The following is a 110,761-nucleotide window of genomic DNA, read 5'->3' on the forward strand; positions in this document are numbered from 1 at the left end:
CGTGGGCTCGGAGATGTGTATAAGAGACAGTTACTATGCAGCGGCACTTTCTTTGTACAAGTATCAATCATTGATTAACGGCAAGAGAATTGGGGTACCGAATTATACAAAGCTAAGGTGGCACATTATTCAAATCTTCAAATGGCTGTGCCACGGAAAAATTGAAGTCCCACAGCCCAATTCAAAAAAGGCTGAAGCATATGCCGCAAAAATAATTGGCATACTAAACTCGGATAGGAAGACTTATATACCACTGTTTGAGCAGTGCCAGGCAATAATTGATCAGGTAGGAATACCCACGGACGACGCGCTTAAGCGGGAAAAATTCACTGTTGACATTATGAATGCCACTATGGCCACACTACCAAAGTGACAATGCAGAAAATCCTGTTTGATTTTTCCCTGAAAAATACCACTCAGCGAAGATGAATCGCCGAAAACACTTATCTATGACTTGAAGTTGGAGCTTTTTCAACAAAGGCTTTTCCCGCGACATAGGCCTGCTCGCAGGTTCTGTCGCGACTCAGGCATTGTCAGCAATAGGCACCAATTGCTCTTCCGCTCGCTCGTAAGCGCGACTCTGCAGTTTGTTGCCACAGTCACACGGCCCGGCCGGCATGGCGTGCTCGTCGCGCACGGCGCAGTCACAGGTATGGCCGCAGCATTGCTGTCGTATGTGTTTTGTGTCATGGGTGGCTATCTGTGATAGCGCCGGAGGCTGGCAGGCCCGGGATAGCGGGCCAGGCGGCGCCGAGGGTTTGGACATCAGCTGCGTGCCCTGCAGCCTTTGCTGCCATTTCCCCATACGCTGCGCGGCAGTCGTCGTATACGGCACTGAGGGCAGTGGCGTACTCAAGGACGGCTGCGGGGGGAGCGCTGGCAAGTCGGCGGGCGGCTTCTGCGGATTGCTCGCGCAGGCCGTCAGAGACAGCGAGTAGATGGTCACGATCACGGCGCAGCAGCGCCTCGCGGGTTCGGGCAGCATTCAGCGCCTCCTGGTAGTTGGTGTTTATGGCCTGCTCGGCCTGGCGCACGCGGGCGTCGGCCGCGCGCTGCGCCGTGCTGACGGACAGACGCTCCGTGGTGATTTCCAGCTTGGCCTCGGCCAGGTCGGCGCCCAGGCGAGCGCCCTGGTAGCTCCAGGCCAGGAACGCGGCCAGTCCTACGGCGGCCAGATGGGTGATGGCGCGCACGCTCATTGCTGCACGTCCATGCATGCGGCGTGCCGCGCCTGTTGGCGAGTCCAGACGCCGCGGCAAACCTTGTTGCCGGGCGTGCTGCAGTCGTAGCGCCACCGCGTCGGCCGGCCGCCCGCGCTCCACTGGTATGCGCTGTAGCCCTGCAGCGGCTGCGCACTGGTCAAGTAGCGATAGGCCAGGTAGGCTTGGCAGGCGCCGGCATAGTCGCCGGCCCGCGTGCGAGACAGCATCGAGGAGCCGCGCCAGGCCCCGCACCCATACTGGCCGGCGAAGTCCACGGCCTGGGCGAACTCGACAGGATGCACCAGCGTGTCGCCCAGGGAATCGCGCACGCAGGCGCCGTACTGCTGCTCCAGCAGGTTCACGGCCAGGTCGCGGGCGCGCTCCCTGGTGATGGGAGGATCTGCCATGGTCACGCGCGTGCCGTCCTCGTAGCGCGTGGCGCCGTGGCCAATGGTGGGCACGTCGCCGCGCACCGGGATGATGGGCGCGGCGCTGAATCCTTCGGCCGCGATCCAGGACGCCAGGATGGCGGCGCCAATGCCCAGGCCTGCGGCAGGCACTCGGCTCCCGCTCATGGCCGCGCCTCGCATGCTGCGGCCAGCTCCTGCGCCTGCCGCGCGCGGCGGTCCTCGCGCTCATTGCTCCAGCGCCACAGCAGGTAGATGACCTGCAGCACCACGTAGAGGATGGTCAGGGCCGTGGCCGTGTGGGTCATGGTCCAGCCATTGGCCACATTGGTGGCCACGACCGTGACCGGCGGCGCGGCCTTGGCGCCCTCCACGGCCGCCGTGCGCACGATGGTTTCTCGATCCATATCAGTCCTTGTTGTCGAATTGGTTCAGCCGGCCCGACATGGCGTCGAGCGTTTGGCGGCTCTGGGCTTGGATCTGGGCCACGCGCTCGCGCGAGTCGGCCTCGATGTGCGCCACCTGCAGACGCACGTCCTGGTCGCCCTTGATCTGCAGCGTTTTGTTGGCCAGGTCGGCCTGGGTCTTGGCCAGCTTGCGGCGCAGCTCATCCAGCTCCATGTCGGCGTCGCGGCGCACGGTGGCGGCCACGCCTTCCATCTGCTGGGCCAGCGCCGGGTTGCCGCCGGCCGCGCGCAGCTGCTCGGCCTCGGCTTCCAGCTTCTCGGCGCGAGCGTTGATCTCCCGGACCTTGGCCTGCTGCTCGGCCAGCGCCTGGCGCGCGCTCTCCTGCTGCATCTGCAGGGCCTCGGCCTGGGCCTGCATCTGCTGCTGGACCTGCTGCTGCTCTTCGGGCGTGAGGGGCTTGTTGGGGTCGCGCTCGCCCGTGAGCTTGCGCAGCTCGTCGGCCACCAGGTCGTTGTTCGGCAGGTCCGAGTACTCCATGGCCAACGTCATGATGCGGATGGCCACTTCGGGCGGCAGCCGGCCCGCCAGCTGGTTCAGGCTTTCGAACATGACCTGGCGCAGCGTGCCCGAATAGTCCTGCTCGGCCACCACGAAGTCGGCCATGCTGGCCGTGATGTCATTCAGGTAGCGGACGCTGCCGTCCGGCTGGACCTCGGGCTGGTTGACCTTCACCCAGTCCAGCCGGCCCTTGTGGCCGGACAGGCGGATCACCTTCTCCTCCGTGTACCACTGCTCCACCAGGCTCAGCAGCTTCTCGCCCTGGATCTGCACAGCGAAGCGCAGGTTGTCGAAGGGCTGCGTGGTCACGACCGAGCCCTGCAGCTGGCGGGCCTCGATCGCGCGGCCGCTGACGGCATTGGTGCGCCGGCCCAGGTTCTCGTCGCTGATGCCTGCGGACTTCTGGATGGCCTGGCCGTCCAGCGTCATCATCTGCACTTGGCCAGCGGCCATCTCGCTGTCGCGGTGGACCTCGAACTTCTTGCCGGCCTTGTAGATCACCACGCCGTCCGGCTGGTTGACCTCCTCGCGCGCCTCGTTTATGTCATCGAAGGCGCCCTTCTCCGCAAAAATCTGGTTCGTGGACAGCAGGAACAGCGCCTTGCTAGCCCGTTTGTTCAGGTCCATCTGCAGATCGCGCACGCGGCGCACCACCCCATAGGGCATGCGGTCGCGGCCGCGCCGGTAGCACCAGATGGGCGTCAGGCTGAAACTGTTGTGGTGCATGGGCGTTGGGCCCAGTGCCAGCAGATGGCCCTCGGTGAAGACCGCGACGTGCATGCGCATGGCGACACGCTCCACGATGGAACCGCCGTGCGCACCCACCACGGCGCGCAGCGCATGGTCCCAGGGCTCCACGAACGAGCCTTTGAAGGGGCCGCTGGTCACCACCTGGACAGACGCCGGCATGCGGAACTGGCACTCGATCAGGCGCACGCGGCGCCGCGCCTCGCTGTCGATGTTGCCGCGCCCGCCGGCCAGGTAGCTGCCGCTGGTGCCGCTGACGTGGCGCTCGCTGGTGTGGCCCTGGAAGAAGAATTCATCCTCGGCCCACTGCTGGGCGCTGAACTCCTCCTCGCGCAGCACGGCCCGCTCCACCACGTCGCGGCGCTGCGGGTACATGGTGATGGCCACGTCTTCATCCACCCAGCGCGTGCGGAACAGGTAGCGCGCATCGCTCAGGTCCGGCTCCATGGCCATCGAGTCCCAGAGCACATTGCGCCAGTCCTCGTACTTGTCGTAGAGGATGTCCTTGGTGGGGTCGTTGCGCACGCCGGAGTCCACCCAGCCCACGCCCACCTTCACGGTGTCCTCGAAGGCACGCGAGCGGTTGAAGTTGGTGCGGTTTACGTCGCTGACGTACTTGAGCACCTTGGTCTTCACATCGGCCAGTTGCACGTCGTCCTCGGCGCGCGGCAGCACGCTCCAGTCCACGCGCGCGCGGCGCTCCGTGCCAATGAGCCAGTCGCACATCACGGCCACCTCGTTGAACACCAGGGGCACCTGGCCGCGCTCCTCCAGCACGGCCGCATCGGCCGGGTCCCACTGGTCGCCGTCGTAGTAGTCGGCGTCGATGGACATCTGCAGGCGGTTCTCGGCCTGGATCTCGCGCTCACGGTAGTACCAGCTCAGGAGCTTGCGCAGGGTCTTGCGGGCCTCGGGCTGGTCCAGAGGGTGCGGCGGCGCCTCCTCGTCGGCGTCGAACTCCAGCGGCACATCGTTCAGGATGCGCTCGCCCACGCCCGCGCGGCGGTTGAAGCGGGCCTCAAGCTGGGACATATTCGGCCCCCAGGTCCGGGATGGTCAGGGCCTCGGCCGCGATTTCCTTGCCATCGGACTTGACCACCAGGGTGCCGAACTCCTGGCCTGGGCGCTGCCATGTGGGCTCGCTGGGCATGCTCACCAAGTCGGGCAGGCCCTCGTTGACGATGGTGGCCACGCGCACCCAGTTCGGCCGGTTGGGGTCAATGCCCAGCACCTCGCAGGCTTTGGCCAGGTAGGCGGGGTCATCGTAGAGATAGGCTGCGCTCTCCATCACCACGTACCACGGGGCTTTGGGGCGATAGGCAGGAATCAGGACCAGCGCGCGCTCGGCGTTGATCCAGGTGTAGACGGCCAGCAAGTCCCCATGCTGGCGGTGAAGGTGCGCTTTGCGCAGGTCGATACATGCAGGCATGCCCGCGAAAGTGGCAGGCTTGGTACGGGATCAGCGTGCCATGCCGCCCGCGCGTCGCCTGAGAGGCACAGCGCCCGCAGTGTCGTTGTCCATCAGCGGCAGGGCCATGTTGATGTAGCGCCACACGTCTGCGCCGTGGCTGGCGTCATCGTGCAGCGGCGGCCCCGGCTCGCCCGTGCGCGGGTCGATCTGGCGCTTGTACCGGCTCAGGCAGTCCAGCAGCTTGGCACAGCGCTGGGCATCGATGTAGGCCGAGGAGAAGATGCCGCGCGCCAGGCGGATGCCCGACTCCAGGCCCGCGCGCTCCAGCACCTCGACCTCGCGGCCCATGTCCTCCAGGATCTGCTGGGCCGTCTGCCCGGTCTTGAAGTCGCCGTGGGCGCCGTCGTGCGGCAGGAAGTCCGTGCCCCAGCGGTACGGCAGCTTCTCCATCTGCTCCACATACCATTCCAGCGTCTTCTGGTTGTCCTGCATGAAGTTGATGACGCGGAAATCCATGGCCGTGCGCTGCACGAACGCGATGGCCATGTTGTCGGCCCAGCCCAAGTCCCAGACCGTGTGCACGGGCAGCTTGGGGTTGTAGGGCACCAGGCACACGCGGTCGTCGTTGTACAGGCGCTCCACCTCCTTCGCATAGATCGCGCCGGCAAGCGTGCGCTTCGGACGGCCCTCCCAGACGTTCCAGTAGGTGTCCGGGTCGCGCTTGAAGTGCCGGCGGCGCTCCTTCTCCAGCACCTCCGGAAACCAGGGGTTGTCCCGCCAGTTGATTTCGCACAGCCAGGTGTCGCTGTCGGCGGCCTCGATAAACCTCGCATAGGTGGCGTCCGTGGCCAAGTCCGGGTTCAGCGTGAGCCAGATTTCCGAGCCGGGCCGGCGGATGGTCGGCACCAGGACCTCCCAGCTGCGCGCGCTGACGCTCTGGGCCTCTTCCACCCACACGATGTCGATGGCTTCATAGGACTTGATCGAGTCCACCGTGTGGCTCTGCAGGCCCGCGAACAGGATCAGCGTGCCATTGGCGCCGCGGATCTCCGTGTCCAGCACCTCGTAGAAGCCGCCCAGGCCCAGCGCCGCGATCTGGTCGGACAGCAGGCGGTGTACCGAGTCCCGCATGGACTTCTGGATCTCGCGCGCGCACAGGATGCGCAGCGGCCGGTTGCTGCCCATCACCAGCAGGGCCATGGCCACAGACCAGGACTTGGCGCCGCCGCGCCCGCCGTACATGACCTTGAAGCGCTTGGGCTGCCACAGGCCGCGCAGCTTGGCGGGGAACTCGACCCGAACGCGCGATCGGTCAACCTCGTAGTCCTGGGCGAAGTCCGGCTCCAGGTCCTCGCCGGCCAGCGCAGCATCCAGGGAAAGCGCGAGGATGGACGGGCGGGTGTTTGGCGGTGGCAGCTTCATGCGGCCTCCCCATCGCGTGGGTCGTGCTCCCGCGCTGGGGCCTCCACGAAATGCACCTCGAAGTGGCCCACGCCGTTCCCGCCGCCCTGCTGCTCGTTGTCGCGCTTGTAGAGGCCGTGGTAGCGCATCAGCTTCTCTGCCACATCCAGCTGGCTGTGCACGTTGATCTCCAGCCCGTATTTGCCCTCCTTGGCGCCCGCGAACAGTGCAAGGGCGCCGCGTGGCATGGTGCGCGTGTCCTTGAGGATTGCGCGCGGTCGGCCAGCACCGAAGCACTCCGGGCACTCCGGCACTGGCGGCTTGTTCGCGTCGTAGCCCACACCGCCCAGCTCGGGGAAGTCCTGGGGCGCCTTGCCGGCGTCCAGCCACTTCTCGCGCTTTGCGTTGTATTCCGCCAGCGTGTACTGGTACTCATGAGCCACACCGTGGCAGTGCCTGCAGGCGGAGACGTAGACCTCAACCAGGTCGCGGGGGTCGGCCATCAGCATGTCGTTCAGCCGGCGCACCACGTCCTCGGCCTGCACCTCGGCCCGAGCGACCGCCGCCTGGCTGAACTCCTTCACATACGCCTGTACCTTGACATCTCTCAACAGGCGCGCACCCTGCGAAGCCGCCGTAGCAGCGCTGTAGCCTGCCGCGATGGCCGCCTGCGTTGCGTTGAAGGCCAGGGCCACATACTCCCGTGCAAAGGCCTTGTGCCGGTCCTCCGTGGTGATGTGCTGTTTCTTCGGTGCCGCGCCATCCTTGGCCTTGGTGGTCTTCGCGGTCTTGCGGGCAGGTTGCTTCTTCATCCTGCTGAACGTGTCAGGCTTGGCACGCTGAAAGTGGGACAGGCAAAGAAAAGCCCCGGCCGTGAGGCTCGGGGCAGTGTCCCTGGGGTATCTGGGCCCTACTAGTCGGACAGCATTGCCGGCGAGAAGTCAGGCCCGTGCGCGTAGGGGTTGGCGCCTTTGTACCAGCCTAAACCCCTTTCAGTGAGGCCGTTGCAGCGCTTCACGGCGCCACAGTCGAGCAGCACGAGGGCATGCGTTCCCCACCTATCGGTCACATGGCATAGCGTTGTGCCATTGAAGTAGTGCATGCCTTGCTGCACGATGTGCACACGCGCCCCCGGTGCTGGCAGTGTGTTAGCGGTCATACGAGGCCTTTCTCGAATGCTTCGACCTCGCAGGGCTGGAACCGCTGCACCAGTTCCCGTCGCTTGAGAGCAGCCACCTCAATTGCGGCCGACTCTTCCCAAGCTGACGTGTCACACACGGCGGGGTCCTCGATGCCCTCCCCCTCCTGAAACAGGCACAGTTCCCCATCAAGCAGCAGCACCACACCCTCTTGGTGCCGGTAGCCTGTGCCCTTTGGCTGCGCGGCCAAGAGTGCATGCGCGGCGGCCAGAAAGCCTGGCAAGGTAAAGATGGGGTTCGGGGTGGGTGTCATGGGAGCCTTTCATTGCGATTCGTTATTTTGTGCGCATTAAATAAAAAAGCGCAAGAATTCCCCAGCAAACATGCAGGTTAATTTGTGCGCATGAAATAGAATGAATCCATGACCAATCCGAGCCCTCCCCGTACTCGCGCCCCTGGTGGTGGGCGCAAAGCCCTCTATGACACGCCCATGAAGGCCGTCAACATCCCCGTCACAGAGCAGCAGCGCGAAAAGCTGCGGAGGCTGGGAGGCGCCGCCTGGATACGCCAGCAGATCGACGCCGCACCGGAGCCAGAACACACCACTCAAATCGGCCCATCGGCATAGCAGCAGGGCACCCCACCAACCAGAACGGTGAACGTGTCCCAGCCGTTGCGCTGGTCGTAGCCCGCTCGTTCTGCTGTCACCTCTCCCGAGATCCGCGCTCCCTCCAGCAGTTCACAGAAGTGCGCCAGGATCGCGGCGGGCGTGGCCTCAATGCGCGCCACCTGGGCCATGGCACGGCGGTAGCTCCCTCCAACGGGCCGCACCTGGATCATCCTCATTGCCACAGCGTCAGGCCCAGCACGAGGGCCACGACCAGTACGGCGCAGCCTATGGCCATGCGCCGCAGGTTGCCACCGCGCCAGGTCGTCAGCTGGCGTGTGGGCGGAATGAACAGCACAGCGCCGTCCTCCCGGTATGCGTAGATGTCGCCCGCCTGCGGCTGGCGTTCCGTGGTCATGGTCATGTTGTCGATCCCTCTCTCAGTCTGTAGCGATGCACTGGCTTGCGCGCCGGCAGCTCCGTGAGCCGGCTTTCCACCTGGCACTCGCGCACCAGGTACTGCAGCGCCCAATCGATCTCCCCCTTGCTGCGGCCCAGGGCCAGGACCAGCTCGGCATGGAAAAACCAGCGCCCGGGGGCCTGGCGTAGAAACCGCAGCAGCACGTCGGTGCCACTGCCCGGGCGGATGACGCCCGCAGGGCGCGGGTTGTTGTGCCGCGCCCCCTCCTCGTGCCAGCCCTCCAGCTGGCCAGCCATCCAGTCCATGCAGCTCAAGAAGTCACACCTTCGCGCTGTAGGCCTGGGCCATTCCCTGATCGCGTAGCCATTCCGATGCTTCGGCGCTCGCGGCGCGCACCAGGTCATGGCGCCCCTGCTCCTCGCACCTCGCTATCAGGGCCAGCAGGAACTGGTGCTTCTTCGCCTTGAACGCGGCCTCTCGCAGCTCCTCCACCACCTCGCGCAGGTCGTGAATCTCCAAACGCAACGCGGCGCGGCGTTCCTCCAGCACGGCCCGGGCGCCACGCGGCCCGTAGATGCCGTCCGACAGGTAGGCGCGCTTGGACGCGGCCAGATCGAGTTCAACCTGCAGCAGCTCGCGGCGCAGGGCGTTGTATCGGGCAATCGTGGTCATGTTCTCCCCCGTATCAGAAAAAAATCGGTGTTGCATTCAGCAGGCCCAGCGCCCACAGCACAGCGGCGCGGTCGCGGGCATCGGTGTTGGGAGCACCGGCCAGCGCACGCCATGCCAAGACCTGGCGCAGGTGCGCGGCCATGAAGGCGGCTTCCTTGCGCGCGGCAGGCGCAGGCCCCTGGTCAAGCCAGGAATGGCACGCGGCACAGCCCCAGGCGCTGTAGTGGTCGTCAGCCTTTCTGCGCTCCCCCTTCCCGTGGATGGACAGATTGCTGTGGCAGCAGACGACCGTGGTGGTGTCGTTCGTGCAGATCCCCGGTATCAGCAGCAGGCACTGCTGGCCCTTGGCCAAGGCACGCAGGCGCGGGTTGCGCTGGGCCACGGTCTTCGGCGCGGGCACGACCTGGTGCTGGTCGATGAGCGTCATAGTGGCAGCGCGCGGCCGGGCCTCGGCCATGGCGCGGGCAGCGCGGGCCTCCAGGCGCTGCTCGCGCGCCAGCTCGTGGGCGACACGGGACGCAGGAGCGGCCCGCCGGCGGAACCCTGCCCCGCCGGACTTGAAGGCAGTGCGGCGCATCAGGACTGCTGCTCCATGAACAGGCCCAGCTGCTGGCCGCCCTGTTCCACAAGCCCACGGCGAGCCAGCGCACCGGCACGCCAGCGGGCGCGCATGGCCTCGGCCTGCAGCCCGGTGATTTCGGTCCTGCGGTCGCCGCTGTCGTGGCCTGGGCAGTAGTCGATGCTCTCTGCCCAGGCGCCATAGCCACGCATTCGGATGAACATCGCTCCAGCACTGTGGACGCAGGCCCGGCACAGCGGCGCATCGCAGGTATGGACTGCCCGGTACCGGATGGGGATCGCGTGCGGCGGCGCCGCCAAAAGGTGCGGCGCCTTCTTCTCCAGCTCGCCGCGCTTGCGCTCCCAGCCCAGCCACGTATCGCACAGCAGCTGGGCCTTACCGCCACAGAACAGGCATTTGCGCGCGGTCATGGGCACACCCCGCCAATCACCTCGCCCGTGTCCGGGTGGGTCTGCTCGCGCTCCCACTCCTCAAAGGTCGCCGGGAACTCCACGTTCAGCTCGTTGATGGCGTGGGCCATCACGCGGTCGATCAGGTCGCCGTACTCGCGCACGCCCAGGCTCTCCGTGCTGATGCGCTCCTGCGTGGTGGTCGTGGCGCCACTGATCGGGTCATGGTGCGTCACCGCGCGGCTGCCCAGGTACTCGGCGCGGAAGTGCTCCTTCCAGGTGGCTTTCGAGTGCCGGCGGCCGTCGATGACCACCTGGCGCGAGATCTCGGCCAGCACGAAGTCGTGATAGAAGGTCCGCTGCCTGTCGGTCTTGGCGTCCTCGTGGAGACGCACGAACACCTCCAGCCGGCGGCCAGCCTCCCACTGCTGCATGCACCAGGGCGCCACGCGCTGCAGGAAGTTGGCCCGGGCCTGCTCGGGGCCGTCCCAATGGGCGTGAAGGGCAATCTCAGCCACGGCCACCTCCCCGCAGATCAGCCGCGCGGCGATAGGGCCAGGCCACCATGGCCGCGTCGCGGCTGTGCTCGTTGCTCGGGCCCGTCCAGCCCGTTACGGCCGCGAAGCGCCGCGCATCCAGCTTGCCACCCTTCCCTGCCGGGCTGATGCCGTGGGCAGGGATGCCCAGATCTGCGCAGTGCGCCGTGATGTCGGCGCAGCGCGCATCCACCTGCCCCACGTTGCGCGCCATCTTGGCGCTGGCGGCGCCGGTCTTGCCGCGCGTCCAGGTGTGCGACTGCAGCCGGCTGTCCTCGAAGACCACGCGCGACGGCATGCGTGCGGCCAGCGTGCGCTCGATGTGGTGCGGCGGTATCGTCAGAAGCTCCACCAGCTGGCCGTCCACGAACACGGCCACGCCCGTATTGGCTCCAGGGTCCATTCCAAGGATCACGCTCATGCCCGTGCCCTCCCTGGGATCAGCGCGGTGAACATGCCGCCCTCTTCCCGCCACGTCTCGTTCCTGCGGATCTGGCCAATGGTGGGCTTGGAGACGCCGTAGCGCTCCGCCAGCACAGTCTCCGATTCAGCACTCGCGCGGATGGCCCTCACCTTCTCAAGGTCCAGCTTGCCGCGCGCTGCCTGTTGTGCGCGGGCTATGCGCAGCCTGGTCAACGGCGTGAGGCTGCGGCCGCGCGCTTTGTCGGCGCGGGTGCCGAGCTTCATGTGCTCATAGGCCACGCATGCTGGGTCATCGCAGCCCGCACGGACTGTCTGCTGCAGGCCCAGCGGACCCCGCTTGATCGTCCAGACCACGCGGCGGGCCGCCGTGGGAGGGCCGTCCGGCCCAAACCGCACCATGGGGCCGCGGCGCGGGTCGATATAGCCAGTCCAGACCAGGCACCCGTCCACGGTGCGCTTGCACTTGCCCTCGATCAGCTGCAGGCGCAGCTCGTCGGGCATCACCCAATCGGTGACCACGTAGTGCGGGAAGCGGTCCAGCTGGATCAGCCGTATGAGGCCCTGGCCCATCAGCTCATCGATGATGGCGCGCAGCTGGGCGCGGGCCGGATCGGACATGGTGCCGGCCAGGGCGGCGTACTGCACCGGGCCGGCCTCAATAGTGGCCAGCACCTGGTCGCGGTCGAATTCAAACCTGCGGATCATTGGGTGTTCCTGAGAGCGAAGTGGTAGACGCCGAACCCATCAGGGCCGGTGCTTTCGGGGCGGACGCGGCCGGCGCGCACGGCTGCCTCGGCCTCCACCTGGTTGACGGGGATCTCACGGCCGCGCTGGACCGCGTAGAAGCGGAACCCGGGCCGGTAGCGCAGCACGGCGCCGGTCTTGAGCAGCTGCAGGAGCGTCATCGCGGCCAGCCCTCCATGCCCAGGGCCTGCATCGCGGCGCGGATGGCCGTGCGTGTCAGCGTCTGGTCGCCGGCCTGCACGCGCGCCACGATGCGGCGGGCCCAGTCCTTGCCATCGCCCTGCGGCTCGATCTGGACATGCACAGGCGCTGCGTTGGGTGCAGGCAGGGCCAGCCAACCATGCTCCTCGGCGTGCGTCTTGCGGGGCGTGGCGGCCCTGCACATGGCCTCGAACTGCGGCAGATGTGGCGGGTAGTCCGGGTGCTCTGCCGTGAGGCGCGCCACAGCGGACTCGATCACGTCGGGCGTGTACTTGGCCAGCGTCGTGCGCCAGACGCGCATCGCAGCGCGCACGCCCAGGTCGCGGCCTTGGTCGTCCAACACGCCCGTGGCGAACTTGCTCAGGAACAACGACCCGTAGCAGCCCTGCATCACGAGGAACAGGTTCTTCACGGCCGGGTTCGCGGCAGCCTGGTCCGCCGGCTCTCGCGCACCATCGCGCAGCGCTGCCGGTGCCAGCGCAGAAATTTTTTGCATTGCTCAGTCCCCCACGATGGCCGCATAGGCGGCGCTGTGCTTGTTGCTGCCCCGGGTGGCGCGCTCGCCCTTCTCCCGCATGCAAGTCGCCTTCAGGTACTCCACGGGGTCCGCCGGCCGCGCCACGACCGCAGCACGCACGGCATCGACCACGATCTGGTCGCCGTAGTCCTTGACCAGCTTTCCCACGAACGAGCCGCACTGAGCCGGCGGCAGGCCTGCCTGGGCCAGCAGCGACTTGCCCGCGCGCCACAGCTCGTCCTTCGTCATCTCGCCTGGCGGCTTGGCGGCGCCGCCGCCCGTAGCGTTAGCTACGGAATAAAGAGTTCCCTCTCCCTCTCCCTCTCTGTTCCCTCTAAGAGCGTTTTCCGCTGGAACTTGGCCGGAAGTCGCACCGTTTTCCGGGCGATTTCCGGCGGAAATCGCTTGGGGCTCCGGTGGAATTCCGTGGGGGTAGGCGCCGGAATTCCACTGCTCCGGCGTTGGAATTCCGAACAGGGGCTTGCCGGATTTCTCCCGCGCCTTGTTCTCTTTCCGCAGGCGGTCCAGGAACTTTCCGTAGGCGTGCCGCCGCTTCGCCGCACCCGCAGCCACGGCCTTCTCAGCGATCACGGGGTGGTACAGACGACCATCGCTACACTTCACGAAGCCAGACAGGGCCTCGGCCCGCACCTTCTTCCATTCGCGCACGCTGATAGGCATGCGGCCGTAGCCGGCCAGGTTGGCCAGCTCTACGTCGTCATCGGGCAGCGAGGCAGCGGGAATCTGGTGCCAGGCCGCGCACCACAGCAGCACGCCAGCGCGGAACGCATCACCGTTGGGCGTCGATGCAAAACGCGAGTCGCGCAGGCGCCGAACATCCAGCTCCATGTACGGGAAGTCGCTCAAGTCGCAGTCAGCGGGTACGAGGGGTTCAGGAAGCTGTTGCTCGGGCATTCCCCACCTCTTCCTCGGCCGCAGTCAGACCAAAGGTCTCCGGCGGGGCTCCAAGCGCTTCCACCAGCAGCGGATTGCCTCGCAACTGGCGCAGGATCAGACTGGCCTCATGCAACGCTTCTTTCGCATGCTCTTCCAGCAGCGCCTCGATGTAGACCGGGCGCTCCATGCCCTTGGCCCTGGCCAGCGCGTCGAGCACGCGCAGTGTGTTGGCGTCGCACTGTTGGCGAAGCTCCATGGTGTCCGAGCAGCTGGTGCGGCCGCTGGCTCGTGCGAAGGCAACAAGCCGCAGAGCAGCGCGCCGCATAGGACCTGCGGGGTGCCCTTGCTTAACCATGCGGCACTCCCTTCGGCTCGTACTCCGGCCAAATTTCCTGCCAGTCATCCGGATACCAGACATGGCGCGGCACCTTCCCCGCTGTCACCCGTTCAATGCGAACGACCGTCTTGGGTTTGGGCCGCCGCACACCGTCGCGCCAATGTCGAACTTGAGCATCTTGTTTGGCCCCAGCCAGCTCTCGAAATTCGGCGATGGAAGGTGCACCTGGTGCTTCGAGGAACTGCCGTAGTTCCTCACAAGGTTTGCATGGCTTTGGTGTAGTCATGCTCGAATTCTATATCTTTTGATACTTCTTTGGATATCTTTTGATAGTCACCAGAAACAGTATCGTTAGATACGCACGCTCTAAGCTGTCCTGCATGGACAACGATGAACAGAGCAACTTCCGCCGCGAGAGGCTCGAGGCCCTCGCCGTACACATGGGGGGACGTGCAGCCCTAGGTCGAGCCATCGGCTACAAGGACGGCGCATACATCAATCACATGGTCAACGGCTTGCGACCGATCACAGAGAAGACCATCGCGCAATGCGAGCAGTTGCCAGGGGCCGCTGGATGGTTCAGCGATGCACGCTTCCAAGAACTAGCCTTGTCTCGCGAGGTCGTCGCCGCGATTTCAAAACTCGACCCCACAGAGGTCCGCAGGATCGAAAACCTACTTCGTGGGATGCTAGACCTACCACAACTGCGTGGCCAGCAATAGAAGCCTGCTATCAAGTTTCAATTTGACAAACTTCTCTCGCCCGGGAATACTGTACGTATTCACAGTATTCAGAGGCAAGAGTGAGCACAGGCGAAGATTCCAGTCCGACGCGGTCGGCCAGATCCATACATCACTACGGCGGCGGTCTACTCTGCCTTGGCACTGTGCAGGAGCAAGAAGCTTTCGCGCGAGGGCGTATTGAAAGTGCCGCCGACTTGGTGGAACTGTGTGCTTCATCTCTGAGGCATGAACATGCTTCCGTGCATAGCGTGCTGATGCAGGCCTACAGCATGCTGCACGAAGCAACGGAAGCGCTGCCACATCACACCCCTTCATGAACCTAGGTCAGCACGCATCAGTTGACGCCGACGCTGACCTTTTTTTTTGCCGAAGAAAGTATCTTTTGATATTGCATAAATCAGTATCTTTTGATAAAGTCCAAACCGTCAGCAGCAATCTCGCCGTTGACGGGCGCCACCAACATGCCGCCCACGTTCATGCAGCCGCACGGCTGGGTAAACACAGGCACCGCGGGCGGCAGCGGGATACAAAAGGTCGTCGGCGCACTGCCTCACTGAACCAGCCTCTGCTTACGCAGGTAAGAGCTGCCGGGAGACTGGGACAGGCCCCGCAGAACCCTGAGCTGGGGGGATTGGAGAAATACGGCTTGAGGCATGCACTGGGATGCCAAGAAAAGAAAAGCCCAGAACAACACGCCCACCGGAGCGCATCCGGAATGCCCTCGCAAGAGGGCCATCACGCTGGCGCCCTTTCAGAGGACGCCGCCGCGATGGAGCCGGAGCCATCCGGCAATCTCAACCTTTGGAGTGGGTTCTGACCCGGCTCCATCGACCCACCCACAAGGGCCTGCACACGCAGGCCCTTTTTCATTTCCGGAGGCCCACATGAATGCACGACTCCCCTCTATCTGCTGGGCCTCGGTGGCCGCTGCGGAGAACGCGGCGCGCTACGACCGCGCCGAGGCAGAAGACGCCGAACTGGACACCTACGTCCGCGAGTACTACGGCCCGCCCTTCACTGCCGAGTTTGTGCAGGAGGCCCTGAAGGCCGCGCAGTACGAGCTGGCCAAGCAAATCGCCGCCGCCAGCGAGCGCATGGGCCAGAGCCTGAACCCCGAACACCCGCAGCTGGCAGTCATGGGCAACTCCATGGACGAGTGGCTGCGTGCCTATGCCCGCCAACGTGCCCGCGAAGACATCGCGGACCTTCAACGAAACCGCCACTGATCGAGGAGCCACCATGCACAAACATGACGAAATCCCGGACCCGCCGCCGCTCGCATGGCTGATTGCCATGCTGCTGGGCATCAGCCTGCTGTGCCTGCAGGCTACGCTGGACGATGAGCCCGGCAAGGCCCCGCCCGCCACTGTAAGCGCGCTGGCGTGCCCCGGCATGCACGCGGAATGGGTGAGCGAGAGCGTCGTGGAATGCCACCGCGAAAAGCCATGAAGCTCTCCGAACTCACCGACGCCGAGAAGGTGCCGCTACTGATGGAGTGGCTTGAGGAAACCGCACAGAAGCTGGACAGGGCGTGGCCCGCTGGCGGCGCCCGCTACCTGGCATTCGTCAGGGAAATGCGCGGCGATCCGGAAGACCCGGAATGACCGTCCCATTCACCAAGCGCCGCGCCGGCGCCGACCATCGCCCGCGGCTGCGGGCGTTTCTTTTTACACAACTCGCGAGGATCCTATGAACGCTGTTTCCAAAACCGAAGCGGCAGCCATTGAACTGATGCCGCCGGCAAACGTCGCGTCCGCTGCCCTGATCATGTCCCCTGCTGCGCACTTCCTGCTGACGCTCCAAGAGCGCGGCGTGCCGCCCGAGCAGATCGAAAAGCTGATGGATCTGTGGGAGCGTGGCGAGCGCCGAGAGGCCGAGAAGGCCTACAACGAAGCCTTGGCCGCTTTCCAGGCCAAGGGCATCAGGATCATGAAGCGCAAGGCCGTGGACTTCCCCACAGCCAAGGGCAGGACCAGCTACATGCACGCCGAACTGGACGACGTGGTGCAAGCCGTGGGCCCGGAGCTGTCCGCCCATGGCTTCTCGCGATCCTGGGAGACCAGCCAGGCGGGCCGCGACATCACCGTGACCTGCTGGCTGCGGCATCGCCTGGGCCACAGCGAGAAGATCTCGATCACGGCCCAACCCGACGAGACAGGCGGCAAGAACGCCATCCAGGCCATCATTTCCACCACGACCTACCTACAGCGCCACACGCTAAAGCAGATCACGGGCGTGGCCGAAGCCGGCGAGGACGACGACGGCCAGGGCGGCGCGACCGCACCACTCTCCACACTGGCTCAGGGCTGGGTGGACTACATCATCAGCGTGCGCGGTACCGACAAGTTCGCCGAGGCCTGCCGCGAAGGCCGTGCTGCCCTCACCGAAGACCGCGCCGGCCTCATCGCCTTCAACGCTGCCGCCACAAGAGGCGCGCCATGAGGGCCATCCTGTTTCGCTGCTCGAGCATCGGCAGGTTGATGACCGCGCCCGCGAGCATCGACCCCGCGCTGATCACGCCCGAGGTCGAGGCCATCCAGGCCAAGAAGGAGCGCACAGACCAGGAAAAGGCCCTGCTCGATGACCTCAAGCTGCGCACGCTCAGCGAAGGCGCCAAGACCTATATCCGCGAGCTGGTGCGGCAGGAAATATGGGGCGTGGACTTCAACTTTTCGAGCAAGTACACCGAGAAGGGCAAGGCTGTGGAAGCGGAAGGCCTGGCCCTGCTGAACCGCGTGCGCGGACTGGCCCTGGTCAAGAACACCGAACGGCGCAGCGACGGCCAGATCACGGGAGAAGCCGACACCGTGGACTTGGGGCCGCGCCGCTGCGGCCACGACCTGAAATGCTCGTGGAGCCTGCAGACCTTCCCCGCATTCGTGCGTGACTGCCAAGACTCGCTCTACGAGTGGCAGATGCGCGGCTACATGCGGTTGTGGGACATGGACCGCTGGGAGGTCAACTACGCCATGGTCAACACGCCCGAGGAACTGCTGGGCCAGTACGAGCCGCAGCAGCTTCACTTGGTCGAGCACATCCCCGAGCACATGCGCCTGACCACATGGGCCATCGAGCGCGACCGCGCGCTGGAGGCTCAGATGGACGTGAAGCTGAAACTGGCCCGGGCCTACTACGCGCAGTGCATCGCGGAATTCGCGGCCACGCATCCGGAACCAGCGCCTGCCGCCCGCGTCGAGGCACCGCCGCAACCTGAGCTGATCGGCTTCGACCTGGCCACGCAGCCTGATCTGCATGTCGAGGTGGAGATGGCGCCCATCCCTGCGCTGCAGCCTGCAGCGCTGGACCAGCTGCAGTTGCAGGAACTGGTGGCCAGCGGCCAGACGTTGAAGCTGGGCCAGATCAACGCGCGCCTGGGCATTTTCGAGATCAGCGCCACGACCGCCAACGCGGTGGGCGTTCAGACCGTCAAGGACCGGGGCGCCGTGCACATGCCTGCCACCAGCTTCGCGGCGTTCTGCGATGGCCTGATCGCCCATATCGCCGACGTGCGCGATAGCTTCCAAGCTCAGCCATGAGCATTCGCAGCGTTTTCCTTGGCCTCGCGGGCATGAGCCTGCTGGCCGGCAGCACTGGCTTTGCCGGTGCATTCCTCCTGGCGGCCGCAATTGCGGCATGACCAGAACTTTTAATCCATGGCCCTACCAAAAGAAGGGCCCCACTTATCGAAACCCTACTGGAGAAAAAACAATGAGCGAATACAAGACCCTGCTGCAGCAAAAGGCCGAGCTGGATGCACGCATCGCTGAAGCGATGAAGACGGAGAAGGCAGGCGCGGTGGCAGAGGTGCGCGCCCTGATTCAGCAATACGAGTTGTCCGAGCAGGACGTGTTCCCTGCCAGCCGCAGTAAGACGAAGGGCTCGGTGGGCGAGCCCAAGTTCCGTGACCCTGAGACCGGCGCGACCTGGACGGGCCGGGGCAAGCCGCCGAACTGGATTGTGGACAAGGACAGGGAGCAGTTCCTGATCGCGCCCGCCGCCTGACCCCCGAGGCATGAGCGCAGCGCGTGCAGCACGCTGTCCTGGTACCTTCTCGCGCAGCCAAGCCAGCCTGCGGCCTGGAGATACCGCAAGGTCCGGAAGCAGCGTCTTATAAGAACGGCCAACAGTTAAGCAACGACCGGCCCATACACCACGCAAGGGGGTGCGCGCCAAGCCTAGGCGGCTCCCCAAGCCCCTGGATGCGAGACTGCCAGGGGTCTTTTTTCTTCATAACCTCCCCCGAGATGGATCGTTTGCAAAGACCGCGAGCAGTTCCTGACATTTCCTGAGGGCATGGATGCAGGGCGCGAGACGCGCCCTCTCGCGACGGGCTTCACTGCCCTGATCCGCTTCTACATATAGGTAATTGTTGTTACCCAAACGGTTTTCCGCTGGAAATCAGAGTAGTGTGAAAAAAGTTGGTCGTTTTCGGTCAACACACAGGACCGGAGGTCCACATGAAAGTCAAAGACACAAAAGGCTCATTTAGCCGCCAAAATAAAAATTCTCTTCCAGATGTTGATAGTCATGCTGTATCTAACGATGACTATTTCCGCACACCTGACCCACCACGCAAGAAAAAAATCAGCGATTGGGACACAGAATTTACTATAAATGTGGATTCTGCTGAACTGCGGGACACACCTCCTCCCTACCTCAACGGAAGATAATTGGAGTTTAATATGCTTTCACAACCTCGCACCCCATGGGAAGTCTTTTGGGATTCCGTCAAGAGCATCTTTTCTCCAGGAGTTCAGATAGAAGCACTTGATAGCAAAAGAAAGAACGACCCTTTATCCAGAGAGGAACGAAGGATTTATGAAGAAGAAAAGCAAATAAATCGAGATGCTTAGCTAGGCTAACCTTCGTCAACCAAATTAAAGCCACTCAACAGTGGCTTTTTTTCCGTGGGTGAGCACAGCGCGTCAAGTGCGCTGTCCTGATCTCTCCTTCTTCAAAAAGCCAGCCAAAGAGCTGGCTTTCTGTGTTCTGGACCAGCATGAGCCAAGTCACTCCCCCCGCATTGCGCCCTCAGGCAAGTTGGACTGCGCAGCAGATTGCCCAGCTGCGCGCCCTCTACCCCGACACGCCCACAGATCAGGTGGCACAGACCCTCGGCAGCAGCAAGGCAACGATCTACCGCCAAGCCGCAGCCCTGGGGATCAAAAAATCCCAGGCCTTCAACGTCAGCCAGCACAGCGGCCGAATCCAACGCGGCAGGGATGACCCCCACATGGTGGCCACGCAATTCCAGCCAGGCGCGGCCCCGTGGAACAAAGGCGTGCCAGGATCAACTGGGCACCATGAAAACACCCGGGCAACGCAGTTCAAGGCGCGCCGGCCCGAACAGTCCCGGAACTACTTGCCCATTGGCAGCCTTCGCGTCACGCGCGACGGGCTTCTGGAACGCAAGATGACCGATGACCGGAACATCGTCCCCGCCAGACGCTGGACAGCTGTGCATCGGCTCGTCTGGGAAGCCGCGAACGGACCTGTGCCAGAGGGTCACATCATCGTGTTCCGGCCTGGCCAGCGGACCACCCAGGAGGCCGAAATCACAGCTGATCGCCTCGAATGCATCAGCCGCGCCGAGAACGCGCGCCGCAACCATCCCGCCCGCAAGTCTCCGGAGTTGGCCAAGCTGGTCCAGCTCAAGGGTGCCATCACCCGCCAGGTCAACCGCATTGCAAAAGAGAGCCAACCAAAATGAGCACCCCGCACATCACCCTCGTTCGCCAGCAGTTGCTGGACACGCTGGCAGATCTTCGCAACCGCGAGCAGCCCATGGACGTAGACCGCGCTCGAGCAGTGGCTCAGGTGGCCTCTGTTCTCGTTGACACGGCCAAGGTCGAAGTGGAGTACTTGAAGGTCACGCACTCGGACCGGAGCGACTTCCTCGAAGCCCCGCCCACGGCCCCACAGTTGCCGGCCCCCAGCAGCACGCCAACGGCACACAACCCCTTCCCTACGTCGGCCCGCCACACCCTCGCCGGCTAATCGACCACCTCCACCATGCTCCGGCCCGCCTTGCGCGGGCCGCTTCGTTTCTGCATCCACATGTCCAAGACCACACCCCAGAAGCCCTACACCCCTCCCAGCAACTGCTACCAGGGCACGGAGCTGAAACCGCATCCAGGCCTGCCGGCCTCGCGCTTCTATGCATTCACGCTGCCCAGCCGCGTAGGTGGGCATCTGTACTACCCCGCACCCGCGCGCCGCATCGAGCCTTTCCCAGCCTGACCAGGAGCCACACCATGACGATGATCAACACCCCCCTGGTGCTGCTGGCACAGCAGTGCGGCGCCACCTTCCACACGCCTGGCCCGATGCGCGCGATTCGCGGCATGGCCTTCACATTCGAACAGCTGGATGCGCTGGCCGAGCGCCTGCGCGCCGAGCCCAGCCAGCACGCCGCAGCACCTGGTGCTGCTGCGAGCGCTTTCCGGGAATACCTGGCCGTGCATCCCGAGCTGCAGCTGGGCGGCCAGGCCAGGGACGAGATGGCCCTGGAACTGACCAAGGTCGCCCTGAGCCTCACTGCCACCGAAAATGTGAAGGAGCAAGCCACATGCGCATGATGTGCCCCCACTGCGAACAGCTGGCCTACACCCGCACCAGCATGCAGCTCACCAACACCAGCCGCGAAACAATCTTCGTGTGCAAAAACTTCTATTGCGGCCACGTCTTCTCGGCGGTCACAGAGATCAACCGCACGATCAGCCCCAGCGCAATCCCCAATCCCATGGTCATTCTGGCGATCAGCGACCACCTCAACAGGAAGTTGCTGCAGACGCAGCTCGAAACCATGCCCTCGTCCCATTTCGACGGCCGCCGACACGAGGCAGCCGCGACATGAGCAGGTCGAACGTCGAGGAAGCGTTCCACCTGGCCGGAACTATCTACGCCGCCGGCTTGCTCTCCCGCGCCATGGTTGCAATCCAGGGCGTGAAAGACGCCGCCAGTCTGCCGGAGCATGAGGGCCAGGAGATCACCATCCCTGCGGCAGCTTGGCAGGCCTTTGCGGACGAACACACCAGCGTGCTGCAGGAGATCCAGCTGCAGGGACTCCAGGCCCCGGACCTGCCCCACTGAGCCACCATCCCATCAACCACGCCCCGCCATCGAGCGGGGCGTTTGCATTGCCAAACCGCAGCACGCCCCATGAGTGAAACCGCGCTCACCCTCAAACAGGCCGCCGAGCGGCTGCAGGTTTCATACGGAACCGTTTTCGAAAGGCGGCACGAGATCGCCTTTCGCCTACCCGGATCGCGCATATGGCGCATCTGGCCATCTGCCCTTGCCGCCCTCAACAAACCTCGCAACAATGTCACCCGGCTATCGTTGCGGAACCAGGATAGTGAATGCCCATCCGCAAAGATCAAACTTCCGGAATCTGGTGGATCGATCTACGCACGCCAAGCGGCGAAAGAGTTAGACGATCTTCTAAAACGACCGAGCGCAAGGCAGCTCAGGAATACCACGACCGCCTGAAGGCGGAGATGTGGCGGCAGGACAAGCTGGGAGAGCAGCCGCAGCGGCTTTTCGAGGAAGCTGCCGTTCAATTCCTCCGCGCCTCTGCTGGACAGAGCGACTACGACACCAAGGTTCGGCACGTCGCATATTGGCGCACCGTCTTCGGCGGCAAGCCCATCAGCTCTTTAACAAGCGACGTGATCCTTGACAACCTGCCCACGCACTTCGTGCGCCACGGCTCCACGATGCAGCGGCCCACATCGCAGAGCACAAAGAATCGGTACATCGCCACACTGCGGACGCTGCTCAACATGTGCGAGAAGATGCAGTGGCTGGCGCGCGCGCCCATTCTCAGTAACTACCGGGAGCCTGCGGTTCGTATTCGGTTCCTGACCCGCCAGCAGGCCCGTGCCTTCATCACGGCCTTGTCTCAGGACTGGATGCGAGACATCTGCCGCTTCGCACTTGCCACGGGCATGCGAAGCGCAGAAATCCTCACCCTGACCTGGGACAAGGTGGACCTCAAGCGCTCGACGGCGTGGGTCAGCGCCGATGCTTCCAAATCGGGTTCCGCGCGAGTGGTTCCGCTCAACAGCGAAGCGCTCGACGTGCTGAACGCGCGCCCCAAAGGCGTCAATGTCTTCACGCGGCCTACCGGGGCACCTGTGAAGCAGGTCGATGCGCGAATTCTTGCCCGAGCCTTCGCCGCTGCCGGTGTCGAAAATTTCCGCTTCCATGACTTGCGGCACACCTGGGCGAGCTGGCATGTCCAATCCGGCACGCCCCTGTTCGTGCTGAAGGAGCTGGGAGGCTGGAAGACGCTGGAGATGGTGAAGAAATATGCCCATTTGGCGCCGGAGCATCTGGCCCAGTACGCAAACGCGGTCATGTTTTGGTCAGAGCAGACCCCCGACGACAAGAAAAAAGCCCCTACGCTTGTGGCGTAAGGGCTTGATTTCATTGGTATTTAGTTGGTGGGTCCTGCGAGATTCGAACTCGCGACCAACGGATTAAAAGTCCGCTGCTCTACCGACTGAGCTAAAGACCCGAACCACGCTTTGCATGCATCAGATGCTGCTTAGCGAAGACATAGATTCTAGCACCAAAATTTACGCTTCAATTCTTGATGCGGCTCAGTTGATCGATGACCCAGCCTGCGGCGCACTGGCCGAAGGTGGCGGTGACGGTCACTACCGAGCCGTAGCCGTGGCAGTTGAGCGTGCCGTCGCCTTCGATGGCGCAAGAGGCATCGGGCGGGGCGACGGCCTCGCGGCTGAAGACGCAGGCGATGCCGATGCGCTTGCCTTCCTTGGGTGCGCCGTGTTCGCGGCGCAGGCGGTAGCGCAGTTGGGCCAGCAACGGGTCGTGCGTGGTGGCGCTGAGGTCGTCGATATCGACCTTGTGAGCCAGGCGCTTGCCGCCCGCTGCACCCACGGAGATGAAGCATTGCCGCGTGGCACGCGCATGGGCTGCCATGGCGGTCTTGGCCTTGACCTGGTCGCAGGCGTCGATGACGGCGTCGGCGTCCTGGGGCAGCAGGCGCAGCCAGTTGTCCGGGTCAACGAAGTCGTCGATGCAGTGCACGCGGCAGGCGGGGTTGATCTGGGCGATGCGCTCGCGCATGGCTTCGATCTTGGCCTGGCCCACGGTGGTGGAGAGCGCGTGGATCTGGCGGTTGATGTTGGACTCGGCGACATGGTCCATGTCGATGAGCGTGAGCTCGCCCACACCGCTGCGCGCCAGCGCCTCGGCGGTCCAGGAGCCCACGCCGCCGATGCCCACCACGACGACGTGCGCGGCGCGGATGCGCGCGGCGCCCGGCACGCCATACAGGCGCTCCAGGCCGCCGAAGCGGCGCTGCAGGTCGGCATCAGAAAAAACAGCGCCTGCTTCAGGCGCTGTCTTGTCTTCTTCCGGGAGGGATGAAGAGACCGTGTCGTTCATCACTTGAGGCTGGCGAGACGGTTCTTGGCCGCAGCCGTGGCTTCGGCGTTGGGATAGGCCTTGATCAGGTCTTCCAGCGTCTTGCGCGCGCCCTTGGTGTCCTTCATCTCGATCTGGCAGTTGGCGATGGACAGTGCCGCCTCCGGCGCCCGGCCGTGCATGGGGGCTGCTGCCAGCAGCGCGCGGAAGTTGGTGATCGCGTCCTTGTAGTTGCGATTGGCGTACTGCGCGTTGCCCAGCCAAAAGCGTGCCGAGGGCACATAGCCGCTCTTGGGCCACTGGTTCAGGAAGGACGAGAACGCCGTGCCGGCTTCGGCAAAGTTGCCTGCGCGGAACTGCGCCAGCGCGGCTTCGAAGTCGCGCTTCTCTGCCGGGTCGGCTGCGAATTCCTGGCCGTCCACCGTCACCGTGACGGGCTCGAACTGGCGCAGGCGCTCGTCCACGCCCTTGGCAATGTCGCGCTGGCCGCGCTGCAGCTCGGCCACATCGCGCAGCAGCTGCTCGTTCTGGCCGCGCAGCTTGGCTTGCTCGGACTTGAGCTGCTCGATCTGCGACTGCAGTTCGAGCAGGCCACGGCGCGTTTGCGAGCTTTCCTCGGTCATGCGCTGCTGCGACTGCTGCATGCTGTCGACGCGCTGGCGCATTTCCAGGATGGCGCGGCGCGCCTCGTCATCGCCGAACAGCGCGGCATGGCCGCTGGCGGCGTAGCCGGCCATCAGGCCGGCCGCCAGCAGCGTGCGCAGCGCGGTGCGATGCAGGATCGGGTAGCGCTGCATGTTCATCAACGGTAGGACAGTTCAGCGCGGCGGTTTTGCGCGTAGGCGTCTTCGGAATGGCCTTCGGCGGCAGGCTTTTCCTTGCCGTAGCTCACGGCTTCCATTTGCGCATCGCTGACGCCCAGCAGGCCCAGCGAGCGGCGCACGGCTTCGGCGCGCTTTTGGCCCAGGGCCAGGTTGTATTCGCGGCCGCCGCGCTCGTCGGTGTGGCCTTCGATCTGGACCTTGCGTGCAGAAGACGCCTTCAGGAAGCGTGCATGGGCTTCGATCTGGGGCTGGGCGTCGGCCTTAACGACGTAGCTGTCGAAGTCGAAGTAGACGACGCGGCTGACGCCCTGGGGACCTGCCTTGTCGGCAGCCGAGCCGGTCAGGTCCACGCCCGAGATGCCGCTTTGCGAGGTGCTGCCCGTGCCGGCGCCGCTGCCCTGGCCCGTGCTGGTGGCGCCCGCGTCGGTAACCGGGGTTTCGTCAAGCTTGACGCCCGAGCTGCAACCTGCCATGAGTGCGGTGACTGCAAGTGCCAGGGAAAGTCGTTTGATGGTGATCATGAAAAATCTCCGTATGTCCGGGTGGACTTCGTGCTGAGTTGACTGGTTGACTGAAAAGAAATCGGGGAAGCCGGATATCACTGGCGCTGGAACGGACCCCAGTCGGGTTCGCGGATGTCGCCGCCCTGCCCTGCCAGCCGTGCCTTGATCTTGCCGTCGAGCGTGGTGGTCATCAGGGATTCGCGGCCCTGCTGCAGGGTGGCGTAGACGATCAGGCGGCTGTTGGGGGCGAAGCTGGGGCTTTCGTCGGCCGTGGTGTCGGTGATGGCATTCACTGTGCCGGTGCTCAGGTCCATGACGTGGAGCTTGAAGCCGCCGCCCACGCGCGAGACGTAGGCAAGCCACTTTCCATCGGGGCTGACGCTGGGCGAGATGTTGTAGTTGCCGGTGAAGGTGACGCGTTCCGCACTGCCGCCCGAGGCCGGCACCTTGTAGATCTGCGGAGCACCGCCACGATCGCTGACGAAGTAGATGGAGCGGCCATCGCTGGAGAAGTTCGGCTCGGTGTCGATGCCGCTGCTTTGCATCAGTCGGCGCGGCTCGCCGCCCTGGGCGCTGATCAGGTACAGCTGCGAGCCGCCATCGCGGCTGAGCGTGACGGCCAGGGAGTTGCCGTCAGGCGACCAGGCCGGTGCGCTGTTGGAGCCCCGGAAGTTGGCAACCAGGCGGCGGCGGCCACTGGCCACATCGTGCACATAGACCACGGGCTTGCGCGATTCGAAGGACACGTAGGCCAGCTGGGTGCCGGTGGGCGACCAGGCGGGCGAGATGATGGGTTCCGGGCTCGATAGGGCCGACTGGGCGTTCTCGCCATCAGCATCGGCCACCCACAGGCGGTAGTTGCTGCCCGCCTTGGTCACATAGGCGATGCGTGTGGAGAACACGCCCTTCTCGCCCGTGAGTTTTTCGTAGATGTAGTCGGAGATGCGGTGGGCCACCAGGCGCAAGTCGCCGGTGGTGACGGCAAAGCCCTGGCCGCCCAGGTCCTGGCCCTTGACCACGTCCCAGAGGCGAAAGCGCACGTCGTAGCGGCCATCGGCCAGGCGCGTGATGCTGCCCACGGCCAGCGAGTCAGCGCTCTTTTGGCGCCACATGGCAACGTCGGGGCGCGAGGTTTCGTCCAGTTGCACGCCGGCCGTGTCCACGGCGCGGAATTGACCGCTGCGCTCCAGGTCAGCCTGGATGATGGCCGAGATCTTCTGGGGCGCCTGCCCTTCTCCCTTGAATGCTGCAATGGCGATGGGCAACTGGGTCAGGCCCACGCCCGTCACTTCGACGCGGAACTGGGCCAGCGCGGGAATTGCGGGGGTTGAGGCGAGAGCGGCCAGCAGGGTTCGGCGCGAAGTGCGCGGCACGGCCGCCAGGGAGGAGGGAGAAAGGAGTCGATCAATAGTCATTGGCATTCATCAATATCTACGGGAAGACCCCGGTACTTGCACAGGTGCGAATGTTACACACACTGGATGCGTCTCGATGTAAGAACGTGCACTGTAGGGTCTGTCGGCCCAGGCTTTCTCGATCCCCGCCAGCCGCATCAGTTCTCCATGAGGCAGCCCCAGGCAAGCCCGCCGTAAAATCCGCGCTTCATGCAAGCACCATCCTCACCGCCGCCGGCCCCTGCGCCGTCCGCCGCACCGGCGGCCCTTGATCTCGCCAGCACCCTGACCCTGTCGCAGCGCCTCAAGCGCCTGTCACCCTACTTTGGTGGCCAGCGCCTGGCCTGGACGCTGGCGGTGGCCGCCACGCTGGTGGGCGCGGTCACCGAGCCATTGATCCCTGCCCTGCTGCAGCCGCTGCTGGACAGCGGCTTCACCGACGGCACGCTGCCACTGTGGTCGGTGCCGCTGGCCATCATCGGCGTGTTCCTGGTGCGGGGCCTGTCGCAGTTCGTGGGCCAGTACGCGCTGGCGCGCATTGCCAACGAGGGCATGCTGGCGCTGCGCAAGCGCCTGTTCGAGCGGCTGCTGGCGGCCGATATGGCGCTGTTCTCGCGCCAGTCGGCCTCATCGCTGTCCAATACCGTGGTCTATGAGGTGCAGACCGGCTCCACGCTGCTGGTGCAGGCCATGCTGGGCATCTCGCGCGACGGTTTCACGCTGGTGGCGCTGCTGGGCTACCTGCTGTATCTGAACTGGCAGCTGACGCTGGTGGTGGCGGCCGTGGTGCCGGGCGTGGCCTGGATCATGAAGACGCTGTCGCGCCGCCTGTACCGCATCACCAAGATCAGCCAGGAGGCCACCGATTCCCTGGCCTATGTGGTGGAAGAGAACGTTCTGGCCCACCGCATGGTGCGCCTGCATGGCGCGCAACAGGGCCAGCAAAAGCGCTTTGGCGGCCTGAGCGGGCAACTGCGCAAGCTGGCCATCAAGGCCACCATCGCCTCGGCGGCCATGACGCCGCTGACCCAGTTGCTGGCCGCCGCCGCCCTGTCGGCCGTGATCTGCATTGCGCTGTGGCAAAGCCGGGGCACGGGCGCTGCTGCGGCCAATGTGCAGGATGTGACGGTGGGCAGCTTTGCGGCCTTCATCACGGCCATGCTGATGCTGATTGCCCCCATCCGACGCCTGGCCGATGTGGCCAACCCCATCACGCGTGGCGTGGCGGCGCTGGAGCGGGGCCTGCATCTGCTGGAGGGCTCGGGCGACGAGACCGGCGGCACGCAGGTGCCCGGCAAGGCGCGTGGCGAGATCGAGTTGCGCGACGTGTCCGTGCAGTTTGGCGAGGACAAGGCACCCGCCCTGAGCCATGTGGACCTGCGCGTGCGCCCGGGCGAGGTGGTGGCCCTGGTCGGCCCCTCCGGCGCGGGCAAGACCACGCTGGTGAACCTGCTGCCACGCTTTTTGCAGCCCACGGGCGGCCAGTTGCTGCTGGACGGAACGCCCCTGCCCGAATGGGATCTGGCCGCGCTGCGCCAGCAGTTCGCCATGGTCAGCCAGGACGTGGTGATGTTCAACGACACCATTGCCGCCAACGTGGCGCTGGGCGGGGTGGAAGACGAGGCCCAGCTATGGGCCGCGCTGGATGCCGCCAATCTGGGCACCCACGTGCGCGGCCTGTCCAACGGTCTGCAGACGGTGGTGGGCCACAACGCCAGCCAGCTGTCGGGGGGCCAGCGCCAGCGGCTGGCGATTGCACGGGCGCTGTACAAGGATGCGCCCATCCTGATCCTGGACGAGGCCACCTCGGCACTGGACAACGAATCCGAGCGCCTGGTGCAGGAGGCGCTGACGCGGCTGATGCAGGGCCGCACGACCCTGGTCATCGCCCACCGGCTCTCGACCATCGAGCATGCCGACCGCGTGGTGGTGATGGAGCGCGGCCGCATTGCCGAGCAGGGAACGCATGCCGAGCTGCTGGCGCGGGACGGCCTGTACGCCCGATTGAGCAGGAATCACACAACCTGATGTGGACAGCGGCGGCACCGGCAGTGCCACCCGCCTGGCTTGCTGCTACCAGCTTCCGCGCGAAGGCTGGGTCTTGCGCTCGGCCTTGATGGCCTTGGTGAGTTTGTCGACCATGTACTGGCGGTCCACCTGCCGGGCAAAGTCGGCGGCGGTGAAGCCACGCTGGTTGCGAAGGACGACGTCGGCGCCCTCCTTGATCAGCAGGTCCACCACGGCTTCGCTGCTGTATTGGGCGGCCAGCATCAGCGGGGTGGTGCCGTTGGGCGAGTCGGCGTCGATGTAGGCGCTGTTGTCCAGCAGCAGCTTGACGATGTCCAGCGTCTTGGGCAGGTCGGCCGAGGTGGCGTAGTGCAGCGGTGTCCAGCCGGGGCGGTTGACATCGGCGCCCCGGCGTATGAGTTCCTTTGCCAGGTCCAGGTGGCCCTTGATGCAGGCCATCATCAGCGGCGTTTCGCCCTGCTGGGAGGCCTCGTTGACCTTGATGCCCGGGGATTTGAGCAGCACGTCGAACACGCCCAGCGAGCCCTGGTGCAGGGCCGCTACCAGGCCCGGGCGGCCGCGCGTGTCGCGGGTGTTGGGGTCGAAGCCGCGAAAGATCAGGTTGACCATGGCGCGCTCGTTGTCGCTGATGATGGCGCGCACGTAGTCGTCGTACTGGCTGGCATGCGCCAGCCCGCCGCTGGCTGCGGCCAGGGCCACCACGGCCTGGCCGGCCTGGGCCAGCCAGTGGCGCCGGTGCACGTCCACGCCCATGCCCACGCGGCCACCGGCCGCAGCATTCAGTCGCATGCGACAACCCCCTTGAACAGCTGGTCGAAGTTGGCACTGGTCAGGGCCGCCACGTCCTCCACGGCCATGCCACGCACCTGTGCAATCTGCTGTGCCACGTAAGGCACGTAGGACGGATTGTTGGTCTTGCCGCGATAGGGAACGGGCGCCAGGTAGGGGCTGTCGGTCTCGATCAGCAGGCGGTCGGCCGGCACGAAGGCGGCCACGTCGCGCAGGTGCTGGGCGTTCTTGAAGGTGACGATGCCTGACATGGAGATGTAGTAGCCCAGGTCCAGCGCCGCACGCGCGACCTCCATGGTTTCGGTGAAGCAGTGGAACACGCCGCCAGCCTGGCCTGCCGAGCCGTCCTCGCCTTCTTCGCGCAGGATGGCCAGCGTGTCATCAGAGGCGCTGCGCGTGTGGATGACCAGGGGCTTTTGCGTCTGGCGCGCCGCGCGGATGTGCACGCGAAAGCGCTCGCGCTGCCATTCCAGGTCAGCAATGGTACGCCCGCCCTTGCGGTCTTCCATGCCGTAGTAATCCAGTCCCGTTTCGCCGATGGCCACCACGCGCGCCAGGGCGGCGCGCTCGACCAGGTCGGCCACGCTGGGCTCGGTCATGTGTTCCGTATCGGGGTGCACGCCCACCGTGGCCCAGAAATTGTCGTGGTCCAGCGCCAGCTGGTGCACATCGCCGAATTCCTCCATCGTGGTGCAGATGCACAGCGCACGCGTGACGCGCGCGGCCGCCATGGCCTCGCGGATCTCGGGCAGGCGGCTTTGCAGCTCGGGAAAATTCAGATGGCAGTGGGAATCGGTAAACATGGAATCTCGTGGTTCAGAAACAGGCATGCCGACCGGAGAGCACTTCCTCCGTGTCGGCATGCGGGCAGAGGCAGGCGCAGAACTCAGACCGTCTGCGTGGCCTTGTCCGAGGCCAGGGCCGAGCCCAGGATGTTCTCGATCTTGGCCTTGAGCTCGGCGGACTTCTCGTCCTTGGGGAACTGTATGCCTATGCCCTGCGTGCGGTTGCCCGAGGCGCGCGCGGGCGTGATCCACGCCACGCGGCCGGCCACGGGATAGCGCTGCGGCTCGTCGGGCAGGGTCAGCAGCACATAGACATCATCGCCAAGACGGTACTCACGCTGCGTGGGCACGAAAACGCCCCCTTCGGCGAACATGGGAATGTAGGCGGCGTACAGCGCGGCCTTTTCCTTGATCGCCAGTTGCATCACGCTGGGACGGGGTGTGGTGGGTGCGGTGCTCATGGATGGTTTGCAGACATTGGTTCGGTGAGCGGCCGGCGCGATCGGCACCGGGCCCAGGGCCGTAGGTTAACAGGACGGGCTTTCATGTGGCGAAAAGCACACCGCCGCGCTGCTGCACTGCCGCCACGCCCCCCGCGCCTCATCCCCGGCGCTGGCGGGCAGGCTGGCCGGACATGAGCACGCGCCGGGCCTCGGCGGCCAGGGCCTCGGTCATGAGTCCGGCGTTGAAGGGGTGGTCCGCCGTGCGCGCGGCCTGGGCCAGGGCGCGTGACCATTCGGCCAGCAGCCCCATGTCCAGCGGCCGCGAAGGCAGGTCGGCCGGCGTGAAGTAGCGCGGCGCGGCGCCTGCGGCCAGGGCCATCAGGTCGTGGCAGATCTTCTGCAAGGCCTCCACGGCATGGGGCGGGGCATAGGCGGCCAGGGCCGCCACATCGCCCTTGGCCAGCGCACGCGGCAACTGGGACCATGCGGCCATGTCCTTGCCGCCACCGCTGTGCGCCAATGCCAGCGCGTCGCCGGGCCGCCCGCCTGCGGCGCGCAGCGCCACGGCGGCCGCTTCCGGGGCCACGCCCTGCCCCTGAAGCCAGGCCAGGGCCTCTTGCTGATCGGGCCAGGCCATGGTGTGGGTCAGGCAACGGCTGCGGATGGTGGGCAGCAGCTGGTGGGCCGCCTCGCTGGCCAGCACGAAGCGGGCATCGCCCGGCGGCTCCTCCAGCGTCTTGAGCAGCGCATTGGCCGTGATGGCGTTCATCTGCTCGGCCGGATAGACCAGCACGGCCTTGCCGCGCCCGCGCGCGCTGGTGCGCTGGCAGAACTCCACGGCGTCGCGCATGGCCTCGACACGGATTTCCTTGCTGGGCTTGCGCTTCTTGTCGTCGATATCGGCCTGGGCCTTCTCGGGCAGCGGCCAGCCCAGCGCCATCATCTGCACCTCGGGCATGAGCACGCACAGGTCGGCATGGGCGCGCACGTCGATGGCGTGGCAGCTGCCGCAGTGGCCGCAGGCCCCCTGGGGCGACGGCGATTCGCACAGCCAGGCGCGCACCAGCGACAGCGACAGCGCGTACTGGCCCAGGCCGGAAGGCCCCTGCAGCAGCCAGGCGTGGCCGCGCTGGGCCAGCAGGCGCGCGCGTTGCCCGGCGATCCAGGCGGTGTCGGTCTCGGCCGGTTGTGGCAGGGCCTCGCTCATGCCACACCTGCCTGTCCGCCGACCATGATGGCCAGCCAGCCCCGGCGCACCATGACCTGGGTGATCTGCTGCCAGACCGCATGCCGGCTGGCGTTGGAGTCGATGCGCGCAAAGCGCTGGGGCGCGGCGGCAGCACGCGCCGCATAGCCCTGGGCCACGCGTGCGAAAAAGCTGCCGGGCTCGGACTCGAAGCGGTCCGGGACACGGGCCGAGGCAAGGCGCTCGGCGGCCACCTCGGCGGGCAGGTCGAACCAGAGCGTCAGGTGGGGCTCGCGCAGCAGATCGGGCTGGGGGGCGGTGCCCGTCTGCACCATGCGCTCCAGCGTGGCCAGCGGCTGCAGGTCGAAGCCCCGGCCCGCACCCTGGTAAGCAAAGGTGGCATCGGTGAAGCGGTCGCAGAGCACGACTTCACCGCGCGCCAGCGCGGGCTCGATCACCTGCACCAGATGGTCGCGTCGCGCGGCAAAGGCGATCAGGGCCTCGGTCAGCGGGTCCATGGCGTCGTGCAGCATCAGCGCGCGCAGCTTTTCGGCCAGCGGCGTGCCGCCGGGCTCGCGGGTGAGCGTCACCGTGCGCCCCTGGTCACGGAAAGCCTGGGCCAGCGACGCGATGTGCGAGGACTTGCCGGCGCCATCGATGCCTTCGAAGCTGATGAACAGGCCGGCGGGAGTTGCAGTGGTCATATGGAAAGAGAGGATACGCAAGCGCTGCGCAGAACGCAGCAGCCCTGGGGGAATATCTCAGGGCTTTTGCTCAGGGCTTTGCTGGCCGCGCTGGTAGCGGTTCACGGCGCGGTTGTGCTCGTCCAGCGAGGCACTGAAATGGCTGGTGCCGTCGCCACGCGCCACAAAGTACAGCGCCTTGGTCTGTCCGGGCTGCACGGCGGCCATGAGGGCGGCCTTGCCAGGCATGGCGATGGGCGTGGGCGGCAGGCCCGCGCGGGTGTAGGTGTTCCAGGGAGTATCGGTCTGCAGGTCGCGGCGGCGCAGGTTGCCGTCGAATTTCTCGCCCAGGCCGTAGATCACGGTGGGATCGGTCTGCAGCAGCATGCCGATGCGCAGGCGGTTGCTGAAGACACCGGCAATCTGTGCGCGGTCGGCCGCGCGGCCGGTTTCCTTCTCGACGATGCTGGCCAGGATCAGCGCTTCGTCGGGCGTCTTGAGCGGCGTGTCGGCCGAGCGCAGCGCCCAGACGTCGGCCAGGCGCCGGTCCATGGCGTGCAGGGCGCGGCGCAGCACGGCCAGGTCGGAACTGCCCTTGGCATAGGTATAGGTATCGGGGAAGAAGCGGCCCTCGGGCGCCACGCCCGCGCGGCCCAGGGCCTGCATGAGGGCAGCGTCGTCCATGCCTGCGCTTTCCTGGCGCAGGAATTCCTCCCGGGCCAGGGCGGCGCGCACCTGGCGCCAGTTCCAGCCTTCCACCAGGGTCAACGCCTTGAGCGATTCCTCGCCGCGTGCGAGTTTTTGCAGCAGCACATAGGGAGTCAGACCCGTGGTCAGCTCATAGTTGCCGGCCTTGATCTGCCGGTCCTGCCCCGAGACGCGGAACCAGGCGTACAGCAGCCGCGCATCGGTCTGCACGCCGGCCTTGACCACTTCGCGGGCCACGCCACGCGGCGTGGTACCGGGCTCGACCTCCAGCTCCAGCGTGGGCTGGGCCAGCGGCAGCGGCTGGTTCAGCCACCACCAGCCGGCACCGGCCAGCACGGCGGCCAGCACCAGCAACATCATCAAAGCGCGAAAGATAAAGCGCACAACCTCGGTCCAAGCAAGCAATAGAGCGGCTGATCATAATTCAGCCATGACCCAGCCTTTACTGAACGGCATTGCTTCCGTTTCCCATCTCGGCGTGATACGCGCCCTCGGCGAAGACGCCGCCCAGTTCCTGCATGGACAGCTGACCAACGACTTCGCGCTGCTGGATCTGCAGCATGCGCGTCTGGCGGCGTTCTGCACGGCCAAGGGCCGCATGCTGGCCAGCTTCATCGGCTTCAAGCGCAGCAAGGACGAGATCCTGCTGCTGTGCGACCGCAGCCTGCTGGCGCCCACGCTCAAGCGCCTGTCCATGTTCGTGCTGCGCGCCAAGTGCAAGCTCAGCGACGCCACGGCCGAATTCACACTGCACGGGCTGGCTGGCGATGCCGCCGCGCAGGCCCTGGGCCCGGCAGCCGTGCCCTGGACCAAGACCGATGACGGCGACGCCAGCCTGATCGTCCTGTACCCGGCCGCAGGCCAGCCGCGCGCCCTGCGCGTGGCGCCCGTGGGCGCACCCCTGCCCGAGGGCCCTGCACTCAGCGAGGCCGACTGGCTCTGGAGCGAAGTTGCCAGCGGCATTGCCACGCTGTCGGCGCCTGTGGCGGATGCCTTTGTGCCGCAGATGCTCAACTACGAATCGGTGGAAGGCGTGAATTTCAAGAAGGGCTGCTACCCAGGCCAGGAGGTGGTGGCCCGCAGCCAGTTCCGGGGCACGCTCAAGCGCCGCGCCTACCTTGCCCATGCACAGCAGCCGCTGGCCACCGGCATGGAGGTCTTCACGCCCGAGGACCTGGAGCAGGCCACCGGCACCGTGGTCCAGGCCGCCCCGGCGCCTGGCGGCGGCTGGGACGCCATCGTCTCCATGCAGACCAGCTCGGCCGACCAGCCCCTGCTGGCCCACGCCGCACTGAGCGAAGGCCAGCGCGCCGATGCCGCACAGGCCGTGGCGCTGCAGCTCAAGCCCCTGCCCTACGCGTTGCGCGAGGACATCTGAGATTCGAGCCTTGCACCGCCTGAGCTGCCTGCAGCTCAGGCGGTGAGCACTTTCCTCATGGTGATGTGGGGAATGCCGGCCTCTTCATAGGGCTCGCCCTCGGGCGTGAAGCCCGCGCGCAGGTAGAACGACTCGGCATGGCGCTGCGCATGCAGCACGACTTCGCGGTCACCGCGCTGGCGCGAGGCTTCGACCAGGCTGTCCAGCACGATGCGGCCCCAGCGGCCGCCGCGCACGCTGCGGTCCACGGCCATGCGGCCGATCCTGCCCGCGCCGGGGCTGTCGCTGACCAGGCGGCCGGTGGCGATCGGCTGGCCCAGGCCGTTGTAGACCACGGCGTGGCGGGCCACGGGGTCGAATTCGTCGATCTCGATCTCGCGCGGCACGCCCTGCTCGTGCACGAACACGGCCAGGCGCAGGCGCTCGGCGTCGCGGCCCAGATCGTTCCAACTGCCCGATGCCACGCGCACCACGCTCTGGCCGGCCTCATAGGCCGTGAGCACGTCGCGCAGCTGCTGCGGCACGGGCAGCGGCTGGCGCGTGGTGGCATCGGCGAACACATAGACCAGTTCCACGGTGTTGAGCAGCTCCATGCCGCGGAAGATGCCGGCCTCGAACAACAGCGAGGTATTGCCCTGCCTGGCACAGCGTATGCCCACATGCAGCACGTCGCCCAGCGTGGCCGATGCGTGGTAGGTGGTGGTGGCCTTCTTGACGAACAGCTCGCCACCCAGGGCCGCGAAGGACGACTCATAGGGCATGCCCAGCTGGCGCCAGTAGTCGGTGACGGCCACGTCGGCGTACATCAGGTAGTGGGCGTTGAAGACGATCTTCTGGGCGTCCACTTCGGACCAGCGCACTTCGATGCGTTGCAGCGTGCGGAAATCTTGGCGTTGCATGGGGGTGTTTCTCTCCTGTTGTCTTGGGGTGTCTTGGTGTCTTTTGGTGCGTTTCTTTGTGCCTCGGCCTTCAGGCCGCGAAGGCGTCGCTCAAGGCGCGCGCCATGTCGGCATGTGCACGGCTCGCTTCGGCAATGGCGCGGCCCATCTTGACGAATTCATGGGTCACGCCCCGGTAGATCTCCAGGTCCACGGGCACGCCGGACATGCGCAGCTTGTCGGCGTATTCCACGCCTTCGTCCACCAGCGGGTCGCATTCGGCCAAGCCTATCCAGGCCGGGGCCACGCCGTCCACATCGGGGGCCAGCAGCGGGGCAAAGCGCCAGTCCTCGCGGTCGGCGGGGCTGTTGAGGTACTGGGCGAAGAACCAGGTGATGGCCGGCTCGTCGATCACCAGCCCGTGGGCGAAGCGGCGGTGCGAGTCGGTGTCCTGGTTCGCCGTCGTGCCCGGGTAGATCAGCAGTTGCAGAGCCAGCTTGAGGCCGGTGTCGCGCGCATGGATGGCGCAGGCTGCGGCCAGCGTGCCGCCCGCGCTGTCGCCGCCCACGGCCAGGCGCGCAGGGTCGGCGCCCAGCGATGCCGCCTGCGCGGCCAGCCACTGCAGCGCGTCCCAGGCGTCGTTGTGAGCGGTGGGAAACTTGTGCTCTGGCGCGCGCCGGTAGTCCAGCGAGACCACCATGGCGCCCGACAGATGGGCCAGCTGGCGGCACAGCACGTCGTGCGTGGCCACGCTGCCCACGGTGAAGCCACCGCCGTGCAGGTACAGCAGCACGGGCAGGCCCGTGGCCGGCGCCTGGCTTCGCTCCACGGGCGCATAGAGCCGAGCGGGCAGCAAGGCGCCATCGCGCGCGGGAATCTGCAGATCATCGACACGCGGCAGAACCGGCTTGGGAATTTCGAGCACGCCGGCCCCCGCCTCGTAGGCGGCACGTGCGCCCTCGGCGCCCAGCTGGTGCAGGGGCGTGCGCGCGGCGCGCTCCATGCGGCGCAGCACATCGCGCATCTGGTGGGTCAGGGACGCCGGCAGCGGCGTGGCATGGGAGGAGGATTCAGTCTGGGGCACGTTCAGGAGCACGTTCAGGGACAGGTTCGGTGGCGACTATCTGGCAAGGCAATTCGGCGTGGCCGGCCAGGTGCGACCGGCGAGGTAAGGCCAGGCAGGCACGGCGCAGCAGGCATTGTGCCGCGAGCACAAGGCCCTGGCAGCCATGCGATGGCAGCGCATGCCCGCGCTGTCGCCCCCGTGACCGCCGCAGCGCCCTCTCAGGGTTTGCTTTGTTTGCAGTGCAGCACGCGCGGTCTAGATTCGGCGCACTCCCCCTGATCCCCACCATGGGCCGCAACGGCCCGCAACGAGTCACCGACCATGGCCTTCATCAACTACGTCACCCAGATCCAGTTTGACTTCGGCGCCGTGCGCCTGTTGCGCCAGGAGTGCGAGCGCGTGGGCATCACGCGGCCGCTGATCGTCACCGACCAGGGCGTCAAGGCCGCTGGCGTGCTGCAAAAGGCGCTGGATGCGCTGGGCGGCATGCCGCATGCAGTGTTCGACCAGACGCCCTCCAACCCCACCGAAGCCGCCGTGCGCGCGGCCGCTGCCATCTACCAGGAGCAGCGCTGCGACGGCCTGATCGCCGTGGGCGGAGGCAGCGCCATCGACTGCGCCAAGGGCGTGGCGATTGCAGCCACGCACGAAGGGCCGCTGTCGCACTACGCCACCATCGAGGGAGGCTCGCCGCGCATCAGCGAACGCGTGGCCCCGCTGATCGCCGTGCCCACCACCAGCGGCACGGGCAGCGAGGTGGCGCGCGGCGCCATCATCATCGTGGACGACCACCGCAAGCTGGGCTTTCACAGCTGGCACCTGGTGCCCCATGCCGCCATCTGCGACCCGGAACTGACCTACGGCCTGCCCGCCATGCTGACGGCCGCCACAGGCATGGACGCCATCGCCCATTGCATGGAGACCTTCATGGCGGCGGCCTTCAACCCGCCTGCCGACGGCATTGCACTGGACGGCCTCACGCGCGGCTGGGCCCACATCGAGCGCGCCACGTGCAACGGCCAGGACGCCGAGGCGCGCCGCCAGCTGATGAGCGCCAGCATGCAGGGCGCCATGGCCTTCCAGAAGGGCCTGGGCTGCGTGCATAGCCTCAGCCACAGCCTGGGCGGCGTGAACCCGCGCCTGCACCATGGCACGCTGAACGCCATGTTCCTGCCCGCCGTGGTGCGCTTCAATGCCGAGGCCGAGAGCGTGCGCGCCGAACAGCGCCTGCAGCGAATGGCCCACGCCATGGGCCTGGACTCGGGCAGCGACATTCCCGAAGCCATACGCGACATGAACGCCCGCCTGGGCCTGCCCACGGGCCTGGCGGCCATGGGCGTGGAGCGCGCGCAGTTCGCAGCCGTGATCGGCGGCGCGCTCAAGGACCATTGCCACGGCACGAACCCGCGCCTGGCCAGCGCCGACGACTACGAGCAGATGCTGGCCACCTCGCTGTAAGCGGGACTCAGCCGCCAGCACTCGGCTGGGGTGTTGTCGATGGTGACGACGATGGTGGCTGGGGTGTCGTTTGGGATGCCGCTTGCGCCGGAGCTTGTGCCGAAGTCTGCACCGGAGCCGGCGCTGCGCCAGCCTCCATCATCCGGCGCACCTCCACGTTCTGCATCAACTGCTCGGCCATGACGCCCAGCAGCTCCAGATCGGCCGCCGAGACCTCGCGCGGCGCGTCGTCCATGATGCAAAAGCTGCCCAGCACCGTGCCGTGGCGGTTCTTGAGCGGCACGCCCGCGTAAAAGCGCAGCCGCATGGCCTGCAACGCGGGGTTGCCGGCAAATCGGGGGTCGCGCGCGGCGTCATGCACCACCAGGGCGTCACCGCCATGGACCACGTAGGAGCAGATGGACTGCGCACGCGGCATGCCGGCGGAAGCCGGGTCGCCCTGGTCCGCCACCAGCAGGCTGCCCGGCGTGTGCACGCGGTCTGCATCGACCCATGAGACCTGGGCCCATTTCACATCGAAGGCATTCGCGGCCTGCTGCGCTGCCTCGTGGTACAGCTGCGGCAGGCCGGGCCCGAGCACGCCGCTGTCGTGCAGCTGGCGCACGCGCTGCTCATCGTCATCGGGAATGGGCGCGGCCAGGCCCTGGCCTGCCGCGTCAGGCAGGCGCAAGGCGTCCACCCACAACTGCAGCTCGCGCAGGCCGGACACGCAGGCGGCGGCGCCGCAGCGGCGCGCGAACTCGGGGTCGGACACCACGGCCGGCGCATTCCACAGCGCCAGCACCACGCGCAGGTGCGGCCAATGGCGGCGAACGCGACGCATCAGTTGGCGCACCACGGTCTGGGGCTGGGTGCTGAAGACGGACAGCACCAGCAACTGCGCCTCGGCCAGGGCCTGGGCTCCTGCGTGGCCTTGCGGCAGGCCGCCCTGCCCCGGTCCCAGCTGGCGCCATTGCGGGTCGGCGGCCAGGGCCCAGTCCGAGCAGCTGACCACGTGGCCGCGCAGCGCCTCGCTGTGCGCCACCATGGCGGCTGCCAGGGCATCGACCTCCCAGCGCGCGCCCACGCAATGGATGCGCAGGGCGCGCGTGGCCAGGGCCGCAGCGGGCGCCGGATGGCTTTCGCGCAGTTCCTCGATCAGGGCATCCATGCCGCTGGACAGGCGCAGCCGGTGTTCGGCCGTGGCCGATTCCAGGTGTTGCTGCGTGGCCAGGCGCAGTGCGGGGATGGCCACCTCGTCATAGAAACCGGCCACTGCGGCCGAGCGTTCGTCCGCCGAGGCCCGCGCCGGCAGCCTTGCGTCCACCAGTTCATGCGCCAGCGTGACCGCGTCTTCCACGTCGTCGGCCAGCAGGCGCTGGTACAGGCGCTGGGCCGGTCCCAGCACGGGCGAGCTGCCCAGCAGCACTTCCATGAATTGCAGCGCCGGGATGTAGCGCCCCAGCACCAGCAGGCAGACCGTCAGCGGGGTGGACAGGATCAGCCCTATCGGCCCCCACAGCGCTGTCCAGAAGGTGGCCGACACGATGATGGACAGCGTGGACAGGCCCGTGCTGCTGCCATACAGCCAGGGCTCGATGAGGTTGTTGCTGATCAGCTCCAGCGCCATGATCAGGCCCAGCGTCATCAGCAGCATCTGCCAGCCCGGGTCCACGGCAAAGGCCAGCGCCAGCGGGAAGGCGGCCGAGATCATGGCCCCCACATAGGGCACAAAACGCATGATGGCCGCCAGCACGCCCCAGAGAATGGCGCCCGGCACGCCAATGAACCACAGCCCCGCCGCCATGGGCAGTCCGTAGGTGATGTTGACGACGAACTGCATGCGCAGGTATTTGCCTATGCGCTGCGAGGCCTCGTCCAGCGCGTCGGTGGCCACGTGCAGGTTGCCGCCCATCAGGCGCAGCAGCCGGTCGCGCAGGTCATCGCGGTCCAGCAGGATGAGGATCACGAACAGCAGCACGATGCCGGCCATGGTCACGGGCTCGGCCACGCGGCCCAGCCACTGCAGCATGCGCGCCGTGGGCTTTTGCTCGGGCGACTGGATCTCCACCTTCTGCACGCGGGGCGTGTTGGCACCGCGCGATATCTCGCGCTCCACGGTGTCATAGGTGCGCAGCGCACCGTCCCAGGCACTGGGCATGTTGGCGTTCCTGCGCAGGCTGCGCAGCTTGTCGCGGATGGTGTTCTGGTAGGTGGGCAGATCGGCGCTGAGCTGCTGCACCTGGCTGCCCAGATAGGTACCCATTCCCGCCAGTGTCGCCAGCGCCATGACCACCACCAGCAGCGTGGCCGCCATGCGCGGCATGCCCCAGCGCTTGAGCCGGGAGACCGCAGGATCCAGCAAAAAGCCGAACAACAGCGCCAGCGCCAGCGGAATCAGCAGGCCCTGGCCGAAGTACAGGCCCGCGATGATGATGCTGGCCACCAGCAGCCCGGTGAGCAGGCGCAGCGCGGGGACCATGTCGGCCAGCTGTGCCAGGCCCGGCAGGGCCGAACGCACGCTGCGCGCAAAATCGGCATGGGTGGCGGCATGGGTGGCGGAATTCGCGGCTGCATTGGCAGCATTGCCGCCTTCGGCGGCGGCAGGAAGGGCCTGCCGTGAAGGCGACGGCGCAGGGTCGGGATGTGGGTTCATGGAAACGGGATGTCAGGGCTGGGATGCAGGTATGGATACTGCATCACATCCGCATATCGGGGGATTGCACAGCGCGCCGCGGGCCTGCCCTGTCAGCGGGCACCGCAATTGCCGGAACGCCGTTGCCGCCGGCGCATCGGCCCGATCACCAGCGCACACGCACCACGGTCCCCCCACCGGCCCGCGGCAGGATGTCCAGCACAGCCCCGATGGCATGGGCGCGGCGATGCATGCCTGCCAGGCCCATGCCCTGCAGGCCAGGCGGGATGGCACCCTGCGCAGGGCCAGGGCCAGGGCCAGGGCCAGGGTCGGAAGGCAGGCCGCAGCCGTCATCTTCCACGCGCAGTTCCCAGTGCAATGCACGCCGGGCATCGCGGCCAGGGCTTGCAGCATCTGCACGATCCACCGGCTGCAGCACCAGCCACAGCGTGGTGGCGCGCGCATGCTGCAGCGCATTGCTCACGGCCTCCTGGGCGATGGCCAGCAACTGCTGGGACGGCTGGCCACGCGGCAGGTCTGGCAGGTCTTGCAAGACTGGCAGGTCCGGCACCCCGCGCAGCCCGGCGGCGGCATGCGGATCGGCCACGCTCCAGCAGATGCGCATGCCGCGCCGGTCCAGCACGGGCTGCAGCCGGTGCCGCAGGCGCGCCAGCCGCACGGGCAAGGCGTCTTCCATGGCGTCCATGGCATCCACCATGAGCCGCAGATCCAGCAATGCCTGCTCCAGCAGTTCCTGCGCCTGGCGCTGGCGGGTCTCGCGCGGGTCCAGCAAGGCCATGGCATGCACCAGCAGCCCGCCCACGCCGTCGTGCAGGTCGGCGGCAATGCGCCGGCGCTCGGCCTGCACTTCGCGCGAGGGCCGGGGACTGCGCCGGCGCCGCCACAGCAGCAGCCTGTGCAGTCGCCGGGCACCCATGGCGCACAGCAGCGCCGTGGATACCAGCAGGGCCAAGCTGGCCAGGCTCAGCCACGGCGGGGCCTGGGCGCCCGCCTGCCAGAGCCAGGCGCACAGAGCCAGCATCTGCAGCAGGCCCAGGGCCAGGCAGATGGCCAGCGTGCGAAGGGGATCTTTCATGGCCAAGCCGTGCCAGGCGCGACCGCCATGGCCCGGGCGGCGGCAGGCCGCTGCGGGCAGGACGCCGCCCCAGGATCAGAACAGGCCGCGCAGCGATGCAAAGCGCACCGCCTGGGCGCGTGTGCGCACCTGCAGCTTGCGGTAGATGTTCTTGATGTGCGTGTTGACCGTCATGGCGCTGATCATCAGGCGCGAGCCGATCTCGGCGCTGGTGTAGCCGCTGGCGACCATGCGCAGCACCTCGCGCTCGCGGGTGGACAGGCGGTCTGCCTCGTCGGGCGTGCGGCGCTTGGGCTCGGCGCCCTGGGTCTTGTCGAAGCGCTGCAGCAACCTGCGCGCCAGGCTGGGGGTGACGGATGCGCCGCCATTGGCCACCTGCAGCACTGCCTGCGGATAGTTGCCGAACCAGGAGTTCTTGACGAGGTAGCCCGTGGCGCCCAGCTCGAAGGCGCGCAGCACCTGTTCGTCGTTTTCCATCACGGAGATGATGACGGCCTCGGCCGTGGGCCGCACGGTCTTCATCATGTCCAGCAGCTCGAAGCCCTCGCCGTCACCCAGATTCAGGTCCACCAGCATCACGTCGAATTCATGCTGGCGGATTGCCTTGCGCCCGTCGCGCACGCTGCCGGCCTGGGCCACGACCAGGGTGCGCGGGTCGTTCATGATTTCCTGCGCAATGACCATGCGGATATGGGCATCGTCGTCCACCAGCAGCACCCGCACGGGCTTGTCGGGCTGGCCCGCCAGGTAGTCGGGCCACATGGCAGAGCTCAGACCTGTGCCCAGCATGCCCTGGGCGCGAGGGGACTCGGCGATCAGGGGACGGGCATCGGCGGGAACGTCGGATGGATTCATGCTGCTCTCCTCAAATGTCACGCCATGTGTATGACGCAACCGATCACAGACTTGCCTTTCCACATTAAGAGAAATCGCAACCGATATCCAGAATCTTTGACGAAGTTTGTGAAAGATTGCGTAGATTACAAATTAACACCTTTGTGTGAGGAATCGACTACGGAGTTTCCTGAGCGCCGGTCCGGCAGATCTTGCGGATCCAGACGCCGCGCACCACGCCTTCAATCCCGCCCTGTGACAAAGGCCGATCCTGCCCTTGTTGCCGCCGCCGACCTCAGGTGCGTGCACTTCGATACACCAGGTTGCCCAAACGCCCCCGCCCCCGTCTGGACGGCGACCCCAAGCAAAGCTGCAATCGTGAATTTTCTGTCGTTACACCTTGAAACTACCCAGATCCATTCATCGCGCATGGCTGCCGCTTTAACGCGATGCAGCCTGCCTGCAAACGGCTTGGGCGGGTAAGTACCCGGCAAGTGGATCAGCGCTCATGGCTACCCCGGACAAGAGATGGAATGGACGGATCTCCCCGAGCACATTGGAGTCCAGACAACGAGCAGGGGTCCAGGGAGACAAAGCCGGAAACCTCCGCAAAGTGTCTGCAAAACGGGTGCTTACACACCTCTTCCTGATAGTCCGATTCTTCATCAAGGAGCCATCATGAAATCGCTTGCAATTCTTTCCCTGAGCTTGATCGCAACAGCTGCCATGGCAGGCCCCATGGGTGGTGGCGGCGGTGGCGGCAGCGGCGGCGGCAGCAGCAGCTCCCAGATCGAAATCAATGGCCCCAGCGTTCAGGTCACCCTGCTGAACAGGAGCGGCGTGCTGAACGTGGCAACGGGCGGTGGCAAGGCCTCCCAGAACCTGGCCAGCAATGCAGGCAACGTGACCATCGACAAAAATGGCAGCTCGTTGCAGGTCGTCGCAGCCACCGGCAGCGGCATCCTGAACAAGGCCGATGGCTATAGCGCAGTGGCCGTCAACAACCTGGCTTCCAACTATGGCGAAGTGGACGTGAAGAGCACTTCGATCCAGGTGGTGGCTGCCAAGAACTCCGGCATCATCAACTACGCCGGCAACGGTTCCATGGCAGTGCAGAACATCTCCAGCAACAACGGCTGCGTGACCTGCTACAACAACCACTGAGCCTGGCTGCCGGACGAAGGAAACTGCCGGGCGGCCCCAGGCCACCCGGCGGCACCTTCCCGGCGAAGACCCAGCTCACCGCACCAGGAGAGCCCACCATGCACACCGCCGCCCATCTCTGTTCGGCTGCCCTATTGGCCTGGCTCGCCCTCGGAGCGAACCCCCTTCATGCAGCGGCCCCCGGCGAAGACCCGGTGGTGCTGAACAAGCCCGTCGACTACCTCAGGCTGCCCACGGCCAAGCAGCCGACATCGTCGGGGCTGGACACCGTCACCGACATCCCCATCAATGTCAAGGCCAAGATCGCGCGCTACGAAGCCATGTCCATGACCAATGCGCCCGGCATCTCCACCGACGCGAACGTGGTGACCACGACCACGACGAGCAGCACGGGCATGCAGCGCACCTGCACCCAGGACCTGGCCAGCAACACCAACGCCAGCGCATTCAACCGCTATGGGCCCCAGACCAAGGACCAGATCGTGGTCCTCAAGGGCGACCTGGTCAACGTCTGCCGCTAGCGCGACACAGGGCGGCCAGCCTTCGGGCCGCCCACCATTTCTCGATCCCCCATTTTCCGGCGCCGACGCCCGTGCGCGCCTGTGCCCTGGCTCGCCGTTTTCCAGCAGAGGTCCATCATGCGCAACCGCCTTCCATCGCCAGGACTTCCCCGCCCCGATGCCGCGCTGCAGCCGGCACTCGGCGGCCATGCGGACGACCGTGGGACTTTCCGCCAGCGATGGTCCGGCAGACAGGGTTGCATGCGGGCCATTGCCTGCGCCGTCTCGGCCTCCATCGTGCTGCTGTCGGGCTGCGCGCCGCTGGATGCGCGCAAGGACGCCAAGTACCTGGACAAGGTCTATGCGGCCGACCGCCCCGTGGTGCGGCCGGTGCGCTCGATATCGAGCTTTTCCGACTCGCTGATGTGCATGGACAGGATGTTCCGCAACAGCCACATGCCCACGGTGCTGATCACCAGCAAGCAACTGCCCGACTACTCGGGCCGCGTGGCCGTGGCCGCCAAGGAGATGGTGGTCACCGCCCTGTCCCAGATGTCGCGCGTCAGCAGTGCCTTCCGCTACGTGGACTATGAGGTGGACATCGCTCGCCAGGATACGGTGCAGAACCTCACCACCATCTTGCTCAACAACAACCAGATCCAGCTGCAGCGTCCCGCCCTGTATGTGTCGGGTGCCGTGTCCTTCATGGACCAGAACGTGCTGCGCAACAACGTGGACATAGGCACCAGCGCCTCGCGCCTGGAAACCGGCTACAGCGCCAACCGCAGCGGCGCCGTGCTGGGCATGGAGCTGCACCTGGGCGACTTCCGCACGCGCACCATCATCCCGGGCCTGGATTCGGCCAACGAGGTCGTCATCGGCAACGGCAGCCAGGGGCTTGACCTGTCCGGCCGCATCGGCACCTACGGCGTGCAGTTCAGCGTGGGCCGCGACTATGCCCAGGGCTCGGGCCCGGCCGTGCGCACCCTGGTCGAGCTGGGCATGATCGAGCTGCTGGGCAAATGGTCGCGCCTGCCCTACTGGCAGTGCCTGACGCTGGACCAGACCCACCCCGACTTCCAGCGCCAGCTGCGCGACTGGTACGAGGAAGGCGAAGCCGGCATCCACCAGGAACTGGTGCGCCAGTCGCTGATCAGCAAGGGCTATCTGCCGCCGGACGCCCCGGCCTTCACCGCAGGCAACCCGCAGTGGCGCGAGGCCATAGGGCGCTTCCAGGCCGACAGCGGCATGGTGGTCAGCGGCGTGGTGGACTTCAATACCTACGAGCGCGCACTGCGCGACTTCGTGGCCGTGGGCGCCGATGGGCACATCACGCGCATTGGCTGGAACACCAAGAGCGCAGCGCCGGTCACCACAGCCTCCGAGAACGTGGCCGTGGGCACGGGCGACTACCGCTACGGCGCCCCCGCGCCCGACCGCAAGCTGGACCTGTGGGTGGAGAACATCACGCCCACCCGCACCTCCTTCGAGACGGGTGAGCAGCTCTTCCTGTCCACCACCGTGTCGCGTGCCTCCTACCTGTCGTGCTTCATGGCGGGCGCCGATGGCGAGGTCACCCGGCTGGTGCCCAACGACGTGAACCGCTCGGGCTGGATCACCGCCGCCCAGTCCGTGCGCCTGCCCGACTGGATGAGCCCCAACCCCGGCTATGTGATCAACGCCGGCCCTCCCGGCAAGGAAGGCGTGGCCTGCTTCGCTACCGAGCAGAACATGACCGACAAGCTGCCCACGCTGCTGCAGGGCAAGGCCTTCATCGCCATCCCGGGCATGCGCTCCCTGGAGGATGTCAACCAGTACATGGCCAGCTCGCTGGGCGCAGACGGGTACACCGGCTCGGCCCGCTTCTGGCAGGTGGTGCCGGCCCAGGCCAAGCGCTGACGCACGGTGCGGACCACAAGCCAACCAAAGGCACCTGCCATGCCCTCCAGCGCTCATGAAACCTCCCCGCGGCGGCGCCGCGGGCTGCGCCTGACCGCCAGGCTTGTGCTGCCCGGGCTGCTGGTGGTGCTGCCCGGTCTGGCGCCCGCCGTGCTGCCGCATGTGCAGGCGGCAGCGCGCTTCACGCCGGTCATGCCCATCCGGGTGGCGACGGCCAGCGTGTACGGCTCCCAGCCGGGCACCAGCAACATCAATTCGACCTCGGATACCGCCCAGCAACGGGCCCTGTCCCAACTGCGCAGCCGCGCCGAAGGCAAGGGCGTGAGCCCGGCCACGCAGCGCGAGGCGCAATGGGTCATGGGCCTGCTGGCACTGCATGGCATTGCCATGGCCCAGGACGGGCCACAGGCCAGGACCTGGTTCGAGCGTGCACAGCGCGCCGGCCATCCGCTGGCCAGCGCGGGACTGGCCTGGTGCGCCATGGACGGCTGCGGCCAGCCCCCCGATCCACCGGCCGCAAGGCCCTGGATCGCCCAGCTGGCCAAGACCGACCCGGCCCGTGCGCAATACCTGGAATGGCTGCTGGCCCGGCGCCTGGCGCCGCTGTCCACGGCCGAGCCCGTGGGCGAGGCCTTGACCGTGGCAGGCACGCCCGACCAGGAGCTGTTGCAGCGCGCGGCGCGTTCGGGCAGCCCTGGCGCACAGCTGGAATGGGGCCTGGCCCTGCTCGCGCAGGACGAGCCCGAGGCCGCCCTGCGCCAGTTCCGCGCGGCGGCGCCACGCTCATCCAGCGCGGCGGCCAATGCGCAGATGCTGGGCGACCGCATGCGGCCCGCAGGCCAGCTGGTGTCGGCCCAGGGCACGTCTGCCCCGCCTGCGGCGCAGGGGCCGCAACGGCTGCAGCGCACGCCGCAGTTGCGGGGCTCGCCCAGCGAGCAGGACATCCAGGTGCGCCAGCCCGTCACGGCCCAGCAGCAGTGGGAGCAGGCCCAGCGCTATCACCGTGGCGAAGGCGTGCCGGCCAACTACACCGAGGCCCTGCGCCTGTACCAGCAGGCGGCGTCCCACGGCCATGTGGCATCGCGGCGCATGCTGGAGTTGATCTATTCGCGCCCCGCACAGGGCGGCGGTGTGGACATTGGCTGGATGCAGCAGCTGGCACGCATCGACCCCATGACCATGCAGCCCATGGCACCCATCAGCCCCGCGCCCTACCGGCGCGACCCCACGCCGCTTTTCGACATGGTGCCGGCGCCCTGGCACCGGAACTGACGCAGGCGGCCCTGGGCCCTGCCCTAAAGCAGCACATCCAGGCCCGTGTCGGCCATCCAGTCCACCGGGTCCTGGCGCAGCACCATGTCGATGTCCAGGCCCAGGGCCACCCCCACTTCGCCGGGAAAGCTCACGGCCAGCGCGCGCTCGCCCCATTGCGCCTCACGCGATCGGGCGCGCCAGGCGGCGATGTGCAGCACGCAGGCCAGGGGATCGAAGCCGGGCTGGGCCAGCGGCGCGTGCAGGTGCTGCAGCGCGTCGGCCAGCAGCGGCGGAAGATTCCAGCGCCGGGCCAGGCCTGCGCTGACATGGCTGTATGCGTAGCCGCACAGCCGCATCTCCACTTCGGCACGGCGCGGGTCCAGCGGGCCGACCAGCTCGGAGATGGTGGCCGCGCGGCCGGGATCGATCATGTGCATGGCCAGCTCGCCCAGCCCGTGCAGCAGGCCTGCCGCATAGGCCGCCGTGGGGCTGGCCTGCACCGTGCCGGCCAGCGCGCGGGCCACGCGTGCGGCATCCACGCTGTAGCGCCAGAAGGCCGGCATGGCCACGCCCGGCACGGCATGCGTGCCCACGCCCAGCGGCATGCCCCGCACGATCTGTCGCAACTGCGCGGGCGCCAGCAGTGCGAGCGCCTCGGGAATGCCGGTGACACGGCCCGCCATGCCGAAGACCGGGCCGTTGGCCTGCGCCAGCAGCCCGGCAGCCAGCGCGGGGTCGGCCGCGAACAGCTGGCTCAGCCGGCGCAGGCTGGGCTGCTCGGGCACCAGCTCGCGCAGCAGCAGGGCCACAATGCGCGGCTGCGCCGGCAGGGCCAGCGTCTGGGTCAACAGCGTCTGCAGATCCAGTGCGTGCGCAGCCATCGCGTTTCCTGCCTTGCCCTGCCCGGCCTTACTTGCGGGTCTGCAGCTTGGCGAAGGCCGAGGCCATGGCCGACTGCTGCGCCGGCTCGGGCGCGCGGCGCTGGCCGCCCTGATGGCCCTGGCTGCCCCGGCCTGCGCTCTCGAAGCGGTTGTCACGGGGGCCGTCGCGGCGCGCGGGCGCCGCATCCAGCTTCATGGTCAGGCTGATGCGCTTGCGCACCACATCGACCTCCAGCACCTTGACCTTGACGATCTGGCCGGTCTTGACGACCTCACGCGCGTCCTCGATGAACTTGTGGCTCATCTGGCTGACGTGAACCAGGCCATCCTGGTGCACGCCCAGGTCCACGAAGGCGCCGAACTGGGCCACGTTGCTGACCGTGCCCTCCAGCGTCATGCCTTCCTTGAGGTCCTTGATGTCTTCCACGCCGTCATTGAAGCGGGCGACGACGAAGTCCGGGCGCGGATCGCGGCCGGGCTTTTCCAGCTCGCCCAGGATGTCCTTGATGGTGATGGCACCGAACTGCTCGCTCACGAACTGCTCGGCCTTCAGGCCCTTGAGCACCTCGGAGCGGCCCATGAGCTGGTCCACGCTCTTGCCCGTGGTGGCAATGATGCGTTCGACCACGGGATAGGTTTCCGGGTGCACGCCCGTCATGTCCAGCGGGTTGTCGCCGCCGCGGATGCGCAAAAAGCCTGCGGACTGCTCGAAGGTCTTGGCGCCCAGGCCGGCCACCTCCATCAGCTGCTTGCGGCTCTTGAAGGAGCCGTTGGCATCGCGCCAGCGCACCACCGACTTGGCCACGCTGCCCGACAGGCCCGAGACGCGCGACAGCAGCGGCGCCGAGGCCGTGTTCAGGTCCACGCCCACGGAGTTCACGCAGTCCTCGACCACGGCGTCGAGCTGGCGCGCCAGCTCGCTTTGGTTCACGTCGTGCTGGTACTGGCCCACGCCGATGCTCTTGGGGTCGATCTTGACCAGCTCGGCCAGCGGGTCCTGCAGGCGCCGCGCAATGCTGGCGGCGCCGCGCAGGCTCACGTCCACATCGGGCATTTCCTGCGAGGCGAACTCGCTGGCGGAATACACGGAAGCGCCAGCCTCGCTGACCACGACCTTCTCGATCTGGCGGTCGGCCTTGCTGGCGATCTTGATCAGGTCGGCCGCCAGCTTGTCGGTCTCGCGGCTGGCCGTGCCGTTGCCGATGGCAATCAGGTTGATCTGGTGCTTTTCGACCAGGCGGGCCAGCACGGCCAGGGAGCCGTCCCAGTCGCGGCGCGGCTCATGCGGGTAGATGGTGGTGGTGTCCACCAGCTTGCCCGTGCTGTCCACCACGGCCACCTTGACACCCGTGCGGATGCCCGGGTCCAGGCCGATGACGGCGCGCTGGCCCGCAGGCGCGGCCAGCAGCAGGTCGCGCAGGTTGTCGCCAAAGACCTTGATGGCCACCTTCTCGGCATCTTCGCGCAGGCGCGAGAACAGGTCGCGCTCGGTGGACAGGCTCAGCTTGACGCGCCAGGTCCAGGCCACGCACTTGCGGATCAGGTCGTCGCTGGCGCGCTTGGCGTGGCTCCAGCCCAGGTGCAGGGCGATCTTGCCTTCGGCCAGGCTGGGCTGGCCGGGCTCGGGCTCCACGGGAAGAACCAGCTTGGCTTCAAGGATCTCCAGCGCGCGGCCGCGGAACACGGCCAGGGCGCGGTGCGAGGGCACGCGGCCAATCGGTTCGTCGTACTCGAAATAGTCGCGGAACTTGGCAACCTCGGGGTCGTTCTCGTTCTTGGACTCGATCTTCTTGGAGCGCAGCAGGCCGTCTTCCCACAGCCATTCGCGCAGCTTCTGCACCAGCGCCGGGTCTTCGGCCCAGCGCTCGGACAGGATGTCGCGCACGCCATCGAGCACGGCGAAGGTGGTGGAGAAATCGGGGCCCGGCTTGCCGTCGTCCAGGGTGGTGGCGGGCTTGCAGAAGGCCTCGGCCTCCTTGTGCGGGTCCAGCGTGGGGTCGGCAAACAGCTTGTCGGCCAGCGGCTCGATGCCGAATTCCTTGGCAATCTGGCCCTTGGTGCGGCGCTTTTGCTTGAAGGGCAGGTAGATGTCCTCCAGCTCCTGCTTGGTCGGCGCATTGGCAATGGCCAGGCGCAGCGCATCGGTCAGCTTTCCCTGCTCGTCGATGGCCTTGAGCACCGTGCCCCGGCGGTCTTCCAGCTCGCGCAGATAGCCCAGGCGTTCGTCGAGCTGGCGCAATTGCGCGTCGTCCAGGCCGCCGGTCACTTCCTTGCGGTAGCGGGCGACGAACGGAACCGTGGCTCCGCCATCAAGCAATTCGACCGCAGCACCCACTTGCTGCGGCTTGACATTCAGTTCTGCGGCGATTTGGCCAATGATTTTTTGCATTCGAGAGGCGCCCCGTGGCGTGGAATCCGGAAAGCGGCCAAGTGTGCCACACGCGATTCGGGCCAGGCCGCTCACGGCCCGCCCGCAAATGCAAGCATTTCTTGCAGTCCAATGAATTCAAGGGCTTGCAGCATGAAGCCGGAAGGGCGCGGGAATGGCCGATAGGACAAGCCCGGCTTTCAGGGCCGCACATCCACGATCTGCATCATTCCCAGGTCCTCATGGTCCAGCGCATGGCAATGCCAGACGAACTTGCCGTGGAAATCCGCGAACCGCATGCGAAAGGTGATGCTGCCCTTGGTGACCCCCGCCGCCCCGCTGCTGCCCGTGCCCGGCGGCACGGGCAGGGTATCGGCCCAGAACGGCGTCACCGGCGCGCCGTTGACCCTGACCACATAGCAGTCGTTGACGTGGATGTGAAAGGGATGCGGGTAGCCGTTGTAGTTGTAGACCGTCCACTCCTCCACCGCATTGAAGGGCACGGTCTGCACAGGCGTGAGGCTGGAATGGATGGGCGACATGCCCAGCGGCATGGCCTCGGTGCCCACCGCAAACACCGATCGGTTGCCGCCCACCTTCAGCACCCAGCTCTCGCCGGCCGGCATGGGCGCCAGGGCCGGGTCGCGCACGCCCTTGTCCTCGTCGTCGGCCAGCACGGCCAGGCGCAGGACGCGCTGCACGCCACCATGGCTGGCCAGCTCGGCATCGGTGATGGGCGTGTAGTCGCCGGGCCTGCGCAGCAGGGCCGGGTCGGGCACGCGGGCCTGCACGGGCTCGCCCTGCACCACCACCCGGGCCAGCACCTCCTCGAAGGGCTCGTTGCCGCTTGGCCGGTGAAAGGACGGGCACGCGGCCGCGCGCAGGAAATACTCGCCCGGCGCCATCGATGCCTGCACCACCATGGACAGGCGCCCGCCCGGGTAGATGTAGTTGCCGGGCCAGTCGCGCATGTCCAGCGGCTGCCCGGCCGTCTGCCGGCACAGCGGCCGGTAGATGCCGCCGTAATGGTTGCCGTCGCGGCCATAGACATTCATCACATGCCCGTCGAGCACGGGATGCAGCGGGTAGAACGACGAAGGATTGACGATGTGCCAATGCTGCACCTCGCCGGGCCGCATCACGATGGTGGGCTGGTAGGCGCCGTTGAGCAAAAAGGCGCCGGCCGGATTCTGCATCGAGTCTTCCAGCGTATCGGTGCGGCCCTTGGCGTTGACGGTGAGCTTGTGGGCGAACAGCACGCGCTCGCGCATGTTCACGCTGGCACGGAACGGGTCCTGCGCATCGGCCACGATGATGGCGCCGAACATGCCGCTGGAGACCTGGGCATTGGTGGCGCCGTGCAGATGCGGGTGGTACCAGTAGATGCCGCAACTGTGGTCGTCGGGCAGATGGATCTCGTGGTAGCGCGTGGCGCCGGGCGCGATGCCGGCATCCGGCCCGTCCACCACGTAGTCGCCAAACACGCCGGGCCGTATCTCGCGCGGGTCCACGTGCAGGCCGTGGAAATGCATGTTGGTGCTGTTCTGGTGGTTGAGCAGCGCCCAGTCCGAGCCCTGGGGCGAGGCCGGCAGCTGGTTGTGCACCCACATCTTCAGCGTGTCGCCGGGGCGCAGCCACAGCGTGGGCGCCGTGTATCGCCCATTGAAGCTGCGCAGCTCCAGACGCCGCCCGGGCTGCCGATCGGCCGGATAGCGGGCCCAGCGCGCAATGTCGCTGTCCGGCAGGTCCATGTCCATGGACGCATAGCCCACGTTCAGGTGCAGCTCCAGCACGCCGTTGACGGAGCGCAGCGCCTGCGGCTCGGGCAGATCGTCGCGCGGCCCGCCTCCACCGCCGCAGCCGGGCAGCACGGCGCCCGCCGTCAGCAGGGCGCCCCATTGCAGCAGTGCCCTGCGGTTCAGGCCCGGGGCAGGCATTGAATGCTCCTGGTGCAGATGCTTCACAGGGCCTCCTTTGCCGTGCCGGCGATTGCGTTGGTTTCGGTCAGGTCATTGAGGGCGTGCAAGGCCAGCGCATGGGGGCGGGACTGGGCCTGGGCCCCGTCCTGGCCCTGGCAGGCGCCATGGCGGTTGTCGCCCCAGGCCCAGCAGCGCCCGCCGCGCTCCAGGGCCAGCACATGCGTGCCTCCCACGCTGATCTGCTGCACCGCCGCTAGGCCGGGCACGGCGTGAAAGCCCGCGCGGGGTGCCGCATCGCCCTGGCCCAGCTGGCCCAGGCCATTCCAGCCCCAGGCCAGCACCTGCCCGCCCTGCGTGGTCGCCGCCGAAAAATGCAGGCCCGCCGCCAGACTGCTGAGGCGCCCAGGCACGGCAATGCGCACGGGGCCGGGACTGTAGGCCGCCTGCAGCCGCTGGTCCAGCTGGCCCTGGTGGTTGGAGCCCCAGCCCCACAGCCGCCCCTTCTCATCCAGCGCCAGGCTGTGCGTGGCCCCCGCCGCCACCGCCACCACGGCCGCAGCGCCCTGCGGCAGGACCACGCGCTGCGCACGGCTGCGCTGCACCAGATCGCCCTGCCCCAGTTGGCCGGCCGCATTGGCGCCCCAGGACCAAACCTGCCCCCTGGCGTCCAGCGCCAGCGCATGGCCCATGCCCACGGACACGCTGCGCACGGAGGGCAGGCCCTGCACGCGCTGCGCACCGGGCATGGCATCCGACCATCCCCAGAGTGCGCCTTCGCGGTCCTGCACATAGGCCTGCTGCTCACCCGCCCAGATGCGCCGCACCCCGGCATCCTGCCGGCCCAAGGCCAAAGGCCTGGGCACGGCGCCCGCGGCATCGCGGACCTGGGGCGCAACGGCATAGGCCTGGCCATCCGCCCAGGCCAGCAGCGAATGGCCCGCATCCACCAGCCCCTCCCAACGCGTGCCACGGGGGCTCAGGCGCTGGGGCACGGGCTGGGAAAAGCTGCGGTGGCCGATGCGCGTGGCATCGGGCGCACAGACCTCGGCAGCATCCACGCCTTCGGGCAGAGTGCGCAACACCTCCAGATTGCCCCAGGCGAATACGCCCTCCGATGTGATGAGCACGGACCGCTGCGGGCCCGCCACTACCTGTTCTATGGTCAGCATCACCCTCTCCTTTGCGTGTTTCGCGTGTTTCGCGTGTCTTGGGGCACCCCGACACGGCGGTACAGCTGCCCGTGAGGTGTCAGTGCGGATTGTTCAAAGGAAGCGGGTGGGGGGCAATCACTGAAAACTGTGATTCCTCAAGAGCGCCTTAGGCTCCGTCAATCGATCCCGCCCCAGGCCTGCGACGCGGCATTGGCCTGCAGGCACATCGCCATCGCGGCCGGGGCCTGCGTGGCCTGAGTGCCTACGCGGGCTGCGCTGGCGCAGCGGCATCATGGACAATCCATGCTCCAGCCCATGCAAGACGATCTGTTTGGCGCGCCGCCCTCACCGCCGCCCTCCCCACCCTCTTCCGCTCCGGCCCCGCCTGCCGCCAGCGCTGCGCCTGGCGGCCGCAAGCCGGCATCCCGCAAGGCCGTCGGCGCCGTGCAGCTGGCGCCCCAGGCCCTGCAATGGCAGGCGCTGGCGGACCAGCTTCCGCAGGGCTTGCGCATGGGGGTCTCCACCTGGTCCTACCCGGGCTGGGAAGGTTTGATCTGGGATGGCGCCTATGACAAAAGCGTGCTCGCCAAGAAGGGACTGGAGGCCTATGGCCGGCATCCGCTGATGCGAACGGTCTGCGTGGACCGCAGCTTCTGGAGGCCGTTGACGGCCAGCCAGTACCTGGCCTTCGCGGGCCAGGTGCCGGCCGATTTCCGCTTCGTGGTCAAGTGCCCTTCGGTGGTCACCGATGCGCAGGTCCGCGACGAGGATGGCAAGGGCATGTCGCTGAACCCCGTGTTCCTTCAACCCGATCTGGCCGTGACCAGCTTCGTCGAGCCCACGCTCGAAGGGCTGGGCGAGCAGCTCGGCGTGCTGGTGTTCCAGCTCAGTCCCATGACCTGGGGCCTGCTGAGCCGCCCCACCGAACTGCTGGCGCGGCTGCAGGCCATGCTGGACGCGGTGCGAGCGGCGCTGGCCGCCCATCCGCTGGGCGCACAGATCATCGTGGCGGTGGAAGTGCGCGACCCGGAGCTTTTGACGCCCGAGCTGGTGGACACGCTGCGCGCTGCAGGCGCCACCTTCTGCCTGGGGCTGCACGGCAAGATGCCGCCCATCGAGGAGCAACTGGTTTTTCTGCGCGGGCTGTGGCCCACCCCGCTGGTCTGCCGCTGGAACCTGAACCGCGAGTTCGGTGCCTACGGCTATCCCGATGCGCAAACCAAGCACGACCCCTTCGACGAGATCCGCACGCCCGATGTGCACACGCGCGCCATCCTCGCCAAGACCATCGATGGCATCACCAGCCGCGGGCTGCCCGCCTTTGTGACGGTGAGCAACGATGCCGAAGGCTGCGCGCCGCGCTCCATCGCGCTGCTGGCCGAGGCCGTGGTGCAAGCGCAGGCGGCCCGGATTCAGCGCTTGCCGTAGGCGCGCTCCACGCGGGCCACGCGCAACTCATAGTGCTCGTACCAGGCGTCCTTGCCCAGTTGCTGGGCGACCAGGTGCTCGGCATCCTGCTTCCAGCGCGCAATGGATTCGGCCGTGGACCAGTACGACACGGTGATGCCGAACCCATCCTCGCCACGCGTGCTTTCCGCGCCCAGGAAGCCTTGCTGCTGCGCGGCCAGGTCCACCATGCGCTGGGCCATGAGGCCGTAGCCATCATCGTCGTCCGGCGTCCTGCGCGACGAGAAGATGACGGCGTAGTAAGGCGGCTCGGGGGTGTTGGCAAAGGGGCTCATCGTGGTCGGGGCGGCATGTTCTGCGGGACCGCGCAATACACCGCCCGCGCTCAGGAATTCGCCGGTGCCGAGGCGGACGACGCCTGCACCTGCTCGCCGCCCAGCACCTTCCACAGCGTGACGCGGTTGAGCTGCTCGGACAGGCGCAGTCCGATCAGGGTCTGCTGGGCCGTGTAGAGGCTGCGCTGCGCATCCAGCACGGTGAGGTAGTTGTCCACGCCGGCCTTGAAGCGGGCCTCCGACAGGTCGAAGGCCTTTTGCGTGGCGGCGACCATGCTGGTCTGGGCGGCCAGGCGCTCGTCCCACTGCGCGCGGTCGGCCAGCACGTCGGCGGTTTCGCGGAAGGCCGTCTGCACGGCCTTCTCGTACTGGGCGATGGCGATGCGCTGGTTGGCCTCGGCCACCTGCACGCCCGCACGGTTGCGGCCACCGTCGAAGATGGGCAGGCGCACCAGGGGGATGAAGCTCCAGGTGCTGCTGCTGCCGCCAAAGAGGCCATCGAGCTCGCGGCTGCCCGATCCCACGCTGGCCGTGAGGCTGATGGTGGGGAACATGGCAGCGCGTGCGGCGCCGATGTTGGCCTCCATGGCGCGCAGGTTGTTCTCGGCGGCCTGGATGTCGGGGCGCACCAGCAGCACGCTGGAGGGCAAGGGCGCCGGCACGGGCTGCAGCGCGGCCGCGGGCCGGGCATCGGCGCGCAGCGTGGCGGCGCCGGGCAGCAGGGCCTCGGGCAGCGGGCCGCCCACCAGCAATTGCAGGGCATTGCGGTCACGCTCCACCTGGGAGGTGAAGCTGGCCACGTCGCCGCGCGCCGTGTCCACCGTGGTCTGGTTCTGTGCCAGCACCAGGCCCGATGTGGAGCCAATCTCGTGCATGCGCCGCGTCAGCTCGTAGGCCTTCTCGCGGCTGGCCAGGGTGTCGCGCGCCAGTTGCAGGCGGGCCTGGTCGGCCGCCAGCGTGAGCCAGCCGTTGGCCACGTCGGCCACCAGGCCGATCTGCACATTGCGCCGGTTCTGCTCGCTTTGCAGGAACTGCTGCAGCGCGGCCTCGCTGAGGTTGCGCACGCGGCCCCACAGGTCGATCTCATAGCTGGCAAAGCCCAGTTGGGCCGTGTACTGGGTGCTGACCGAGGCCGCCTGGGTGGCGCTGGTCATGCCGGCGGCTGTGCGCGCACGGCTGGCCTGGGCCTGGGCGGTGACGCTGGGCAGCAGGTCGGCGCGCGTGATGCCGTACTGGGCACGCGCGCGCTCGATGCTTTCCACGGCCACGCGCAGGTCGCGGTTGTTGGCCAGGGCCAGCGCAATGACCTCGCGCAGCTGCTGGGACTGCACCCAGCCCAGCGCGGCGGCGGCCTGCAGGCTGGCCTCGTCGGCCTGGGCCGGCGTTGCGGCCGTGCTGCCCACGGTATCGGGCACGGGCATGTCGGGCGTGCGGTGCTGCGGCGCGAGGTTGCAGCCTGTCAGCAGCGCCGCCAGCGCCGCCGCTGCGGCCAGTGCGGAGACATTCGTTGGGCGCCTCATGCTGCGCTCTCCTTTGCGGTATGCGGTGAATCAGGTGAGCCGGCAGTGGGCTGGGGCGCGTCGTCCTCGGTGCGCGAATGGCTCTTGAACCAGCTGCGGATCAGCAGGAAGAACACGGGCACCAGGAAGATGCCCAGCACCGTGGATGCCAGCATGCCGCCGAGCACGGCCGTGCCGATGGCATTGCGCCCGCCCGCGCCGGCACCCGTGCCGATGGCCAGCGGAATGACGCCGAAGCCGAAGGCCAGCGAGGTCATCAAGATGGGACGCAGGCGCAGGCGCACGGCCGAGACCACCGCGTCGAAGATGCTCTTGCCCTGCTCCTGCAGCTGCACCGCGAATTCCACGATCAGGATGGCGTTCTTGGACGCCAGGCCCACCGTGGTCAACAGGCCCACCTGGAAGTACACGTCGTTGGTCAGCCCGCGCGTGTAGGTGGCGGCCAGCGCGCCCACCACGCCCAGCGGCACGGCCAGCATCACCGACAGCGGCACGGTCCAGCTTTCGTACAGCGCCGCCAGGCACAGGAACACGAAGAGGATGGAGATGGCGTACAGCAGCGGCGCCTGGGCGCCGGACTGGCGCTCCTGCAGCGAGGCGCCGGTCCACTCGTAGCCTATGCCGGCCGGCAGGGTGCGCAGGATGTCCTCCACGATCTGCATGGCCGTTCCGGAACTGACGCCGGAGGCGGCGCGGCCTTCCATTTCGTAGGCCGGGTTGCCGTTGTAGCGCATGAGCTGGGGCGAGCCGTAGGCCCAGTAGCTGCTGGAGAACGAACTGAACGGCACCATCTCGCCCTTGGCGTTGCGCACCGTCCATTTGGCGATGTCCTGGGGCAGCATGCGGTGCGGCGCATCGCCCTGGATGTAGACGCGCTTGACGCGCTCGTTGTTCAGGAAGTCGTTGACATAGGTGCCGCCCATGGCGCTGGACAGCACGCTGTTGATGTCGGTGTACGACAGGCCCAGTGCGGCGGCCTTGCGGTCGTCGATATCCAGGCGCAGCTCGCTGGCGTCTTCCAGGTTGGTCATGCGCAGATTGGTGAGCTCGGGGCGCTTGCGGGCCTCGGTCAGGAATTTCTCCTTGGCCTCCAGCAGCACCTGGTGGCCCAGGCCGTTCATGTCCTTGATCATGAAGTTGAAGCCCGAGCTGGAGCCCAGGCCGCGCACGGCCGGCGGCAGCACGACCAGCACGCGCGCATCGCGGATGGAGGACAGGTCTTTGGTCGCGCGGTGCGCGATCTCGGAGGCTGACTGGCCGGGCAGCGGACGCTCCTCCCAGGTCTTCAGCCGCACGAAGGCGCGTGCCGAGGCCTGGTCGCCGTTCAGGCCCGAGACCTGGTAGAAGCTCACCACGTCGGGCTGCTTGGCAAAGTAGTCGCGCACCTCGTCGAGCACGCCCTGCAGCCGCGTATCGGCCGCGCCCGAAGGCAGGTTGATGTTGACGAAGACGAAGCCCTGGTCCTCGTCCGGCAGGAAGGAAGTGGGCAGGCGCGCCATCAGCAGCCAGACCACGCCGCAGACGGCCAGGAAGATCAGCATCATGCGCTTGGCGCGGCGCAGCGAGTAGGCCACCGTGCCCTGGTAGCGCGCAGCCGTGGCGTCGAAATGGTGGTTGAACCAGCGAAAGAACCGGTCATTCACCCCCAGGATGCCGCTGCGGATGGGGCGGTCATGCCCTGCCCCGCCCGCCGCGGGCGGCTTGAGCAGCGTGGCGCACAGCGCAGGCGTCAGCGTCAGCGCCACGAACACCGACAGCGCCATGGCCGCGACGATGGTGATGGAGAACTGCCGGTAGATCACGCCCGTGGAGCCGCCGAAGAACGCCATGGGCACGAACACGGCCGACAGCGTCACGCCGATGCCCACCAGGGCCGGCGTGATCTCGCGCATGGACTGGCGCGTGGCCTGCTTGGGCGACATGCCCGTCTCGTGCATCACGCGCTCGACGTTCTCCACCACGACGATGGCATCGTCCACCAGCAGGCCGATGGCCAGCACCATGGCGAACATGGTCAGCGTATTGATCGAGTACCCGGCCAGCGACAGCACGCCGAAGGTGCCCAGCAGCACCACGGGCACGGCGATGGCGGGGATCATCGTGGCGCGGAAGTTCTGCAGGAAGATGAACATCACGATGACCACGAGGATCATGGCCTCGCCCAGCGCGCTGACCACTTCCTTGATGGAGGCGCGCACGAAGGGCGTGGAGTCCGAGCTGACGAAGTAGTCGATCTCGTTGGGGAAGAACGGCTTGAGCTCGGCCAGCTTGGCGGCGATGGTGTCGGCCACCTTCATGGCATTGGCGCCATCGGCCAGCACGATGCCCATGCCGGCGCCGGGCAGTCCGTTGAGCTTGGCCTTGATGGTCAGGTTGTCGGCGCCCAGCTCCACGCGGGCCACGTCCTTCATGAGCACCACCGAGCCGTCCAGCGAGGACTTGAGCACGATATCTTCGAACTGCTCCACCGTCTTGAGCTTGGTGCGCGCCGTGATGGTGGCGTTGAGCTGCTGGTCGGAGACGGCGGGCAGCGCGCCCAGCTGGCCGGCCGAGACCTGGGCGTTCTGCGAGTTCAGCGCATTGACCAGGTCCGACGGCATCAGCGCGTACTTCTCCATCTTGGCCGGGTCCATCCAGATGCGCATCGCATAGTTGGTGCCGAAGACGTTGACATCGCCCACGCCGTCGAGGCGGCCGATCACATCGACCAGGTTGCTGGTCAGGTAGTCGCCGATGTCGACCGCGGTCATGGCCGGGTCCTTGGAGAAGAAGCTGTAGGTGACCAGGAAGTCCTGGCCGCCCTTGTTCACGAACACGCCCCGGCTCTTGACGGCGTCGGGCAGGCGGTTGACGGCGGACTGCAGCTTGTTTTGCACCTGCACCTGGGCCACGTCGATGTTGGTGCCCGGCGCAAAGGTCAGCGTGGTGCGCGCACGGCCCGAGGCGTCGGACGTGGAGCTCATGTAGAGCATGTTGTCGATGCCCTTGAGCTGCTGCTCGATGATCTGGGTCACCGAGTTCTCGACCGTCTCGGCCGAGGCGCCCGTGTACTGCGCGCCGATGGTCACGCGCGGCGGCGCGATGTCGGGGTATTGCTCCAGCGGCAGGGTGAAGATGGACAGCGCGCCGCCCAGCATGATGACGATGGCGATGACCCACGCGAAGATGGGCCGGTTGATGAAGAACTGAGCCATGTGACGGGTTCCTGCGGCTTAGCCGGCGGCCGGAGCAGGAGCCGCTGCCGGTGCTGGTGCAGGAGCTGTAGCAGGCGCCTTGTCCGCCGCGCCAGGTGCTGCCGGCCCGTCGGCCGGCTTGCCCTTGCGGGCCTGGGCCTTGGCGCGCAGGTCCACCTCCACGGCGCGCACCTTGTCGCCGGGCTTGATGCGCTGGAAGCCATCGACCACCACGCGTTCGCCGGCCGACAGGCCGTCCTGCAGCAGCCACATATTGCCCACGGCGCGGTCGATGTTCACGGGCCGGCGCTCGATCACGTCGTCAGCCTTGGCCACCAGCACGCTGGCCTTGCCGGTCAGGTCGCGCGTCACCGACTGCTGGGGCACCAGCAGCGCCTCGGGCGCAAGGCCCGTGGGCAGCAGCGCCTGCACATACATGCCCGGCATGAGAACGCCCTGCGGGTTGGGCACCACGGCGCGCAGCGTCACGCTGCCCGTGGTGGCATTGACGATCACGCCGGCAAACTGCAGCTTGCCCTGGTGGCTGTAGTCCGTGCCATCGTCCAGGCGGATGCGCACGGCCACCTTGTCGCCCTCCACCTTCTGGAAGCGCCCGGCATCCCAGTCGCGCTTGAGCTGCAGCAGCTCGCTGGTGGACTGGGTGAAGTCCACATACATGGGGTCCAGCTGCACGATGGAGGTCAGCGCCTCGGTCTGGTTGGCGGTGACCAGCGCGCCCGGCGTCACGGTGGACAGGCTGATGCGCCCGCTGATGGGCGCCTCGATGCGGCTGTACTTGAGGTTGATGCGCGCGGTCTCCAGATTGGCCTTGGCCACGGCCACGTCAGAGCGCGACTGGGCGGCAGCGGCCTGGCTTTCCTCGAAGGCCTGCTGGCTGATGGCATCGATCTTGACCAGCTCGGCGTTGCGCCGCGCCGTGGCCTCCAGCGTGCGGGCGCTGGCCTCGGACTTGGCCAGCGCCGCCTGGGCGCTGGCCTCGGTGGCGCGCAGCGAGGCCGCGTCGATCTGGTAGAGCTGCTGGCCCTGGCGCACCAGGGCGCCCTCGGTGAACAAGCGCTTTTGCACGATGCCCGATACCTGGGGCCGCACCTCGGCGGTCAGCGAGGCGCGCGTGCGGCCCGGCAGCGTGGCGTCCAGCTGCTGGCTCTGCTTTTGCAGCGTGACCACGCCCACCTCGGGCGCGGCCTTGGCCGTGGCGGCAGGTGCGGCATCCTTCTTGGAGCAGGCCGCAAGGCTCGCGGCCAGCGCCAGTGCGCACAGCACGGCGGTGCCGATGCGCCGGCCGCCGGCCGGCGAGACGGAAGCTTGTACGTGCCCTGCGCCGGGCTGGGAATCGGAAGGCGCCGTAAGGCGCGGGCTCGGCGAAAAGGGCACGTCAAAAATCATGGGAGCAGCGAAGTCGTTGGGGGCATCGCACGATTGTGCAGTGCCCATATTTCTTGTTTGTAAAGCGGATGGCATGCCACCGAAATCTCCTGGCAAGTCCATCCAGGATGATGCATGTGTCGGAGCGCGCCGACACATGCAAGTTCAATGCCATTTACGGGCCAGTTCAGTGCTTAGGCACAGGCGCCGTGCGCACGCGCAGCAGGCTGAACACGCCCGCCATGGCCGCAAAGCAGCCCGCCACGGCCAGGGCCACGATTTCGGCATGGCCGCCATGCCCGCCCGCGAAGGTGAAGATGGTGGCCAGCACCACGGCGCCCAGGGTCTGCCCCGTGAGCCGCGCCGAACTCAGCATGCCGCCGGCCGCGCCGCTGCGCGCCAGGGGCGCCGTGGTCACGATGGTGTGGTTGTTGGGCGACTGGTACAGCGCAAAGCCGCTGCCGGCCAGCAGCATGCGCCAGACCATGTCCACGGTCGAAGGCGCATCGGGCATGGCCGCCAGCGCCCACAGCCCGCAGGCGAACATGGCCATGCCGATGCCGCCCAGCAGCCCGTCCGCATAGCGGCCGATGAGCCGGCCCGCGATGGGCGCCGTCAGCACCGTGGCCAGCGGCCAGGCCGTGATCAGCAGCCCGGCCTCGATGGGCGACATGCCGTGCGACTCCAGCAGCAGGAACGGCAGCGCCAGGTAGGCCAGCATCTGCGCGCAAAAGGCGCTGACCGATCCGCACATGGACAGCGCAAACACCGGAATGCGCAGCAGGTCCACCGGCAGCAGCGGCGCGGGCAGGCGCCACTGGCGGCGCACATACCAGGCGCCCACCAGCAGGCCCGCGCCCAGCAGCCACCAGCCCGAAGGCAGGGAAGAATCGGCACCGCCGGCGCGCACGCCCAGCTGCTCGCCGCCCAGGAAGATCAGGCTGAACATGAGGATGTTGAGCAGCACATCCAGCGGCGACAGCCGCGCACCTGCATGGCCGGCCACGGCATTGGCAGGCAGCGCGCGGCGCCCCAGCCACAGCGTGAACAGGCCCAGCGGCAGATTGGCCGCAAACAGCCAGGGCCAGCTGGCCACCGACAGAATCGCCGCCGCCACCGAGGGCCCGGCCATGGATGCCGTGGCCACCACCAGCGAATTCACGGCCATGCCCCGCCCCAGCAGGGCACGCGGATAGATCAGCCGCACCAGGGCGGCGTTGACGCTCATCACGCCCGCAGCGCCCAGGCCCTGCAGCGCACGCGCTGCCACCAGCGTGGGCAGCGACGTGGCCAGCATGGCCGCCAGCGAGGCCACGGAAAACACCAGCATGCCCACCAGGTACACACGTCGGTAGCCCAGGCGTTCGCCCAGGGCCGCCAGCGGCAGCAGCAGCACCAGGCTGGCAAGCTGGTAGGAATTGACCACCCACAGCGTATGGGCCGAGCTGGCCTGCAGCTCGCGCGCCATGGCAGGCAGTGCCAGATTGACCAGGGTGCTGTCCAGCACCGACAGCGTCAGCCCCAGGATGATGACCAGCATCGCCTGGCCGCGAGGGCCTGACGGAAGTCCATCGTGGACAGGCGCAGCCTCTGCCGCGGGTGCCAGACTCATGAATGGCCCTTTGCGCCCACGCGATGGGCACGCGCACCGCCCAGCGTGATCCAGGCCAGGGCCACACCGATCAGCGCGCCCGTGGCCATGCCCACCACCATGGGCAGGGGCTTGCCCGTGGAGAACAGCCCTACGATCTGCATGGCCGCAGCGCCCGACAGCATCTGCAGCGTGCCCAGCAGCGCCGAGGCCGTGCCGGCAATGGCGCCGTGCTCCTCCAGCGCCAGCACCGAGGTCGTCGGTATCACCAGCCCCATCAGCGCGCTGGCCACGAAGTACAGGCCGATCAGCACGGCCAGCCGTTCACCGCCCAGCAGGTAGTAGGCCAGCAGCGACAGCATCACCAGGCCCGAGCCGGTGGCCGCCACCTTGACCACGCGCACCAGCCCGAAGCGCTGGCCCAGCCAGCCCGTGAACTGCGCCGCGCCGATGAAGGCGATGGCGTTCAGCCCGAAGGCCAGGCTGTACTGGGTGGAGCTCAGCCCGTAGTAATTGATCAGCACAAAGGGGGAGCCAGCCAGGTAGACGAAAAAGCCCGCCATGGCGCAGCCGCCGATGAAGACCAGGCCCAGGTAATGCCAGTCGCGCAACAGCACGCCGTAGGCACGCAGTGCGCCGGCCACGCTGCTGTCCAGCCGCGCGGCGGCCCCGCGCGTTTCCTTCAGGCCCATGAACACGGCCACCAGGCCGATCACGGCCGCCACGGCCACGGCCCAGAACACGCCGCGCCAGCTGCTCACGGCGATCACGCCGCTGCCGGCCAGCGGCGCCAGGATGGGAGAGACGCTGAACACCAGCATCAGCAGCGACATCATGCGGGCCGCCGCGTGGCCGGTGTGCAGGTCGCGCACCACGGCGCGCGGCACGGCCATCCCGGCGGCCGCGCCCAGGCCCTGGATGAAGCGCAGCACCACCAGCGTCTCGATGCTGGTGGCCATGGCGCAGCCCACGCTGGCCAGCGCGAACACGGTCAGGCCGAAGTACAGCGGCGGCTTGCGCCCCACCATGTCCGAGACCGGCCCGTACAGCAGCTGGCCCACGCCCAGCGAGAGGAAGAAGGCCGTCAGGCTGGCCTGCACCGCGCCCACCTGGGCACCCAGGCTGCTGCCGATCTGGGGCAGCGCGGGCAGGTACATGTCGATGGCAAACGGGCCGATGGCCGAGAGCAGGCCCAGGATCAGCACCAGGCGCAGTGTGTGGGAATCAGGGGAAGCGGGAGAAGAGGAAGGCATAGACGCAGACATAGACGCGCCATTGTGGCGGCAAGCGCGCGGGGCTGCAGGAGGCTGCTCACATTTCCTGCCCATGCAGCCCCGCGCACCTGGCGGTGGCGGCTTGCCGTGGCACAAATTCAGAAGCCCGCAATCCTGTTACGCTCTGAAACGAGATCGCCACCCGAGAGGCCAACCCACCTTTTCATCGCTGCAACTGCCATCGCCATCGCCACTGCAACACACCATGCGCCCATCCCTGCCTTCCTTTCCACCGGCCCTGAATGCATTGCCAGGGCCCCTGCTCGCCGCCCTGCTGCTGGGTGTCTGCACGCTGGGTTCTGCCCAGGCAGCGCAGCGAGAGACACAGCAGGAGACGCAGCAGGAGGCACAGCGCGGCCCCAGGCCCGGCGCCGCTCCTGTGCTGGAAGTATCCGAAGACGGCCGCGACGTGATCGACCGGCGCGCCCGCCTGCTGTGGCCGCGCTGCGTGGAAGGCATGCAGTGGAATGGCAAGACCTGCACGGGCCTGCCTGAGCTGTTCACGCACAAGCAGGCGCAGGCCCTGGCCGCCGAGCGGGCCAAGCAGGACGGCGTGCGCTGGCGCCTGCCGCGCGTCAACGAGATGCGCCGGCTGATCTCGCGCGATATACGGCCGCAAGGCCTGTCGCCCGAGCTGTTCCCGGGCGCACCACGCGGCTGGCACTGGACGGGCACGGCAGCGGTGAACGCGCGGCCCGTCAATCCCTACAACTACAGCAACATCTCGGGCAGCGCCGGTACGCAGCTGTCGGCCCAGCAGGCCTGGGCGATTGACCTCGACAGCCTGGAGACGCGGCCCGACATGGGGCGCGGCAACCAGCTCATGGTGCGGCTGGTGCGGCCCCTGCCCTCCGCGCCGCCCGATGAAAAGGCCGAGGCTCCCGCCAGGCCGGCCCCCACAGGCCGGACCCCGACGAGGAGAACTGACGCTCAGGCCGCGCGCAGCGAGGCCTTGAGGCTCGCGCCCAGTTCGGGCTTGTGCGCGAACGGATCGGTGGGATTGCGCCCTTGCACCACATCTTCCATGCGGGTCTGGACCGAGCCCAGCGCCTGCGGATGGCTGTAGATGTAGAACTGGTTGGCCGCAATGGCGTCGAAGACCTTCTGCGCCACATCGGGGGCCGTGACCTTGCCCGAGCCCACGGCCTTCTCGCTCATGGCCTGGCCGATCTTCTGGCTGGCAGTCAGCGGCTGGGCGGCCAGATGGCTGGGCCGGTTGCGCTCGCTGTGGCTGATGCCCGTGGGCACGAAGAAGGGGCACAGCACGCTGGCGCTGATCTGGTCGGAGACCAGGGCCAGGTCCTGGTACAGCGTCTCGGTCAGGCTCACCACCGCATGCTTGCTGACGTTGTAGATGCCCATGTTGGGAGGCGCCAGCAGGCCGGCCATGCTGGCCGTGTTGACGATGTGGCCCTCGAAGGACGGGTCGGCCTTGGCCGCCTCCAGCATCATGGGCGTGAACAGCCGCACGCCGTGGATCACGCCCCAGAGGTTGACGCCCAGCACCCACTGCCAATCTTCCAGCGTGTTCTCCCAAACCAGCCCGCCCGCGCCCACGCCTGCGTTGTTGAACACGAAGTGCGGCGCGCCGAACTGCTGGCGCACCTCATCGGCCAGGGCCTGCATCTGGGCTGCGTCGGACACATCCACGCGGCGTGCCAGCACGCGCACGCCCTGCCCTTCGAACTCGGCGGCAGCCCTGTCCAGCGCCTCCTGCTGCACATCGACCAGCACCAGGTTCATGCCCAGCTTCGCGCCTATGCGCGCGCACTCCAGGCCGAAACCCGAGCCCGCGCCCGTCAGCACGGCCGTCTTGCCCTTGAAGTTCTTGATCATTCCCTTGTCTCCTGGTTTTTGTGGTGGTTCAGATCAATTTGACGAGTTGCTTTCCGAAGTTCTTGCCCTTGAGCAAGCCCAGGAAGGCCGAGGGTGCGGAGGCAATGCCTTCGGCAATGCTCTCGCGCGGGCGCAGCTTGCCGGTGCCCACCAGGCGGCCCAGTTCCTGCAGCGCCTCGGGCCAGACTTCCATGTGCTCGCTGACGATGAAGCCTTCGATGCGGATGCGGTTGATCAGGATGAGCGCGGGATTGGTCATGGGCAGCGGCGTGCCGTCGTAGCCGGCGATCATTCCGCACAGCGCGATGCGAGCAAAGGCGTTGGTGCGCAGCAGCACGGCGTCGAGGATGTAGCCGCCCACGTTCTCGAAGTAGCCGTCGATGCCCTGCGGGCAGGCGTCCTTGAGCGCCTTGGCCATGGTCTTGGTGTCGGGGTGCTCGCGGTAGTCGATGCAGGCGTCGAAGCCCAGCTCCTCGGTGGCGTAGCGGCACTTCTCGGGTCCGCCCGCAATGCCCACCACGCGGCAGCCGCGTGCCTTGGCCAGGGCCGCGAAGGCGCTGCCCACGGCGCCCGTGGCGGCGCTGACCACCACGGTCTCGCCGGCCTTGGGGGCAATGATCTTGACCAGGCCGTACCAGGCCGTCACGCCGGGCATGCCCACGGCGCCCAGGTAGTGCGACAGCGGCACGTGGGTGGTGTCCACCTTGCGCAGCATGCCGGGCGCATCGCCATCGACCACGCTGTATTCCTGCCAGCCGCCCATGCCCACGACCTTGTCGCCAACCGCAAATTTGGGATGGCGGCTTTCCACCACCTCGCCCACGGTGCCGCCGATCATCACCTCGCCCAGCGGCTGCGGCTGGGCGTAGCTCTTGCTGTCATTCATGCGGCCGCGCATGTAGGGGTCCAGGCTCAGGTAGTGGTGGCGCACCAGCACCTGGCCTTCGGCCAGCGCGGGGGTCTCGGTCTTGGCAAGGCGGAAATTGCTTTCCACGGCTTCGCCCTCGGGGCGGTTGTCGAGCAGGATCTGCTGGTTCACGGGCATGGGAAAACCTCCGGTGGCATCACAAACAATGGAACCAGTTCCCGGTGCTGCCGGGGCTGGCGTGTGGCATTGGGTATCTGGCGAATTCGCCGTGCGGATCAGTCCGTGGCGAGGGTTGTCTCGGCGGCGGCCGGCTTGGCCACGCGCGGCATGTACTTGAACGTTCCGGTCGCATGGCTGCACAGCCGGCCCGAGGCATCGAACACGCGCGCCTCGGTATAGGCCATGGAACGCGTGCGGTGAAGCACCACGCCCTTGGCCACCAGGGGGCCGCGCGCCGGCTGCATGAAGCTGGTCTTCATCTCGATGGTCACGCAGCCCATGTCGCGCTGCAGGCTGCGTGCGGCCACGGCCATGGTCACGTCCAGCAGAGTCATGGTGGCGCCGCCATGGGTCACGTCAAAGGTGTTCAGGTGCTCGGGACGCGCCTCGAAGCGCAGTTCGGACTCCCCGTCCTCCATGCGGTGCAGGGTGAAACCCAGGTGGTCGACGAAGGGGATGGGGTGGCCAAAATCCAGCACGAAATTCTCCAGTTCAGATCGCAATGCAGGCGAGCATAAGGGCGCCCGAAGGCACCATGGCGCGCGGCGGCCCGATCTGCGGGAAAAACTGTCACCTCGGCAGCAGCGCCGCTGCGGCTCAACCGCCCACCAGGGCGCTGACGCCGCCGTCCACGGCCACCCACTGGCCCGTGATGTGCTTGCCCGCGTCGCTGGCGTACAGCAGGGTCAGGCCCTTGAGGTCCTCGTCGTCTCCCAGGCGGCGCAGCGGGGCGTGGGATTTCATTTCATCCTCGCCCAGGGTCTCGATCAGCACGCTGGCCATCTTGGTCTTGAAAAAGCCCGGGCAGATGGCGTTGACGTTGATGCCGTGCACGCCCCACTCGCCGGCCAGCGCGCGCGTGAAGTTGATGACCGCGCCCTTGGAGGTGTTGTAGGCAATGGTCTTCATGCCCAGCGGGTTGCCGCCCAGCCCTGCGATGGAGGCCAGGTTGATGATGCGCCCGGTCTTGCGCGGGATCATGCTGCGCCGCGCGATCTGCTGGCTCAGCAGGAAGTAGCCGCGCACGTTGAGGTTCATCACCTTGTCCCAGGCGGCCACCGGGTGCTCCTCGGCCGGCGCGCCCCAGCTGGCGCCCGCGTTGTTGATGAGGATGTCCACCTGGCCCAGGCGCTCCAGGGTCTCGGTGGCCAGGCGCTCGATGTCGGCCTCGTTGGCGCAGTCGGCGGCGATCCAGCGGGCGTCGATGCCTGCGGCCTGCAGCTCGGCAGCGGCTTCCTCCAGGTCGGCGGCCTTGCGCGAACTCAGCATGATCCTGGCGCCCGCCTCGCCCAGCGCATGGGCCATCTGCAGGCCCAGGCCGCGCGAGCCGCCGGTCACCAGGGCCGTCTTGCCGGTGAGGTCGAAAAGTTGCTGCACATTGCGAGTCATTCGTCTGTCTCCTGCGCCGGGTCTTGTGTTCCGGTCATGGTTGGAATGGAGGGCGGCCATCCCCAAGCGGAACAGCCTGCAGCGGCGATTGTGCAAGCCGCCCCGCCGTGCCGCATGTCACATGCGTGTCCGGCCCGTCAATCCCCGAACAGCGAGCGCGTGCCGCCCCAGGCCGCGCCCTCGATCTCCAGCATGCGCAGCTTGGTCAGCGCGCCGCCGCCGCCCGAAAAACCGCCCGGCTGTGCGCCGGCAGCCAGCACGCGGTGGCAGGGAATCACGGGCGCAAAAGGGTTGAGGCCCAGCGCCTGCCCCACGGCGCGCGAAAGGCCCACCTCGCCCAACTCGCGCGCGATCTCGCCATAGGTGCGCGTATGGCCGGGCGCAATGGCGCGCGTCAGGTCATAGACGCGGCGGTGAAAGTCCGACACGCCGTGCCAGTCCAGCGCCAGCCCGGCCAGATCCGGCAGTGCCTCGCCTGCGGGCAGCATGCGCCGTGATCGCAGATCGGGCAGCACCGGGCCGTCACGCAACTGCTGTGCGCTGGGCGCGAGAGGCTCCACAGTCCATTCGCCATGGCCCGCCATGAGCACCTGCACGCCGGCGATGGCCTGTGCCACGCTCACCGGCAGGTCCTCGGCCCGCGCCGCTGCGGCGTAGCTGCCCGGTCTGCGCAATTGCACGCCGCGCAGCATGCGCGTGCGCGTGGCGGCCGGGCCGCCCACCTCGGGCAACTGAAAGGCCACCAGGCCGCAGGCGCCCCAGGCCACGCCGCAGGGCCCCACGCGCGTGGCAAACAGCGCATGGCCCGTGGCTTCGGGGTCCCAGGCCGGGCTGCCCGTGGTCGATTCGTTCTTCATGGCGATGGTTTTCTCCTTGCAGGCGATTGTGGCCGCATGACTGCAGCCGCTGCCCGGCAGCGACCCCACCGGGATAACACTGTAAAAAAACACCGGAAAAATACTGGATGTGCAGCCAGTTAATACTGTATATTTCGCCAGTCATCATCCTCACCTCGTGAACCATGGACATGCAAGAAGCCGCCTTCACCGTCACCTTGTGTGACTACCCCAACCTGCCCGAGCAGGAACGCAACAAGGCCGAGGCACGCTATGCCCGCGTGCTCGAACGCCAGCTCGGCAGCGCCGAGCAGGTCAGTGAAACCCTGTACCTGGTAGAGGGCCTGGAAGACACGCCCCCTGAAGAAATCAGCGACGACGCCAAGCTCGCCTTCGCCCGCTGGATGAAGGCTGCGCGCGCCGCCACCGAGGCCGGCATGCAGGGCCTGGGCGACGGCGAATGCAGTTTCTTCGAGGTGCGGCGCGGCTGGCGGCATTGAGCCTGCCCGCAGCACGGCTGAATGGGGCCTGAAACCAGGTTTGCCCGGGTTTGCCTGGGCTGGGCCCCAAACTGCATACACTGGCAGACCTTTTCGTCGCCCCCTGCCTGGAACCATACGGTCCCATACGGTTCCACCCGGCACACCCGGCGCCCCTGCCAGATCCAGCCTCTCCCATGCAAGCCCTGCTCGACGCCATCGCCCGGATGGCCCTGCCCTCCGACGCCCAACGCATCTTCCACGGCCGTGGCGGCCTGTACCCGGGCTGCGAGCATCTGGTGCTCGACGCCTTCCCGCCCGTGCTGGTGCTCACCAGCTTCCAGCCGCTGGACGATGACGCCCTGGCCGCCATCGGCACAGCGCTGTCACTGCGCTGGCGCGAACTGGCACCGGACCAGCCCCCGAACTGGGTCTACCAGCTGCGCCAGCCCGCCGCGCCCGCCGAGACACGGCTCATGGCCGGCGAGGTGCCTGACCCCCACATCGTCACCGAGGCCGGCACGCGCTACCGCGTGCAGGTGCTGCGCGGCCAGAACCACGGCCTGTTCCTGGACATGGCCGAAGGCCGGCGCTGGGTGCACGCGCATGTGGCCAACCATCCCGAGCACCGCCACGGCATCAAGGTGCTCAACCTCTTCGCCTATACCTGCGCCTTTTCGGTGGTGGCCCTGCAGGCCGGGGCGCGCCACGTGATGAACATGGACATGGCCCAGGGCGCGCTGGCCACGGGCCAGCAGAACCACCGGCTCAACGATCTGTCGGGCGCCAGTTTCCTGGCCCACGACATCTTCAGCAGCTGGGGCAAGATCACGCGCGGCGGGCCCTACCACCTGATCGTGGTGGACCCGCCCAGCTACCAGAAGGGCAGCTTCGTCGCCACCAAGGACTATGCCCGCCTGATGCGCCGCCTGCCCGACCTGCTGCGCCCAGGCGGCCATGTGCTGCTGTGCCTGAACGCGCCGGAGATGGGCACGCAGTTCCTGACATCGCAGATGCAGGAAGTGGCGCCCGAGCTGGAGTTCGTCGAGCGCCTGGCCAACCCGGCCACCTTCGCCGACATCGACGCCGAGCGCAGTCTCAAGGTGCTGGTCTACAGGGCGCCCGCAACACCCGCAGCGGCCGACACGGCTTCCTGACCCGCCCGGCCCTTGAGCGCGCGGCGCCCCGCATAGACGGCGGCCGGGCCCAGTTCGCGCTCGATGCGCAGCAGCCGGTTGTACTTGGCCGTGCGGTCGGCGCGCGACAGCGAGCCGGTCTTGATCATGGCGCACTGGGCCGCCACGGCCAGGTCGGCAATGCTGGTGTCCTCGGTCTCGCCCGAGCGGTGCGACATCACCACGCCGTAGCCTGCGCCATGCGCCAGGCGCAGCACGTCCCAGGTCTCGGTCAGCGTGCCGATCTGATTGATCTTGACCAGGATGGCGTTGCCCACACCCCGGGCAATGCCGCCCTCGAACAGGCCGGGGTTCGTGCAGAACACATCGTCGCCCACCAGCTGGCAGCGTCCGCCCAGGCGCTGGCCCAGGGCCTGCCAGCCCTCGATATCGTCCTCGGCCATGCCGTCCTCGATGGAGACGATGGGGTAGTGCTCCACCAGTTGCGCCAGGTAGTCCACCTGCTGCTGGCGGCTGCGCACCAGGCCCTCGCCCGCGTAGCGGTAGCCATCCTCGCCATGGAATTCGCTGGCGGCCGGGTCCAGGGCCAGGGCGATGTCCCTGCCGGGGCGCAGGCCGGCGCGCTCGATGGCGGCCATCAGGTGGTCCAGCGCCTCGGGCGCGCTGCGCAGGGCGGGCGCAAAGCCGCCCTCGTCGCCCACGTTGACGCTGTGGCCTGCGGCCTTGAGCGCATGGCGCAGCGTGTGAAAGACCTCGGCGCCCATGCGCAGCGCCTCTCCGAAGCTGTCCGCCCCCACCGGCACCAGCATGAACTCCTGGAAGTCCAGCGGATTGTCGGCATGGGCGCCGCCGTTGATGACATTGATCATGGGCACGGGCAGCACGCGCGCCTGGGCGCCGCCCATGTGCCGCCACAGCGGCATGCGCTGGCTGGCCGCCGCCGCGCGGGCCACGGCCAGCGACACGCCCAGCAGCGCGTTGGCGCCCAGCCGGCTTTTGCCGGGCGTGCCGTCCAGCGCCATCATGGCCGTGTCGATGCGGCCCTGGGCGTCTGCCTGCATGCCGCGCAGCAGATCGCGCAGCTCGGTGTTGACGGCCTGCACCGCCCCCAGCACGCCCTTGCCCAGATGGCGCGAGGCATCGCCGTCGCGCCGCTCCAGCGCCTCGTGCCGCCCCGTGGAGGCGCCCGAGGGCACCAGGGCCAGACCGCGCGCGCCGTCCGCCAGCTCGACCTCGACCTCCACGGTGGGGTGGCCCCGGCTGTCCAGCGCCTCATGGGCAGCGATATCGGTGATCTGCATGGAAACTCCTTTTAGTCAATAAATTGAACTATTCAAAGAGCTGGCAAGCCTGCACAACTCCAATGAACAGGCCTCCATGCTAGAAATCACGGCGATGCGGGACAATGCAGTTTTTCTGCCCATGCGTCAGCTTTTCTGACGAATTGATTGCCATGAGACAACTGCCACCGCTGGCCGCCCTGCGCGCCTTCGAGGCCATTGCCCGCACCGGCTCGGTGACACGCGCGGCCGAGGAACTGTGCCGCAGCCACGGTGCCATCAGCCGCCACCTGCGCCTGCTGCAGGAGCACGCAGGCGCGGCGCTGTTCGAGAAAGAAGGCACGGGCCTGCGCCTGACCGAGGCGGGTGCCGCCTTCCATGCCTCGGTGCGCACGGCCTTCGACCAGCTGGAGGCCGCCTATGCCCAGCTGGCGCGCGACGCCCAGGCGCCGGGGCTGCATGTGGCCTGCAGCGCCACCTTTGCCATGCGCTGGCTGGTGCCGCAGCTGGCGGTGTTCTACCGCAGCCACCCGCATATCCGCATCCGCCTGTCCATGACCTCGGCGCGCGAGATGCGCCACGAGGGTGCCGACCTGATCATTGCCTGGGACCTGTCCACCTACGCCGAGGCCGACCGCCGCCGCGCCATCGAACTGGCGCCCGTGCACTTCGGCGCCGTCTGCACGCCGGCCTATGCCCGGCGCCGGCCCGCCAACCGCGCGCGCATTGCACATGAGTACACGGCCAGCGCCTGGAACCAGTGGGAAGCCCTCACGGGCCAGCCCGTGGCCCTGGGCGAGACGCTGGCGTTCCCCCACACCCACCTGTGCATAGAGGCGGCACTGTCGGGCCTGGGCGTTGCCCTGGTGGAGCAGCGGCTGATCGCACGCGAGCTCAAGGAGGGGCTGCTGGTGGCGCCCCATGGTTTCGTGCCCTTCGAGGGCGGCCTGCGCGCCGTGCCCGCTGCAGGGCGCACGCTGCCGACCCAGGCGGGGGTCTTCATCGAATGGATGCGCGGCGCGCTGGCCGCCGTGCCGGCATAGGCCAGACGGCCTAGGCCCTGCCCCATTTGCGCAGGCGCCGGTACAGCAGCCCGCGCGAGACGCCCAGCATGCGGGCGGCCTGCGAGATATTGCCCTGGCAGCGGGCCAGGGCCTGCTCGATCAGCTCGCGGCTGGCCTCGCCCAGGGAAGACGGTGCCTCGGACGGCGCCTCGGCGGGCGGCGGCAGGGCCTCGATGGCCGGCAGCACCTCCTCGATCTGGGAGGATGCCTCATCCAGCCTCGCCTCCATCCACAGCGTCAGCCCCGTGGGCAGCATCTGCGGGCGCGCCTGGCCGTGGTGGGCCAGCTCCAGCAACTGGTTCAGGCCCAGGCCGAAGACTTCCTCTGCCGCCAGCCCCTCGGCGGGCCGGCGCGGGCTGTCGAACAACTGGGCACCCACGCCGTTGAACCAGCGCACCATGCCTTCGCCATCCACGGCGGCCAGCCCTTCCAGCGGCGTGCCGAACATGCTGCGGCTGGACTGGAAGCGCAGCAGCAGGTGCATGCGGGCGGCGCCCACCAGCAGCCGGTTCTCGATGCAGGTGGCGTACATGTGGGCCATGGCGCCCGCATCGAAGCGAAAGGGACCCGCCTCGCTGCTCAGGTCCAGCATGGCCACGGTGCGCCCGCTGGCGTCACGCACGGGCGCGGCCGCGCAGTGCAGCGAGGCCAGGCAGCGAAAGAAATGCTCGCCGCCACGCACATGGCAGACCTCGCCCGTGCGCACGGCCACGCCGGGTGCGCCCGTACCCACGGCATCCTCGGCAATGTTCACGCCCACGCGCGCAGCCGTCAGCAGCAGCGGGCCGTCGCCCGGCGTGGGGCGCGAGGCGATCAGCACCACGCCCTCGCTGCAGGTGAGCATGGCGCGCGCCTGGCTGCCCGCGATCACGGTCTCGAGTTCGGCGATGGGGTCGCGCGCCGCCTCGATCAGCGCGCGGTTGTGGGTCAGCAAGGTGGCCGTGCGGATCTTGCTGACCGGGTCGAAGCTGATCTTTTCGTCGGGGCTGCGGCTGGCGCCCAGGCAGCGCGTCCAGGACTGCAGCACGGGCTCGGACACCAGGCCCGAGGGGCGCTCGCCACGCTCGAAATAGCGCTCGCGCGCCAGCGCCACCCGGTCCTGGCGCGTGGCATAGAAGGGGTTGGAGGGCAGTGGGGCGGAAGGCGGCTGTTGCATGACGGACATCAAAACTGCCGCGATTGTTGTTCCGCCACGGCACAGGACAGCACTAGGGAAATCACCCGTGTTGGAACGGATTGCCGGGCTCGGTAACCTCGGGCATCGCCACAGGCCCGCCCGCAATGACACGCTCCCCCCACAGCACGAGACACACCCTGCCCACCCTGGGCGCCGCACTGGCCTGTACGCTGCACGCCCTGCCCGCCCACGCGGCGGACGCAGCACAGGACTCCAGCGAGGCCCTGCTCGCACCCGTGGTCATCACGGCCAGCCAGCCCGGCGCCGGCCCCGACCTGTGGCGCGCCACCGCCGCCATCGACAGCGTGGAAGGCGCCGTGCTGCGAGACGGGCAGATGCAGATCAACCTGTCCGAGAGCCTGGCGCGCGTGCCGGGCCTGGTGGTGCTGAACCGCCAGAACTTCGCTCAGGACCTGCAGATCTCGGTGCGCGGCTTCGGTGCGCGCTCCACCTTTGGCGTGCGCGGGCTGCGCCTGTACGTGGACGGCATTCCGGCAGGCGCGCCCGACGGCCAGGGCCAGGCCGCCAACTTCACGCTGGGCAACGCCGCGCGCCTGGACGTGGTGCGCGGCCCGGCCGCCGTGCTCTACGGCAACAGCGCAGGCGGTGCACTGCTGCTGTACACCGAAGATGGCGAGGAACCCGGCCTGTGGCGCAGCGGCATGGCCGTGGGGCCGGACGGGCTGTGGCGCCTGTCCACCCAGCTGCGCGGCACGATCGGTGGCGGAAAGCCGGACCAGGCGGATGGCGGCTCCGCCCCATGGCGCTATGCCATCCACATCGAGCGCTTCGCCACCGACGGCATGCGCCCCCAATCGGCCGCCGACCGCAGCACGGCCCACATGAAGCTGTCACGCAAACAGGGCGACGACCAGTGGCTGCTGCAGTACCAGGAGCAGCGCGTCAGCGCCCAGGACCCGCTGGGCCTGACACGCGCCGAGTTCGAGGCCAACCCCGGCCAGACCACGGCCAGCGCGCTGCGCTTCAATACGCGCAAAAGCGTGCGCCAGCGCCAGCTGGGCGCCGCCTGGCAGCACCAGTTCGGCGCGGGCCAGCGCCTGGAACTCATGGCCTATGCGGGTACGCGCTCCGTGCTGCAGTACCAGTCCATTCCCGTGGCGACGCAGGCGCCGCCCTCGCATTCAGGCGGCGTGATCGACCTGGACCGCGACTACGCAGGCATGAACCTGCGCTGGCGCAGCACCCATGAGGACGTGGCCGGCGGCCGGCTGGACTGGTCGGCGGGCCTGGCCTACGACTGGCAGGGCGAGACCCGGCGCGGCTACGAGAACTTCATCGGCAGCCAGCTCGGCGTGCAGGGCCGGCTGCGCCGCGACGAACGCAACCAGGCGCGCTCCGCCGACCCCTATCTGCAGGCCGAGTGGAGCACGCAGAGCCTGGGCCTGAGCGCCGGCCTGCGCCAGGCGCGCGTGCGCTACCGCTCCGAGGACCACTACATCGCAGCCGGCAATGGCGACGACAGCGGCAGCATGGCCTGGCGCGGTTGGCTGCCCTCGCTGGGCCTGCGCGTGAACCTGCTGCCGGACCTGGTGGCGCACGCATCGGTGGGCCGGGGCATGGAAACGCCCACGCTCAACGAAGTGGCCTACCGGCCCGGTGGCCAAAATGGCATGAACAGCGGCCTGAACACCGGCCTGGCCGCCAGCGCCCACAACACCGTCGAGGTCGGCCTGCGCGGGCGCCATGGCAACGCGGGCTGGAACCTCACGCTGTTCGAGACCCATACCCAGCGCGAACTCACCGTGCTGTCCAACACGGGCGGGCGCGCCACCTACCAGAACGCAGGCCGCACGCTGCGCCGGGGGCTGGAATTCTCGGGCAACGCCCAATGGGGACGGCTCACGGCCAGCACCGCCCTGACCCTGCTGCAGGCCCGCTACCGCGACAGCTTCCTGACCTGCGAGGCCACGCCCTGCACCACGCCCACCGCCCCGGTGGATGCCGGCGCGCGCCTGGCCGGCACCGCGCCGCGCCGCCTGTGGAGCGAGCTGGCCTGGCAACTGTCGCCGCAATGGACCTGGACCGTGGACATGCTGCACAGCGGCCCCGTGGCCGTGAACGACCGCAACACCGACCGCGCGGCCGGCTACACCGTCTGGGGCTCCAGCCTGCGCTGGTCACGGCAATGGCAGCAGTGGAGCGCCCAGACCTTTGTGCGCCTGGACAACCTGTTCGACCGGCGCTATGCGGGGTCGGTCATCGTCAACGAGGGCAACCAGCGGTTCTTCGAGCCGGGTGCGGGACGCGGGCTGTCGGCCGGGGTCACGGTCAGCCGGACGTTCTGAGCTGTTCCACGGCGGTACAGATCCGCCCCCGGGTAAATCCGAATGTTGTGACCCGAGGTCGCTTTTTTTATCGTCTCCCACATGGTGCCCTTGCCCCCAGCACCATGCACGCAAAAACAAACCACACAGGAGACGAGACAACATGAAGACCCACGTGCTTTCCTCCACGCTGCTGGCCGCCGGCCTGGTGCTGGCCCTGCCGGGCGCCGCGCTGGCGCAGGCTGGCCTGCCAAGCAAAGGCTCGCCCGAGCACATACGCGCCGTCACCTCGCGCATCGACTCGCAGAGCATCCGCGACAACGCGCGCAGCTCCAAGGATTGGCCCAGCTACGGCATGGACTACAGCGAGACACGCTTTTCCAAACTCAGGCAGCTGGACACGGCCAATGTGAAGCGGCTGGGCCTGGTCTGGTCGTATGACCTGGAATCCACGCGCGGCGTGGAGTCCACGCCCGTGGTGGTCGATGGAATCATGTACGTCACGGCCAGCTGGAGCGTGGTGCATGCGGTGGACGTGCGCACCGGCAAGCGCCTGTGGAGCTACGACCCCGGCGTGGACCGCGCCAACGGCTTCAAGGGCTGCTGCGACGTGGTCAACCGGGGCGTGGCGGTCTACAAGGGCAAGGTGTATGTGGGCGCCTTCGATGGCCGCCTGGTGGCGCTGGACGCGGCCACGGGCCAGAAGGTCTGGGAGCAGGACACCATCATCGACCGCGCCTTCTCGTACACCATCACGGGCGCGCCGCGCGTCATCAAGGGCAAGGTGCTGATCGGCAACGGCGGCGCCGAGTACGGCGTGCGCGGCTATGTCACGGCCTATGACGCCGAGACCGGCGCGCAGCAATGGCGCTGGTTCACCGTGCCAGGCGATCCGTCCAAGCCGTTCGAGAACGAGGCCATGGCCCGCGCCGCCAAGACCTGGGACCCGGCCGGCAAGTGGTGGGAGGCCGGTGGCGGCGGCACGGCCTGGGACACCATGGCCTATGACCCCGAGCTCAACCTCATGTACATCGGCACGGGCAACGGCTCGCCCTGGGCGCAAGCCAAGCGCAGCCCGGCCGGAGGCGACAACCTGTACCTGGCCAGCATCGTGGCGCTGAACCCCGATACGGGCGAGTACGTCTGGCACTACCAGGAAACGCCGGGCGACAGCTGGGACTTCACCTCCACCCAGCCGATGGTGCTGGCCGACATCAAGGTGGGCGGCAAGCCGCGCAAGGTCATCCTGCATGCGCCCAAGAACGGCTTCTTCTTCGTCATCGACCGCACCAACGGCCAGTTCATCTCGGCCAAGAACTTCGTCGATGTGAACTGGGCCAGCGGCTACGACGCCAAGGGCCGGCCCATCGAGACGCCGATTGCGCGCAGCGGCGACCGCGCGCGCGACGTGATCCCCAGCCCCTTCGGCGCGCACAACTGGCATTCCATGTCCTACAGCCCCGATACGGGCCTGGCCTACCTGCCGGCCCAGCATGTGCCGCTGACCCTGCAGGACAACAAGAACTGGAAGTTCAACGGCGGCTCCCTGCCCGAGCCGCACAGCAACATCGGCTGGAACACGGCCACGCTGATCAACATGGAGCCGCCCAAGAGCACGCCCTTCGGCCGCCTGATCGCCTGGGACCCGGTGGCGCAGAAGGAGCGCTGGCGTGTGGAGCATGCCTCGCCCTGGAACGGCGGCACGCTGGCCACGGCGGGCAACCTGGTGTTCCAGGGCACGGCCGACGGCCGCTTCGTCGCCTATGACGCGCGCAACGGCAAGAAGCTCTGGGAAAAGCCCACGGGCACGGGCGTGGTGGCCGCACCCATCACCTATGAGGTCGATGGCCGGCAGTACGTCTCCATCGCCGTAGGCTGGGGCGGCGTCTACGGCCTGGCCGCGCGCCACACCGAGCGCAAGGGCCCGGGCACGGTCTACACCTTCGCGCTGGACGGCAAGGCCGAGGCGCCTGCCTTCGTCGCCTACCAGCAGGGCAAGCTGCTGCAGGGCGTGCCCTGCGACAAGAGCCTGGTGGCCGAAGGCACGGCCCTGTACGTCAGCAACTGCGCCTTCTGCCACGGCGTGCCCGGCGTGGACCGCGGCGGCAACCTGCCCAACCTGGGCTACCTGGACCCGGCCTACATCGAGCACCTGGACAAGTTCATCTTCAAGGGCCCGGCCATGTCGCGCGGCATGCCGGACTTCACGGGCAAGCTGAGCATGGACGACGTGGAAAAGATCAAGGCCTTCATCCAGGGCACGGCCGACGCGGTGCGGCCCAAGTAAGCGGCTCCCGCCCCGCTTCCTCTCTCTCCCCCACAACCCCCACAGGCACCTCCCCGGCCCTGCTGTCCTGCAGCAGGCCTGGGCAGGGCTTAGCCTGAAAACACCGGACCGGACTCTTCGCCATGCCATCCAAGCCCTTCACCCGCGCATCCCTGGCCCTGGCAGCCATGGCCGCATGCGCCACCTTCAATGCCCACGCCGTCGATATCGACGCGGGCGACTACACCGCCCTGCCGCCCGGCACCACGCTGGGCATGGTCTATTACCAGCACGCCACGCGGGACAGCCTCTATGCCAATGGCGACCAGGCGCCCATACGGCCGAGGCTGACCTCGGACATCGGCATTGCGCGTGGCGTGCACTTCATGAAGCTGGGCGACTACGTGATCGACCCGCAGTTCCTGCTGCCCTTCGGGCGCCTGTCGGCCTCGCGCGATATCGCGGCCATGGGCAGCAATACCGGCGTGGGCGACCTGATGCTGGCCGCCACCCTGTGGCTGACGAAGCCCGGCGACAAGGAGCACTTCGGCATCACCCCCTTTGTCTGGCTGCCCACGGGCCAGTACAACCGCAACGACCCGCTGAGCCTGGGCGAGAACCGCTGGAAGGCGGCCCTGCAGGCCGGCTGGATCAAGCCGCTGGGCAAGAGCGTGACCATGGACCTGGCGGCCGATGTCACCGTCTTCGGCAAGAACGACGACTTCGGCGCCCACAGCGCCACGCTCAAGCAAAAGGCGCAGTTCCAGTTCCAGGGCCTGCTGCGCTACCACCTGTCGGACACATCGGACCTGCGCCTGGGCCTGTCGCACCTGACGGGCGGCGAGACCCAGGTCAACGGCGTGTCGCAAGGCGACCGCCAGTCCACCACCAAGGTCTCTTTCGGCGGCGCGGTCTTTGTCGCGCCCAAGACGCAGCTGCTGGCCACCGTGGGCCGCGACCTGCATGTGCGCCAGGGCTTCAAGGAGAACGCCCGCATCAACCTTCGTCTACTGCAAGTGTTCTGACCCCCGGCCCCCCAACCTCTGTCCATCCACCAAGGAGCACACCATGAACCTCAGCGACATCCAGCACCAGATCACCGAACGCGCCAGCGCCTTCCTCAACCGGGGCACGCATGACCTCTTCATAGACGGCCAATGGGTGGCGGCCCGGACCGGCCAGCGCCTGTCCACCGTCAACCCGGCCACCGAGGCCGTGATCGCCGAAGTCGCCAGCGCCGGCCCGGCCGACGTGGACCTGGCCGTACGCGCCGCGCACCGCGCGCTGCACCTGGGCCCCTGGGGCCGCATGCGCCCCGTGGAGCGCGAGCGCCTGATGCTGCGCCTGGCCGACCTCATGGAGACCCATGCCCAGGCCCTGGCCGAGGTCGAATCGCTGGACAACGGCAAATCCGCCGCCATTGCGCGCGCCGTGGACATCGCCATGGCCATCGACTCCATCCGCTACATGGCCGGCTGGGCCACCAAGATCGAGGGCATGACGCACGAACACTCCGTGCCCTTTGCGCCCGAGGCCCAGATGTTCACCTACACCCGGCGCGAGCCCGTGGGCGTGGTCGCCGCCGTCGTGCCCTGGAACTTCCCCCTGCTCATGGCCACCTGGAAGCTGGCGCCCGCGCTGGCCGCCGGCTGCACCCTGGTGCTCAAGCCCGCAGAGCAGACGCCGCTGACCGCGCTGATGCTGGCCGAGCTGATCCAGGAAGCGGGCTTTCCGCCCGGCGTGTTCAACGTGGTCACGGGCGACGGCCCCGGCACGGGCGCGCCCCTGGTCTCGCACCCGCTGGTCAACAAGGTCAGCTTCACGGGCTCGACCGAGGTGGGCAAGCTCATCGGCCATGCCTGCATGGACAACATGACGCGCATCACGCTGGAGCTGGGCGGCAAGTCCCCCGTCATCGTGCTGGACGACTGCGATCCCGCCACGGCGGCGGCGGGTGCGGCCAATGCCATCTTCTTCAACCACGGCCAGGTCTGCTGCGCGGGCTCGCGCCTGTACGTGCACAAGAGCATGTTCGACCGCGTGGTGGCCGCCGTGGCCGACCAGGCCGCCCGGCTCACCCTGGGCCATGGCCTGGACCCCAGCGCGCAGATGGGCCCGCTGGTCTCGCAGGAGCAGATGGAGCGCGTCTGCAGCTACATCGACATAGGCCGCAGCCAGGGCGCCGAGGTGGTGACGGGCGGCGCCCGCGCAGGCCAGCGCGGCTACTTCGTGCAGCCCACGGTGATGACCGGCGTGCAGCACGACCACCGCGTGGCACGCGAGGAAATCTTCGGCCCCGTGCTCGTGGCCATGCCCTATGACGACCTCGACGAAGTCGCCGCCTGGGCCAACGACACGCCCTACGGCCTGGGCGCCAGCATCTGGTCCAACAACCTGTCCAAGGTCCACCGGCTGATCCCCAAGATCCAGTCCGGCACGGTCTGGGTCAACTGCCACAGCACGCTGGACCCGGGCATGCCCTTCGGCGGCTACAAGCAGTCCGGCATGGGCCGCGACATGGGCCGCACCGCGCTGGATGCCTACCTGGAGACCAAGTCCGTGTTCATCAATCTGTGAGTCGGACACGGCGGGCCGCTCCCTGGCCCGCCTGCACCTGGCTTCAGGAGGCCTCCGAATACCCCTTGGGCCATCCCCCCGGCCGGTCGCAACACTCCTCCCAGCCCAGCTTGCGCGAGGTGTGGCCTATGCCGGGGTTGAAGGTGTTGGTGGGGTCCAGCTCACGGTAGAAGCCCGCCAGGGCGGGCTTGGCCACGTAGAGGTGGCCCACGTTGTGCTCAGCCGGGTACTCGGCGCGGCGCGCGTCCAGCAGTTCCCACATGCGGTGCTCCATGGCCAGCGGGTCCACGCCCTTCTTGACGATGTAGTCCTGGTGGAAGACATGGCAGAAGAAGTGGCCGTAGTAGAGCTTGTGGACCATGTCGCGCTCGACCTCGGCGGGCAGTTGCTCCACCCATTCGCGGTCGTTGCGGCGCAGGGCCACGTCCAGCGCCACGATGTCCTCCACCTGGGCGCGGTGCACCTCGCGGTAGCGGATGGCCGCGCCCGCGATGGCGAAGCGGTGCAGGAAGGCCTTGCGCCCCTCGTCGGCATCGCACTCGAACCAGCCGCCCGTGGTGCTGCCGCTGAAGTGCCGCGTGAGGAATTCACGCGTGGCCTCGGCCGTGTCGTTGGACACGCGCACCAGCAGGTGGTGCTCGTAGCGGTCGCGCCACTGGCGCATGCGCGCGGGCAGGTGGCTGGGCAGCAGGTTGGTCAGCGCCTGGATCACGCGGTCGGTGACGCCGCGCAGCCCGAAGCGCTCGAAGAAGCCGTCCACGCGGCTCTTGAGAGCGAAGGCGGCCGGCACCCTGGCCGTGCCGAAGCGGTCGATCAGCAGGAAGGTGTCCTTGCCGTATTTCTCGCCGATGTCGTAGGCCGTGCGGTGGATGTACTCACCCGCGATCGGCAGGCGCGGCAGCGCGGTCAGCAGCTCGCGGCGCACGGCCGTGAGGTCGTCGGGCGCATTGCTGCCTATGTAGAAGACGGTACTGGGCTCCTTGGGGAAGGTGTCCAGCCGCACGGCGAACAGGCACAGCTTGCCGGCCGAGCCCGAGGCCTCGAACAGGCGCGAGGGGTCGGCGTTGAAGCGCGCGGGCGTGTCCTCGTCCACGGCGCGCACGGCCTCGGCATAGCGCGGGTCGGAGGCTGCGCGCTGCGCATCGTGGGCGATGTCGGACTCGGTGTAGTCGCCGTTTTGCAGCCGCGTGAGGATTTCCTCGGGCGTGCGGCCCAGGGCGATGCCCAGGTGGTTGACGAGCTCCAACGAGCCGTCGTCGCAGACGCGCGCGTAGAGCGCCAGCTCGGTGTAAGCCGGGCCGCGCCGCACCAGGGCGCCGCCCGAGTTGTTGCAGATGCCGCCCAGCACCGAGGCGCCGATGCACGACGAGCCGATCACCGAATGCGGCTCGCGCCCCAGCGGCGCCAGCGCCTGCTCCAGCCGGTCCAGCGTGGCACCGGGCAGGCAGACCACCTGGGCCCCGCCGCCAATGACCTGCACGCCGGTGATGCGCAAGGTGTTGATGAGCACGATCTCGCGGTCGTAGTCCGCGCCGTCGGGCGTGGAGCCGCCCGTCAGGCCCGTGTTGGCGGCCTGCATGATGACGATGCGCCCGGCCGCCACGGCGGCCTGCACCACCTTCCACTGCTCCAGCAGCGTCGCGGGCCGCACCACGGCCAGCACCGGGCCCTCGCCCGTGCGGTGGCCCTTGCGGAAGCGGCGCGTGGCCTGGTCGTCGGTGAGCACATGGGCGGCGCCCACGGCTTCGCGCAACTGCAGCAGCAGGGCCTCGCGGGAGACGACCGGAGTCTGCAGCGCGCTCATGGCTGGCGCACCAGCAAGTCGCCGGTGATGTCGGATACCTTGCTCACGCTGGTCAGCGTCATGGCCACGCGCATTTCCTTTTCCAATAGTTCCAGCAGGTGCTTGACGCCCGCCTCGCCGGAGGTGGCCAGGGCGTAGATGAAGGCACGGCCGATCATGGCGCAGTCGGCGCCCAGGGCGATGGCGCGCACCACGTCCAGGCCGTTGCGGATGCCGGAGTCGGCCAGGATCTTGATCTGGCCCTTGACCGCATCGGCGATGGCCGGCAGCGCGCGGGCCGAGGACAGCACGCCGTCGAGCTGGCGGCCGCCATGGTTGGAGACGATGATGCCGTCGGCGCCAAAGCGCACGGCGTCCTTGGCGTCCTCGGGGTCCAGGATGCCCTTGATGACCATGGGGCCCTTCCAGAAGGCACGTATCCATTCGAGATCCTTCCAGGAGATGGAGGGATCGAAATTGGCGCCCAGCCAGCCGATGTAGTCGGCCAGGCCCGTGGGGCTGCCCCGGTAGGCCGAGATGTTGCCCAGGTCATGCGGGCGGCCCAGCAGGCCCACGTCCATGGACCAGGCCGGGTGCGTGACCGACTGCCAGTAGCGGCGCATGGCGGCATTCGGGCCGCTCATGCCCGAATGCGCATCGCGGTAGCGCGCGCCGGGCACAGGCATGTCCACGGTGAAGACCAGGGTGGAGCAGCCGGCCGCCTGGGCACGCTCCAGCGCGTTCTGCATGAAGCCCCGGTCCTTGAGCACGTAGAGCTGGAACCACATGGGGCGCTTGATCTTGGGCGCCACCTCTTCGATGGGGCAGACCGATACCGTGGACATGGTGAACGGAATGCCATGGGCGTCGGCCGCGCGCGCGGCCTGCACCTCGCCGCGGCGGCGGTACATGCCCGTCAGGCCCACGGGCGACAGCGCCACGGGAATGGACAGCTTCTCGCCGAACAGCTCGATGCTGGTGTCCAGCCGGCTCATGTCCTTGAGCACGCGCTGGCGCAGCGCCACGGCGGCCAGGTCTTCCACGTTGCGGCGCAGCGTCTGCTCGGCATAGGCGCCGCCGTCGATGTAGTGGAACAGGAAGGGCGGCAGGCGCTTTTGCGCCGCTGCGCGGTAGTCGGAGGTGGAGGAGATGATCATGATGGTGGTCTCATGTCTTTCGTATCAGGTCTGAAGTGGGCAGCAGCGCGGGCGCGGCGTCCAGAGGCAGCCGCATGGAGCGCTCGCGCCGCGCGCGGTCCTCGTCCAGGCGCTGGATGGTGGTGCGCACATGCTCCAGGTGCTCGCCGATGCATTCGCGGGCGCGCTGCGGGTCGCCGTCCAGGATGGCCTGCATGAGGCTCTGGTGCTGCACGGTCAGCTCCTGCAGGGTCTGGGGCGCGCTCAGACGGAACATATCGTGGCGGTTGCGCTCCACCGTGGACAGCACCACGGTGAACAGGCTGTGCATGACCTGCACCAGCACCAGGTTGTGCGAGGCCTCGGCAATGGCCAGGTGGAACTGCGCGTCGGCACGCGCCGCCAGCTCGGCGTGGCCGCTTTGCTGGTGCTGGATCATCACCTCGAAGCAGCGCTGGATATGGTCCTTGTCGCGCTCCGTGGCGCGCTGGGCGGCCAGCCAGGCCGTGCTGGTCTCCAGCGCATGGCGGGTTTCCAGCACGTCGTAGCGGTAGTGGGAGTCGGACTCCATCAGGCCGGCCAGCGGCCGCATGGCGTCCTTGAGCCAGTCCGCAGGCTCGGCAGCCGGCGCCGGCTCCTGCAGGTAGGTGCCATCGCCGCGCCGCGCCACCAGCACGCCCTGGCTGGTGAGTTTCTGTATGGCCTCGCGCACCGAGGTGCGCGAGACACCCAGCTCGGCCGCCAGTTGCCGCTCCGCGGGCAGCCGCTGTCCGGGCTGCACTCCGCTGGCCTGCACCAGGGCAAGCAATTTCTCGACAACTTGATCGGCAACGCGCATGGGGATTCTCAGAATTGGTTTTCAGTGATTCACGGCGCTATGCGCCAGCCTCATCGCATGAAACCCGCACTGCCCAAGCCAGGGACACCGAGCAAGGGCCGCCCCGCCGCGAGGGTGTCGTCCCCCTCCCCCGCGAAGCGGGTAGAGAGGGGGAAGGCGCGCAGCGACTCAGGGGGTGTTTCATGTCAATACCCCGGGATCATCCACGTAAACACGTAGGCTTGCAGCGTCGTGATCACCCCGATGATCACGGCGAACATCAGGCTGTGCTTGACCGTGAAGCGGAACAGGTCCGACTCCCGGCCTGCCAGGCCCACGGCCGCGCAGGCAATGGCGATGGACTGGGGCGAGATCATCTTGCCCGTCACGCCGCCCGTGGTGTTGGCCGCCACCGTGAGCACCTGGGGCAGGCCCAGCTGCTGCGCCGTCGTGGCCTGCAGCGCGGCGAACAGCGCGTTGGCCGAGGTGTCCGATCCCGTGAGGAACACGCCAATCCAGCCCAGGAAGGGCGAGAAGAACGTGAACGCCTGGCCCGTGTGCGCCAGCGCCAGGGCCAGCGTGGCCGACAGGCCCGAGTAGTTGGCCACGAAGGCGAAGGCCAGCACCATGCCGATGGAGTAGATCGGCACGGCCAGTTCCCTGAAGGTCTCGCCCAGCGTGGCCACGGCCTTGGCCGGCGACAGGCGCGTGAAGGTGATGGTGATCAGCGCCGCTATCAGGATGGCCGTGCCGGTGGCCAGCAGCCAGTTGAAGGTGTAGACCGCGCCGTAGGGCGCAGCGGCGGCCACGACGGGGGGCGTCTTCTCCACCAGGTTGTGCAGGAAGGGCACGGGGATGTTGATGACGGTGGAGGCCAGCGGGCCGCCTGCGGCGAACAGCGCCTTGAAGGGCTTGATGCTCCAGACCGTCACCATGGCCGTGAGGATGATGAAGGGCGACCAGGCCTTGATGACGGCGCCTGCTGTCAGCGGTGCGCCGGAGGTGATGGCCGGTGCTGCAACTGCCGCAGCCTTGCCGCCCTCGCCTTCCGTGTCGAAACGGAAGATGCGCTTGGGTTGCCAGACCTTGAGGAACAGCGTCAGCGCCACCAGCGAGACGATGGCCGAGGTGATGTCCGGCAGCTCGGGGCCGATGAAGTTGGCCGTGAGGAACTGCACCACGGCGAAGGAGCCGCCGCCCACCAGCACGGCAGGCCAGGTTTCCTTGACGCCGCGCCAGCCGTCCATGATGGCCATCAGCCAGAACAGCACGAGCACGGTCATGAAGGGCAGCTGGCGGCCGGCCATCTGGCCGATGGCGAATGCATCCACGCCCGAGACCTGCCCCGCCACGATGATGGGAATGCCCATGGCGCCAAAGGCCACGGGCGCCGTGTTGGCGATCAGGCACAGGCCCGCTGCATACAGCGGCTTGAAGCCCAGGCCCACCAGCAGCGCGGCCGTGATGGCCACGGGCGCGCCGAAGCCGGCCGCGCCCTCCAGGAAGGCGCCGAAGCAAAAGCCCACCAGGATGAGCTGCAGCCGCTGGTCTGGCGTGACCGACAGGATGGACGAGCGGATCACGTCGAACTGCCCCGTCTTGACCGAAATCTTGTAGAGGAACACGGCCGCCACGATGATCCAGGCAATGGGCCACAGGCCGTAGAAGAAGCCGTACACGGCCGAGGCCAGTGCCGCGCTCACGGGCATCTTGTAGAACAGCAGCGCCACGCCCAGCGCCAGCGCCACGGTGACGGTGCCGGCCTGGTAGCCCTTGAGACGGAACCTGGTCAGCGCCAGGAAGAAAAAGATGATGGGAATCAGCGCGATCAGCGCCGAGATCCAAATGTTCCCGGCGGGATCGTAGTTCTGCTGCCAGATGGTTTGCATGACCGTGTCTCTAGATGATAGGGAGGGCGCGGTAAGCGCCCTTGTCGGCCACTCCCTCTCGTTGCAGCGTTGGCATGCGGTGCGATCCGCACTGGATGTCTGCTGGCTGGCCGCAACGGTGACCGGGAGTGTTCCCCGCGCTGGCGCCTTGTGGGCCATTAGCGAATTGGTCCAACCAATTAAGACCAAATTCAGACCATTGCGCGAAGTGGTGCGATTCTCAGAGCTTTCAAGCCCACAGATGAACAGGGTAAACACCTAAAACAGTGCAGATACTGCACCACAATGTTTATTGGTCAGACCAATTTACGGATTTGTTTTGGTGCAGCGCGCAGCAAGACGCACCGCCAGGGCAGGCCCTGGCGGTGCGCAAAGCGGATGGAAATCTGAAGAAAAGCAGGGTGAGGCGAGCGCGGGCGCGGGCGATCAGCGCCGCGCGGGTTCGGCGCTCATGCGCGGCTGGCTGCAGGCCACGGTCCACAGCGCCTCGGCCGCATCGGCCATGTCGGCGCGCTGGCGGTACAGGCGGATCTCCACGGGCACGGACCAGGCATGGCCGCCCGCCAGCACCAGCGCGCCGCTGCGCAGCTCGTCCACGATGAGGCTGCGCGGCAGCCAGGCCACGCCGCGTCCCTCCAGCGCCATGGCCTTGAGCAGGGCCGCATGGTGGGCGGTGAACACGGTCTGCGCGCCCTGGGGCAGCTCGGGCCGGCCATCGCCCTCGCCCGCCGTGCCGGCGCCGCCTGCGCCAAACAGCCCGCGCAGGCGCGAACGCATGATGCGCCCCAGGCCCGAGGCCTCGCTGTAGGCCAGCACGGCCAGCGGCAGGGGCTGGCCGCCTCCCGCTGCGGACCCGGCGTCTATGGCATGCAGCGCCCGGCCCGGCGCGTCCGGCCAGGGCGCGGACACGGGCAGCAGCATGTCTTCGGACAGCTGCAGCATGGGGTAGCCGGCCTCGTCCAGCCGGCCCGGCACCTCGGCATGGCCGTGGCACAGCACGAACTGCACGCGCCGCTGCAGCGCCTGGTCCTCGCAGGCGTGAAAGCTGTCCGAGATGGTCTGTATCGGCCCCAGCCGCAACTGCGACTCCAGCGTGCCCAGCCAGCGCGGGAAAAAGGTCAGCGACAGCACATGGGTGGCCGCAAAGCGCAGGCTGGCGGCGGCCTGGTCGTGCGCGGCGCGGGCCTTGATGCGCGCCGCCTCCAGCTTGGCCAGCACATCCTCCAGCAAGGGCTGGAAGCGCTGGCCTGCGGCGGTGAGCGCGGCCGGATGCGCGCTGCGGTCGAACAGCTCGGCGCCCACCCATTCCTCCAGCGCGCGGATGTGCCGGCTGAAGGCGGGCTGGGCGATGGAGCGGGCTTCTGCCGCGCGCGAGAAGTTGCCGCTTTCGGCCAGGGCCAGAAAGTCTTCCAGCCACTCCATGTCAAGGGGGCGATTGCCAGGTCCCATGGTCTCCAGTCGTTGTGGTTCTCGGATGGATAGATGTATGCGATTCGAGTATTGGACCGTGCGGGCGCGGCGGGAAATGATCCATCCGTCGTTCACACCCATCCCAAAACGGAGACAAGCCTCATGCCTTCCATCTCGAATTATCGCGGCATCATTCCCGCCATTTCCTGCCCCTTCACGCCCGACCACCGCATCGACGAGCCCGCGCTGCGCAAGCTGGCATCGTGGCTGGCAGGCCATGAGGGCGTGGTCGCCGTGATGACCAACGGCCATACGGGCGAGGTGTTCGCGCTGACGCCGGCCGAGCGCGCCGAGGTCACGCGCATCGTGGCCGACGAGCTGCGGGGCCGGCTGCCCGTGATCTCCTCCATCGTCTGCGAAGGCCTGGCCGATGCGGCCGAGCATGCGCGTGCCGCCCAGGCCGCAGGCGCGGTGGCGCTGGATGTGATGCCGCCCCACCACTGGCTGCGCTTCGGCTTCACGCCCGGCCATGCGCTGCAGTACTTCGAGGCCATCCACCGCGCCGCGCCGGACCTGGACCTGGTCTGCCACGTCTACCCGGCCTGGACGCGCGCCTCCTACTCCTCGCAGCTGCTGGCCGAGCTGGCGCGCCTGCCCTACGTGCAGGCCTTCAAGGTGGGCCAGCGCGACATGAACAAGTACGCCCGCGACATCCAGGCCATCCGCGAGGCCAATCCCGCCAAGGCCATCCTGACCTGCCATGACGAGTACCTGCTGGCCTCCATGGTCCAGGGCGTGGACGGCGCCCTGGTCGGCTTCGCCACCTTCATCCCCCAGCTCATCATCGACCTGTGGAATGCCGTCAAGGCCGGCGACCTGAAGAAAGCCATAGCGGTGCAGGCCGTGATCACGCCGCTCAAGGACGCCGTCTACGGCGGCGGCGAGCCCACGGGCGAGGCCCACGCCCGCATGAAGGGCGGCATGTACCTGGCCGGCGTGATCGACGACGCCACCGTGCGCCCGCCCACCGAGGCGCCCAACGCCCAGGAGCTGCAGGCCCTGCGCGCTGCCGTGGCGCAGGCCGGGCTGCTCAAGCGCTGAACGCAGGCTGCAGGCCAAACACAGACACAGGCTCTTGCCGCGCAACCAGCCTGGCCCGGCCCGGCCCAAGCTGCGCGGCCCCTTCGGACAACAACAAAAGCACGACAGGAGACAAGACACCATGCAACGCCATCATTTCCTCCGCGCGGCCCTGGGCGCTGCCGCAGGCGCCGCCCTGCTGGCGCTGGCCGGCCCGGCCGGTGCCCAGGCCTGGCCTGCCAAGCCCGTGCGCGTGGTCATTCCCTTCCCGCCCGGCGGCACGCTGGACGCCGTGGGCCGGCAACTGGCGCAGAAGCTGGGCGAGCAGACGGGCCAGCAATTCATCATCGACAACCGGCCCGGCGGCAACGGCGTGATCGGCGGCGACATCGTGGCCAAGGCCCCGGCGGACGGCTACACGCTGCTGTTCAACGCCTCCACCTTCACCACGGCGCCCATGACCATGAAGACCGTGCCCTACCAGGTCAACCGGGACTTCGCCCCCGTGGCCCTGGTGGCCAAGGCGCCGCTGTCGGTGGCCATCAACAAGAACCTGCCCATCACCGACATCAAGTCGCTGATGGCCTATGCCAAGTCCCATCCGGGCAAGATGACCTTTGCCGTGGGCTCCATCGGCTCGGCAGGCCACCTGTCCACCGAACTGCTCAAGCGTGCGGGCCAGCTGGACTACCTCATCGTCCCCTACAAGGGCACGGCCCCCGCCTTCCAGGACCTGATCGGCGGCCAGATCGACGGCTTCATCGACCCCATCCTGGGCTCCCTGCAGTACCACAAGGGCGGCATGCTGCGCGTGGTGGCGGTCACCTCGGCCCAACGCGCGCCCAGCCTGCCCGATGTGCCCACGGTGGGCGAGACCATTGCCGGCTACGAGTTCTACAGCTGGTACGGCCTGTGGGCGCCGGCCAAGGTGCCGGCCGACATCATCAAAAGGCTCAACACCGAGGTCAACAAGGCGCTGGCGGGCGATCTCAAGGACAAGCTGCGCGAGCAGGGCCTGCTGCTGTCGCCGGGCAGCGTGGAGGACTTCGCCAGGTTCCAGGCCAGCGACATGGAGCGCGCCCAGAAGATCGTGACCGAGGGGAACATCCGTGTCGAATGAACTGCGCCACGCCGTGGTCACCGGCAGCAGCAGCGGCATAGGCCGCGCCATTGCCCAGTCGCTGCTGGATGCAGGCTGGCGCGTGACCGGCCTGGACCTGGCGCCCGCCAGCCTGGCGCATGAAGCCTTCCACCCGCTGCGCGTGGACCTGTGCGACGGCCTTGCCATTGCCCAGGCGGCCCAGGCCAACCGGGACCGGCCCGCCCCCGATGCCCTGGTCCATGCCGCAGGCGTGCTGCGCGTGGGGCCGCTGGGCCTGCTGGACCACGCGGGCGGCGAGCTCATGTGGCGCCTGCATGTGGATGCCGCCACGCGGCTGGCCGACGCCATCGTGCCCGGCATGGCCGCGCGCGGCGGCGGGCGCGTGGTCTTCATCGGCAGCCGCGTGGCCCAGGGCATGCCCGGGCGCGGGCAGTACGCGGCCACCAAGGCCGCGCTGATTGCGCTGGCACGCAGCTGGGCCGCCGAAGTCGCTGGCCAGGGCGTGACGGTGAACGTGGTCTCCCCGGCTGCCACGGCCACCGCCATGCTGGGCGACCCCGCCCGGGCCGGCAGCGCGCCGCGCCTGCCGCCGCTGGGCAGGCTGATAGAGCCGGCCGAGATCGCCGCCCTGGTCGGCTACCTGCTGTCGCCGCAAGCCGCCGCCATCACGGGGCAGGACATCGCCATCTGCGGCGGCTCGTCGCTGCCGCGCTGAGCCCACCCCGACACCCATCCTTCATCCGCAAGCACCATGAAAATCGTCAACATCCTCGAATCCACCCGTCCCATCAAATCGGACATCCGCAACGCCTACATCGATTTCTCGAAGATGACGCTCAGCCTGGTGGCCGTGGTCACGGACGTGATCCGCGACGGCCGCCCCGTCATCGGCTACGGCTTCAACTCCAACGGCCGCTACGGCCAGGGCGCGCTGATGCGCGAGCGCTTCATCCCGCGCGTGCTGGAAGCAGAGCCTGGCAGCCTGCTGGATGACAGCGGCGACAACCTGGACCCGCACAGGATCTGGGCGCGCATGATGATCAATGAAAAACCCGGCGGCCACGGCGAGCGATCGGTGGCCGTGGGCACCATCGACATGGCCGTCTGGGACGCCACGGCAAAAATAGCGGGCAAGCCCCTGTACCAGCTGCTGGCCGAGCGCTACGGCAGCGGCACGCCCAACCCGCGCGTCTTCGTCTATGCCGCTGGCGGCTACTACTACCCCGGCAAGGGCCTGGACGGCCTGCGCCGCGAGATGGAAAGCTACCTGGAGCGCGGCTACTCGGTGGTGAAGATGAAGATCGGCGGCGCCTCGCTGGCCGAGGACTGCGAGCGCATCGAGTCCGTGCTCAAAATTCTGGGCCCGGGCCAGCAGCTGGCCGTGGATGCCAACGGCCGCTTCGACCTGGCCACCGCGCTCGACTATGGCCGCGCCCTTGGCCAGTACCCGCTGTTCTGGTACGAGGAAGCCGGCGACCCGCTGGACTACGAACTGCAGGCCCGCCTGGGCGAGGTCTACCAGGGCCCCATGGCCACGGGCGAGAACCTGTTTTCCATGCAGGACGCGCGCAACCTGATCCGCCACGGCGGCATGCGCCCGGACCGCGACTGGCTGCAGTTCGACTGCGCACTCAGCTACGGCCTGGTCGAGTACCTGCGCACGCTGGACATGCTCAAGGCCCATGGCTGGTCGCCCAGCCGCTGCATTCCGCACGGCGGCCACCAGATGTCGCTGGCCATTGCCGCCGGCCTGGGCCTGGGCGGCAACGAAAGCTACCCCGACCTGTTCCAGCCCTATGGAGGCTTCCCCGACGGCGTGAAGGTGGACAACGGCCACGTCACCCTGCCGCCGCTGCCGGGCATAGGCTTCGAGGGCAAGGCCGACCTGATCGCCGAGATGCGCGCGCTGGCGGCCTGAGGCGCCCCCCATATCTGACGCTCCCCAACGGAAAAGCCCGCTCCCTACAATGCAGCCTCAGCGGTCGGTGTACCGCCCTTGTACCTTCGGCGCCCGGTCATCCCGGGCGCCCATTAAACCGCCGTGTATCCGGACGGCGGTGGCTGATTGAACGGAGCCCATCCATGAACCACATTCCTGCGCGCCGCTCGGCGCTGCGCCAGGCGGCTGCCTGCGTGCTGGCCGCCTCCACCCTGTCCAGCCTGCCCGCGCTGGCCGCCGAACCCGCCGTGCTGCGCGTCTCGGCCATCCCGGATGAAGCTCCCACCGAGCTGCAGCGCAAGTTCGAGCCGCTGGGCAAGTACCTCTCGGCCCAGACCGGCATGAAAGTGGTGTTCACGCCCGTGACCGACTACGCCGCCGTGGTCGAGTCGCTGGCCACGCGCAAGCTGGACCTGGCATGGCTGGGCGGCTTCACCTTCGTGCAGGCCAAGATCCGCACCAACGGCACGGCCATCCCCATCGTGCAGCGCGAGGAAGACGCCAAGTTCACCTCCAAGTTCATCACGGCCAACCCCGCCATCAAGACCCTGGCCGACCTCAAGGGCAAGAGCTTCGCCTTTGGCGCGCCCTCGTCCACCTCGGGCAGCCTGATGCCGCGCTTTTTCCTGCAGCAGGACGGCATCAACCCCGAGAAGGACTTCAAGACCGTGGCCTTCTCCGGCGCGCATGACGCCACCGTGGCCTTCGTGGCCGCAGGCAAGGCCGAGGCCGGCGTGCTCAACGCATCGGTCTGGGACAAGCTGGTGGAGAGCAAGAAGGTCGATACCAGCAAGGTGCGCGTGTTCGCCACCACACCGCCCTACTTCGACTACAACTGGACCGTGCGCGGCGATCTGGACCCGGCCCTGGTCAAGAAGCTGACCGACGCCTTCCTGGCGCTGGACCCGGCCAAGCCCGAGCACAAGGCCATCCTGGAGCTGCAGCGCGCCGCGCGCTTCGTGCCCACCCAGGCCTCGAACTACGAAGGCATCGAGGCTGCCGCCAAGTCGGCCGGCCTGCTCAAGTAAGCCGCAGCAGGCGCAATCCATGAGCTTTGAACTGGAAGGCGTGGGCCTGACCCACGCCGGCGGCGGCATTGCGCTGCGCGGCGTGACGCTGGCCGCACGCCAGGGCGAGGCCATTGCGCTGATCGGCCCCTCGGGCGCGGGCAAGACCACGCTGCTGTCCGTCATCGGCACGGCGCTGGCGCCCAGCCAGGGCCGGCGCAGCGTGCTGGGCGACGAGGTGCCTGCGTCCAGCGCGGGGGCTCCCCGGCTGCTGCGCGCGCGCATCGGCACGGTGCACCAGGCGCCGCCCATACCGCCGCGCCAGCGCGTGGTCACGGCGGTGCTGGCCGGGCGCCTGGGCCGGTGGCCGGCCTGGAAGGCGCTGGCTTCGCTGCTGTACCCACAGGACACCGCTGGCGCGCGCGAGGCCCTGGCCCGCGTGCAGCTGGCAGACAAGCTGTTCGCGCGCTGTGACCAGCTCTCCGGCGGGCAGCTGCAGCGCGTGGGCATCGCCCGCGTGCTCTACCAACAGGCCGAGCTCATCCTGGCCGACGAGCCCGTGGCCGCGCTGGACCCGGCCCTGGCCCTGTCCACCGTGCAACTGCTGGTGCACGAAGCGGCCGCGCGCGGCGCCACCCTGGTGGCCAGCCTGCATGCCGTGGACCTGGCGCTGGCCTGCTTTGCGCGCATCGTGGGCATCCGCGATGGCGCCATCGCCTTCGACCTGCCGGCGGCTGAAGTCACGCAGGAACACCTGCGTGCGCTGTATGGGTCCGAGCATCCTGGCGATGATCCCTCCGGCCCTGCGTGGACACCCGCGCCCGCCGCCTTTGCCGCACCGCTGTCCGCATCCGCATGCCGTTGAGTTCCGATCTGCACGCGCTGCGTGACCCCGCTGCGCCCCGCCGCCTCGGCGCCCTGGTACTGGCAGCCGTCGTTCTGTGGCCGTTGTTCCAGGGCGCAGGCTTCAGCCTGGGCGCGCTGTTCGATCCCGGCAACCTGCAGGTCATAGGCCGCTTTCTGGCCACGTTTCTTCCGCCCGAGACCGGGCGCGACTTCCTCGGCTACCTGGGCCGCGCCACGCTGGAGACCCTGGCCATTGCCACGGCCGGCATGGCCCTGGCCTTTGTGCTGGCCGCGCCGCTGGCCTACCTGGTCACGGGCGCCGCGCGCGAGCGGCGGGCGCTCAAGCCCGTCACGCGCGGCCTGCTCACCATCCTGCGCGGCGTGCCCGAGCTGGTCTGGGCCCTGGTCTTCGTGCGCGTCTTCGGCCTGGGGCCGGCCGCTGGCGTGCTGGCCCTGGGCCTGACCTATGGCGGCATGCTGGCCAAGGTCTATGCGGAAATCCTGGAATCGGCCGACCCCGCGCCCGCACGTGCCCTGGCGCAGGCGGGCGCGCGCCGGCCGCTGGCCATGCTCTACGGCCTGCTGCCCCAGGCAGCGCGCGAGCTGACCTCGTACACCGTCTACCGCTGGGAGTGCGCCATACGCGCCTCGGTGGTCATGGGCTTTGTGGGCGCGGGCGGCCTGGGCCAGCTCATGGACCAGGCCATGAAGATGCTCAACGGCGGCGAGGCCTCCACCATCTTGCTGACCTTCATGCTGCTGGTCTGGGGCGCCGACCTGCTCTCGCGCGGCCTGCGCCGCGCGCTGGACACGCCACCCGCCGCACGCGCCAGCGCCTGGGGCTGGCGCAGCGCCCTCACCTGCGCCGCCCTGGCGCTGGGCGTCGCCGCCAGCTTTGCCATGCTGGAGATGGACCTGCCCTCGCTGTTCACCGGCGCGGCGGGCCGGTCCATGCTGGAATTCGTCATCAGCTTCTTCCCGCCCGACACCAGCGCCGAATGGCTGCGCAAGGTGGCCGTGGGCGTGTGGGAGACGCTGGCCATCTCCGTGGTCGGCACCTTGCTGGCGGCCGTGCTGGGCCTGCTGCTGGCGTTGCCGCGCTGGCGCGCTCCCTGGAGCCTGGTGCTCAACGTGCTGCGCTCCGTGCCCGAGCTGGTCTGGGCCACCATCACCGCCCTGGCCGTGGGCCTGGGCCCGTTCGCAGGCGCGCTGGCGCTGGCGCTGCACACGGCCGGCGTGCTGGGGCGCCTGTATGCCGAGGCCCTGCAGAACCAGCCCGCCGCCCCCACCCAAGCGCTGCGCCTGTCCGGCAGCGGCCGCGCCATGGCCTTCCTCTACGCGACGCTGCCCGGCGCCGCGCCGCAGTTGCTGGCCTACACGTTGTACCGCTGGGAGATGAACATCCGCATGGCCGCCATCCTGGGCTTCGTGGGCGCGGGCGGGCTGGGGCAGCTGCTGTACTTCGAGCTGTCGCTGTTCCACTACGCCCAGGCCAGCACCGTCATCATCGCCATGCTGGCGCTGTCCGTGGCCGTGGACTGGGCCAGCGCGGCGCTGCGCAGGCGCATGGGCTAGGCGGTGGAGGCCGTGGCGCCCTCACCCTCCACCTCGACCAGGTAGTCGATCAGCGCCCGCAGCTTCAGCGGCACATGGCGCGTGGGCGCATAGACCGCATGCACCACGCGCGGCGCGTACTTGCCGCACAGCGCCCAGCCCGGCAGCACGGGCGCCAGCTGCCCGGCCTGCAGCGCCGCCTGCGCGGCAAAGTCGGCCACCACGCCGATGCCCGGCCCCTGCTGCAGCGCGTGGATGATGCCCAGGCTGCTGGCAATGGTGATGGGCGTATTCACCAGCAGCCGCATGGCGGGCGCGGTCGCAGGGTGGAGCGGGCGCAACTCCACCTCGTTCTGGAACTGCCCGTAGCCCAGGCTGATGAAGGGATGCGCCAGCAGTTGCCCGGGCTCCGTGATCTGCGCATGCCGCGCCAGATAGCCGGGCGTGGCCACCAGCACATAGCGGATGGTCTTGAGCGGCCGCGCCACCAGCCCCGGCGCGATCTGGCCCGGCACGCTGATGCGCAGGCCCAGGTCCAGCCCTTCGGCCACCAGGTCCACCATGCGGTCCGTCATGTCCACCTGCACCTGCACCTCGGGCCAGCGCGCGCAAAAGCCCGGCAGCAGCGGCGACAGCCAGATATCACCCAGCACGGCCGGCGCGCTGATCTTCAGCAGCCCGCGCGGCTGCTGGCGCAGCTGACCGGCCAGCGCCTGCACGGCCTGGGCATCCGCCACCAGCCGCAGGCAGGCCTGGTGGATCTCGGCTCCCGCCTCGGTCAGCGACAGCGAGCGCGTGGTGCGCTGCAGCAGCCGCAGCCCGAAATGCGCCTCCAGCCGCCCCACGCTGCGGCTCACTGCCGAAGTCGTCAGCCCCAATTGCCGGGCCGCGCCCGCAAAGCTCTGGTGCTCCACCACGCGGGCGAAGACCAGCATTTCATCCAGGGGCATGGCGGTATCGGGCAAGGCGCTACTCCGGTCTTTGTTGCATGGCAGGCAATATTAATTTGAATGACTGGCGGATTGTTGATTGATTGCAGGGTCCGCAAGATACGGCCATGCGCTCCATACCGAAGCGCGCCCAGGAATCGACACCATGTCCCACAACCCCAGCCTCACCTCTGCAACCTCACCCACACGGCCCCGAACCAGCCAGGGCGGCACCTGGCGCATGCTGCTGGCCATGGCGCTGTCGGGCACCATCGGCCTGCTCGTCGTGGAAAGCGCGCTGCCGCCGCTGCTGGTCGTATTCGCCCGCTGCGTGCTGGGCGCACTGGGCCTGGGCCTGTGGCTGGCCTGGCGGCGCGAATGGGTCGCCCCTCAAGGCCGTGAATGGCTGTGGCTGGCAGGGGGCGGCATCGCCCTGGTGTTGAACTGGGTCGCCCTGTTCAGCGCCTACCACTACAGCTCCATCGCCGTGGCCACCGTGGTCTATCACGTGCAGCCCTTCATGCTGCTGGCTCTGTCGGCGCTGCAGGGCGAGCCCGTCGAACGCCGCAAGCTGCCCTGGCTGCTGCTGGCCCTGCTGGGGGTGGCACTGAGCAGCGGCCTGGTCGGGCTGGATGGCATGGATGCATCGCATGCTGGAACAGGCGCCTGGATAGGCGTGGCCCTGGCCCTGCTGGCCGCCGCACTCTACGCAGGCACCACGGTCGCCACGCGCCGCCTAGGCCACATGCCCTCGGCCCAGATCGCCATGCTGCAGATGCTGGCGGGCGGACTGGTGCTGAGCCTGTGGGCCCTGCCCCTGCTCACCCATATCGCCGCAGCCAGCCCTCAGTTGCTGTCAGCGCGGGCCGCCTCCATGGTGCTGACCCTGGGACTGGTCCATACGGCCTTCATGTACACGGTGATGTATGCCGCATTCCAGCGGCTGCCGGCGCCCGCCATTGCGGCACTGTCCTTCGTCTACCCCGCCATGGCCTTGCTGGTGGACCTGGTCTGGTTTGGCGCCGTGCCGTCAGCCGCACAGTGGGTCGGGATGGGCTGCATTGTGGTGGCGGTGCTGGGGCACCGGCTCACGGGCCAGTCGTGAATTGCCGGTCCAAGCCACTTCTCACTGACTTCACAGAGGGCAAATACGATGGCAACTCCTTTCAGCCATTTCCCACTGTGAATCCACCACTCCATCATGGAAAAAATGATTCCGCAACGGATGAATTCCGTCAGGCCAGACGCCCATGAGTTGCAGACTCAATCATTTATCTGCATTACGCCCAGAATGCTTGCCGCATGCTTGGCTGCGCCATTTTTCCCCGCGGTGATATTGGCAGTTCTTGCCACAGCAAGAATCAGCGGGGACAGCTGGATCGGCTTGCTGATCTTCCCGATTTGGGCCTGCAGCTACACAGGCTTCGTCATTCTGGGTCTGCCTGGCATATTCATGCTGAATAAACACAACCGTTTGACACTATTGAATCTTTCGATCTATGGAGCCATCGCAGGCTCCATTGCATATCTTGGCATTTCTCTGATTTTTTCCATGAATGGTCCGTTTTCTACGGATCTTGAATATATTTTCCTGAATTCTCTTGGCACTCTTTTTGGGTTGGGGATTGCGCTTATCTTCGGAATGATCATCGAAATCAAAACCCATTAGACAGGTGTACAAGGCCGTGAGGGACTTCATGGCCGATGCAAAGCCATGAACACATGCGCTCACCATTCATCAAGACTTCATAAATCTCCTTAATTGTTTCAAGATATTTCCAATCAGGCATGAATTGTACATTTTGAATCATTCATATCCCTCTGCCACGTATGCTCTCCCGGCTTTCCGCCATTCGCATTCATTCAGCCTGAATACAGAGGGAGAAATAATTGGCCACTATCGAAAAAGGATTGATGGTAGACAAAAGCGTCGAAGTCAAGACCTATCCGTCCATAGAGCACGGCGCCTTGCTGTCCGTCACCTCCATCGTCCTGCACCGCACAGACTCGTCCACGGCCGCCAGCGTGCTCAATGCCTACAAGAGCGGCCAGAAGACGGGGGCGCACTTTCTGATCGAGAAGGACGGGAAGATCTACCAAACCGCCAGTCTGGAAAAGATCTGCTGGCATGTGGGAATTCTTCAGCCGCGCTGCGTCAACGAGAGCACCTGCGATCCCACGGAACTCAAAAATATCAATGCCCTGCTGCACCAAAAGGGCCTGAGCTTCAGCAAGCGGGCCAAGAATGTGTCATCGCACGAGAACACAAAGGCCTATCCGTTGCGTTATCCGGCCAACAGCGACTCCGTGGGCATTGAGGTGGTGGGCCGTTTCCTGCCATCGACCAAGGACTACGAGGCGCCCACCCAATCGCAGCTGTTCCAGACCAAATGGCTGACCCAGCAATTGGTGGACCATTACAAGCTCAAGCTTCTGTCCGATGTCTACTCCCACGGCGCCATTGCCCGCAAGGAGGCGACCGAAGGCGCCCAATTGCTGCGCTACATCTTCACGGGAGCCTGAGCCATGCCATCCAGCCAGCTTTTCAACAATCCCTCTCGCGGCCTGCGCATTGCGGCCTGGGCTGCCGTGATGCTGTGCCTGCATGCGCCGCTGCAGGCCTCATCTACTTCCACATCCACGCCCAAACACGCGACCAAGGCGACACCCATTTCCGTCATCGGCCCGGTCAACCGGTCCGTAGGCACGGGCGAGACAATGGGATGCGAGAAAGTCAGCCTGGACGCCGCCGACGTGGCCCGCTATTTCGCGACGGCAAAGCAAGTCTCGGCTGGCAGCTTCCACGAGGAATCCATCATCCTGCCCTGCAGTTTCAGCGGACGGCTGCTGCGCTCGGGCAAGGTCTATGAATGGAACATCAACGCCGCCGGCGCCGGCTACCTGCGCAGTGAAGATGGTGAACAGGACCTGCGCTACCTGTGCCGCAAGGCCTGCGAGAAGGCATTGCCGCAGTTGACGGGGCTTTGACCTGTTGTTCAGACATTATCTACAAAGGCGTCTTGTCACTCCCGTTGAGTGATGCCCGATCCTCCTGTCAAACACAGCGGATACGATGGCGCCTCCCACAATATTCCCAACAGACCATGGACCGACTGATTTCCCAAGGAATGCATTCCTTCAGCCAGGGCGACCACGCGCGCATGCATGCGCTATGGTCCGGCACCACGGTTTTCAGCCATCTGGACAACGAAGCGATTGCCAGCCTCTTGACCAGCATTCAGGCCACTGCCGAATCAGGCCAGGGTAGCGAATGGTCATGGCTGATGCTGTGCCTGGTGTATCTCGATTCCAGTGACCAATTCACCGAGGACCGCAGCGCGGCATTGCGCCAGGTCGGCGAATGGGCGCAGCGCGCACTGGCAATGTCACCAGGCAATGCCTATGGACACCGCTATTTGGGCAGTGCCCACTATTGGCTGGACGAACCCGAGCCCGCGCTGGCGGCCTACCGCAAGTCTCATGCCTTGCAGCCCCAGGTGGACTTGCAAGCCCGCATTTTCGAGATGGAGCATGCCGTGCCCTGGCGCAGCATCTTTTCCTATCCCGAGTTGGCTGATAGCCCGGCGGCACCCGACTACTACACGGCCGGCGTGACCGTGGGCAAGTGGAAGCGCCCCGACACGGATGCAGCGGCCCTGCAGGAAATCGAGCGCCTGCAGACCACACTCTACGAACGCTGTCTGGAGCGCTTCGCCAGCACCGGCACGCCGGCAAACGGCCAGGAGGCCGTGCCCACCGCGCTGGACATCCACACCTATGCCATGTGCTGCAACAACCTGGGCGTGCTGTACAACGCGCAGGAACAGTACGAGCAGGCGGCAGCCGTCCTCGAAGCCGGGCTGCAGCAGACCTGTTTCCAGGCCCTGCTGGAAAACCTGCGCCATGCCTATCGGCAACTGGGGAACCGCAAGCAAGCCACCGACCTGTCACTGCTGCTGATGGAGGACTACGCGCTTGATACCGGCCTGTATCTGGACTGCGCGCAGACCGCATGCGCCTATCTCAACGAGACCAGCCACCACCAGGACGTCCTCGACATCGTGGCCGAAGCCGAGCGCCGCTATGCGCAGCTTTCGCCGCAGCAACAGCAAGCGCAATGGGAAGTTCGCAGCATGAGCTTCGTTCACGCGCACAAGGTCACCGCCCTCAGGGCCCTGGGCCAGCTCAAGGCCTCGCACCTTCAGCCTGAACTGGTCGAGATCGCCCTGCGCCACGATCCGGACAATGCCCAACTGCTCGGCATACGCGCTCACATGCAGGGAGCCCGTCAGCAGGTCGGCGGAAAAGGCGGATTCTGGTCGCGCCTGTTCGGCTGAACAACACCGGGCGACCGGGCCACCAAGAAATGTAGGGCACCCAAGATGCTGGCAACCCTCAAAACACCCCCAGCGCCAGCCCGGCCCCCATCGCCTCCCCCAACGCCCGGCACTGCTCCAGCTCAGCTGCGGCAATCCGCTTGGGCGCCAGGATGGCTTCGGTGGTCTGGGCGTGGGTGCAGATGATCAGGGGCTCGGCCACGGGCTTGAGGCGCCAGCCGGTGGCGATGCGGGCGATCTGGCGGGCGGCGTTCTGGCCGTCGCTGCCCGCGCAGATGAGGCTGGCATAGGGCCTGCCATTGAGGTGCTCCAGCGCCGCGTAGTAGCTGCGGTCGAAGAAGTCCTTGAGCTGCCCGCTGATGGCGGCCAGGTTTTCCGGGGTGGCGAAGAGGTAGCCGTCGGCGGACAGCACATCGTCGGGGCCGGCCGCGGAGGCATGCAGCAGGCGCACCTGCACGCCCTGGCCTTCGGCCGCTGCGCCGTCGCGCGCGGCCTCGGCCATCTGGCGGGTGCCGCCGGTCATGGAGTGGTAGACGATCAGCAGGGTCTTGCTTGCGTTCATGCCGCGAGCATAGACCGATGGTGGGAGAACCGGGCCGCTCCCGCCACGGCGCGGGTCAGGTACCCCCCCTGTCGGCCCCATCCGTCAGCGATGCTACGGAAGGCCTGATCCATTGCGGATCATCGAGCTGCCGTTGAATGCAGTCGCGCAACCATTGATGCGCGGGATCCGCCTGATGGCGCGGATGCCAGGCCATGCGCATGGGCTGCACCTGCACGTCGATGGGCAGGGCAAACACCACCAGCCCCAGCGATGCGGCCATGCCATGCGCCGTGCGTGTCGGCACGCAGGCCACCAGGTCGGTGCGGGAGGCCGCAATCAGGGCCGAGAACGAACTGGGCACCAGCAGCGCCAGTTGCCGCTGCAGGCCCAGCGCCTCCAGGGCAGCGTCCACGGGCGAGCTTTCACCCGGGCGCTGGGTGATGCCGACGTGGCGCGCGGCGGCGAACTGCGCGGCGCTCGGCCGTTGCGACTTTCTGGTGGACTTCAACAGGGGATGGCCGGCGCGCACGACGCCCACCAAGGTCTGCTCCGATATCACCAGGCTCTCGGTTTCCGGGTCCATGCTGCGAAAGCTGCCCACGTCCAGGTCGATGCGGCCTTCGCGCAGGGCCCCCGGGTCGGCATGGGTTTCGGGCAGGAACTGCAGGCTGGCCAGCGGCATTTCCGCCTCCAGCGCACGCGAGAGGCTGGCACCGAAGACGACAGCAATGCCTTCGGGCGCCCGCACCACGAAGCGGCGGCGCAGGCCCGCCAGTCCTCCCGCGTCGACAGGGTCCTGCAGCGCCCGCGCCTGGGCCAGCAGCGCGCGCACCGGCTCCGCCAGGGCCAGGGCGCGCGGCGTGGGCACGAGGCTGCGGCCCGCACGCACCAGGATGGGATCGCCAAACGCCTCCCTGATGCGTGCCAGCGTATGGCTCATGGCGGGAGTGCTCAGGTGCATGCGCCCGGCCGCCTGCGTCACGCTGCCGGTGCTGAGCAAGGCATCCAGTGCAATCAGCAGGTTGAGGTCGTATGTGTTCGCCATGCGAAATCATACGTTCAATACATTGCACTGTACAAAATCCATACCGCTCCCGACACTGGCGGCCGTTGCCTCAACCCAAGCCCTCGCCGCTGCACGCCCATGACGCCCATGCCCACAACCTCGCTGACTTCCCCGCCCGGTCGGCGGAACCTGCCCCTGCTTTGCTTCGCCATGCTCGTGCTGACGCTCGTCCTTGCGGCCCTGGACCAGACCATTCTTTCGACCGCCCTGCCCGTGATGGCCCGCGAACTGCCGGGCCATTGGCCGCTGGCCTGGGTGTTCTCGGCCTATCTGCTGGCGGCCACCGTGGTGATTGCGCTGTACGGGCGGCTGGCCGATGTGTTGGGCAGAAAGCCCATGCTGCTGCTGGCCATCGGCCTGTTCCTGGCCGGCTCCCTGGCCTGTGGTGCCAGCCATGACCTGCAGCAGCTGGTGTTGGCGCGTGCCCTGCAGGGCGCGGGCGGCGGCGGGCTCATGACGCTGACGATGCTGACCCTTGCCGACCTGTTTGCGCCTGAACAACGGGCCCGCTACCAGGGCCTGCTGGGCGCCGCCTATGGCGTATCGACCATGGTCGGCCCGCTGCTGGGCGGGGCGCTGGTGGAGCATCTGTCCTGGCACTGGGCGTTCTGGCTGAATGTGCCGCTCGCAGGGCTGGCCTGGGGAGTGCTGGCATGGGCGCTGCCCGCCAGGGCGGCTGCGCCGGAGGCTGCCGCCGAGCCCCGGCCCCGCCAGCGCATCGACTGGCTGGGTGCCGTGTTGCTGGCCGCAGCCCTGGTCAGCCTGCTGCTGGCCACCCAGCACAGCCACCTGAATCTGCCCGAGCAGCTGTCGCTGTGGGTGCTGCTGGCCCTGGGCGCCAAGTTTGCCCTGGCATTCTTCGTGCGCCAGCGCCGTGCCACCCATCCGCTGCTGCCCCTGTCGCTGTTTGCCCACCCGGCCTACGCGGCGGTCAGTTTCCTGGCCCTGTCCACGGGCGTTGCGCTGTATGCGGCCGTTGTCTTCCTTCCGCAGTATCTGCAGATTGGCCTGCACCTGTCGCCTACCGGTTCCGCCTGGCACCTGGCGCCACTGATGGCCGGCATCACCGCAGGGGCCATTGGCAGCGGCCGGCGCCTGCGCGCCCAGACGCCAGCCGCGTCGCTCGCCCGGGTGGCCTGCGTGCTGATGCTGCTGTCGTTCGGGCTGATCACCGCGGCCTTGCACTGGCTGCCGCAGGCACCGCTGGCCCTGTCCGCAGGACTGCTGCCGCTGGGCCTGGGGCTGGGGCTGATGTTTCCCATCATCACCGTGGTGGCGCAGCGTGTGTCGCCGGCCCGGCACCTGGGCATTGCCACGGCGGCACCCGTCATGCTGCGCAGCCTGGGCGGCGCCGCCGGCGTAGCCTTGCTGGCAGCCCTGCTCACCCATTTGATGAAACAGGAGCTGGCTGCGGCCAGCCCCCTGGCAGCACACGCCGATGCCGTCACCGCCACGCTGGGCCACGGGCTGCAGGCCATCTTCGGCTGCGCGGCGCTGGCGGTTCTGGCGGCGTTGGCTGCCTGCCGATGGCTGCCGGCGCGCAAAGCCGCAGTGCGTGACGGCCAGACAGCCCCTGCTGCGCAGAGCGCCGCCATTCGCCGAGGTGCGGAAGGCGCCTAGGCCGCCAGGTGCCTCAGAAATGCCTCAGAAATCCACCGAAGCCGATACCACGAAGGTGCGCGGAATCATCGGCGAGACGGCGCCCCAGGACGTGACGCCGGCCCAGGCCTTGCGGTCGGCCACGTTCTGCACCGTGGCGCGCAGCGTGGTCTTGCGGCCCGCGATGCGGGTGGCGTAGCGCAGGCCCAGGTCGGTGCGTGTCCAGCCCGGGATGCGCAGGCGGTTGGCCTGGTCCACGAACTGGGCGCCGGTGTATGCCAGGTCGCCGACCAGGGTCAGGCCTTCAAGAGCGGGCACATCCCATTCCACGCCCAGGTTGGCCAGCAGGCGCGAGGTGCCAATGGGCCGGTTGCCCACCAGCGCAGGCGTGGCCGAGCGCGTGATCTCGGGCTTGAGCCAGGTCACGCCACCGAGCAGGCGCAGGCCGCGCGCGGCCTCGCCGTAGGCATACAGCTCCATGCCCAGGTTGCGCTGCTCGCCGTTGGTCTTGTAGACGCCCTGGTCCAGGCCGCCGCTGGGTTTTTCAATGCTGAACAGGGCGGCCGTGGCCATGAAGCTGCCGAAGTCGTACTTGCTGCCCACTTCGTACTGGCGGCTCTTGTAGGGACGCAGCACCTCGCCGTAGTTGCTGGCGGCGGGCGGCGCGATGTCGCCCTTGCTCAGGCCTTCGATGTAGTTGGCGTAGAGGCTCCAGTTGGGCGCCTGGCGCCAGACCACCCCCACGGCGGGCGTGGTCACGCTCTCGTCGTAGACATTGGCGGTGCCGCCCGTGAGCACGTTGTAGTTGGTGGACTTGATGGCCTGGTGGCGCAGGCCCAGCGACAGTTGCAGCCGGTCCTGCAGCAGCGAGAGCGTGTCCACCAGCGCCAGGCTGGTGTTGCGGTTGTCATGGATGCGCGGAATGGCCGAAGGCCGCGCAATGCTCTGCGGCGCGTGGGCAATGGGCGCATAGATGTTGGACGCCACGGTGGAGCCCGCCTGCAGCGCGCGGTGAAAATCCTCGCGGTAGCTGGCCAGCTGCAGCGTGACCGAATGCTTGACACCGGCCAGCGCAAAGCGCGAGCGCAGGCCCGCGTCGATGGTGCTGCGGTCCACGTCGAACACCGCGTAGGTGGGCGTGATGCTGGTGGCGCCCGCCGCACTGGTCAGGCGCGGGGCCGAGTCGTAGATGCGGTCCACATCGGCGCGCGACTGGCCGATGTTGGCGAACAGCGTGAGCTGCTGCGTGAGGTCCAGTTCGGTGCGCAGCAGCACGGCGCGCTCGCGGTTCTTGGACCATTCCCAGGGCTGGGTCACGTTGCGCCGGCCATCGGGCGCAGCAGGCATGGAGGTGAGTCCCGTAGGCATGATGGGCCGGCCCACGCCGTCGATGCGCTCGTCCTGCGAGAGCAGGTCCAGCGTGGCACGGAAGCGCTCCACCTCGTAGTCCAGCGCCACGGCCAGCACATGGCCGTCGGTGCTTTGATGGTCCATGGACGTATCGCCGCCGTACTTGCTGGCGTTCACACGGATGCCGTACTGGGCCTCGTCGCCGAAGCGCCGGCCCACGTCGGCATGGGCACGCCAGAGGCTGTCCGAAGTCCAGCCCGTGGTCAGCCGCGCCACGTCTTCATTGGCACGCTTGGGCGCGATGTTGATCACCCCGCCCACCGAGCCGTTGGGCGACATGCCGAACAGCAGCGCGCCGGGCCCCTTGACCACCTCGATGCGGTCCACGTACTCGGTGCGCACGCGGTAGTTGGGAGCAATGCCGTAGATGCCGTCAAAGGCGATCTCGCCCGAGTTGCCCTCCCAGATCGGAAAGCCCCGGATATAGAGGTTGTCCACGTTGCCGCCCGGCAGCACGGTGTAGCGCACGGAAGGGTCGCGGTTCACCGCCTCGGCAATGGTGCCGGCCTGCTGGTTGCGCACGGCCTCGGACGTGTAGCTGGTGGTGCTGAACGGCGCCTGCATGTTGCCGGTATTGCCCAGCACGCCCAGGCGCACGCCCTTGGCCACCTGCCCGCCGGCGTAGGGCGCGGGCAGCAGGCTCACATACTGGTCGCCGGCCGTGACGGTGATCTCGGACAGGCGGTGCGCGTTCTCAGGCGCGTTGGCGGCAGTGGGAAGCAGGGTCAGCGTACCGCCCTCGATGCGCCCCTGCAGGCCGCTGCCCTGAAGCAACGCCGCCAGGCCCTGGCGCACATCGTGGCTGCCGTTGAGCGCCGGGGCCTGCCGGCCCTGCACCAGTTCGGAGGAGTAGGTGAGCTGCAGCCCCGCCTGGCGCGCAAACTGGCTCAGCGCCTGGGCCAGCGGCTGGGCCGGCACGTCGAAGGACACCGATTGCGCGGCGGCCAACTGCAGCTGCAGGCCCAGCACCAGGCCTGCACATGCATGAAATACCGCTGTGCGGCGGAGAGGGAGGCGGAATGGGAATCGGGAGGACTTGAGAGCGGACATAAGGACTTTCTGGAAGACAGGCTCATTGCGAATCGCCGGCACAGGCAGGGCGCCCGGCCTTTCATATGCAAATACGAGTCACTCCCAAAAACCCTGAAAAAAACCTCACGGCTCCGCGCGCCCGCCGCGCCGCGCAATCCGCAGGCCGCCGTCGTCCAGCACGCTGACCTGCACCGGGGCGAACTGCGGCAGCCCGCGCAACCATCGCTCGGCCTGGGCAATGCGCACATGGCCGCTGATGGCCAGTTGCGCCGCGCCCTCCTCCACCACCAGGCGGCGCCGCGTGTAGCGGCCCAGCCGGTGCACGACGCGGCCCAGCGGTTCCTGCTCGAAGACCAGCTCGCCCTCGCGCCAGGCCGCGGGCCGTTGCTGGAGCTGCGGTTGCCAGGCAGCGCCATCGGTATCTCCTGCCCCGCCGTCCAGGGGAATGCGCAGCGACTGGCTGTCCTGCAGCAACTGGCTGCGTCCGGTGGCCGCATGCTCCACCCGCACCTGGCCCGACTCCACCTGCACCCGCACCGCATCGGGCTCCAGTTCCACGCCAAAGCGCGTGCCCAGCACGGTCACGCGCAAGGGGCCGGCCTCCACCACAAAGGGCCGTGCCGCATCGCGCGCCACGGCAAAGAAGGCGGCGCCTTCCAGCAGCCGTGCCTGTCGCAGGTCGGCACGGTAGGTCAGCGCCACGCGGCTGGCGGCGTCCACGCGCAGCACGCTGCCATCGGGCAGTTCCAGGCTGCGCTGCACGCCCGTGGCGCTGGCCAGTTCACCTTGCCACAGCACGCGGCGGCTCCACATCTGCCAGGCGGGCCAGGCCGCGCTGGCCATGCCGGCCGCGCCCAGCAGCGCGCCCAGGGCACGCCGCCGCCGCTTTCTGGAAGAGGCCTGCAAGCCCGCCTCCACCCCGCCGCGCCAGCGCAGCAAGGCGGCTTCCAGGCAGGCATCGGCCTGCATCAGGTCGCGCTCCACGGTGTTCAGGGAGACCTGCAGACGCCGGGCGATGTCGGCCTGCCGCTCGCCATGCAGGCGGTGGCCCAGCAAGGCGGCCTGCATGCGCTCGGGCAGGTCTGCAATCGTGCGCTCCACCACGGCCAGTGCCTGCCGGTACATGGCGCGGTCGGCCACATCGCCTTCGGCCTCGGGCTGCAATTGCGCCCAGTCGTCCATGCAGCGCTGCTGCGCACCGCGCTGGCGCAGCCTGTCTATCGCCAGATGCTTGGCCGTGGCAAACAGGTAGGCCCGCGCGGCTTCGAGCGTGGGCGAGCTGCCATCGGGCAGCTGCGGCGGCGCATCGGCCAGGCGCAGCCAGGTTTCCTGGGCCAGTTCCTGCGCCTCATCACGGCTGCCGGTCTTGCCGGCCAGATAGGACACCAGTTGCTGCTGGCAGGCACAGAAAAGCTGGTGCCAGCGCGCAGCGGTCCAGGAAGCGGAAGGGGTGGGCATGGCCGGGGGAGGTGAGGAATCGACAACGAGAATGACTATCATTCTAGTTTTGTTTGATCCAGGCAGGCCCGCCCGCCGGGCCATCCAAGGCAAACTGTCCATCATCAACACCCGGACCACATGCCCATGATCTTCCTGGCGATCACATCTACCGGCTTGGCACAGGCACTTCTCGCCGCCACCGAAAGCGACGCTACCTGGTGCGGCAGCGACGCGATTTCCGAGGCCGACTACGCCGCCCGACAGTGGCCCAACCTCAGCCGCTTTGCCTACTCGCTGGAGGACCGCGTTTTGATCGACGATGCCGTGTCCACCATTGAGGAGCACCATCCGGGGCAGACGGTCTGGGTCGAGGCCACGGCCGTGCGGTAGCGAAGTCTCGGGCCCGCTACCACCTCAACGCCGCCACCCGCAGCGCATCCACCGCCATATCGATGAACGCCCGCACGCGATGCGCGGCGTGCCGCCCTTCCCTGTGCACCACATGAATCGGCAGCGGCGGCCGCTCGAAGGGCTCCAGAACCAGGCGCAGTGCGCCGTCCTGCACGGGCTTGGCGATCTGGTAGAGCGGCAGGCGCGTGATGCCTTGCCCGGCCAGGGCGCAGTCTGCCGCAGCCTCGTTGGTCATGGACATGAGGCGCGGCTGCAGGCGCACGGCCAGGGCCTTGTCGCCTTCGAGAAACCGCCATTCGGGCGTGGAGGTGAGGCCGGATGCGGTGATGGTGGTGTGCTGCGCTAGCTCCTCGGGCCGCTGGGGCACGCCGTGGCTGGCCAGGTATGCGGGCGAGGCACACAGCACCTGTCGCACGCTGCCAACGCGGATGGCCTGCAGCGAGGAATCGGGCAGATCGCCGATGCGCACGGCCACGTCCACGCCCTCGTCCACCAGGCTGACCACGCGGTCCACAAACCAGCAGTTGACGTCCACCTCGGGAAACCGGCCCAGGTAGTCGTGCACCACGGGCAGCACGTGCATGCGCCCGAAGTTGACCGGCGCCGTGAGCGTGAGCCGGCCGCGCGGTGCGGCGTGGGCGCTGGCGGCATGCTCGTCGGCCTCTTCCAGCTCGGCCAGGATGCGGCGGCAGCTGTCGGCGTAGGCCGTGCCGGCCTCGGTCACGCGCACGAAGCGCGTGGTGCGCGTGAGCAGGCGCACGCCCAGGCGCTCCTCCAGATCGGAGACGGCCCGCGTCACCACCGAGGGCGAGACCTTGAGCCGACGTGCGGCCGAGGCGAAGCCGCCCGTGTCCACCACCGCGAGAAATGCCGTCATGGACTGGAAGCGATCCATCTGTGCCTGCCTTGTCTGTGTCGTGTATCTGCCCGGCTGCGAGCGGCCCGCGCAGGACTGCCCAGGTTTGCGCCGGCGCTTTGTTCGCGTTCACGCAAGAGTGACTTGCCGCCGCCAGGGATTCTAAAGATGCGGGCGGGGAAGGAGGATACGTCCCGTGGCGCCGACAACCGGCGCCTTCACCAACCCCAAGGAACCGCAATGAAGCTCTACCACTTTCCCCTGTCCGGCCACGCCCACCGCGCCCGCCTCTTCCTCGGCCTGCTGGGCGTGGAGCATGAGCTGGTCCATGTGGACCTGGCCAACGGCGCGCAGAAGAAGCCCGAATTCCTGGCGCTGAACCCGCTGGGCCAGGTGCCGGTGCTGGACGACAACGGCACGGTGATTGCCGACTCCAACGCCATCCTGGTCTATCTGGCGCGCAAGCTGGACCGCCAGGACTGGATGCCCCTGGGCGCACAGGCCGAGGCCGAGATCCAGAAATGGCTGAGCATCGCCGCCGGCCCCATTGCCTTCGGCCCGGCAGCGGCCCGGCTGGTCACGGTGTTCAAGGCCCCCTTCCAGGCCGAGGAAGTGATAGCCCGCGCCCACGCCATCCTCGGCAAGATCGAGGCGCAACTGACCACCCGCCCCTTCCTCACCGGCGCCACGCCCACGATTGCCGACGTGGCCCTGTACAGCTACATCGCCAGCGCGCCCGAGGGCAATGTGGACCTGCAACCCTACCGCGAAGTGCGCGCCTGGCTGGGCCGCATCGAGGCGCTGCCGGGCTTCGTGGCATTCGCCCAGACACCGGCCGGCCTGCGGGCCTGAGTGCCTGAGCCATACCTCCCCTGAAACCCTGGCAAAGGAGCGCACCATGCACCCGCAACCCCTGCAAAACCCCGCCTCGCCCTGG

At 67.6% G+C, this 110,761-nt stretch carries 109 protein-coding genes, 1 tRNA gene and 2 pseudogenes (1 of these 112 cut by a window edge); 47 read left to right on the plus strand and 65 right to left on the minus strand.

The features are described 5' to 3' along the window. Positions 1 to 373, plus strand: a pseudogene (locus JHD82_RS29840) (hypothetical protein); the annotation flags it as partial. A 313-nt stretch (positions 374 to 686) separates the two neighbouring features. Here the strand turns inward: JHD82_RS29840 and JHD82_RS03460 are convergent. The 21 genes from JHD82_RS03460 to JHD82_RS03560 all read right to left on the minus strand — a co-directional run bounded on the left by JHD82_RS03460 (position 687) and on the right by JHD82_RS03560 (position 13,516). Continuing rightward, positions 687 to 1,199 carry a hypothetical protein gene (locus JHD82_RS03460; protein WP_199135424.1) on the minus strand — a complete coding sequence of 171 codons (513 nt, stop codon included), beginning with the start codon at positions 1,197 to 1,199 and terminating at the stop codon, positions 687 to 689. Further along, a complete protein-coding gene (locus JHD82_RS03465; RefSeq protein WP_199135425.1) occupies positions 1,196 to 1,777 on the minus strand; it encodes a glycoside hydrolase family protein in 582 nt (193 codons plus the stop codon). The genes JHD82_RS03460 and JHD82_RS03465 overlap by 4 nt, the downstream gene beginning before the upstream one ends. Then, positions 1,774 to 2,016 carry a hypothetical protein gene (locus JHD82_RS03470; protein ID WP_016452823.1) on the minus strand — a complete coding sequence of 81 codons (243 nt, stop codon included), beginning with the start codon at positions 2,014 to 2,016 and terminating at the stop codon, positions 1,774 to 1,776. Before JHD82_RS03470 ends, JHD82_RS03465 begins: the two co-directional genes overlap by 4 nt. A gap of 1 nt (position 2,017) precedes the next feature. Next, entirely contained in the window at positions 2,018 to 4,354 is a 2,337-nt protein-coding gene (locus JHD82_RS03475; RefSeq protein WP_199135426.1) for a hypothetical protein, read from the minus strand. Beyond that, on the minus strand, positions 4,341 to 4,751 hold the full coding sequence (locus JHD82_RS03480; protein ID WP_199135427.1) for a hypothetical protein: 411 nt from the start codon (positions 4,749 to 4,751) through the stop codon (positions 4,341 to 4,343). The genes JHD82_RS03475 and JHD82_RS03480 overlap by 14 nt, the downstream gene beginning before the upstream one ends. Positions 4,752 to 4,781: 30 nt before the next feature. Further along, positions 4,782 to 6,155: a PBSX family phage terminase large subunit gene (locus JHD82_RS03485; protein ID WP_199135428.1), complete on the minus strand. Its 1,374-nt coding sequence runs from the start codon at positions 6,153 to 6,155 to the stop codon at positions 4,782 to 4,784. Then, positions 6,152 to 6,946: a terminase small subunit gene (locus tag JHD82_RS03490; RefSeq protein WP_199135429.1), complete on the minus strand. Its 795-nt coding sequence runs from the start codon at positions 6,944 to 6,946 to the stop codon at positions 6,152 to 6,154. Before JHD82_RS03490 ends, JHD82_RS03485 begins: the two co-directional genes overlap by 4 nt. A 343-nt stretch (positions 6,947 to 7,289) precedes the next feature. Further along, positions 7,290 to 7,586, minus strand: coding sequence for a hypothetical protein (locus JHD82_RS03495; RefSeq protein WP_199135430.1), 297 nt, complete (start codon positions 7,584 to 7,586; stop codon positions 7,290 to 7,292). Positions 7,587 to 7,879: 293 nt separating this feature from the next. Continuing rightward, entirely contained in the window at positions 7,880 to 8,071 is a 192-nt protein-coding gene (locus JHD82_RS03500; protein ID WP_199135431.1) for a hypothetical protein, read from the minus strand. A gap of 44 nt (positions 8,072 to 8,115) precedes the next feature. Continuing rightward, a complete protein-coding gene (locus tag JHD82_RS03505; RefSeq protein WP_199135432.1) occupies positions 8,116 to 8,304 on the minus strand; it encodes a hypothetical protein in 189 nt (62 codons plus the stop codon). After that, complete coding sequence (locus tag JHD82_RS03510; protein ID WP_199135433.1) at positions 8,301 to 8,606, minus strand: hypothetical protein; 306 nt, start codon at positions 8,604 to 8,606, stop codon at positions 8,301 to 8,303. The genes JHD82_RS03505 and JHD82_RS03510 overlap by 4 nt, the downstream gene beginning before the upstream one ends. Before the next feature lie 13 nt (positions 8,607 to 8,619). Then, positions 8,620 to 8,973: a hypothetical protein gene (locus JHD82_RS03515; protein ID WP_199135434.1), complete on the minus strand. Its 354-nt coding sequence runs from the start codon at positions 8,971 to 8,973 to the stop codon at positions 8,620 to 8,622. Between the two features lie 13 nt (positions 8,974 to 8,986). Continuing rightward, positions 8,987 to 9,550, minus strand: coding sequence for a nuclease domain-containing protein (locus JHD82_RS03520; protein WP_199135435.1), 564 nt, complete (start codon positions 9,548 to 9,550; stop codon positions 8,987 to 8,989). Then, complete coding sequence (locus JHD82_RS03525) at positions 9,550 to 9,963, minus strand: hypothetical protein (RefSeq protein ID WP_199135436.1); 414 nt, start codon at positions 9,961 to 9,963, stop codon at positions 9,550 to 9,552. The genes JHD82_RS03520 and JHD82_RS03525 overlap by 1 nt, the downstream gene beginning before the upstream one ends. Then, entirely contained in the window at positions 9,960 to 10,460 is a 501-nt protein-coding gene (locus tag JHD82_RS03530; RefSeq protein ID WP_199135437.1) for a recombination protein NinB, read from the minus strand. Before JHD82_RS03530 ends, JHD82_RS03525 begins: the two co-directional genes overlap by 4 nt. Further along, positions 10,453 to 10,899, minus strand: coding sequence for a hypothetical protein (locus JHD82_RS03535; protein WP_026062239.1), 447 nt, complete (start codon positions 10,897 to 10,899; stop codon positions 10,453 to 10,455). The genes JHD82_RS03530 and JHD82_RS03535 overlap by 8 nt, the downstream gene beginning before the upstream one ends. Next, positions 10,896 to 11,606, minus strand: coding sequence for a hypothetical protein (locus tag JHD82_RS03540; RefSeq protein WP_199135438.1), 711 nt, complete (start codon positions 11,604 to 11,606; stop codon positions 10,896 to 10,898). The genes JHD82_RS03535 and JHD82_RS03540 overlap by 4 nt, the downstream gene beginning before the upstream one ends. Then, positions 11,603 to 11,806 (minus strand): hypothetical protein, encoded by a 204-nt coding sequence (locus JHD82_RS03545; RefSeq protein WP_065347027.1) that lies wholly within the window; start codon positions 11,804 to 11,806, stop codon positions 11,603 to 11,605. The genes JHD82_RS03540 and JHD82_RS03545 overlap by 4 nt, the downstream gene beginning before the upstream one ends. After that, positions 11,803 to 12,342: a hypothetical protein gene (locus JHD82_RS03550; protein WP_199135439.1), complete on the minus strand. Its 540-nt coding sequence runs from the start codon at positions 12,340 to 12,342 to the stop codon at positions 11,803 to 11,805. Before JHD82_RS03550 ends, JHD82_RS03545 begins: the two co-directional genes overlap by 4 nt. Before the next feature lie 3 nt (positions 12,343 to 12,345). Further along, positions 12,346 to 13,230, minus strand: a complete 885-nt coding sequence (locus tag JHD82_RS03555; RefSeq protein WP_233174604.1) for a DUF1376 domain-containing protein — start codon at positions 13,228 to 13,230, stop codon at positions 12,346 to 12,348. Positions 13,231 to 13,255: 25 nt separating this feature from the next. Next, a complete protein-coding gene (locus tag JHD82_RS03560; RefSeq protein ID WP_017404889.1) occupies positions 13,256 to 13,516 on the minus strand; it encodes a hypothetical protein in 261 nt (86 codons plus the stop codon). 461 nt (positions 13,517 to 13,977) lie between these two features. On the opposite strand from JHD82_RS03560, the gene JHD82_RS03565 reads away from it, so the two are divergent. The 14 genes from JHD82_RS03565 (at position 13,978) to JHD82_RS03630 (ending at position 22,760) form a co-directional block, all read left to right on the plus strand. Beyond that, the gene (locus tag JHD82_RS03565; protein WP_199135441.1) at positions 13,978 to 14,319 is read left to right on the plus strand and encodes a hypothetical protein; all 342 of its coding nucleotides are present in this window, start codon (positions 13,978 to 13,980) and stop codon (positions 14,317 to 14,319) included. Positions 14,320 to 15,224: 905 nt separating this feature from the next. Further along, entirely contained in the window at positions 15,225 to 15,566 is a 342-nt protein-coding gene (locus JHD82_RS03570; protein ID WP_199135442.1) for a hypothetical protein, read from the plus strand. A gap of 13 nt (positions 15,567 to 15,579) precedes the next feature. Then, positions 15,580 to 15,789 carry a hypothetical protein gene (locus JHD82_RS03575; RefSeq protein ID WP_199135443.1) on the plus strand — a complete coding sequence of 70 codons (210 nt, stop codon included), beginning with the start codon at positions 15,580 to 15,582 and terminating at the stop codon, positions 15,787 to 15,789. After that, positions 15,786 to 15,944, plus strand: a complete 159-nt coding sequence (locus JHD82_RS03580) for a hypothetical protein (RefSeq protein WP_169807224.1) — start codon at positions 15,786 to 15,788, stop codon at positions 15,942 to 15,944. The genes JHD82_RS03575 and JHD82_RS03580 overlap by 4 nt, the downstream gene beginning before the upstream one ends. A gap of 163 nt (positions 15,945 to 16,107) precedes the next feature. Continuing rightward, positions 16,108 to 16,782, plus strand: coding sequence for an ERF family protein (locus JHD82_RS03585; RefSeq protein ID WP_233174605.1), 675 nt, complete (start codon positions 16,108 to 16,110; stop codon positions 16,780 to 16,782). After that, positions 16,779 to 17,876, plus strand: coding sequence for a hypothetical protein (locus JHD82_RS03590; protein ID WP_199135445.1), 1,098 nt, complete (start codon positions 16,779 to 16,781; stop codon positions 17,874 to 17,876). Before JHD82_RS03585 ends, JHD82_RS03590 begins: the two co-directional genes overlap by 4 nt. A gap of 172 nt (positions 17,877 to 18,048) precedes the next feature. Beyond that, positions 18,049 to 18,342, plus strand: coding sequence for an H-NS family nucleoid-associated regulatory protein (locus JHD82_RS03595; RefSeq protein WP_199135446.1), 294 nt, complete (start codon positions 18,049 to 18,051; stop codon positions 18,340 to 18,342). Between the two features lie 455 nt (positions 18,343 to 18,797). After that, positions 18,798 to 19,010: a hypothetical protein gene (locus JHD82_RS03600; protein WP_199135447.1), complete on the plus strand. Its 213-nt coding sequence runs from the start codon at positions 18,798 to 18,800 to the stop codon at positions 19,008 to 19,010. Positions 19,011 to 19,339: 329 nt separating this feature from the next. Next, on the plus strand, positions 19,340 to 20,050 hold the full coding sequence (locus JHD82_RS03605; protein WP_199135448.1) for an HNH endonuclease signature motif containing protein: 711 nt from the start codon (positions 19,340 to 19,342) through the stop codon (positions 20,048 to 20,050). A 347-nt stretch (positions 20,051 to 20,397) separates the two neighbouring features. Next, the gene (locus tag JHD82_RS03610; protein WP_199135449.1) at positions 20,398 to 20,580 is read left to right on the plus strand and encodes a hypothetical protein; all 183 of its coding nucleotides are present in this window, start codon (positions 20,398 to 20,400) and stop codon (positions 20,578 to 20,580) included. Positions 20,581 to 20,594: 14 nt separating this feature from the next. After that, on the plus strand, positions 20,595 to 20,918 hold the full coding sequence (locus JHD82_RS03615) for a hypothetical protein (protein WP_199135450.1): 324 nt from the start codon (positions 20,595 to 20,597) through the stop codon (positions 20,916 to 20,918). Then, a complete protein-coding gene (locus tag JHD82_RS03620) occupies positions 20,909 to 21,196 on the plus strand; it encodes an ogr/Delta-like zinc finger family protein (protein WP_197943228.1) in 288 nt (95 codons plus the stop codon). The genes JHD82_RS03615 and JHD82_RS03620 overlap by 10 nt, the downstream gene beginning before the upstream one ends. Beyond that, complete coding sequence (locus JHD82_RS03625) at positions 21,193 to 21,432, plus strand: hypothetical protein (RefSeq protein WP_199135451.1); 240 nt, start codon at positions 21,193 to 21,195, stop codon at positions 21,430 to 21,432. The genes JHD82_RS03620 and JHD82_RS03625 overlap by 4 nt, the downstream gene beginning before the upstream one ends. 269 nt (positions 21,433 to 21,701) lie before the next feature. After that, positions 21,702 to 22,760, plus strand: a complete 1,059-nt coding sequence (locus tag JHD82_RS03630; RefSeq protein ID WP_199135452.1) for a site-specific integrase — start codon at positions 21,702 to 21,704, stop codon at positions 22,758 to 22,760. Between the two features lie 25 nt (positions 22,761 to 22,785). Here the strand turns inward: JHD82_RS03630 and JHD82_RS03635 are convergent. The 5 genes from JHD82_RS03635 to tolB all read right to left on the minus strand — a co-directional run bounded on the left by JHD82_RS03635 (position 22,786) and on the right by tolB (position 26,478). Then, positions 22,786 to 22,861, minus strand: a tRNA-Lys gene (locus JHD82_RS03635). A gap of 68 nt (positions 22,862 to 22,929) precedes the next feature. Then, positions 22,930 to 23,757 carry a ThiF family adenylyltransferase gene (locus JHD82_RS03640; RefSeq protein ID WP_199135453.1) on the minus strand — a complete coding sequence of 276 codons (828 nt, stop codon included), beginning with the start codon at positions 23,755 to 23,757 and terminating at the stop codon, positions 22,930 to 22,932. Continuing rightward, entirely contained in the window at positions 23,757 to 24,539 is a 783-nt protein-coding gene (gene ybgF, locus JHD82_RS03645; RefSeq protein WP_199135454.1) for a tol-pal system protein YbgF, read from the minus strand. Before ybgF ends, JHD82_RS03640 begins: the two co-directional genes overlap by 1 nt. Next, positions 24,539 to 25,081: a peptidoglycan-associated lipoprotein Pal gene (pal, locus tag JHD82_RS03650; RefSeq protein WP_012205233.1), complete on the minus strand. Its 543-nt coding sequence runs from the start codon at positions 25,079 to 25,081 to the stop codon at positions 24,539 to 24,541. Before pal ends, ybgF begins: the two co-directional genes overlap by 1 nt. A 77-nt stretch (positions 25,082 to 25,158) precedes the next feature. Continuing rightward, positions 25,159 to 26,478 (minus strand): Tol-Pal system beta propeller repeat protein TolB, encoded by a 1,320-nt coding sequence (tolB, locus tag JHD82_RS03655; protein ID WP_199135455.1) that lies wholly within the window; start codon positions 26,476 to 26,478, stop codon positions 25,159 to 25,161. Positions 26,479 to 26,667: 189 nt separating this feature from the next. Between tolB and msbA the strand changes: the two genes are divergently transcribed. Continuing rightward, complete coding sequence (gene msbA, locus JHD82_RS03660) at positions 26,668 to 28,485, plus strand: lipid A export permease/ATP-binding protein MsbA (protein ID WP_034392846.1); 1,818 nt, start codon at positions 26,668 to 26,670, stop codon at positions 28,483 to 28,485. A 45-nt stretch (positions 28,486 to 28,530) separates the two neighbouring features. Here the strand turns inward: msbA and JHD82_RS03665 are convergent, their stop codons facing one another. From JHD82_RS03665 to mltG, 6 genes are all read right to left on the minus strand, one after another. After that, a complete protein-coding gene (locus tag JHD82_RS03665; protein WP_123691280.1) occupies positions 28,531 to 29,274 on the minus strand; it encodes an ankyrin repeat domain-containing protein in 744 nt (247 codons plus the stop codon). Further along, positions 29,265 to 30,077, minus strand: a complete 813-nt coding sequence (locus JHD82_RS03670; protein WP_034392844.1) for a TatD family hydrolase — start codon at positions 30,075 to 30,077, stop codon at positions 29,265 to 29,267. The genes JHD82_RS03665 and JHD82_RS03670 overlap by 10 nt, the downstream gene beginning before the upstream one ends. Positions 30,078 to 30,160: 83 nt before the next feature. Further along, positions 30,161 to 30,520, minus strand: a complete 360-nt coding sequence (locus JHD82_RS03675) for a PilZ domain-containing protein (RefSeq protein WP_012205228.1) — start codon at positions 30,518 to 30,520, stop codon at positions 30,161 to 30,163. Between the two features lie 139 nt (positions 30,521 to 30,659). Next, positions 30,660 to 31,709 carry a DNA polymerase III subunit delta' gene (locus JHD82_RS03680; protein WP_199135456.1) on the minus strand — a complete coding sequence of 350 codons (1,050 nt, stop codon included), beginning with the start codon at positions 31,707 to 31,709 and terminating at the stop codon, positions 30,660 to 30,662. Then, complete coding sequence (gene tmk, locus JHD82_RS03685; protein ID WP_199135457.1) at positions 31,706 to 32,392, minus strand: dTMP kinase; 687 nt, start codon at positions 32,390 to 32,392, stop codon at positions 31,706 to 31,708. Before tmk ends, JHD82_RS03680 begins: the two co-directional genes overlap by 4 nt. Before the next feature lie 57 nt (positions 32,393 to 32,449). Next, on the minus strand, positions 32,450 to 33,463 hold the full coding sequence (gene mltG / locus JHD82_RS03690) for an endolytic transglycosylase MltG (protein WP_307838075.1): 1,014 nt from the start codon (positions 33,461 to 33,463) through the stop codon (positions 32,450 to 32,452). A 46-nt stretch (positions 33,464 to 33,509) separates the two neighbouring features. Here mltG and JHD82_RS03695 point away from each other — a divergent pair, with 46 nt between their 5' ends. Further along, complete coding sequence (locus tag JHD82_RS03695) at positions 33,510 to 34,457, plus strand: folate-binding protein YgfZ (RefSeq protein WP_199135459.1); 948 nt, start codon at positions 33,510 to 33,512, stop codon at positions 34,455 to 34,457. 35 nt (positions 34,458 to 34,492) lie between these two features. On the opposite strand, the gene JHD82_RS03700 is transcribed toward JHD82_RS03695, so the two are convergent. Continuing rightward, the gene (locus tag JHD82_RS03700) at positions 34,493 to 35,356 is read right to left on the minus strand and encodes a YbgC/FadM family acyl-CoA thioesterase (RefSeq protein WP_013802704.1); all 864 of its coding nucleotides are present in this window, start codon (positions 35,354 to 35,356) and stop codon (positions 34,493 to 34,495) included. A 70-nt stretch (positions 35,357 to 35,426) separates the two neighbouring features. Then, positions 35,427 to 36,431, minus strand: coding sequence for an alpha/beta hydrolase (locus JHD82_RS03705; protein WP_307838076.1), 1,005 nt, complete (start codon positions 36,429 to 36,431; stop codon positions 35,427 to 35,429). 291 nt (positions 36,432 to 36,722) lie between these two features. Between JHD82_RS03705 and JHD82_RS03710 the strand changes: the two genes are divergently transcribed. Beyond that, positions 36,723 to 37,859 carry an iron-containing alcohol dehydrogenase gene (locus tag JHD82_RS03710; protein ID WP_199135461.1) on the plus strand — a complete coding sequence of 379 codons (1,137 nt, stop codon included), beginning with the start codon at positions 36,723 to 36,725 and terminating at the stop codon, positions 37,857 to 37,859. Positions 37,860 to 37,866: 7 nt separating this feature from the next. Here JHD82_RS03710 and JHD82_RS03715 read toward each other — a convergent pair whose 3' ends face one another. From JHD82_RS03715 to JHD82_RS03725, 3 genes are all read right to left on the minus strand, one after another. Further along, a complete protein-coding gene (locus JHD82_RS03715) occupies positions 37,867 to 40,494 on the minus strand; it encodes an AI-2E family transporter (protein WP_199135462.1) in 2,628 nt (875 codons plus the stop codon). Positions 40,495 to 40,639: 145 nt separating this feature from the next. Next, entirely contained in the window at positions 40,640 to 41,569 is a 930-nt protein-coding gene (locus tag JHD82_RS03720; protein ID WP_233174606.1) for a sensor histidine kinase, read from the minus strand. Between the two features lie 75 nt (positions 41,570 to 41,644). Continuing rightward, positions 41,645 to 42,424 carry a response regulator transcription factor gene (locus JHD82_RS03725; RefSeq protein ID WP_012205218.1) on the minus strand — a complete coding sequence of 260 codons (780 nt, stop codon included), beginning with the start codon at positions 42,422 to 42,424 and terminating at the stop codon, positions 41,645 to 41,647. Between the two features lie 657 nt (positions 42,425 to 43,081). Between JHD82_RS03725 and JHD82_RS03730 the strand changes: the two genes are divergently transcribed. From JHD82_RS03730 to JHD82_RS03745, 4 genes are all read left to right on the plus strand, one after another. After that, on the plus strand, positions 43,082 to 43,567 hold the full coding sequence (locus JHD82_RS03730) for a hypothetical protein (protein WP_183020482.1): 486 nt from the start codon (positions 43,082 to 43,084) through the stop codon (positions 43,565 to 43,567). Positions 43,568 to 43,764: 197 nt separating this feature from the next. Next, the gene (locus JHD82_RS03735) at positions 43,765 to 44,088 is read left to right on the plus strand and encodes a hypothetical protein (protein ID WP_233174607.1); all 324 of its coding nucleotides are present in this window, start codon (positions 43,765 to 43,767) and stop codon (positions 44,086 to 44,088) included. A 240-nt stretch (positions 44,089 to 44,328) separates the two neighbouring features. Then, entirely contained in the window at positions 44,329 to 45,966 is a 1,638-nt protein-coding gene (locus tag JHD82_RS03740) for a DUF4384 domain-containing protein (RefSeq protein WP_034392811.1), read from the plus strand. 39 nt (positions 45,967 to 46,005) lie between these two features. Continuing rightward, positions 46,006 to 47,238, plus strand: coding sequence for an SEL1-like repeat protein (locus JHD82_RS03745; protein ID WP_199135465.1), 1,233 nt, complete (start codon positions 46,006 to 46,008; stop codon positions 47,236 to 47,238). 23 nt (positions 47,239 to 47,261) lie between these two features. Here the strand turns inward: JHD82_RS03745 and JHD82_RS03750 are convergent, their stop codons facing one another. The 4 genes from JHD82_RS03750 to JHD82_RS03765 all read right to left on the minus strand — a co-directional run bounded on the left by JHD82_RS03750 (position 47,262) and on the right by JHD82_RS03765 (position 53,557). Continuing rightward, positions 47,262 to 48,101: an HDOD domain-containing protein gene (locus JHD82_RS03750; RefSeq protein WP_013802712.1), complete on the minus strand. Its 840-nt coding sequence runs from the start codon at positions 48,099 to 48,101 to the stop codon at positions 47,262 to 47,264. A 28-nt stretch (positions 48,102 to 48,129) separates the two neighbouring features. Next, positions 48,130 to 50,490, minus strand: a complete 2,361-nt coding sequence (locus tag JHD82_RS03755) for a Tex family protein (RefSeq protein ID WP_199135466.1) — start codon at positions 50,488 to 50,490, stop codon at positions 48,130 to 48,132. A gap of 179 nt (positions 50,491 to 50,669) precedes the next feature. Continuing rightward, the gene (locus JHD82_RS03760) at positions 50,670 to 52,406 is read right to left on the minus strand and encodes a multicopper oxidase family protein (RefSeq protein ID WP_199135467.1); all 1,737 of its coding nucleotides are present in this window, start codon (positions 52,404 to 52,406) and stop codon (positions 50,670 to 50,672) included. Positions 52,407 to 52,429: 23 nt separating this feature from the next. After that, complete coding sequence (locus tag JHD82_RS03765) at positions 52,430 to 53,557, minus strand: chromosome condensation regulator (protein WP_199135468.1); 1,128 nt, start codon at positions 53,555 to 53,557, stop codon at positions 52,430 to 52,432. Between the two features lie 297 nt (positions 53,558 to 53,854). Between JHD82_RS03765 and JHD82_RS03770 the strand changes: the two genes are divergently transcribed. Then, on the plus strand, positions 53,855 to 54,967 hold the full coding sequence (locus JHD82_RS03770) for a DUF72 domain-containing protein (RefSeq protein WP_199135469.1): 1,113 nt from the start codon (positions 53,855 to 53,857) through the stop codon (positions 54,965 to 54,967). On the opposite strand, the gene JHD82_RS03775 is transcribed toward JHD82_RS03770, so the two are convergent. From JHD82_RS03775 to JHD82_RS03800, 6 genes are all read right to left on the minus strand, one after another. Further along, positions 54,952 to 55,281 (minus strand): antibiotic biosynthesis monooxygenase, encoded by a 330-nt coding sequence (locus JHD82_RS03775; RefSeq protein WP_016446802.1) that lies wholly within the window; start codon positions 55,279 to 55,281, stop codon positions 54,952 to 54,954. The two genes, JHD82_RS03770 and JHD82_RS03775, sit on opposite strands and share 16 nt — an antisense overlap. A gap of 50 nt (positions 55,282 to 55,331) precedes the next feature. Further along, on the minus strand, positions 55,332 to 56,801 hold the full coding sequence (locus JHD82_RS03780; protein ID WP_043820876.1) for an efflux transporter outer membrane subunit: 1,470 nt from the start codon (positions 56,799 to 56,801) through the stop codon (positions 55,332 to 55,334). Further along, complete coding sequence (locus JHD82_RS03785; RefSeq protein ID WP_199135470.1) at positions 56,798 to 59,995, minus strand: efflux RND transporter permease subunit; 3,198 nt, start codon at positions 59,993 to 59,995, stop codon at positions 56,798 to 56,800. The genes JHD82_RS03780 and JHD82_RS03785 overlap by 4 nt, the downstream gene beginning before the upstream one ends. Before the next feature lie 18 nt (positions 59,996 to 60,013). Beyond that, a complete protein-coding gene (locus tag JHD82_RS03790; RefSeq protein WP_199135471.1) occupies positions 60,014 to 61,381 on the minus strand; it encodes an efflux RND transporter periplasmic adaptor subunit in 1,368 nt (455 codons plus the stop codon). Between the two features lie 166 nt (positions 61,382 to 61,547). Beyond that, entirely contained in the window at positions 61,548 to 62,972 is a 1,425-nt protein-coding gene (locus JHD82_RS03795; RefSeq protein WP_034392786.1) for an MFS transporter, read from the minus strand. Next, positions 62,969 to 64,204 carry a multidrug effflux MFS transporter gene (locus JHD82_RS03800; RefSeq protein ID WP_043781775.1) on the minus strand — a complete coding sequence of 412 codons (1,236 nt, stop codon included), beginning with the start codon at positions 64,202 to 64,204 and terminating at the stop codon, positions 62,969 to 62,971. Before JHD82_RS03800 ends, JHD82_RS03795 begins: the two co-directional genes overlap by 4 nt. A gap of 478 nt (positions 64,205 to 64,682) precedes the next feature. Here JHD82_RS03800 and JHD82_RS29845 point away from each other — a divergent pair. Continuing rightward, positions 64,683 to 65,006 (plus strand): annotated as a pseudogene (locus JHD82_RS29845) (DUF1566 domain-containing protein); the annotation flags it as partial. Positions 65,007 to 65,155: 149 nt separating this feature from the next. On the opposite strand, the gene JHD82_RS03810 reads toward JHD82_RS29845, so the two are convergent. The 5 genes from JHD82_RS03810 to JHD82_RS03830 form a co-directional block, all read right to left on the minus strand. Then, positions 65,156 to 66,061: an SDR family oxidoreductase gene (locus JHD82_RS03810; protein WP_013802724.1), complete on the minus strand. Its 906-nt coding sequence runs from the start codon at positions 66,059 to 66,061 to the stop codon at positions 65,156 to 65,158. 28 nt (positions 66,062 to 66,089) lie between these two features. Then, entirely contained in the window at positions 66,090 to 67,106 is a 1,017-nt protein-coding gene (locus JHD82_RS03815) for an NADP-dependent oxidoreductase (protein ID WP_013802725.1), read from the minus strand. Positions 67,107 to 67,204: 98 nt separating this feature from the next. Beyond that, positions 67,205 to 67,627 carry a PaaI family thioesterase gene (locus JHD82_RS03820; protein WP_016446794.1) on the minus strand — a complete coding sequence of 141 codons (423 nt, stop codon included), beginning with the start codon at positions 67,625 to 67,627 and terminating at the stop codon, positions 67,205 to 67,207. Between the two features lie 118 nt (positions 67,628 to 67,745). Then, positions 67,746 to 68,537 carry an SDR family oxidoreductase gene (locus JHD82_RS03825; protein WP_199135472.1) on the minus strand — a complete coding sequence of 264 codons (792 nt, stop codon included), beginning with the start codon at positions 68,535 to 68,537 and terminating at the stop codon, positions 67,746 to 67,748. Positions 68,538 to 68,674: 137 nt separating this feature from the next. After that, positions 68,675 to 69,394 (minus strand): methylated-DNA--[protein]-cysteine S-methyltransferase, encoded by a 720-nt coding sequence (locus JHD82_RS03830; RefSeq protein ID WP_199135473.1) that lies wholly within the window; start codon positions 69,392 to 69,394, stop codon positions 68,675 to 68,677. 164 nt (positions 69,395 to 69,558) lie between these two features. Here JHD82_RS03830 and JHD82_RS03835 point away from each other — a divergent pair, with 164 nt between their 5' ends. Both JHD82_RS03835 and JHD82_RS03840 read left to right on the plus strand, forming a co-directional pair. Then, complete coding sequence (locus JHD82_RS03835) at positions 69,559 to 69,873, plus strand: hypothetical protein (protein ID WP_013802728.1); 315 nt, start codon at positions 69,559 to 69,561, stop codon at positions 69,871 to 69,873. Positions 69,874 to 70,049: 176 nt separating this feature from the next. Next, positions 70,050 to 71,009, plus strand: coding sequence for a class I SAM-dependent methyltransferase (locus JHD82_RS03840; RefSeq protein ID WP_199135474.1), 960 nt, complete (start codon positions 70,050 to 70,052; stop codon positions 71,007 to 71,009). Here the strand turns inward: JHD82_RS03840 and eno are convergent. Further along, positions 70,964 to 72,289 carry a phosphopyruvate hydratase gene (gene eno / locus JHD82_RS03845; RefSeq protein ID WP_199135475.1) on the minus strand — a complete coding sequence of 442 codons (1,326 nt, stop codon included), beginning with the start codon at positions 72,287 to 72,289 and terminating at the stop codon, positions 70,964 to 70,966. The two genes, JHD82_RS03840 and eno, sit on opposite strands and share 46 nt — an antisense overlap. A 104-nt stretch (positions 72,290 to 72,393) precedes the next feature. Here eno and JHD82_RS03850 point away from each other — a divergent pair, with 104 nt between their 5' ends. Then, positions 72,394 to 73,311, plus strand: coding sequence for a LysR substrate-binding domain-containing protein (locus JHD82_RS03850; protein ID WP_199135476.1), 918 nt, complete (start codon positions 72,394 to 72,396; stop codon positions 73,309 to 73,311). A gap of 10 nt (positions 73,312 to 73,321) precedes the next feature. On the opposite strand, the gene JHD82_RS03855 is transcribed toward JHD82_RS03850, so the two are convergent. Further along, positions 73,322 to 74,488, minus strand: coding sequence for a helix-turn-helix domain-containing protein (locus JHD82_RS03855; protein WP_233174608.1), 1,167 nt, complete (start codon positions 74,486 to 74,488; stop codon positions 73,322 to 73,324). Between the two features lie 125 nt (positions 74,489 to 74,613). Here JHD82_RS03855 and JHD82_RS03860 point away from each other — a divergent pair, with 125 nt between their 5' ends. The 4 genes from JHD82_RS03860 (at position 74,614) to JHD82_RS03875 (ending at position 81,637) form a co-directional block, all read left to right on the plus strand. Beyond that, on the plus strand, positions 74,614 to 76,815 hold the full coding sequence (locus tag JHD82_RS03860) for a TonB-dependent receptor domain-containing protein (RefSeq protein WP_199135478.1): 2,202 nt from the start codon (positions 74,614 to 74,616) through the stop codon (positions 76,813 to 76,815). A gap of 142 nt (positions 76,816 to 76,957) precedes the next feature. After that, positions 76,958 to 79,081 (plus strand): PQQ-dependent dehydrogenase, methanol/ethanol family, encoded by a 2,124-nt coding sequence (locus tag JHD82_RS03865; RefSeq protein WP_199135479.1) that lies wholly within the window; start codon positions 76,958 to 76,960, stop codon positions 79,079 to 79,081. A gap of 122 nt (positions 79,082 to 79,203) precedes the next feature. Beyond that, positions 79,204 to 80,085 (plus strand): transporter, encoded by an 882-nt coding sequence (locus JHD82_RS03870; RefSeq protein ID WP_199135480.1) that lies wholly within the window; start codon positions 79,204 to 79,206, stop codon positions 80,083 to 80,085. 43 nt (positions 80,086 to 80,128) lie between these two features. Continuing rightward, positions 80,129 to 81,637: an aldehyde dehydrogenase family protein gene (locus JHD82_RS03875; RefSeq protein WP_199135481.1), complete on the plus strand. Its 1,509-nt coding sequence runs from the start codon at positions 80,129 to 80,131 to the stop codon at positions 81,635 to 81,637. Positions 81,638 to 81,680: 43 nt separating this feature from the next. Here the strand turns inward: JHD82_RS03875 and dld are convergent, their stop codons facing one another. From dld to JHD82_RS03900, 5 genes are all read right to left on the minus strand, one after another. Then, a complete protein-coding gene (gene dld / locus JHD82_RS03880; RefSeq protein ID WP_099752772.1) occupies positions 81,681 to 83,441 on the minus strand; it encodes a D-lactate dehydrogenase in 1,761 nt (586 codons plus the stop codon). Continuing rightward, the gene (gene lldD / locus JHD82_RS03885; RefSeq protein WP_012205184.1) at positions 83,438 to 84,577 is read right to left on the minus strand and encodes an FMN-dependent L-lactate dehydrogenase LldD; all 1,140 of its coding nucleotides are present in this window, start codon (positions 84,575 to 84,577) and stop codon (positions 83,438 to 83,440) included. Before lldD ends, dld begins: the two co-directional genes overlap by 4 nt. A gap of 10 nt (positions 84,578 to 84,587) precedes the next feature. Then, positions 84,588 to 85,394, minus strand: a complete 807-nt coding sequence (gene lldR, locus JHD82_RS03890) for a transcriptional regulator LldR (protein ID WP_012205183.1) — start codon at positions 85,392 to 85,394, stop codon at positions 84,588 to 84,590. Positions 85,395 to 85,579: 185 nt separating this feature from the next. Then, positions 85,580 to 87,262: an L-lactate permease gene (gene lldP / locus JHD82_RS03895; protein WP_012205182.1), complete on the minus strand. Its 1,683-nt coding sequence runs from the start codon at positions 87,260 to 87,262 to the stop codon at positions 85,580 to 85,582. Between the two features lie 426 nt (positions 87,263 to 87,688). Beyond that, entirely contained in the window at positions 87,689 to 88,711 is a 1,023-nt protein-coding gene (locus JHD82_RS03900; RefSeq protein WP_199135482.1) for a LysR family transcriptional regulator, read from the minus strand. A gap of 123 nt (positions 88,712 to 88,834) precedes the next feature. On the opposite strand from JHD82_RS03900, the gene JHD82_RS03905 reads away from it, so the two are divergent. From JHD82_RS03905 to JHD82_RS03935, 7 genes are all read left to right on the plus strand, one after another. Then, positions 88,835 to 89,773 (plus strand): dihydrodipicolinate synthase family protein, encoded by a 939-nt coding sequence (locus tag JHD82_RS03905; protein WP_063326346.1) that lies wholly within the window; start codon positions 88,835 to 88,837, stop codon positions 89,771 to 89,773. A gap of 121 nt (positions 89,774 to 89,894) precedes the next feature. After that, complete coding sequence (locus tag JHD82_RS03910; RefSeq protein WP_012205179.1) at positions 89,895 to 90,872, plus strand: tripartite tricarboxylate transporter substrate binding protein; 978 nt, start codon at positions 89,895 to 89,897, stop codon at positions 90,870 to 90,872. Then, positions 90,862 to 91,569: an SDR family NAD(P)-dependent oxidoreductase gene (locus tag JHD82_RS03915; RefSeq protein WP_100566083.1), complete on the plus strand. Its 708-nt coding sequence runs from the start codon at positions 90,862 to 90,864 to the stop codon at positions 91,567 to 91,569. The genes JHD82_RS03910 and JHD82_RS03915 overlap by 11 nt, the downstream gene beginning before the upstream one ends. Before the next feature lie 36 nt (positions 91,570 to 91,605). Next, positions 91,606 to 92,772: a mandelate racemase/muconate lactonizing enzyme family protein gene (locus JHD82_RS03920; RefSeq protein ID WP_199135483.1), complete on the plus strand. Its 1,167-nt coding sequence runs from the start codon at positions 91,606 to 91,608 to the stop codon at positions 92,770 to 92,772. Positions 92,773 to 92,936: 164 nt separating this feature from the next. Next, a complete protein-coding gene (locus tag JHD82_RS03925; RefSeq protein WP_043820849.1) occupies positions 92,937 to 93,821 on the plus strand; it encodes a putative selenate ABC transporter substrate-binding protein in 885 nt (294 codons plus the stop codon). Positions 93,822 to 93,840: 19 nt separating this feature from the next. Next, on the plus strand, positions 93,841 to 94,665 hold the full coding sequence (locus tag JHD82_RS03930) for a phosphonate ABC transporter ATP-binding protein (RefSeq protein ID WP_199135484.1): 825 nt from the start codon (positions 93,841 to 93,843) through the stop codon (positions 94,663 to 94,665). Next, on the plus strand, positions 94,656 to 96,221 hold the full coding sequence (locus tag JHD82_RS03935) for an ABC transporter permease (protein ID WP_199135485.1): 1,566 nt from the start codon (positions 94,656 to 94,658) through the stop codon (positions 96,219 to 96,221). The genes JHD82_RS03930 and JHD82_RS03935 overlap by 10 nt, the downstream gene beginning before the upstream one ends. Here JHD82_RS03935 and JHD82_RS03940 read toward each other — a convergent pair. Further along, positions 96,218 to 97,150: a LysR family transcriptional regulator gene (locus JHD82_RS03940; protein ID WP_199135499.1), complete on the minus strand. Its 933-nt coding sequence runs from the start codon at positions 97,148 to 97,150 to the stop codon at positions 96,218 to 96,220. The two genes, JHD82_RS03935 and JHD82_RS03940, sit on opposite strands and share 4 nt — an antisense overlap. 145 nt (positions 97,151 to 97,295) lie before the next feature. Here JHD82_RS03940 and JHD82_RS03945 point away from each other — a divergent pair, with 145 nt between their 5' ends. The 5 genes from JHD82_RS03945 (at position 97,296) to JHD82_RS03965 (ending at position 101,466) form a co-directional block, all read left to right on the plus strand. After that, positions 97,296 to 98,234: a DMT family transporter gene (locus tag JHD82_RS03945; RefSeq protein WP_199135486.1), complete on the plus strand. Its 939-nt coding sequence runs from the start codon at positions 97,296 to 97,298 to the stop codon at positions 98,232 to 98,234. 96 nt (positions 98,235 to 98,330) lie between these two features. Then, complete coding sequence (locus JHD82_RS03950) at positions 98,331 to 98,798, plus strand: hypothetical protein (RefSeq protein WP_199135487.1); 468 nt, start codon at positions 98,331 to 98,333, stop codon at positions 98,796 to 98,798. Between the two features lie 245 nt (positions 98,799 to 99,043). Beyond that, positions 99,044 to 99,652 carry a peptidoglycan recognition family protein gene (locus JHD82_RS03955; protein ID WP_013802750.1) on the plus strand — a complete coding sequence of 203 codons (609 nt, stop codon included), beginning with the start codon at positions 99,044 to 99,046 and terminating at the stop codon, positions 99,650 to 99,652. Between the two features lie 3 nt (positions 99,653 to 99,655). Continuing rightward, positions 99,656 to 100,117, plus strand: coding sequence for a hypothetical protein (locus JHD82_RS03960; RefSeq protein WP_199135488.1), 462 nt, complete (start codon positions 99,656 to 99,658; stop codon positions 100,115 to 100,117). Between the two features lie 32 nt (positions 100,118 to 100,149). Next, the gene (locus JHD82_RS03965; RefSeq protein ID WP_233174609.1) at positions 100,150 to 101,466 is read left to right on the plus strand and encodes a hypothetical protein; all 1,317 of its coding nucleotides are present in this window, start codon (positions 100,150 to 100,152) and stop codon (positions 101,464 to 101,466) included. Positions 101,467 to 101,524: 58 nt separating this feature from the next. Here JHD82_RS03965 and JHD82_RS03970 read toward each other — a convergent pair whose 3' ends face one another. Together JHD82_RS03970 and JHD82_RS03975 are read right to left on the minus strand one after the other, a co-directional pair. Next, the gene (locus tag JHD82_RS03970; protein WP_199135489.1) at positions 101,525 to 102,028 is read right to left on the minus strand and encodes a flavodoxin family protein; all 504 of its coding nucleotides are present in this window, start codon (positions 102,026 to 102,028) and stop codon (positions 101,525 to 101,527) included. 55 nt (positions 102,029 to 102,083) lie between these two features. Then, a complete protein-coding gene (locus JHD82_RS03975) occupies positions 102,084 to 103,055 on the minus strand; it encodes a LysR family transcriptional regulator (RefSeq protein ID WP_199135490.1) in 972 nt (323 codons plus the stop codon). 171 nt (positions 103,056 to 103,226) lie between these two features. On the opposite strand from JHD82_RS03975, the gene JHD82_RS03980 reads away from it, so the two are divergent. After that, a complete protein-coding gene (locus JHD82_RS03980; RefSeq protein WP_233174610.1) occupies positions 103,227 to 104,696 on the plus strand; it encodes an MFS transporter in 1,470 nt (489 codons plus the stop codon). A gap of 24 nt (positions 104,697 to 104,720) precedes the next feature. Here the strand turns inward: JHD82_RS03980 and JHD82_RS03985 are convergent, their stop codons facing one another. Next, positions 104,721 to 107,054 (minus strand): TonB-dependent receptor, encoded by a 2,334-nt coding sequence (locus JHD82_RS03985; protein ID WP_307838077.1) that lies wholly within the window; start codon positions 107,052 to 107,054, stop codon positions 104,721 to 104,723. A gap of 186 nt (positions 107,055 to 107,240) precedes the next feature. Continuing rightward, positions 107,241 to 108,575, minus strand: coding sequence for a sigma-70 family RNA polymerase sigma factor (locus JHD82_RS03990; RefSeq protein ID WP_199135493.1), 1,335 nt, complete (start codon positions 108,573 to 108,575; stop codon positions 107,241 to 107,243). A 120-nt stretch (positions 108,576 to 108,695) separates the two neighbouring features. Here JHD82_RS03990 and JHD82_RS03995 point away from each other — a divergent pair, with 120 nt between their 5' ends. Next, positions 108,696 to 108,947 carry a hypothetical protein gene (locus JHD82_RS03995; protein ID WP_233174611.1) on the plus strand — a complete coding sequence of 84 codons (252 nt, stop codon included), beginning with the start codon at positions 108,696 to 108,698 and terminating at the stop codon, positions 108,945 to 108,947. 16 nt (positions 108,948 to 108,963) lie between these two features. On the opposite strand, the gene JHD82_RS04000 is transcribed toward JHD82_RS03995, so the two are convergent. Then, positions 108,964 to 109,863 carry a LysR family transcriptional regulator gene (locus JHD82_RS04000; RefSeq protein WP_099751217.1) on the minus strand — a complete coding sequence of 300 codons (900 nt, stop codon included), beginning with the start codon at positions 109,861 to 109,863 and terminating at the stop codon, positions 108,964 to 108,966. Between the two features lie 201 nt (positions 109,864 to 110,064). Here JHD82_RS04000 and JHD82_RS04005 point away from each other — a divergent pair, with 201 nt between their 5' ends. Beyond that, complete coding sequence (locus tag JHD82_RS04005) at positions 110,065 to 110,676, plus strand: glutathione S-transferase family protein (protein WP_034392716.1); 612 nt, start codon at positions 110,065 to 110,067, stop codon at positions 110,674 to 110,676. A 46-nt stretch (positions 110,677 to 110,722) separates the two neighbouring features. Further along, positions 110,723 to 110,761 carry the start of a pyridoxamine 5'-phosphate oxidase family protein gene (locus JHD82_RS04010; RefSeq protein WP_199135494.1) on the plus strand. It continues 2,037 nt past the right edge of the window, so the window shows 39 of its 2,076 coding nt (coding positions 1-39); the start codon lies at positions 110,723 to 110,725; its stop codon lies off the right edge, out of view.

It is taken from the genome of Delftia sp. ASV31, from assembly GCF_016428765.1.
Lineage (GTDB): Bacteria > Pseudomonadota > Gammaproteobacteria > Burkholderiales > Burkholderiaceae_C > Comamonas > Comamonas acidovorans.

Bases quoted from the DNA above. Each gene is read 5' to 3' on its own strand.
- JHD82_RS04005 (WP_034392716.1), top strand. From the start codon at position 110,065: ATGAAGCTCTACCACTTTCCCCTGTCCGGCCACGCCCACCGCGCCCGC.
- JHD82_RS03995 (WP_233174611.1), top strand. From the start codon at position 108,696: ATGCCCATGATCTTCCTGGCGATCACATCTACCGGCTTGGCACAGGCA.
- JHD82_RS03790 (WP_199135471.1), bottom strand. From the start codon at position 61,381: ATGATTTTTGACGTGCCCTTTTCGCCGAGCCCGCGCCTTACGGCGCCT.
- JHD82_RS03560 (WP_017404889.1), bottom strand. From the start codon at position 13,516: ATGGAGCTTCGCCAACAGTGCGACGCCAACACACTGCGCGTGCTCGAC.
- eno (WP_199135475.1), bottom strand. From the start codon at position 72,289: ATGCAGATCACCGATATCGCTGCCCATGAGGCGCTGGACAGCCGGGGC.
- JHD82_RS03810 (WP_013802724.1), bottom strand. From the start codon at position 66,061: ATGATCAAGAACTTCAAGGGCAAGACGGCCGTGCTGACGGGCGCGGGC.
- JHD82_RS03470 (WP_016452823.1), bottom strand. From the start codon at position 2,016: ATGGATCGAGAAACCATCGTGCGCACGGCGGCCGTGGAGGGCGCCAAG.
- JHD82_RS03785 (WP_199135470.1), bottom strand. From the start codon at position 59,995: ATGGCTCAGTTCTTCATCAACCGGCCCATCTTCGCGTGGGTCATCGCC.
- JHD82_RS03755 (WP_199135466.1), bottom strand. From the start codon at position 50,490: ATGCAAAAAATCATTGGCCAAATCGCCGCAGAACTGAATGTCAAGCCG.
- JHD82_RS03745 (WP_199135465.1), top strand. From the start codon at position 46,006: ATGCCCTCCAGCGCTCATGAAACCTCCCCGCGGCGGCGCCGCGGGCTG.
- JHD82_RS03625 (WP_199135451.1), top strand. From the start codon at position 21,193: ATGAGCAGGTCGAACGTCGAGGAAGCGTTCCACCTGGCCGGAACTATC.
- tolB (WP_199135455.1), bottom strand. From the start codon at position 26,478: ATGACTATTGATCGACTCCTTTCTCCCTCCTCCCTGGCGGCCGTGCCG.
- JHD82_RS03800 (WP_043781775.1), bottom strand. From the start codon at position 64,204: ATGCCTTCCTCTTCTCCCGCTTCCCCTGATTCCCACACACTGCGCCTG.
- JHD82_RS03970 (WP_199135489.1), bottom strand. From the start codon at position 102,028: ATGAACGCAAGCAAGACCCTGCTGATCGTCTACCACTCCATGACCGGC.
- JHD82_RS03720 (WP_233174606.1), bottom strand. From the start codon at position 41,569: ATGAAAGATCCCCTTCGCACGCTGGCCATCTGCCTGGCCCTGGGCCTG.
- JHD82_RS03775 (WP_016446802.1), bottom strand. From the start codon at position 55,281: ATGAGCCCCTTTGCCAACACCCCCGAGCCGCCTTACTACGCCGTCATC.
- JHD82_RS03600 (WP_199135447.1), top strand. From the start codon at position 18,798: ATGAAAGTCAAAGACACAAAAGGCTCATTTAGCCGCCAAAATAAAAAT.
- lldR (WP_012205183.1), bottom strand. From the start codon at position 85,394: ATGCGCGTTGCCGATCAAGTTGTCGAGAAATTGCTTGCCCTGGTGCAG.
- JHD82_RS03620 (WP_197943228.1), top strand. From the start codon at position 20,909: ATGCGCATGATGTGCCCCCACTGCGAACAGCTGGCCTACACCCGCACC.
- JHD82_RS03575 (WP_199135443.1), top strand. From the start codon at position 15,580: ATGCACAAACATGACGAAATCCCGGACCCGCCGCCGCTCGCATGGCTG.
- JHD82_RS03830 (WP_199135473.1), bottom strand. From the start codon at position 69,394: ATGAAGAACGAATCGACCACGGGCAGCCCGGCCTGGGACCCCGAAGCC.
- JHD82_RS03855 (WP_233174608.1), bottom strand. From the start codon at position 74,488: ATGCAACAGCCGCCTTCCGCCCCACTGCCCTCCAACCCCTTCTATGCC.
- JHD82_RS03490 (WP_199135429.1), bottom strand. From the start codon at position 6,946: ATGAAGAAGCAACCTGCCCGCAAGACCGCGAAGACCACCAAGGCCAAG.
- JHD82_RS03585 (WP_233174605.1), top strand. From the start codon at position 16,108: ATGTCCCCTGCTGCGCACTTCCTGCTGACGCTCCAAGAGCGCGGCGTG.
- JHD82_RS03675 (WP_012205228.1), bottom strand. From the start codon at position 30,520: ATGAGCACCGCACCCACCACACCCCGTCCCAGCGTGATGCAACTGGCG.
- JHD82_RS03990 (WP_199135493.1), bottom strand. From the start codon at position 108,575: ATGCCCACCCCTTCCGCTTCCTGGACCGCTGCGCGCTGGCACCAGCTT.
- JHD82_RS03840 (WP_199135474.1), top strand. From the start codon at position 70,050: ATGCAAGCCCTGCTCGACGCCATCGCCCGGATGGCCCTGCCCTCCGAC.
- JHD82_RS03465 (WP_199135425.1), bottom strand. From the start codon at position 1,777: ATGAGCGGGAGCCGAGTGCCTGCCGCAGGCCTGGGCATTGGCGCCGCC.
- JHD82_RS03760 (WP_199135467.1), bottom strand. From the start codon at position 52,406: ATGCCTGCCCCGGGCCTGAACCGCAGGGCACTGCTGCAATGGGGCGCC.
- JHD82_RS03710 (WP_199135461.1), top strand. From the start codon at position 36,723: ATGGCCTTCATCAACTACGTCACCCAGATCCAGTTTGACTTCGGCGCC.
- JHD82_RS03870 (WP_199135480.1), top strand. From the start codon at position 79,204: ATGCCATCCAAGCCCTTCACCCGCGCATCCCTGGCCCTGGCAGCCATG.
- JHD82_RS03615 (WP_199135450.1), top strand. From the start codon at position 20,595: ATGACGATGATCAACACCCCCCTGGTGCTGCTGGCACAGCAGTGCGGC.
- JHD82_RS03680 (WP_199135456.1), bottom strand. From the start codon at position 31,709: ATGAGCGAGGCCCTGCCACAACCGGCCGAGACCGACACCGCCTGGATC.
- JHD82_RS03605 (WP_199135448.1), top strand. From the start codon at position 19,340: ATGAGCCAAGTCACTCCCCCCGCATTGCGCCCTCAGGCAAGTTGGACT.
- JHD82_RS03920 (WP_199135483.1), top strand. From the start codon at position 91,606: ATGAAAATCGTCAACATCCTCGAATCCACCCGTCCCATCAAATCGGAC.
- JHD82_RS03765 (WP_199135468.1), bottom strand. From the start codon at position 53,557: ATGCTGACCATAGAACAGGTAGTGGCGGGCCCGCAGCGGTCCGTGCTC.
- dld (WP_099752772.1), bottom strand. From the start codon at position 83,441: ATGAGCGCGCTGCAGACTCCGGTCGTCTCCCGCGAGGCCCTGCTGCTG.
- JHD82_RS03580 (WP_169807224.1), top strand. From the start codon at position 15,786: ATGAAGCTCTCCGAACTCACCGACGCCGAGAAGGTGCCGCTACTGATG.
- JHD82_RS03825 (WP_199135472.1), bottom strand. From the start codon at position 68,537: ATGACTCGCAATGTGCAGCAACTTTTCGACCTCACCGGCAAGACGGCC.
- JHD82_RS03975 (WP_199135490.1), bottom strand. From the start codon at position 103,055: ATGGCGAACACATACGACCTCAACCTGCTGATTGCACTGGATGCCTTG.
- msbA (WP_034392846.1), top strand. From the start codon at position 26,668: ATGCAAGCACCATCCTCACCGCCGCCGGCCCCTGCGCCGTCCGCCGCA.
- JHD82_RS03565 (WP_199135441.1), top strand. From the start codon at position 13,978: ATGGACAACGATGAACAGAGCAACTTCCGCCGCGAGAGGCTCGAGGCC.
- JHD82_RS03475 (WP_199135426.1), bottom strand. From the start codon at position 4,354: ATGTCCCAGCTTGAGGCCCGCTTCAACCGCCGCGCGGGCGTGGGCGAG.
- JHD82_RS03480 (WP_199135427.1), bottom strand. From the start codon at position 4,751: ATGCCTGCATGTATCGACCTGCGCAAAGCGCACCTTCACCGCCAGCAT.
- JHD82_RS03980 (WP_233174610.1), top strand. From the start codon at position 103,227: ATGCTCGTGCTGACGCTCGTCCTTGCGGCCCTGGACCAGACCATTCTT.
- JHD82_RS03910 (WP_012205179.1), top strand. From the start codon at position 89,895: ATGCAACGCCATCATTTCCTCCGCGCGGCCCTGGGCGCTGCCGCAGGC.
- JHD82_RS03515 (WP_199135434.1), bottom strand. From the start codon at position 8,973: ATGACCACGATTGCCCGATACAACGCCCTGCGCCGCGAGCTGCTGCAG.
- JHD82_RS03750 (WP_013802712.1), bottom strand. From the start codon at position 48,101: ATGGCTGCGCACGCACTGGATCTGCAGACGCTGTTGACCCAGACGCTG.
- JHD82_RS03835 (WP_013802728.1), top strand. From the start codon at position 69,559: ATGGACATGCAAGAAGCCGCCTTCACCGTCACCTTGTGTGACTACCCC.
- JHD82_RS03670 (WP_034392844.1), bottom strand. From the start codon at position 30,077: ATGTTTACCGATTCCCACTGCCATCTGAATTTTCCCGAGCTGCAAAGC.
- JHD82_RS03740 (WP_034392811.1), top strand. From the start codon at position 44,329: ATGCGGGCCATTGCCTGCGCCGTCTCGGCCTCCATCGTGCTGCTGTCG.
- JHD82_RS03590 (WP_199135445.1), top strand. From the start codon at position 16,779: ATGAGGGCCATCCTGTTTCGCTGCTCGAGCATCGGCAGGTTGATGACC.
- JHD82_RS03900 (WP_199135482.1), bottom strand. From the start codon at position 88,711: ATGGGACCTGGCAATCGCCCCCTTGACATGGAGTGGCTGGAAGACTTT.
- JHD82_RS03665 (WP_123691280.1), bottom strand. From the start codon at position 29,274: ATGCGACTGAATGCTGCGGCCGGTGGCCGCGTGGGCATGGGCGTGGAC.
- JHD82_RS03695 (WP_199135459.1), top strand. From the start codon at position 33,510: ATGACCCAGCCTTTACTGAACGGCATTGCTTCCGTTTCCCATCTCGGC.
- JHD82_RS03725 (WP_012205218.1), bottom strand. From the start codon at position 42,424: ATGAATCCATCCGACGTTCCCGCCGATGCCCGTCCCCTGATCGCCGAG.
- JHD82_RS03955 (WP_013802750.1), top strand. From the start codon at position 99,044: ATGGTAGACAAAAGCGTCGAAGTCAAGACCTATCCGTCCATAGAGCAC.
- JHD82_RS03865 (WP_199135479.1), top strand. From the start codon at position 76,958: ATGAAGACCCACGTGCTTTCCTCCACGCTGCTGGCCGCCGGCCTGGTG.
- JHD82_RS03545 (WP_065347027.1), bottom strand. From the start codon at position 11,806: ATGACGCTCCTGCAGCTGCTCAAGACCGGCGCCGTGCTGCGCTACCGG.
- JHD82_RS03940 (WP_199135499.1), bottom strand. From the start codon at position 97,150: ATGCCCCTGGATGAAATGCTGGTCTTCGCCCGCGTGGTGGAGCACCAG.
- JHD82_RS03540 (WP_199135438.1), bottom strand. From the start codon at position 11,606: ATGATCCGCAGGTTTGAATTCGACCGCGACCAGGTGCTGGCCACTATT.
- JHD82_RS03815 (WP_013802725.1), bottom strand. From the start codon at position 67,106: ATGCCCGTGAACCAGCAGATCCTGCTCGACAACCGCCCCGAGGGCGAA.
- JHD82_RS03500 (WP_199135431.1), bottom strand. From the start codon at position 8,071: ATGGCCCAGGTGGCGCGCATTGAGGCCACGCCCGCCGCGATCCTGGCG.
- pal (WP_012205233.1), bottom strand. From the start codon at position 25,081: ATGATCACCATCAAACGACTTTCCCTGGCACTTGCAGTCACCGCACTC.
- JHD82_RS03850 (WP_199135476.1), top strand. From the start codon at position 72,394: ATGCAGTTTTTCTGCCCATGCGTCAGCTTTTCTGACGAATTGATTGCC.
- JHD82_RS03505 (WP_199135432.1), bottom strand. From the start codon at position 8,304: ATGACCATGACCACGGAACGCCAGCCGCAGGCGGGCGACATCTACGCA.
- JHD82_RS03570 (WP_199135442.1), top strand. From the start codon at position 15,225: ATGAATGCACGACTCCCCTCTATCTGCTGGGCCTCGGTGGCCGCTGCG.
- JHD82_RS03945 (WP_199135486.1), top strand. From the start codon at position 97,296: ATGTCCCACAACCCCAGCCTCACCTCTGCAACCTCACCCACACGGCCC.
- tmk (WP_199135457.1), bottom strand. From the start codon at position 32,392: ATGACCACTGCAACTCCCGCCGGCCTGTTCATCAGCTTCGAAGGCATC.
- JHD82_RS04000 (WP_099751217.1), bottom strand. From the start codon at position 109,863: ATGGATCGCTTCCAGTCCATGACGGCATTTCTCGCGGTGGTGGACACG.
- JHD82_RS03780 (WP_043820876.1), bottom strand. From the start codon at position 56,801: ATGAGGCGCCCAACGAATGTCTCCGCACTGGCCGCAGCGGCGGCGCTG.
- JHD82_RS03930 (WP_199135484.1), top strand. From the start codon at position 93,841: ATGAGCTTTGAACTGGAAGGCGTGGGCCTGACCCACGCCGGCGGCGGC.
- JHD82_RS03935 (WP_199135485.1), top strand. From the start codon at position 94,656: ATGCCGTTGAGTTCCGATCTGCACGCGCTGCGTGACCCCGCTGCGCCC.
- JHD82_RS03520 (WP_199135435.1), bottom strand. From the start codon at position 9,550: ATGCGCCGCACTGCCTTCAAGTCCGGCGGGGCAGGGTTCCGCCGGCGG.
- JHD82_RS03730 (WP_183020482.1), top strand. From the start codon at position 43,082: ATGAAATCGCTTGCAATTCTTTCCCTGAGCTTGATCGCAACAGCTGCC.
- JHD82_RS03860 (WP_199135478.1), top strand. From the start codon at position 74,614: ATGACACGCTCCCCCCACAGCACGAGACACACCCTGCCCACCCTGGGC.
- JHD82_RS03495 (WP_199135430.1), bottom strand. From the start codon at position 7,586: ATGACACCCACCCCGAACCCCATCTTTACCTTGCCAGGCTTTCTGGCC.
- JHD82_RS03795 (WP_034392786.1), bottom strand. From the start codon at position 62,972: ATGAGTCTGGCACCCGCGGCAGAGGCTGCGCCTGTCCACGATGGACTT.
- lldD (WP_012205184.1), bottom strand. From the start codon at position 84,577: ATGATCATCTCCTCCACCTCCGACTACCGCGCAGCGGCGCAAAAGCGC.
- JHD82_RS03550 (WP_199135439.1), bottom strand. From the start codon at position 12,342: ATGCAAAAAATTTCTGCGCTGGCACCGGCAGCGCTGCGCGATGGTGCG.
- ybgF (WP_199135454.1), bottom strand. From the start codon at position 24,539: ATGAACATGCAGCGCTACCCGATCCTGCATCGCACCGCGCTGCGCACG.
- JHD82_RS03630 (WP_199135452.1), top strand. From the start codon at position 21,702: ATGCCCATCCGCAAAGATCAAACTTCCGGAATCTGGTGGATCGATCTA.
- JHD82_RS03640 (WP_199135453.1), bottom strand. From the start codon at position 23,757: ATGAACGACACGGTCTCTTCATCCCTCCCGGAAGAAGACAAGACAGCG.
- JHD82_RS03510 (WP_199135433.1), bottom strand. From the start codon at position 8,606: ATGGACTGGATGGCTGGCCAGCTGGAGGGCTGGCACGAGGAGGGGGCG.
- JHD82_RS03700 (WP_013802704.1), bottom strand. From the start codon at position 35,356: ATGCAACGCCAAGATTTCCGCACGCTGCAACGCATCGAAGTGCGCTGG.
- JHD82_RS03535 (WP_026062239.1), bottom strand. From the start codon at position 10,899: ATGAGCGTGATCCTTGGAATGGACCCTGGAGCCAATACGGGCGTGGCC.
- JHD82_RS03950 (WP_199135487.1), top strand. From the start codon at position 98,331: ATGGAAAAAATGATTCCGCAACGGATGAATTCCGTCAGGCCAGACGCC.
- JHD82_RS03925 (WP_043820849.1), top strand. From the start codon at position 92,937: ATGAACCACATTCCTGCGCGCCGCTCGGCGCTGCGCCAGGCGGCTGCC.
- lldP (WP_012205182.1), bottom strand. From the start codon at position 87,262: ATGCAAACCATCTGGCAGCAGAACTACGATCCCGCCGGGAACATTTGG.
- JHD82_RS03460 (WP_199135424.1), bottom strand. From the start codon at position 1,199: ATGAGCGTGCGCGCCATCACCCATCTGGCCGCCGTAGGACTGGCCGCG.
- JHD82_RS03715 (WP_199135462.1), bottom strand. From the start codon at position 40,494: ATGAACCCACATCCCGACCCTGCGCCGTCGCCTTCACGGCAGGCCCTT.
- JHD82_RS03960 (WP_199135488.1), top strand. From the start codon at position 99,656: ATGCCATCCAGCCAGCTTTTCAACAATCCCTCTCGCGGCCTGCGCATT.
- JHD82_RS03875 (WP_199135481.1), top strand. From the start codon at position 80,129: ATGAACCTCAGCGACATCCAGCACCAGATCACCGAACGCGCCAGCGCC.
- JHD82_RS03770 (WP_199135469.1), top strand. From the start codon at position 53,855: ATGCAAGACGATCTGTTTGGCGCGCCGCCCTCACCGCCGCCCTCCCCA.
- JHD82_RS03610 (WP_199135449.1), top strand. From the start codon at position 20,398: ATGTCCAAGACCACACCCCAGAAGCCCTACACCCCTCCCAGCAACTGC.
- JHD82_RS03595 (WP_199135446.1), top strand. From the start codon at position 18,049: ATGAGCGAATACAAGACCCTGCTGCAGCAAAAGGCCGAGCTGGATGCA.
- JHD82_RS03485 (WP_199135428.1), bottom strand. From the start codon at position 6,155: ATGAAGCTGCCACCGCCAAACACCCGCCCGTCCATCCTCGCGCTTTCC.
- JHD82_RS03525 (WP_199135436.1), bottom strand. From the start codon at position 9,963: ATGACCGCGCGCAAATGCCTGTTCTGTGGCGGTAAGGCCCAGCTGCTG.
- JHD82_RS03905 (WP_063326346.1), top strand. From the start codon at position 88,835: ATGCCTTCCATCTCGAATTATCGCGGCATCATTCCCGCCATTTCCTGC.